This is a genomic window from Catalinimonas alkaloidigena, assembly GCF_029504655.1.
Lineage (GTDB): Bacteria > Bacteroidota > Bacteroidia > Cytophagales > Cyclobacteriaceae > Catalinimonas > Catalinimonas alkaloidigena.
Window position 1 is genome coordinate 120344 of sequence record NZ_JAQFIL010000001.1, and the last position, 115343, is coordinate 235686.

Sequence of the window (115343 nt, forward strand, 5' to 3'; positions counted from 1 at the left end):
ATGATAGTATCATTGATGCATTTCCAATCTGCCTGATACTGTGGGTTAGAAAGAAAAAAAAAGTCATTATCCATACTATGGTTATTGTTCAGAACCAGATAGGTGCCAATATTAGGATGAAGAACGTTGATTGCAAATTATGTAGAGAAGACATTTGAAATCATTTCAATGACAGTTACCAACGAAAAGGTTATTCCTGGCCTGGCATAGCCATAAATAATAGATATAGCGTATAAAATACTTTACCTGTCTGCTTTGTGCTCAGGTATATTTGATGTTGTTTTATCAGTGACTTCCAAAAAAATGTCATCTACTATTCCCAAGGTTTCGCCTTCTATCTTTAATGGTGCAGACATCATTCCACAGGAGTTATTTGAAATAAACACAGAATATTCACCCGGTTCACTTACAGTGCATAGATGACTGGATTCTTCGTCAAGAGGCTCCCCATTTTTAAACCAACGATACTTGTATGAAGGCTTCTCATTAGCTTGCAGCACTATTTTACGTTGCTTGCTATCTTTATCGTGTATCTGTACATCAGCTTCAAAAGTTGAAAAGGTATCAAAAGCAACTGGCCGTGACCATTTGCTGTTTGTAAAAGCGTTATATGCTTTTACTCTGCAGAAATAAGCGCTATCTTCTTCCAGGCCATTAACAACTGTATGAGAAGCATCAGCGATCACGGTATCTTGTACTATTAGTTCTTTCCCATGCTCGTAGGTATAGACCTGAAAGTGAAAATTTTCTACAGCAGGGGTCTTGATCCATTGAAATAAATATTCACCACATACATTAAGCTGGAGGGAGTCAGGGGTGCTTACAAACTGTGGAGCAGGAATACTATGGGCTACGGTAATATCGTCTACGTAAATTCCTCCCTTGAGATTGCCAGTTCCTGTAAATTTTCTGTCTCCTGACTGCTGAAAACGTATCACATACACCTCAGAAAAATGAATGTTGGAAGTGATGGCAAGTGAGTCCAGGTTTAGAGAATAAGCTTGATATCTCCCTTTAGCCTCAGGAAGGTTCCATGCTTTTTTGAAATTTCTTCCTCCATCACTACTAAGCCATATACCATCCTCATCATCAACAATATCATAGTTATTATAAAGCGAGAAATTAAGTCGTAAGTCTTGCTGGCTGTTCAGATCAAGATTGAGATCTATGGCATTGGTAGTTTGTTTTCCGTCTTCAGCCCTGCCTAAAGCAAGACCTTTAGAGTTTTTGTAGCCTACTGAATCCAAGACTTTGACGAAGCCTCCTGGTTTTATATGCTGAACTGAAGCTGTCAGCATCGGGTTTCCGAAATGCCAGTATGTACCCAGTGAGTCTTCGAAGCTTTCTGAAAAAGGAACCTTATGGTAAGTAAGCTCCACCGGATCCACGATGCTGATATTATCCAGATAGATACCATCACTAATAGTACGTGTTCCTTCAAAATCATCATCATCGTATTGTTGAAAACGAATAACAAAATTTCGCGTTAAATTCAGGTTTTGTTTTTTCGCTAACTGGAAGATATTGAGCGAAAGAATATCCCCAAACCGGCCGTCAGCCCAGTTATCGCAATCAAAATCAAAAACTTTTTTGAAGCTTTTACCCCCATTACTACTAAAGAAAATTCCATCTAACTCGTGAGATTCATCGTAATTATCATAAAAGTCAAAATTGAGAGAAGCCTCATTATGCCCTTCCAAATTTATGAATAGGTCTAAAGCATTGGTAGTGTAGTTTTTATCAGTATTGCTCCCTAACCTTACGGCCCTGTTTCCATCCTGCATAGCTACTATTTCCACTATGCCATTTGGCTTTACGTCACCATCATATGATGCAAATCCTACTTGCCAGTAAGGAGCAAATTCCTTATCATCAAAGTTTTCGTATAAGGGAAGCGAAGTAAAGACGGGAGGATCATTGTAAACATATATATTATCTATCATCAGCCCATCACTAGAGAGCCTGCTGCCTTCAAAGTCATCATCATCATGCTGCTGAAATCTGATTACAAAGCGCTCATTTGTTTTTAGACCGTATTTTTTAGCCAGCTCATTAATATCAAGGGGGGGGAGAGAGCCGAAATGATCGTCACTCCAATGGTCAGGATTAAAAGCGTAAACTTTGTTGAAAGATAAACCTCCATTGTCGCTGAAAAATATGCCATCTGCCGCATTTGTCTCATCCCGATTGTCATATATATCAAACCGAAGTTTGGCATGATGGTAGGATGCTAAGTTGAGATGTATGTCCAGTGCATTGGTAGCCGGGCTTTTATCAATCTTACTGCCCATGCGAAGTACGTTTCCTCTAAGGCTGTCAAACGATACAATATCTATGAGAGAGGCGGGAGACACCACACCCGTACTATCTGATAAGCCAGGACTGCCAATGAGTGTAGTAGGTGACATCTGTAATAATTTATCGTCAGAGAAGTCTTCAGAAAAAGGGAGTGAGGCATATGTGATATCATAACTTGTTACAGATACATGGTCTAGATAAATACCATCGCTAAACTCCTGCCCTCCATTAAAGTCATCTTTACCATATTGCTGAAAACGGATAATGCTTTGTTCGCTTGGTAAAATACCTTTTGCTCTGGCTAGTGCATTCAGGTGTAGTGGTGGTAATGAAGAGCTATACTTCTGAGGCCATTTTTCAAATTCAAAAGTAAAGATTTTCTCAAAAGTAACTCCTCCGTCAACACTTAGAAAGATTCCATCCTGTACGTGAGATTCTTCATGGTTGCTGTAAACCATAAATTTTAGCATAAACTGATGGTCGCCGGATAGGTCTATGGGTAAGTCTAGCCGGTTAAGGGTATGCGTATCGTCTTTACTTTTACCCATGCGTACTGCATAGTTACCTTCCAAACCTTCGGTAGGAAAAACCTCAATTACTCCGTTTTGTTGACCTGGGTTGATTTGCCATTGAGGAAGAAAGCTTCCATTTTCAAAGTTGTCAGAAAAAATGACCTGTTGACCCAGAATACTATTATAGCTCAGGAGTAGAAAAGCGAGGGTTAATCTCGCCATTTTTATTTTTGAGTAGACTGTCATCACTACTATTTTCAAAAATGGTAAAAACCTTACATAGGTTATGTTTAACAAATATAATAATAAATATATTAAATTGCGTTAATCTAATAGATAAAATATATTAATTATGTACTCGAATGATATATTTATATGGTATATACTGTAAACTGCAGTAGTTAAGCTATTAAAACATCATGAATTTACAGAGAATGAGAGTAAATCTCAACGAAAAAGCACACATGTAATAACTAAATGTTATAAGTAAGAGCTGATAAAAAAATTAGAAAGGGTATCCAATACCGATGTTGAACACACCATGAGAGACCTCATCCCAAACGTCAAACTTCTGACCGATCCAACGCTGTCCCGCATCACGAGCAGGGTCATACATTTTTACACCATAGTCGAAGCGGATGATTAAGAATGAGAAATCCAGTCTTAAGCCTAAGCCAGAACCAACAGCAATCTGCTTATAAAAAGAATCTAACTCAAAATTGGCGGCCGGACGAGATTGTGTTTCATAAAAAAGCCAAACATTACCTGCATCTATGAAAAAGGCTCCACTTACAAAACCAAATAGTTCTCTTCTGAGCTCTACACTAGCTTCTAACAGGATTTCTCCGGGTTGCTCATTGTTATAAACGAAATAGCCATCTTCATCAACAGGTGTCTGAGGAGGGGATCCTCCGGGACCTAGACGTCTGGGTCTCCAGGCTCTGATGCTATTACTTCCACCGGCAAAAAAGTATTTTTCGTAAGGAAGCACGTTCCCCGTAGTATCACCATAGGGGACTGCCACTCCGATATTCAAGCGGTATGCAAGGTCAGAAGTTCTTGAGATAGGAATATACTTACGATAGTCGGTATTAACTTTTACATATTTGAAATATTCCAGTCCTCTGTCAGTGACTATGTCAGGGTTAATAAAGTTAAATATGGTTCCTCCGCTCTCCAGATATAATTTAAGGTAAGATGCACTATTCTTTCTGTCTGCATAATTACCATAATTGTTGAAATTAAAGATGGTTGAGAAGTTAATGCTACTTACAAAGGATGGCTCAAACGAACGGCTTAGAGGAATACCTAGTGAATCCTGCGTATCCAAAATGTTTTGAAATGCATCACTGATATTTCTTGAATCTATCAGGTTAATATCTACCGGGGTAAACGTATAACTTATTTTCTGCTGCTTCTGCCAGGTATAAGAAAGTGAGGTATTGAAGTTTGTTCTCACATATTCCTGTCGGTCGGTGTAATTGTAGCCCGTCTGTAGTCGTGTACGTGGGTTTAATACGCCAAAATGTGACTTCCATTCTTCCGGTAGCGGAAAGATAAACTGAGGAAAAGTAACTGACAGATTACCACCTGCGTCAACACTGCGGTAAGCTCCCTGGCCTTCTGTACCTGAGGGAGGAGGTACACCTTCAATACCCGCTCTGGCATTGAGTTCCATGATTTCAAGCCCTCCAAACACATTTCTTATTTTGAGAGATGAGTTGATAAAAGGCCCTGGTAAGCCCTGGCTTACGTTAAGTCCTACCTCATTTGAGGTCTGGTATTTTTTGAGTGGGCTGGCGTATACACGGGCAACAAAATGGTTTCCTGTAGTATCGTAATTGATATTGATAAACTTAAAAACATCTAGGTTGGATAGTTGTCGCTGTGTCTGTAGAGATTCTTCAAGGCTATACAAACTATCAGGGTAAATAAATATACGTCGGTCAAGTATTTTTTTATAATACTGATACTCGTAGTAGCGGTAAACAATATTGTTATGTTCACTTGATTTTCTTAGTCCTAATGTACGGTCCGTACCGATATCAGAATCTGTAACAAATATGACAGAGTCTATTTTGAACCTTTTATGGTACCCTCTTTTGGCGGGTTCGCGGATGAGGGTATTTATGCGTACCTCTCGTTCGCTAATGGTTGAGTCAACCTCGTATTCTACATATTGTCGACTAAAGTCATAGAAACCATTATTTCTCAGCAGGGTCTCAATACGCTCTCTTTCCTGAGATAGTTTTTCCTGATCATATACCTGTCCTTCTCTCACCAGACGCTCATCAAAACTTTCATGGATCAATCTTCGGATCACGGAATCTTGAATCAAATAGGTAATGGTATCAATGCTGTAAGGCAGGCGTTCATTGATAGTATAGTTGGAGGTGATTTTTCTGCCCTCTAAAGTTGTTCCGTGATCAACGCTACCATTAAAGTAGCCTTTGGTATGAAGATAATTTTCCATTTGCTGACGCGTTATCTCTGCCTGTGAGCTATCATATATGCTCAAAGGCTCTCCCCAGCGCATCAGAAGGTTCCCTTCCTCCAACTTACGATCTATCTTGTTTGTCTTCTTTTCCTTTTTCTTTTCAAGCCTTTGTATTTTCTTTTCCTTCTCAGCTTTTTCAATTTTAGTGTTATACTTGTCAATGACATCTTGCTTATCCTCCCGTAATTCTTCCTCATCATAGAAGTCTTGTCCGATATGGTAAATCCATACAAAAGGAGTGAAGGGAATGACAGGAAACTTTCGGTTGGGTTCCTGGCGGTAAAAGTCAGACAGATCATCTTCATTTACCTTATTGGCTTTTTTTATATTTTGCTTATATAGCAGGTATTCTCCTTCATCCAGATAGCGGGTACCCAGACAGCTAGAAAGGAGAAGCCCTGTTAACAGAGTAAGAGAAATACTCTTTAGGATACGGTATATTGGTACAGTATTAATGGCTAAAAATGATTTCAAAAAGGATTCTAAAATTAATTAAGTCTCTTCAACAAAAGAAGTATAGAAAAAAATATAAGCTTTTTTTGGTTGAAGGAGGTAAAAATATACTGGAACTCCTGTCAACGCATTTTAGCATTAGAACACTAATAGCCACTCCAGTGTTTATAGAAGTGCACAAAGATCTGATAAATAAGCATGAAGTTGCCGAAATTATTTCAACAGATGAAAAACAGCTTTCTACTGCCAGTACACTCAAATCCAATAATGCAGCGATAGCTATTGTAGAAATTCCGGAAAATTTACCCTATCAAAGTTCTCCCGGAGCGTACGAACTGGTGCTGGATGACATCAATGACCCTGGTAACCTGGGAACAATTTTGCGCATAGCTGACTGGTACGGGATACCGCAGATTATCTGCTCACCTGAAACCACTGACTTGTACAGCCCCAAGGTGATCAGCGCAAGCATGGGCTCTTTTTTAAGGGTCAACGTTTTTTATATGGATCTGGAATCTTTTTTTAAGAAAAACAGAAAGCCGGTCTATGCCGCTTATGCAGCCGCTGGCGAAAATGTACACACTTTAAATTTTAGCAAAGAAGGTGTTTTGCTGATGGGTAGCGAATCTCATGGTATTCATCCACGCTATGCCAAATACGTAAATTGTAGTGTTCATATCCCATCATACGGAAAAGCAGAATCGTTAAATGTAAGTATAGCTACCTCTGTAATCTGTGATAATATGAGAAGGCTTAGTGAATAATAGCGTTGGCTTCTTCATTTAAAAGTGGAAAAAAAAACGCACCCCGGAACTTCCTCCTGAATATTTTTAGTTTATTTTAAATCATAAATTATAAAAGTATTTTTACTCAATAATTTCAGGGGAAAATTATAAATTATAAGTTGTCTAAGCATTTCAGTTTAAAGGTAAGACCAAAGACTTGCGATAAATAACTAAACTATATTTCATCCGGCCATTACTGAGTAGCATGTAAGGGTGAATACTAATACATTAGAGGAAGAAGACTCTACAGGCCTGACCATATGAGAAACAATCTAAAACTGATCATTGTAGATGATCATCAGCTTTTTCGCCAAGGACTTATTAAGTTATTGAAGGAGAGATTAGAAAATGTAAGCATAAAAGAAGCAAGTAATGGTAAAGAGCTATTATCTATGTTGGAAGTGCAAAAACCAGATATCGTACTCTTGGATCTGGAGATGCCAGTGATGGATGGATTAGAAACTTCCAATGTCCTTCTGAATAACCCTAAGTTTAGCGATATCAAGATCATCGTACTTAGTATGCATGAGCATGAGAAGTTCGTGATTGAGCTTATTGAGAGCGGCGTGTACGGATACATCCTAAAGGACGCAGATATAGATGAGGTGCTGGAAGCTATTCATGCGGTGGATAATGGGCAGTACTACGTCAGTCAGCATACTTTCAATGCTATGCGGAAAGATATTAGTGAACAAAGTAAGTTTCAACACTCCTTTGCTCAGGAGAGTGAAAAGTTATCATCCCGAGAAGAAGAAATACTGAAGCTTATCTGTAAAGAGTATACGAATAAAGAAATGGCTGAAGAGCTTAACCTTAGTGTGCGCACCATTGATGGACACCGCAACCGTCTTCTCAAAAAGACAGGCATGAAAAATACTGCAGGTCTAATCAAATACGCACTACAAACGGGCATTTATCGTATGGACTAATCAAGAGAGGTGTTTTGCGTAGCCTCGTGCATCATGTTTTCGGCCAGTTCTTTCCCCAGATAGTTGTCAATTAGGTAATGGGCTATATAGAGCAATGGAGTAAGCACTACGGCTACTGTAAACTTATAAATGTAATTGACAATCCCTACAGCAAAGACCTGGGCAATGGGCCAGTTGCCAAATACATAGAAAGCAATAAACAGCACCACAAAACTATCTACTAACTGAGAGACTAAGGTAGAACCAGTAGCTCTGAGCCATATTTTGCTGTTGCCTGTAATTCGTCTCAGTCTTTGAAAAACAATCACATCCAGTAACTGACCAATAAGAAAAGCGAATAAGGAGCCTATAATAATGCCCAGGCCCTGCCGGAATATCTTCCGAAAAGCAAAATCAATATCAAAGTAATTTCCAGCCTCATCTGTACTATTGACATCCAGCCAGAAGGAAGCGGGAGCCAGTTCTGTAACAAGGTAAATGACCACAAAAGAGTAAGCGATAAATACGACAGTTAGGTAGCTGATTTGCTTCACACCTCTTTTACCAAAGTACTCATTGATCACATCAGTAGTAATAAACACCACAGGCCAGATAACTGCCCCGGCAGTGAGGTTAAAGTCTAATATGAAATCACCAAGCAAAGGAATTTGAGCAGGCGGAAGCCCTAAAGTAGCTTCTGCCGAAAAGATTTTAACACCAATCAACTCAGCCAATAGGGCATTGGTCAGAAAAATACCGCTGAGGACAATAAAAAGGATATTTCTTTTGTGCTTGTTAGTTGTGGTCACAGTTATTTGTCATCTATAAAGTAATCTTCTCCTTCCAGGGCAAGTGAGGTATTGGGAAATACCATTTTAGCTTCTTCTAATAAAGGTTTTAGCGTCTTATATCTGCTGGAATAATGTCCGATAATCAGGTGTGTCACATTAGCTTTTTTTGCTATGGTTGCAGCTTCTATGGTAGTACTATGATACCTTTCATTTGCTTTTTTGGCTTCATCATGCATAAAGGTAGCTTCGTGATAAAGCAGATCCACTCCTTCTATGTACTCAATCAGTTTTTCCTGATAACGGGTATCCGAACAATAAGCATAGGAACGACTTTTTTTAGGGGGCAGCGTAAGCGCTTCATTAGCATAGCGTAGGCTCCCATCAGCATCATACAGGTTTTTGCCTTCCTTGAGATCAAGAATATCCGCTACTGAAATGTCAGGCTTAAGCTTTTCTTTATCAATCCGTCTGGGCTTTTCTTTTTCTCGGAAAAGAAAGCCGCTACAAGCAATGCCATGGTCCAGCGGAAGGCTGTGTACGGTAAATAATGGGTTTTCGTATAAAACTTGTGACTGTAAATGATCAGTCACACTAAAATGAATTTTGAATTTCAGGTTGGCATGGGTAGCTCTCATTTGTACAGTAACCATTTCAGAGAGCTGATAAGGACCGTAGATGTACAAATCTTCGGTCCTTCCAGTAAGGTTTAAAGTATTGAGCAAGCCGATAAGGCCAAACACATGATCTCCATGCAGATGGCTAATAAAAATATGATTTATTCGGCTTACTTTGGCTTTGTATTTCAGCAGCTGCATCTGTGCACCTTCTCCACAGTCTATCAGCATAAAATGATTTTCCAGATTAAGTAACTGGCTGCTTTGGTGTCGGCCGTAAGCGGGTGTTGCTGAGTTAGCGCCTAATATTTTAAGCTGGAAAGCCAAGGTTTAGTCAACACCATTATCATTTTCAGAACCACTGTTGTTCAGGTCTTTCTCAATCTCATTCATAAACACAGCATCTACAGCTTCCTCTAATGTTGGGATTACCGTCATTACGTTGTCCAACTGAGAAATTTTGATCAGCTTCATGACATGCTCATTCAGGCTACACATGATGAACATGCCTCCATCCTCACGAAAAATACGGTTTCCAACCAGCAACGCGCTGAGGCCAGACGAATCAGTATATTTTACCTGATCCATATTCAGAATCAGGTTTTTTACGCCTTCGGCGTGCATAGTGATAAGTTCTGATTTAAGTTCAGGAGCAATAGAAGCATCTAATTTTTCTTCCTGAAGGAGAAAAGTACTGTACTGCTCTTTTTTGTCTATAGAATATTTCATCTGATAATTATTTGTTTTTTTAGGTTTGATGAAGAAATCTATAAGCTTGACCACATACTAATGTATAAGGTTTAATTTCCTGCGATCACTTCATCAAATACGCGATTTATGAGTATTGTAAGATGCTAATTTACAAAACTATAAGGCATTTATTATGTTTTGCTGTATTCTATTAAGGATATTGTCTGTTTTCTCTCTCACAAAATTTTTCCCGGTAACTTTCTCGTAGAGCTCAATATACCTTTCAGAAATACTATTTACTACCTCATCAGTCATTTCCGGCATTTGCTGCCCTTCTTTTCCCTGAAAACCTTGGGAAATTAACCACTGACGAACAAACTCTTTGGAGAGCTGTTTCTGAGCTTCTCCTTTAGCCTGTCTTTCCTCATAGCCTTCAGCGTAGAAGTAGCGCGAAGAGTCAGGGGTATGAATTTCATCAATCAAATGTATGCTATCGTCAAAGGTACCAAATTCATATTTAGTGTCTACCAGAATCAGGCCTCTGTTCCGGGCTATGTTACTCCCTTTTTCGTACAAGCGATAGGTATAGTCTTCCAGTCGTTTGTAGTGTTCCTCAGGAACCAAGCCCCGAGAGATAATTTCCTCACGAGAAATATCTTCATCATGCCCTTCCTGGGCTTTGGTGGCCGGTGTGATGATCGGCTGTGGCAGCGGGTCGTTCTCCTTTAGCCCTTCGGGTAGGCTTACACCACAGAGACTACGCTTACCATCCCGGTATTCACGCCAAGCATGACCTGCCAGATATCCGCGGATAACCATCTCTATCGGATAAGGCTTGCAGTTAAAGCCCAACATGGCATTGGGGTCAGGCATCCCGGTTACCCAATTGGGCACAATGTCAGCAGTGGCATTTAAAAACTCAAAAGCGATCTGGCTGAGAACCTGTCCTTTATAAGGAATAGCACGAGGTAATATCACATCAAAAGCAGAAATACGATCAGTGGCGATGAGAACGATCTGCTTGTCCAAAAAATATACATCCCGCACTTTTCCACGATAAAAGCTGGTTTGCCCCGGAAGCTCAAAACGGGTTTCTGTAATTGTATTTCCCATAAGCGGGCAATTTAGTGATATGTAAAGAAAAAAAATACGTTATATCAAACTAGATACAAAAATACCTGCTATACTCAAAAAATACAGGCTTTACATGAGCTTATTTGTTGCTTTCGTAATTCTGCGTCTCTAATATATTGCCCTCTTGATCGTAAGTAGTCCATTTCCCTACTTTTTTACCTCCATTATACATGCCTTCTTCTGCCAGTTGGCCACTCTCATGGTAGGCACGATAGGTTCCCTGTGCAACTCCGTAGTAATAGGCAGTTTCACTTTTTAACTCTCCTGAAGGGTAATATTCTTTCCCTGTTCCGGTTTTTCGGCCTTTGTTAAAATCCTGGGTGCTTTTGATTCTACCGCCAGGGTAATAGGTAATTGTAGCGCCTTGTTGCACCCCATTTGCGTAGGTTTCTTCTTTTTCTGGTTTACCATCAACATAATATGTCTTCCAGGTGCCAGTAGGCTTTTTTTCATTATTGTATGAGCGTTCAGCTTTTAGTGTACCATCCTCATAGTATTGCTTTTCAGTTTTTACGCCTTCAACATGAGTTACGATTGAAGAAAGCTCACCATTTTCATAGTAGGTTTTACGCTCACCTGCCTCCTTGCCATTGCGGTAAGTGCTCTCCATTTTGAGCGTGCCATCCGGATAATAATATTTAACTTCTCCATCCAGGAAGCCCTCTTTGTAGTATTCATCTCGTAGTAACTGCCCTTCCCTACTAAAGGATTGTGAACTGCCGTGGCGCTGTCCTTTGCGGAAAATGGTTTTATCAGCGATTTCACCATTGCGGTGGTATTCGGTGACTAGCCCATTTATCACAGCATTTTGGTAGGTAAATTCTGACCGCAAACTACCGTCTTCATAATAGCGTTTGGCTGGTCCATGCTGCTTACCACCCTGATAGGTAATGACTTCCTGCAAATTGCCATTAGGGTAATAGGCTTCAATAGGCCCATCAGGCTTACCGTTTACAAACTGTGTTTTATTCTTAAGTGTACCGTCATTATAGTAAAGGCGCAAATCGCCCTGAAGGGTATCGTTGATATAAGTAGCGACCTGTATGGTATCGCCTTCGGGGCTAAATACTACCACTTCACCATTTTTGATACCTTCTTCATAGGGGGTAAGCCTTTGGAGAGAGCCATCAGTATAGTAGTCTTTTAGCGCGCCATATAGCTTTCCTTTTTCAAAACGTGCAGCAGCAGCCAGGCTTCCATTGTCATAATATTTCTGATAAAGCCCCTGAACCTGTGTGCTGTCCTCATTGAGGATGTAGTACTTCTCTCTCAGCATGGTCTGGGCAGAATCGTAATAGGTCTGGACAAGGGTGGTATCCTGAGAAAAAGCGAAGCTGATGCTGCTACTTGATAAGATGCATATGGCAAAAATCGCTATCCAATATTTCATTTTACGTACTGTTTGATCAAAAGCGTGATTTATCCACTAACAAAGGATAACGTTATTTGATCCGAACTAGCGTGGCACCGTAGCCAAATTTTTCTTTCATGCTATCTTCAAAGTATTTGATGCCTTCCATTTTAGACAATTTTTTATGAATCTGATTTCTGAGGGTGCCATTCCCTACCCCATGGATAAAAGTGATTTCATCCATACCCGTAGCTATCGCTTTGTCCAGTGCGTCTTCAAAAGTTTTGATTTGCAGCTCCACCATATCGTTATTATTCATGGTATCATAGTTTTTGGTGAGCTTTTCTATGTGCAGGTCTACCTGGCTGGGTGGGCGACTGAAGGTGATACTGTTAGCTACATCCTGCTCCTGAGTGTTGGCATAAATTCTTTCTTTGACCTTATCAGGGTTAATAGGTTTGCCTCCGGCACCACCTTCATCCAGTTGAAATAAGAAAGCTGGCTTGTTGAGCAAGGGAGCCTGACGCTGACTTTTGAAGAAGGTAGAAGCCTTGAACTTCATCTTACGGGTAAGCGGTTCACGCAAACTATAGTAGCCGTTGCGATAAAATAAGCTCTGAATCACCAGGGTAGGCCATTGGTCAAACTCGCTGACCAGTACATCTTTGATCTTTACATAGTTATTGGCATTGACCATTCCGGCCGTAATTCCCTTGAAATTTTCGTTGGCTTCCTCCCCAATCAGATAAGGCATGTCAAATTCCGTAGCATTGACAAAATAAGCACTGAGCTGCTTATCATTGAACTGCACAAAAGCCAGATAAACCCCCTGTCCGGTTTTTACCTTTTTTATTTCTTCCCGGGTAGTAGCAGGTTTTGAAGTTCTGGGGGCTTCCTCCCGCCGGAAATAGTCAGCTTCTTCTTTAGCGATCACTACCACCTCTTCCCGCATCACCGGAATAGGGAAGCCGTCTTCAATTTCTACTTCTATCAATCCTTTATCCAGAAAGCGGGTGATGACGCCTTCTTCGCTGCCGCGCAGCATCCTGACTTTATCTCCTATGTTCATATGATGGGTCTTTAAGGTTGTTAAAACAATATACAAAGGTAAGCGCTAAGGCTGACTTCCTAAAGCTTTAAAAATATAGAGGATAGAAACGGAGGCCTTTGCCTTCTTCGTAACTCAGAGTAGGAGCGGGTAAATGGATAAGATTCACTATATACAGTGCTCCGTTGAGCAACTTGTTGCCAAAAGTGGTAGGAGGCTGGCGAAAATGGCTAAGGTCAAGATCCGGCGCAAGATAATACTGGCGGTAAGCTTGTAAGCCGTATTCCTCGTTTTGCGAAGTTCTGGCATAGACCATATTTTCCGCTCCGTAACCGAGTGTTACGTTAAGCCATTTAGGTATACCTGAGTCAGGAAAAAAACGATAAAGATCAAAAGAGAACCAGTAGGTTTGTCCATTGTAATCTTTCAGGATTTCTTCGTTCCAGCTTTTGCCTAAAGTATTGGGGCGCAGTGAAGGAAAGTCAGTGCGGTGAAAGGAGAACTTAGGCTGTATGCGCACTTCTTTCCAGACTTCATATTGTAGCGGAAGCAAGAGTGCTCCCAGGCTATTGGCAGCTACATCGCTCCAGGAAAAGCCATAAGCTTCAGAAAAACCGTCAAATAATTCTACCGGAAGCAACATCAAACTGCCTGCCAGCGCTCCATACCACTGGCTTTTCCGCTCCGCCAAGCCCACACTTTGAAAAGCATGACTTCCCAAATGACTGAGCTGAAAAGCAGAGTAAAAATGTCCCAGCTTATCTACCTGCTTCCATTGCGGGCTGTCATCAAAAAACTGAAATGACTGGCTTTGCTGATCTCTGTACCAGAGCGAATACAACCCCACATTCGCGGCAGCGTAGCCTATTCCTCCAAAAATCAGATAACGATTGAGTTTTGCCTGATCCACCACCAGGCGCGCGTTTGCAACGCGTGCCGAACCTGCCTGGCGCATATTTGCATCGCGTACCGAATCTTCAAACTGAGGCTGCGCTTCTACCGTTGATAGCAGTAAGGTAAATGCGATGAAAATAAAGAGAAATTTCTTCACAGGGCGCAATTTAGGAAAAGTCCTAAAACTGATGCAGTGGATTTGAATGGAATGCACAAATTTTGATGCTCATTTGCAACCAGTACTCATGTATCTCAGCATCTATGATGTGAATAGCGTTGTAAATGCAAATAAGTACGCTTTGCAAAAGCGCAACAGTTCAAAAGTACCTTACCATAAATGAAGTGAATGGCATGCATGCCCATTTCTCTCAATCCTTCCCCACCGCCTTTTTATATTCTTTCAGTGCCCTTTCTCTGGCTTCTTTATGATCTACCATCGGTTCAGGATAGTCATCGGTATCTACTTCCGGCACCCAGCGCTTAATGTATTCCCGCGCTTTGTCAAACTTATCAGTCTGGCTGTAAGGATTAAAGATTCTGAAATAAGGCTGTGCGTCCACGCCACTACCAGCAGCCCACTGCCAGCCCCCGTTATTGTTAGCCAACTCGTAATCCAAAAGTTTTTCCGCAAAGTAAGCCTCGCCCCAGCGCCAGTCAATGAGCAGGTGCTTGGTCAGGAAACTGGCAGTAACCATCCGCACACGGTTATGCATATAACCAATTTCGTTAAGCTGTCGCATGCCGGCATCTACTAAGGGGTAACCGGTTTTTCCCTCACACCAGCGTTTAAACGCTTCTTCATCGTTTCTCCAATTGATTTTGTCGTACTGCGGTTTGAAAGCTTTGTCTACTACCTGTGGATTATGATGCAGGATTTGCATATAAAACTCCCGCCAGATTAGTTCATTTAGAAAAGTATCGTTGAGTTTTTGGGCTTCATTTACCAACTTCCGGATGCTAATTGTTCCAAAACGAAGATGAATCCCCAGGCGGCTGGTACCTTGCTCAGCGGGAAAATCCCGGGCTTTGTCATATTTTTTAATGACATCTTCGTCAGTATCGCTGCTGGGAATGTCCACAGATGAACGCTTGAAATTCATATCTTCCAGGCTTGGCATGCTATCCTCTTTTTTGGCCTGGTGCCAGTTGTCAAACTTAAGTGCGGAAGAGTGTGGAGAAATCTCGGTCCGTGAGAATTTGTCCAGCCAGGCGCGCTTGTAGGGCGTAAACACCTTATAAAATCCTCCATCATTAGTTTGGATCTCATCTTTCTCAAATATCACCTGGTCTTTGCAGGTGATAAAAAGTATGTCATGCGCAGAGAGTAGCTTATCTAGTGCATCATCCCTTTCTTTCGCGTAAGGCTCATAATCACGGTTAGTATATACATTGGCAATATCATATTCCTTGAGCAACTCTTCATAGACATCCAAAGGTTTACCATATTTTATGAGCAGGGTGCTCCCCTTTTCCTTAAGCCGGTCTCGCATTTCTTTTACTGTATCATAAATAAAAGTGACGCGGGCATCTTCAGGATTTTCCAGATCCTCCAGAATATTCTTATCAAAAATAAAAAGGGGAAGGACTGGCTGTTGGTCCTTCAGGGCATAGTAAAGGGCAGTATTATCTTCAAATCGCAGATCACGGCGAAACCAGAAGATAGTAATCTTAGAAGCACTCATGCTAAATCTCAGTTCATTAAAGCAAACAGTCACTACAACCTGTGTTGGACTCAAAGTGTTTGTTCAGAAAGTATTGTTATATTGGCAATTCTTGGCTAAGACTTCATTAAGCCATTGAAAATTGTTTAATTTGCCCGAAATTTTTTTTAAATACCAAACCTCATCAATCAATGAGTGAACAAAAGATTACAATCAACAACGGTCAACTGAATGTACCTGACCAACCTATAATCCCTTTTATTGAAGGCGATGGCATCGGTGTAGACATCTGGCCTGCTGCTCAGAAAGTATTGGACGCAGCAGTGGAGAAAGCATACAACGGTAGCAAAAGTATTGTCTGGAAAGAGGTGCTTGCCGGAGAAAAAGCGTACAATGATAGTGGAGAATGGATGCCTAAAGCGACATTAGATGCTTTCAGAGAATATCTGGTTGGTATCAAAGGCCCACTGACTACTCCCGTAGGTGGTGGTATCCGCTCCTTGAATGTGGCCCTTCGTCAGGAGCTTGACCTATATGCCTGTGTGCGTCCGGTACGCTGGTACAAAGGAACTCCCTCTCCGGTAAAAGATCCCGGTGCCACTGATATGGTGATCTTCCGTGAGAATACCGAAGATATCTATGCTGGCATAGAATACATGAACGGTACGCCGGAGTGTGATAAAGTGAAGAACTTTTTGATCAATGAAATGGGGGTGAAAAATATTCGTTTCCCTGAAACTACCTCTCTGGGCGTAAAGCCAGTTTCTGTAGAAGGAACGGAGCGCCTGGTGAAAGGTGCTATTGATTATGCGCTTACTCATAAGCTACCTTCAGTTACGCTGGTACATAAAGGTAATATTATGAAGTTTACTGAAGGAGCCTTCAAGCAGTGGGGATACGACCTGGCCAAAAGAGAATATGGCGCGAAAGACTACGAAGGTGGTCCCTGGCAGATCATTGAGCAAGACGGTCACAAGGTGATTATCAAGGATGTGATTGCTGATGCCTTTTTACAGCAAATCCTGTTGCGTCCTGCTGAGTACTCAGTAGTAGCTACATTGAACCTTAACGGTGATTATATCTCTGATGCCCTGGCAGCCATTGTGGGAGGTATCGGTATTGCTCCCGGGGCGAACATTAACTATAATGAAGGCAGTGCAATCTTCGAAGCTACGCATGGTACAGCACCTAAATATGCTGGTCAGGATAAAGTAAACCCTGGTTCAGTAATTCTTTCCGGTGCTATGATGCTTGACTATATGGGCTGGACCGAAGCGGCTGCGCTGATTAGAAAAGGATTGGAAGGCTCTGTTGCCAATAAGAAAGTGACTTATGACTTTGAGCGTCTGATGGAAGGAGCTACTTTGTTGAAGTGCTCTGAATTTGGGGATAGCATCATCAGCTATATGTAGTTACAATAAAAAAGCAGGTGGCCCGGACCACCTGCTCATATAGTAAGTTTTCTGCATTCCTTATTTCGACCAGATTTTTTGTACTTCTGCTACCATTGTTTCCACTAAGGTCTTTTCTAAACCCAACCTATCAGCAATATTCAAACAAAGCTGGTATTCGGTTTCCGCAATTTCTCCGTCAATAATTGACATGAATATGGCGTCGTTTAACTGCTCTTCACGCTCAATCTGATTTAAAGGTACCATATACTGTAACTGATGAGCATCTAAAAGTAGATGGTCAATTTCTTCAGCTTCCAGGCCAAACTCTTCTCCACGCTCTGACAGAAACTCTCGTTCCCTAAAATTCAAGTAGCCGTCAGCAGCGGCTACAGCTATCAGGTTTTTAAAATGCTCTAATTTAATTTTTCTTTCCAGCATAAGGATATTGAATAATGAATAATCAAGTGTACAAGTATAGATAAGTGCCTTTAGATTGCCAATTATGGCTGTTTTGAGGAATGTAATGTCAACTATTTGCCGAAGTATTTTTCATATTTTCAGCAAGTATCTCTTATTATGTTACGCTAAAAAGTTGCAAGCACTTACTGAAAGTAAAGCATATATTCGCTGGCTTTCAGGCTGAAGTTTGGCAAAAAGCTATGTTTAGGCCATTTCGGAGGCGAACAAGCTTGCTTATTCACTGAATTATTACCATATCCACTACATATACAATGAAAATAATTTTCTCACCTCTGCTGCTTTTTCTCATATTCGTTTCTGGGGCCTGCTCAAGCAACACTGAAGCTATATTGCTTAGGGGAAACGCACTGTTAGAAGATAAACAATATGCCCAAGCTATTGCCCGGCTGGATAGTGTAATTGAGCAACAACCCATGTGGAGTAGCGCTTATCATATGCGAGCTGTCGCATATTTTGAACAGCAATCATATGAGCAGGCTGTTGCGGATTTCAGTCGTGCCATAGATTTAGATAGCACTACATACAAGCGCTATTATTACCGTGCTAATGCATATCAGGAGTTGGGAGAGTACCAAAACGCTCTGGATGATTATGATACGGCCATTCGTAAAAATCGCGGGTTTAAAGATGCATATGTCAACCGTGGAGTAGTATTTTATATGCTGCAGGAATATCAGCAAGCTGCGCAAGATTTTGAGTATGCTTACCAGCTAGACAGTAGTGATACGGAGATATTGCTCAACCTAACTAAATCATATATCGCTTTACAAGCGTGGGGTGCTGCATTGCACAACTTGGAGCTACTCTCAGGCATGAGAGCGGAAAATGCAGAAGTTTTTTACCTTCTGGGAATAGCTTATTTGCAAAGGCAGCAGCAGGAAAAAGGCTGTATGGCATGGCAAAAAGCTGCAAGCCTGGGCTATAGCCAGGCAGGAAAAGCTTTGGAAGCTTACTGTAGCGAATGAACTATCGGGCCCCTAGTACCAATCCGTAAGCGATCACCATAAGCCAGAATTTGTATTGCATCAGGCCGGGAATAATTACGATACCAAATTGCATCAATACCGCGAGAAGAGCGAGAATTACAGAGGTCAATAAAATGAGGTTACGTGACTTTTTGGTTGCCATATGCTGAAGTATTTCTATGAATTATGAGTTTATTTTATCATTGACAAAAGCCTTGCCATCATTGGGCAGTAAAGAATACCAGCATCTGAATCACAAAAAGCATGAATAATATGACGATGAGGCCAATTTTGTTGTCTGAGGTATTTGGCCAACGAAAATAGAGTACACTCAAAAGTATAACTGCTGGAATTAGAAAAAAGAAAAAATTATACACACTAAAGATAGGCTGCAGTTCTATGGGTCGGGAGTTCAATATAATATTAGCACTGATAATTGTACCAAAAATAGGGGTGGCAGAGATAGTGGCATTAGGACTTACCTCCTTCCATTCATCGGTTACTTCCCTGTCAACCAGCATGGCGTGGTTTTCAAAATGAATTACACTGTGTTTATAAATCAGGTTCTGTCCGTATTGGTTAGCGCTTTCGTAAGAGCGGGTTACCCGGATCACTTTTTCCGCCTCTTGAACAGTAGGCAGAAGGTAATCTACCAAAAAAAGTATATTGACAAATAAGCATATACTCACCAGGTAATCCGCATACTTATAGAGTAAAGATAAGGTGCGTGATTTCTCTTCGGCAGCCTGCCTTTGCTTTTCTTTGGCATATGCTCTGGCTTTTCTTCTACGTTCCGCATACTCACGCGCATGAGCATCGTAAGCATAATTTATATGTTCTGCATTGGGCTTGGCACCAACTGCCAGAAGAAAGTTATAGGCTTCAGTAATTTCTACAAACTTGCGCTGTGCATCCGGATCTTGGTTAACATCAGGATGATAAAGTTTGGCAAGTCTACGATACGCTCTCTTGATATCAGCTTCCGTAACGCCCGGCTGCAGCCCCAGAGTGTCCAGGTATTGATTCATTATTGCAAATCTATCAATTACTTAACACATATGGCAGAATTCTTATTTTGCGTGAAGTGCTCATTGTAGATTGCTAAATTTAGAATTATTAACGTAAATTGGGAGTTATATTTCCTCAAATGGCGCAAACAGGTAAAGATATAGTACAAGCCATACACTACCTTCAAAATGATGGGCTGGTGGCTATCCCCACAGAGACAGTATATGGGCTGGCTGCGAACGCATTCAGTGCTAATGCGGTAAGTAAAATTTTTGCTGCCAAAAACCGCCCATCGTTTAACCCTCTGATTACCCATACCCATGATATTGAGCGGGTAGAAAAATATGTAAAGCAGATACCGGATATGGCTTTTCAGTTAGCCCGTGCTTTCTGGCCCGGCCCTCTCACCTTATTGCTTCCTAAAAAAGATATTATTCCCGACTTAGTTACCGCAGGCTCAGAATATGTGGCAGTCAGAATTCCCAATCATTCATTAACATTAGACTTACTAGAAAAGCTGGAGTTTCCCCTTGCTGCTCCCAGTGCCAATCCCTTCGGTTATATCAGTCCCACCCGTCCTTCTCATGTAGAGGAGCAATTAGGTGATAAGATAGATTATATTTTGGATGGGGGCGAATGTTCAGTAGGTATAGAGTCTACCATTGTGGGTTTTGAAGAGGGGCAGCTCGTAATCTACCGCTTGGGAGGTACGAGTCAGGAAACTATTGAAGGAATAGTGGGAAAGCCTAATGTGAGAATCAGTAAAAAAGTAGAAAGTAACCTAAACCCCAAGGCCCCGGGCATGCTCAAAAGTCATTATGCACCAGGCAAAAAAGTTATCCTCGGAAACCTAAGTGATTTGCTGAGTAAATATGGTAAAGAAGATGTTGCCCTGATTTCCCTTAAGGACTACTACCCCCAGGTCCCTAATGAACGGCAGGTAGCACTATCTGTAGTGGGTGACCTGAACGAGGCGGCCCAGGGGCTTTTTTCTGCCTTAAGGGAACTAGACAAACTTCCTGTAAAATACATACTGGCTGAATTTATGCCAGAATACGGCCTCGGCAAAGCCATTAACGACCGTCTGCAAAGAGCCTCCGCTGAAAAAGAATAGGCAGGATTCAGGTGGTTGAGGTTTTTTATGAAAGCATAATGAAACCAAGTGTATAAACCAATACTAACTATAAGAGCACCATAACACTTAGAACTATTACTTTTTCTACTGCATATTTAAGGACTGCCTGGGAATCAGCATCATTTCCCTTTGTCTACCATCAATGTAGTGCACCTTCCCATCTTTAAAGACAGCCGTTTCTTCCAGCATCATACGGATTTCTTTGTTGTTCCACTCGGGAATCTTTACTCTGGTATTAAGCTCAATCGCATAACAGGTGTTATTGTAAATTTTATGCTCCCCTGAAGGTACACCCTCCTGATTGTCCCACATTCCTACTGCAGGTCCGGCCGCGTGTCCATGATAACCTATAGGGTGACTGTAAATGCTGGGCACCAAACCTTCGTCTATCGCTTGTTGACGTGTTAAGCGCAGGGCCTCATTACCGGTACGGCCTTCCTCGAAATGAGAGGTAAGGATATCCTGCAGCCGGTTTCCTTTTTCCAGGGCTTTTACCAGTCCCTGAGGAGGGGCGGTTTCTCCGGGCTTGAGCACATAAGCATTTTGCTGCATATCAGTATTCAGGCGCAGATAGGTAATCCCAAAATCAATATGTATCATGTCACCAGGCATGATCACTCCTTCGTTGGGAGTTGTCTGGGCAGCAAAAGAACGGCTGGCCTCATCAGTTTCCGGGTCGGCTCTGATGATGTCTACCGAAGGGTGAAACCAGGCTTGAAGTTTTAGACCGGCAATGCGTTCTCTGTACCACCATTTTACATCTTCATTGGTAGTTACTCCCGGTTGAATAACTTTTTCCGAAAGCCCTTCGGCAATGATAGTATGGGCAATGCGGCAAACCTGCTCATAAATAGCCAGTTCGGTATTGGTACGGGTTTCCAGCCAGCGTACCGCCAAAGTCTCGGCAGAAATCACACGGTTTTGAAATTTTTTGGATAAGCTGTTCAGGAAAGCCTGATGTTCTGTACTGGTCAGCCCATCGGCGTGATTGAAGGTTTCAGAAATATTAATACCAATTTTTTCAGGATTTTTTTCGGCAATAACCGCTGCCAGTCGCTTCCACTGGTCTGGTTCCTCCTCGGGCTTCCATGCGCTGGCAAAGATATTTCCCACATTATAGCGTGCGATAGCTTGCCCCTCTACAGAATCACTCCCCGGTTCATGATAAATAGCCAGAATAGTACGGCGACGGGCTGACAGCCAGGTGGAGGGTAGCATGGTTCTGATGATCGGATCTTCATTGTATTCGCGGGCTATGACAAGCCACATGTCAATCCCTTCCTCTTCCATGATTTTGGGAAGCAGCCTGTGAAAGCGCTCCTCCAGCACCTGGTCCATCGTAGTAGCCCTGTCCTTCAGTGGAAGGATGTGCGGCATGATAGCGGGCTGAGCATAGCTTGCATATATGACCAAACAAGCGAGAAAGCTTAAGGGAAATCTGCGCATAATGTAGGTGGGTTTGTTAGGGCAAATGGCAAATATAGGCTTTAGAATGAATTTAGGGTAATGGAAATAGTAAGATAATTTGATTAGTATTACCAACTTTTTTGCATTTGCATGCGTTATGAGGATGATTTTGTACAGCATAGAATTTGAGTACATATATTCATCGTAATCCCAATTTATTAAATATATTTGCAGTCCAACTTTTAATGTATAAATCTAACACGCTAGTCAAATGACGCAGGTTGTTGTAACATCTATTATTGCTTTTACACTGATCATCCTGCTGTTGGTAATGTTGCTACTGTATGCCCAATCCAAACTGGTGCAGCAGGGCGATGTAAAGATCATTGTCAACGGAGATGAAAAAAACCCTATTGTCACCCAAGCAGGTAGTACCTTACTATCTACACTTTCCGGTGAGAAAATATTTTTACCATCAGCCTGTGGCGGCGGTGGTACTTGTGCCATGTGCAAATGTGCTATTGATGAAGGGGGAGGAGATGTACTTCCCACTGAAGTAGGTCATTTGAGCCGTAAAGAACAACAGGAGAATGTGCGTCTTTCTTGTCAGGTTAAGGTCAAGAACGATATGCGTATTCGTATTCCTGAAGAGATCTTTGGTATCAAAAAGTGGGAGTGCGAAGTGGTCTCCAATTACAACGTATCTACCTTTATCAAAGAGTTTGTGGTAAAGCTACCTGAAGGCGAAACACTGGATTTTGAGTCAGGAGGATATATTCAAATTGACGTTCCTGAGATTGAGGTGGATTATAAAACTATGGATATCACACCTAAGCCGGAGCTTGAGCACCCCGAGGATGTATATCAGAGCGACTGGGATAAATTTAAGCTATGGGATCTGAAGATGAAGAACCCTGAGCCTATCTTCCGTGCTTATTCTATGGCTAATCACCCTGCCGAAGGTAATATCATTATGTTGACGATTCGTATCGCGACGCCGCCTTGGGACAGAGCCGCAGGCAAGTGGATGGATGTCAATCCTGGTATCTGCTCTTCTTATGTATTCTCCAGAAAGCCAGGAGATAAAGTTACAATTTCCGGGCCTTATGGTGAGTTCTTTATCAACCCTACCGACCGTGAGATGGTCTACATAGGTGGTGGTGCAGGTATGGCTCCTTTGAGATCACATATTTTCCATCTCTTCCATACGGAGAAAACTGATCGTAAAGTGTCTTACTGGTATGGTGGACGTTCAAAGCGTGAGCTGTTCTATACTAACCACTTCCGTAAGATTGAAGAAGAGTTTCCAAATTTCACTTATAATATTGCGCTTTCTGAGCCGCTTCCTGAAGATAACTGGAAAGGGTACACCGGGTTTATCCACCAGGCTTTGTATGATAACTATCTGAAAGATCATCCTGAGCCGGACGAAGTAGAGTTTTATCTCTGTGGTCCTCCTTTGATGAATGCTGCCGTTCTCAAAATGCTGGATGACATGGGAGTACCACCTGAAAATGTCAGGTTTGACGATTTCGGTGGTTAATAAAAATCCGATCAAATAGTACAAGGAGTGAGAGATCACTCCTTTTTTTGTGTCTTAAGCTTACATGAAAGACTTCATTTCCAGCGCAGCAATTTGTAATTTGCCCCACTTAATGATTTGATTTTGCTATGAACCTAAGTATTTTCTTTCAGCCTGTTGAAGCAGATGTGTACAGAGAAGTTAGTGCTGCCAATAGCTTTTTTCGTGCTATTCAAGTTTATACGGATACATTTCCTAACTATGAAGAAGCGGATATAGCCATCGTCGGACTATCAGAAAATAGAGGAAATCATGAGAACGGAGGAGCAGAGCGGGCAGCCAATAGTGTAAGACAGGTCTTATATCACCTTAAGAAAGGTAGCGGAGCGTACAAAGTTGTGGATTTGGGAAATCTCAACAGTGGACATAGTCTGGAAGAGACCTATTTGAGGATCAAAGAAGTGTGTGAAACACTGATAAATCATAATACTTTTCCAATACTAATAGGCGGGACACATGATCTAGATTATGGTCAGTACCAGGCCTACGAAAGTATGGAAAAGCTGATCAATGTACTGAGTGTAGATGCCTTTATAGATATTGACCCTAACAATACTGAGGGGGTTGAAGGAAATGAACATAGAAACCACCTGCACAAGACCTTGGTGCATGATCCTAACTATTTGCTGAACTACAGCCATATTGCTTACCAAAGCTACCTGGTGGATAATTCAGTGCCAATACTGCTAGATAAATTTTATTTTGATACTTATCGCTTGGGATTAGTCAACCAAAACCTCAATGCAATGGAGCCGGTTATACGTGCAGCGGATATGCTGAGCTTTGATATTACTGCTATCAGAATGGATGATGCGCCGGGCAACCGCCATGCACAGGCTTTTGGACTTAGCGGGCAGGAGGCCTGCCAACTTTGTTGGTATGCCGGGCACAGCGAAAAGCTGACCTCGGCTGGTTTTTATGAATATAATCCTGATTGGGATAATGAGCGTAAAAAGACAGCTTCAGTAATAGCTACGATGGTCTGGTATATAATAGAAGGTTACTATCATCGTACTTACGAAAGTAATTTTGAAAGCAATGACTTCATCAAATACATTGTTCCCATGCCTTCCAAACCCTCGGTACTGACTTTTTACAAAGCCAAAAAAAGTGAGAAATGGTGGATGGAAGTGCCCAACCCACAGGTAGAAGCGGTAAAGGAACGGCAAAGTATCGTGCCCTGTGATCCTTCAGACTACGAAATGGCTACCAAAGGCGAACTCCCTGACCGCTGGATACAAAACCACGCTAAGTACCTTTAAGGGACAATCAATATTATATGGCAGCAATGCTAAAAGAATATAGCCACTCACAATTATCACTACGCAACGGACAGGACAAGGAAGAAATCTGGATCGCTTATCAGGGAATAATTTATGATGTAAGTGCTTCCCGCCTCTGGTACAAGGGCAAACATTACGAACACTGGGCCGGGCAAGACCTTACTCACGAACTGCCTGATGCGCCCCATACTGATAAGGTTTTTGCAAAATTTAGTGTGGTGGGAAAGTTAAAGGTTTCAGGTTGATGATTCAAACCTTCAACTTTTAACCTGTAACCTTAAACTAGAGCTAGATCCAGAAACAAGTTCCGGGTAGAACTTATTCAACAGCAATCATGGAAATTTCCAGATGCGCGCCTTTGGGTAAAGAAGCTACGCCTACCGTCACCCGTGAAGGTGCCATATTATCAAAATAGCTGCCATAGATTTCATTTACCTTGCCAAAGTCGTTCAGGTCAGTCATGTAAATGGTAGTGTGGACAACATTGTTCATGTCCATACCTCCTTCATTTAGTATCGCCTTTAGGTTATTCATTACCTGCGTAGCCTCCTCTTCTATGCTGGAAGTAATCATCTCACCACTTTCAGGCTTGATAGCAATTTGGCCGGCAAGGTAGAGCGTATTACCCGCCATGATCGCCTGATTATAAGGTCCTACCGGATTGGGAGCCTTATCCGTTTTGATAATCTGCTTGGAAGTAGCTTCGTCCATTTCTGTTGCTGCTTCAGTTTTGGCTCCTTCGTTTGTAGTAGGGTTACTTTGACTATTGCAGGATACAAGAAATACTGTGAAAGTAAATGTTAGGTAGTAAAGTGATTTAAACATGGTTTAGGTTTAGTTAAAATAGCATTATGGTGCAATGATGCTATTGTATGATCGCTAAGCTATCACAGCGCTCCGCGGGGGCTATAACATCAAGAACAATAATACTATATGGTTTAGATATTCTGATAATACTGGCTTAGCTGATCTGTCAACTGACTATAAATAGGTTTAGTAAATTCCACAAAAAGGTCTTGAGGCAGCGGAGGGGTCATTTCTAGGCTATTGCATACTTTGGTCTGCTCTTCGCTCAGTGCCCTTTCATCACCTTTAAAAGTTCCCCATTCAGCGAACCACAAGAACTCGCCTGGCATCTCATCTCGATAAATTCGGGTCTTATTGAAACCATTATTAACAGTCATGCTCAGAATGCCTCCTGAGAGCACTTCTAATCTTCGTGTGATTAACTTTGCTGATACTGTACCTAAAACCGGCTTCTTGGTACCATCTTCCAACTCTACTACACCCACTTCTACGCTATCTCGGGTAATGGTTTCCTCTTTCTGAAAAGCTTTACTCTGCCCGACAGAAAAGTCTTCAAACCGCAGCTTAAGCACCTGATCTGGAACCGTAATACCTGCTCTTTTGGCATCTTTCTCAGTATAAAAAGCCAGAAACTGATTACGGCTCATTAGTGTTCTTAAATGTTTATCTACCTGATCATAAAAGAAATCGGCACTTACCTTGAAGTATCGGGAGGGTACAGGTACTGCCTCTACCACTACTATCAGTGTAGCGGCTTCTTTTGCCATTTTCAGTTTACGGTCTACATCTTTGTAGCTGGGCTGAAAATCATTGGCATTCAAAAAATAATAGTAAGCCTCTTTAGCATCTTCTCTGCTACCTCTCTTAAGTGCCTTTTCGCCCTCAGCATATTGTTCTCCCGCGGCTTTTTCCTTTACCTGGGCGTATTGCTTATAATACTCCTGAGGATTACGAATAATTTGCCTTGCCTTAGGCGAAGCGTTAATGGCTTCATACATATTGTTTAGCGCCTGATAAGCGTCAGCGATATTGGTCCAGGGCATATGTACCGCATTACTTTTGGCCTTTTTAATCTCGTTCAAAAAATTCTGCGTAGCCAGTGGATAGGCCTTAAGCAATGCCCTCTGAGATTTTTTGTTATTGGGGTTTTTCTGCAATTTATCTACTGCTGCCATCACTGACTGATAATACGCTCCTTGTTCCAGTAGCTTTTTGCTTGAATTACAGGATGCCAGTACTGTAAATGCAAATAAAATGATGTATATATAACGAAGCTTTAGCATGATACGGAGATATTGTTGTACCTAAATGCCATGCTAAAAGTGCGCCAAAACGCCTGTAGCTGTACCAAATCAATTCATTTTCATGGATTGTTTGGACTGTTCATCAGCAAAAGTAAGTAAAGCCTTTTCCAGTCTGTCAAGATCACTGAGCTTGGTATATACATGAGGAGTGATGCGAACCCCATTAATTGCTTCCCATTTTACGGGTGTAGCATGTATTTTGTACTCCTTGAATAGTCTGTTATTGACATCACCGGCTTCCATCCCTTCTATACCCACATTACAAAGCGCACAAGAGAATTCTGCTGATAAAGGTGTGTTTATTCTGACCTGAGGATGATTTTTCACTTTATCAGCCCAATAACGCTTGAGGTAGTGCAAGCGTGCTCTTTTGCGTTCAGCGCCTATGGCATTATGGAAATCAATCGCCTGTCCTATTGCCTGTTCAGGAGCAAAGGAGCGGGTCCCCAAGCTTTCAAATTTACGAATATCATCACGTTCAGGCTCATGATCTGGGATAAGTGGCCATAAGTCCGCTATGTTTTCTTTTTTTACATGGATCATTCCGGTGCCGAAAGGCGCACACAGCCACTTATGCAAACTAGTTCCGAAGTAGTCACAATCCATAGCCGTGAGGTCAGAGTCTATGTGGGCGAAGGCATGTGCTCCGTCTACAATGGTTTTGATTCCTCGTTTTTTCATCTCCGCGCAAATTTTTCCGGCAGGTACGATCTGCCCCGACCAGTTGATAAGCTGGGTGATATGTGCGACTTTAGTTTTTGGCGTAAGGCCGTCCAGATAGCGCTGCACAATGGCATCTTCATCTTCCATCGCTAAATCCAGCGTAATCCAGTTGAGCTTGATGCCTGTACGCTTGGCGCGTGTTTTCCAGGCATTGAACATATTAGGATAATCGTACTTGCAAAGCAGCACTTCATCCCCTTTTTGTAAATCCATGCCGAAGATGATAGTATCCAGGGCTTCCGTAGCATTGCGGTTGATGGCTACCTCTTCAGGAGAGCAGTGAGCTACATCAGCCAGTTTCATGCGCAGTGACTCTCTACCCTGATCTAATATGCGCCACATATAGTAAGAGGGAGCTTCATTAGAATAATGATAGTAGCGATCTACGGCATCCTGCACAATTTTAGGCTGCGGACTTACACCACCATTGTTAAGATTGATAATGTTAGGAGATACTGTATATGCCTGCTGGATACGATGCCACAGCTCTTCATCCTGGGCAGCATCTTCAGGACTGAGTCGGTTCAAATGTACTAATGCGTCTTTGACATCTTCGGCCAGCACTTTGGTCATGAAAGGGCTTAGAGATAAGGCTCCGGATGCTCCGGCCAGTTTTTTGAGAAAGCTTCGTCTTAAGGTCATGATAGAGAGTTTAGAGTTTTAGCCGTTCAGAGTTCGCAGTTTACGTTTTTCAAACCCTGAACTGTTAAGTATACATCTGATCGGCTACATTTTTGATAGCCATCACCATCTTTTCGGTATCTTCTTTACTGGGAGTAGTATTCCAGCTACCCATATTATGCGTACCACCCACGATCATCCCATCTTTGCGATTGATAGTGTAAGCACCACGGGTATTGATGCGGTAGTCTACGTAATTTTGTGGAATCAAAAAAGCCAGTTGGCCGGATATGGGTGTCAGGCATTCATCATTGGTAATTTGCTTGGCACCGATACCGGTACAGTTAACCACACACTTTTCAGCCAGGGCATCAAAATCTTCCAGTGACTTAAATTCCTGAATTTTTACTTTTCCTCCAAATCTCAGGAAGTCATCAGTATAAAGTTTCAGGAGTGAAGGGATATTAAACACCATAGAGGTGCTGCGATATACATAGTCTGCTTTAAAAGGATGCTCGTCTTTCTTGAGCGCTACTGTCTGAGGTAGCACATTCATAAAGGCATATTTTTCATCACTTTCGTCCACGTCATGATCCTGCTCCAGGCGAGGTTCATTACGGACAGAGTAGCTGTCTGTCCAGACTACATAATCTCCCAGGCCGAGTAAGTTCTGATAAGTACGGAAAGAGGTAGTATGTGCACGTTTGAATTTCTCAAAAAACTCAGGGCTAATATTTTCTTTGTCAATCAGGCGGTGGGAGGGCGACCAGGTGCCGGTAGCTTTGCTGGAAGTAATGTTGGGCGCCATCTCTTTGGTATAGATGGTAACATCGTAACCTCTGAACTGAAGCATACGGGCAGTAGTGAGACCTATGACTCCACAACCTACTACCGCGACTTTCTTTTCTCCACTACTAATCACCAGGTCGGCAGCGAGCTCAGCTGAGCCCCAGGAAAGCGACCAGCCGCTACCGCCATGACCATAGTTATGTACCAAAGTTTTGCTGCCTAGCTCTTCCTTTTCTATCCTTGGTCCCAGGGTTCGGTACGGACGCAAACCAACGGTCTCCTTAATAACACGATCCATAGAGATGCGCAGTTTGGGCAGGTAACGGGATGAATGTAAAATGTTGACCTGTTTTTTAGCAATGCGCATGGCGCTTGGTGTGCAGGCCGCAGCACTGGCAGCAAGAGTAAGCACTCCAGTGTTTTTCAGAAACAGGCGTCGGTTCATGAGGAAGATGATTTAGATTTGATATATAATTTTGCAAATCTATTAAATATCAAAATAAATATTAAGATAAATTGTAAAAAAATAGTTTAATATTTTATAATATCGTGGTTTTTCCCTGGTCTGGATAAAAAGTTTGATTCTGTGTAAACTTGTACAGAACTAAACGTTACGCTGTGACTTCAGAACAAGCACTTTTTTCATTTGGCGTCATTGCCGATGCTCAGTACTGCGATTGTGAATCTGCCATTGGACGACACTATCGGAAATCCACCCAAAAACTAGCTGATTGTTTACAAACGCTTAATCAGCACAAGCTGAGTTTTGTCCTGGATGTAGGCGATCTGATTGACCGTGACTTCAGCAGCTTTGATAAAATTCTGGAAGTGTATGGTCAGTCCAAATTTCGCGTGTACCGCACCTTAGGCAATCATGACTATGCGGTGGAGGAAAACAAAAAGCAGCAAGTAGCCACTCGCCTGGGCATGCATGATTCGGCTTACTACAATTTCTCTTACTTGGGCTGGCGCTTTATCATTTTGAATGGTAATGAGGTCTCTACTTTTGCTCATCCTCAGGATAGTAAGGCAACCAAAGAAGCAGAAGCAAGGCTTAAGCAAATGCAGGAAAACAATGCCATCAATGCCAAGGAATGGAATGGGGGCATAAGCCGAAAGCAATTAGGATGGCTGCGAACAAAGGTGGAAGAAGCCGCCTCTCAGGGAGAAAGAATAATAGTGATGGGGCATTATCCGCTTTACCCTAAAGACGCTCATAACCTCTGGAATGATGAGGAAGTCGTAAACCTACTGACAAGGTATCCGCAGGTGGTAGCTTACTTCAACGGCCATAACCATAGTGGTAATTATGGGCAGAAAGAACATGTGCACTTTCTCAATTTCAAAGGTATGGTAGAAAGCGAGCAGGAAAATAGCTTTGCCATTGTAGAAGTCTATCAGGACCGGCTGACTGTCAAAGGGTTCGGTAGGGAAGACAATCGTGAGCTGATGATAGGTTAAATGTCATGACTGATGCAAACCTCATTACAACAAGTACTGTCTGATTGGGAGGGTAAAAAGGTTGATATGCTGAAAAGAGCTTACCAAAAATACCATGATCAGCCATTTTTTGTAGAAGAAATACTCTCATCACTTAATTCAGAAGCAGAGCAAAAAGCAGCGAGTTGGTTGCTCAAACACCATCTGGAGCAGGCTTACTCATTATCTTCAAAAGAAATTCTAACCTTAACCCATCACCTGCAACATATAAGCGGTTGGGAAAGCCGCCGGCATCTGCTGCAAATCTTACCCTTAATTGACATTCCAAAAGAAGCTCAGCTTGCCGTTGAAGATTTTGTGAGAGAAAGTCTGCCCAGCGATAATAAATTTGTAAGAGCCTGGGCGATACAGGGCATGTACGAACTTTCACGACAGCGGCCTGAACTGCAAAAAGAAGTCTATTTCCTATGCGAAAAAGCCATGCAGACCGAAGCCGCCTCTGTAAAAGCCAGAGTACGGAAAATCCTTGCTCATTTGGAAAAGCAATAAAACTTGTTGCTAGTAAGTTGCTCTGCCTCCCGAAATATCATACAAAAAGCCGGTAGAAAAACTGTTTTCTTCAGAGACGATAAAGCTTACCATAGCAGCTACCTCTTCCGGTTCTCCGAGACGATTCATAGGAATTTTAGCAGTAAGATAAGCCAACTGATCAGGAGAGGTATCGGCATTCATGGCGGTTCTGATCACCGCTGGGGCCAGGGCATTGATGGTGATTCCGGCGGTTGCATATTCTTTACCCACCGATTTCACCAGTCCGATGACGCCTGCTTTAGTAGTGGAGTAGCCTATCATACCGGGGTTCCCTTCCTTACCGGCCATGGAAGCGATCAGCAGTATTCTACCGTATTTACGAGTTTCCATTTTCTTGATCACATACTTGGTCATCAGAAAGCTTCCCTTCAGGTTGATGGCGTAGATATTGTCAAAATCCTGAGTAGAGTAGTCAGTAATCTTAGTGCTGGTGGGTCCAACGATTCCGGCAGAATGTATTAATATATCAATTTTGCCCAAGTCTTTTTCAACTTGCTCTATGCCCTCTATTACCTGCTCTTCGTTTGCAACATCTATAGTGTATGCTTTGGCTGAGAGACTTTTAGCAAGAAACTCATCTTTGGTTTTTTGAAGTAGTGCATTGTTTCTGTCAAAAAGGGCCAGAGAGGCTCCTTCTTCGCCTAACCTTTGGGCAATGGCTTTGCCTAGTCCGCTGGCAGCACCCGTAATAAGTGCTACCTGACCTTTGAACCTATCGGGAAAAAAAGACATAATTGTAATTTTAGGAATTGTTGTATAAGTGCTGAATATAACGAGTTTTCACAATTTAAGCCTAATCTTTTACTTATTCAGTCAGGCCCTTATAAGTAGCAAGCAAAGCTGTCTGCCTGTAAAAAGAGATAAATCTGGGAGGATAAATACGATTTAAAGCCTAAATCATTATTTTAAAGTTTTTAAGAGAAATAAGACACTCTTTTTATTGACAACTAACCAACGACCTAAAACTATATTATGCTCACATTACTATTTGTCTTATTAGCTTTTGCCTTTATCATTGTTGCCATCATCAAGTTTGAGATACACCCTTTCCTGGCTCTTTTTGTAGGAGCCATTTTTTATGGATTGATAGCGGGTATGCCTGCCGAGCTTATTGTTCAATCCATCTCTGATGGTTTTGGCGGCGTACTGGGCAGCATAGGCTTGCTCATATTGTTTGGGGTTATCATCGGTACTTTTTTGGAGAAAACCGGTGGTGCTTTTGTGATTGCTCAGAAAATACTCGCCTGGATCGGAGAAAAATCGGTCACACTAGCGATGATGGTCACCGGTTATATACTGTCAATTCCGGTATTTGGAGACAGTACCTTTATCATGCTTAATCCGATCAGTAAGTCTTTGTCTTTTAAAGGTAAAATACCTTACGCTGCCACCACAATTGCCATAACTTTGGGCGTGACAGCCAGCCATTCATTGGTGCCGCCTACCCCCGGACCTATTGCCGCTGCAGGTATCCTGGAAGCTGATCTTGGCATGGTGATAATGTGGGGCTTTATTGTAAGTTCACTGGCACTGGTACCCTGCTTCTTTTTTGCCAAATACTATGCCTCCCGCATTGACCTGGTTCCCGAATTTGCTGAAGAGGAAAGGACTACAGAAGTCAAAAAATATCCTTCCCTGGTAAAGTGCTTTTTGCCAATTGCGGTGCCTCTGCTATTGATTGTACTGGCTTCTATTGCCAACTATCCTACCAGGCCTTTTGGCGAAAATACATTTACATATATACTGTCATTTCTGGGAAGCCCGGTAATCGCCTTGTTGCTGGGTACATTTTTATCTTTCGTCCTGCCAGCCAAATTTGACAAAAAACTGCTATCGTCCTCGGGTTGGTTTGGTGAAGCCCTTCTCATTGCCGCTCCGGTGATTTTGATTACCGGTGCAGGGGGGGTATTTGGCAAAATGCTGCAAAACTCAGGTTTGGGAGATATGGTAAGTGGGATCATTGAGCCAGGAAACTTAAGTCTTTTACTGCCCTTTCTGTTGGCCTTTGCCCTAAAAAGTGCGCAAGGCTCATCTACAGTAGCCCTCGTGACCACTGCCTCTATTGTAGCGCCTCTGCTGGGAACGCTGGGACTGGATTCCGAAATGTCTAAAGTATTTACAGTACTGGCGATTGGAGCAGGTGCTACCGCTATCTCTCATGCCAACGACAGTTTCTTCTGGGCGATGACGCAGTTAACAGGTATGAATGTAAAACAGGGCTATATGTCGCATAGTATCGGAACGCTGATCATGGCGTTCACAGCCATTTCGTTAATATTTATCATCAGCTCGTTTTTCTAATAGTTTCTAAAAAAAACTCCGGGAGAGCTAACATTCGTTGTCCCGGAGCTGTAAAATTGATTCTGAAAGGCGTGTTTTTGAAGCATTATTACTTTGCTGTCCAGCCGCCATCTACGGTGAGCATGGAGCCGACCATATAGGTGGCCGCATCGCTGGACAGGTAAATGGCAGCGCCCTGAATTTCCTTCAACTCGCCCCATCGTCCTAGGGCGGTGGCACCTACGATGAATTTTTTGGCCTCTTCAGTCTCTGCAATGGGGATATTCATTTCGGTTAAAAAAGGACCGGGACAAATCGCATTCACATTGATGTTGAAGGGTGCAAGTTCCAGCGCAAGCGCCCTTGTCATCTGTACCACTGCGCCTTTGCTGGCGGTATATGGTGTGCGATTGGCTAAGCCTACTAAGCCGAGAGTACTGGCAAGATTGATGATACTACCTTGTTTTTTCTGCTTCATATAAGGCGTTACCGCTTTGCTGCATAACCAGGTTCCGTTCACATTGACATCCATGACCTGCTTAAAATCTTTGGAAGTCAGCTCGTCAATCGCTCCACGGATATTGATGCCTGCACTGTTGATCAGGATATCTATCTGCCCAAAAGCCTCAATTGCTGCCTTTGCCATAGCTTCTGTCTGCTGTTCGTTGGTAATGTCTGCACTGAATGAGATAGCCCGGGTACCATATTCCTCATCTGATAGCTTTGGCAGCATTAGCACCCTGTTCGGCATTTCGGTTGACCAACATCACGCTGGCTCCGGCTGAGGCCAGCCCGGCAGCCATCGCCAGTCCGAGTCCCTTAGAGCCTCCGGTGATGATGGCAGCTTTGCCACTTAAGTCAAATAGTTTGATGCCTGGTAGTTTTTCTTCGCTCATAAGAAGTTAAAGGTTATAAGTTATTGATTTAATAATTTAAGTTCAGAGCACACAGTTGAACGGGTGCAGCAGCAGTTATACAAAGCTTAAACTGTGCGCACTGAGTGAATAAATTTAAGCATGTTCAAGATGATTTTTACTATAAGATAAGGAAGTAACTACATTTTTCTCTTCTACGGCCAGCCGTTCTTCAGGCAGAAGTTGGGTGACACTTGGCAGTTCGCTAGGGTATTTCTTATGCCTCACCATCCGGAGCGTACGTGCCAGTTCGCTACCTGATATTCCCTCAAATGTAGCCCAATACTCTTCGGTAAGGCAGGGAACTTCCAGCGGATCACGGGTGATCATTTCCAGATTGAAAGTAACCTGCGGATTGTGCTGCCGACAAAGCGAGATCATCTTAGGTAAATCCAGTATGCCTTGCCCCAGCGGTACTTCCGAGAGCAGAAAGCCATCTTCATATTCTCTCACCCCCATATCTTTTACGTGCGTGGTAAAAACATAAGGTGCCAGCCTCTGCACCACTTCCATCGGGTCTTCCAGCAGGGAGATACTATTGCCAAAATCCAGCGTTACGCCCAGCCATTCGCTATCTATCTGCTTGAGTAAGCTGACCAATTCATCGGCACGCCAGTCTTTGTGGTTTTCTACGGCCAGCCTGATTTTATGCTTGCGAACTATAGGCTCAGCCCATTGCAGCGATTGTACAGATTGCTTCTTGAAATTCTTGAAATTTTCCAGCGTAGGGAAATTCTCATAGCGACGGCCACTCAGGCAAACGGTTCGTAGTACCCGCACACCGGCTTCTTTGACAGTTTTCACTTCCTGCTCAAACGCAGCCACTTCATGTGGGTTTTTAGGTAAGCCAATAGAGCCTTCCAGGTACAAGCCTAACTGCTCTGCTTGGTCCCGGATTTTTTCAGAAAACTCGCTCGTCCAGTCATGTACGCCTACCTGCACTCCACCGCCACCCAATTCATGACAATGTTCCAGAAGTTGGATAGCATCGTAAAATCCGGGATACTTTTTGCTCTCGTGCTTGGAGTGCCAGCGGCTGGCGTAAGAATGTACTACTATACCCATAGGCAAATCTTTCAATAATGAAGGTATGTTGAGCGAAGGCAGGCTCAATGCCATAGCTCCCAGGCCTGCTTTTTGTAGAAAAGTCCTTCTATCTTCTGAATGACAGCTTGCATCTTTTTTGATTGATCTCATCCGTTAGTTTGTTTTGATAGTAACTTGATACAGGTTGCAAGTCTAAAGTTTCCTTTAAACTTGTAACCTTTAACTTGCAACTCTTTTCTTACTGCTCCATCTGTTCCTCCGTTTCTTTGATATACTGGTTGAGTTCATCTGCTTTCCAGGGCATCACCCTTCCCTGAGAAGTCAGTCTGGTTTTTCCTACCAGTCCTCTGCTGATTGCTCCTGCACTATTGCCCCACTCGTTGCGAATGTAAGTCAGGATAGAGGCAATAGTCGCATCATCCAGGGTAGAGTGAGCAGGCATTACCGGCAGTATCTCTGGTGCATCATAGAGCTTACCGCCAACTTCAAGTGAGCCTTCCATGCCATGTAGTACGATCAATGCAAGGCGCTTTTCATCGCCTATTACCCACTCCGAGTCTCTTAGTGGAGGAGCAAAGCGGGTTAATCCAGCCCCATCGGTGCCGTGGCAACCGGCACAGGTGGTGAGGTAATGCTGCCTTCCCAGCGTAAACAGTTGCTGATCTTCTTCCTTGAGTAAGCTTTGTTTTTCAACCATAGTCGTATCGGCTACATGTCCCGGCCATTCAAAAAGTGAGGTCAGGACTGCAAAGTTTGATGAACCTGACTGCCCTTTCCTTTCTAAAATCTGCGGAGCAGATGCCAGCATGATAGGTTTCATCTTACCTTGTTTGCCCTGTATGGAGATACTGGTAAGTAGCGCTTTTTCCCGCCAGCCAAAAGAATTCTCGTTGACATCCAGCATGCTCAGTAAAGCAGTCAGTTCGGCAGGTTCTCTCTTACGGATTACCGAAGTTGCCAGCATTTCCAGAAAAATTGCTTTGGAAGGCTCCTGCTTTTGCCACTGTGGAGACTGCCAGAGGGTTTGTAAAAAACGAAACTCCTGATCTTCCAGGCTGCTGAGTACAGCATCCCTGATCAGTGGAGAGTTTCCACTTCGCTCCGCGATGCCCGCCAGCAGTGGATAGGCTGTTCGGGCATTGAGTACTTCAGCAGATAATGCCATTTGTAGCGTGAGTTCTTCAGGAGCACCTTCCGCTAGTTGCAGTAGTTTTTCTCCCAGCTTTTCCTGCAACTGCTGATCTTTCGCAGCCATAGGCTCCAGAAGTCGTAAGGCATTGGCACTGATGAGTGGACTTGAGTCGCTAAGCAAGTCTAGAAGCAGCTCAGGCTGGAGTATATCCATGCCTTCCAGCGTCCATAAAGCATGGAAACGGGCGAGGGCATTCTTTCCATTTTCAACCAATTCACTTAGCGGAGCCTTAGTAGCTGTGTCATGACGCTCAATGAGCAGACGCTGCGCCATGTCTCTGTGCCACCCGTTAGGGCTTGACAGTTGCGCAACCAACTCCTGAGAGGAAGCTTGTGATAGCTGCTGTGGCTTCCGGGGTGCCCAACCTTCGGGTACCACTCGCCAGATACGTCCTCTGTTGATGGGTAAGACCAGCTTGCGTTCCAGTGTTTTTTCTTTCAGGTAGGGCGTAATGTATTTGCCATGCTGCACCAGGCCACGATACATATCAGCGATGTACAGTGCACCGTCAGGACCGGAGGTGATCGCTACCGGGCGAAAACGTTCGTCGGTAGAGGCCAGAAACTCTTTGCCGGGATGAGGGTCATGGGCATTCAGTTGTAAGCCATTTTCTACTACTATATTACGCTTGACCAGATTTCCTGAAGGCTCACAAACGAATACATTGCCGTAGAAAGGCTCTGGCAGGGCGGTTCCTCGGTAATAGAAAGGCGAGCAGGCAGAGGTAAATTCCAGCAGTTTGCCTTCCTCATCCAGCGTACCGGGTATGTAGCCGCGGTTAATGGCAGGATTGGGGCGTATGGGATAAATTCTTCTGTCTACGGTAAGTCCGTGGTCAATGCCGGTGGTAGGCGTATGATGCGCGTTTCTGGAAAGGTAGTTGGGCGGTACCAGGTCGGCATGCAGTTGCGACCAGTTGTAGTTGTAATAGAGCCTGCCCTCATCATCCTGGCTGATGCCCCACTGCCCTCTGAACTCGGTGCTATCGCGCATCCATTCGTCATCTACCAGACGATAACGAAAGCGAGATTTGGCATTGTAGTACCAGTTGTCAGCAGCGCGTAACAAGCCATTACCAGAGTGCTCCGGTAAAGGGCTTCCGGCATAGTCCGGGTCAATAAGCGTTTTGGTATCGGCGATGAGATCACCATCCAGGTCTTTAGTAAGCCATAGCGCTTCGTTCTCCGCTACCAGGGCACCGCTGTCAATCAGAGCCAGGGCTCGGGGCATGATAAGGCTATCCAGATAGATAGTGCTTTTGTCCATTTGCCCGTCAAAGTCAGTATCTTCCAGTATAGAAATGCGGCCTACCGGATCGTCTTCTCCTTCACCTTCAATGGTGGGCATAAAGCCCCGCATTTCTACCACCCACAGTCGTCCGTCGGCATCAAATCTCATCACCACAGGTTCTTGTACCATAGGCTCAGCGGCTACCAATTGTATTTTGAGACCGGGTTCCAGTTGAAATGTGCTGAGTTCTTCTTCAGGAGTTTTGGCCGGGGAGGGGCCTTCGTGTGTTTTACTCTCAAAGTCGCCAGTACAGCTTGCTAAACTTAAGAGAACAGTGCCAATCAGGTAGGCATAGGAGTTAGATCTGACCATGCGTCATGCTACAGCTTTTGAGTATTAGGTTGTTATAAAAGAATAATATACTACAAATTAGGAAATTGGCAAAGTGCGCTGGTAGTATAAAAGCCTGGTTTGAGTGCCTGATATGAAGTTGCTTGCTTGTATTTTAAGGAATGAAAAATGAGGCTTAACCCTATAATGATTAAATAGATTTTTATCCATAAAGAAGGAGCCTACAGTTGGGCCTATACAGGACTTTTTTATAATGCTGAATAGCTAGGGGTAAATAGTATTTTCCTATGAATGGTCTCTAGGTATCCTCCATAGATCCTTGGTTTTTTCTCCATCATAGCTTCATTTTTTTTGTTTTTGTACTTTTTGGGGATGGTGCGCTTGGCGTTCGCCTAAAAATAGAGCATCTTCTTTCCGATAAATATGTGAGGTGGCAAAAGAACGTTTATCTTGCTCCTCATAACATGACTGAAATCAAATATATGAGGTCTGGATCAACAAAACTTCTATTTCTACTTGCCCTCACAGGGCTTGTAGCCTGTAGAAAAGCCCGGAATCACAATTTAGAAGTATGGAATGTGCTCAGACCTTCATGCCTGAATATGATGGCAGTACGTTTCTATGCCGGATGATGAAACCGGAGAAGCATTGAGAGGTACTTTGGCAGAGAAAATTGAAAAGACCAGAAATATATTTAAGCCTTGCAGACAGTACATCTACAGCGCTGTTTATAAGGATAAAAATGGAGTGCTGATTTCTGACGGCAGGGTTTGGATGATGGCTACCGGAAATCGGTGGGCGTATCAGCCGGAAATGCAGGACGAAGTAACATTTCAGTATGCGTTCTCCGAAGAGCAGGTTGCTGAGATAAAGGAGTATGCTGTAAACAAAGCTTTTTCCAAGCATCAGCAATTTGCTCCTGAAGGCACAACAGGTATCATTGAAATGTAGACGTGGTCTGGATGCACCCTTTCAGAGACAATCAGTATCATTTTACGGAAGTAGCCGCTTTCCCCTATGTGAGACTTCCTCTGGAAGTGAGTAAGTCATGGACCAATAGACTGCAATTAGGGGAAGGCTGGGAAGATTGGGAGAATAAGAACGTTTATAGCGAGTATAAAATTGCTATCGGGTCAGTGTGAGTACGCCTTATCGGAAGTTTGAAAGCTGCTGGTATATACAGACCACAAGCTCTGCTTCTTTTGGGGATTCACAGCATAACTTCTGGTTTGACGAAAATTATGGATTTGTAAAGATGGAATACTTAAATTATGAAGGACAAAGCCTTGTTTTTGAACTGATTGAGATGATAGAATCCTGAGAGCTTATAAGGTGAAACTTTTATTCTGAATAGTATGAACATTGAGCCTGTTACCGAAGCTAGCCTTGAAGTGCTGACGGAACTGGCGATAGCGCTGTGGCCGGACTGTGTTTTTGAGGAAGAATATGAGTATTACAAAAAGCTGCTTGGCTCAGAGACTAATATTTGTTTTCTGGCAAGAGATAAGGAAGCATATATTGCTTTTATCCAGCTGGCACTGCGTAATGAGCATGTAGAAGGCTCTTCCAGCTCGCCGGTTGGCTATGTGGAGGGCATCTATGTGAAGCCAGAATATCAGAAACTGGGTATAGGCAGACAACTTATCGCAGCAGGAGAAGACTGGGCCAGACAAAAAGGGTGTGTAGAGTTTGCCTCTGATGCGGAATTGTCTAACGCGATAAGCATAGACTTTCATAAAAAAGCAGGTTTTGAGGAAGTAAACCGCATTGTTTGTTTCGTGAAAAGACTGGAATAAAGATTTTGCCTAAATTAGCTATATCTTTTTATGTAAAGCTTTAGGGATGGAACCTGTATTTTTTGCAACACCCGACGAATTCAGAGCATGGCTGGAAGATAATCATGATCAGGCTTCTGAGTTACTGGTGGGTTACTACAAAGTGAGTTGCGAGCAGCCTAGTATGCGCTGGTCGGAATCGGTAGATCAGGCACTTTGCTTTGGCTGGATTGATGGTGTTCGTAAGTCCATTGATAGTGACAGCTATTGCATCCGCTTTACACCGCGTAAACCTAAGAGCAACTGGAGTGCGGTGAATATTAAGAAAGTAGAAGAACTGAAAGCGAAAGGGCTGATGCGTAGAGCAGGTTTGGAGAAGTACAGCCAGCGCAAAGAGAGCAGGTCAAGAGTGTATGCTTATGAAAATCCAGAAAAGCTGGATAAAGCTTTGGAAAAGCAGTTTATGCATAATAAGCAAGCCTGGTCATTTTTTCAGGCGCAGCCCCCTTATTACAGAAGGCAGATGATACATTGGGTGATGAGCGCCAAGCAGGAAGTTACCCGTGTGAGAAGGCTTGACAAGCTAATGGAAGCATGTAAAAGAGAAGAGAGAATTTAACTAATATATCGTCAGATGAGTGTTTCTTTTGTACTCGCCCAAGAAGATGATCTGAAGGATGTTCTCCATATGATGGAGGAATTCTACGCAATAGATTACTATCCTTTTGACAAGATAATGACCGCCGATAACCTGAAAAAGTTTGCGATGAACCCCGAATTAGGGCGGCTTTGGGTGATTATCTCTGGGGGAGAAATTATTGGCTATATCGTGCTGACTTTTGGCTTTAGCTTTGAGTTCAAAGGCAGAGATGCCTTTCTGGATGAGTTTTACCTGAAAGAAGCTTACCGGGGCCGAGGTATAGGGAGTCATGCGGTAGATTTTGTGCTGAAGCAGGCAGAGGCACTGGGCATCAAAGCTGTGCACCTGGAAGTGGAGCGACACAATGAAAAGGGAACAAGGCTGTATAGGCGCAAAGGCTTTGAAGAACATAAACGAGCCCTGATGACCAGATGGTTAAGCTGATACTTGTATCTTGACATAGTATGCTGTTCCGATCACATATCACCTCACTGCAAAAGCTGGCCAGTGGTTTATCTTATCTGGTATGATTGTTTTGCCTTTCCGCTTTTTCTGGCTATGCAGGATATGTGCCTGCACTGCCGGAGGAGTCTATTCGTACAGAAGTAGTCATTTCCAATGATCAGCAGGTTTTATAAAACATTGTCCTGGCAACGGGCTGTCACAATCCTGCATGGCAGCAAGCTTACGGCAGAGAGTAGTAAAGCTGGCTGAAGCATGCAATAGGTTAGGTACATGCCATTGTGCTTAGCCCATTCTTCTACATAGTACAAGTAATAAGTTGCATAAAGAGCAGAAATAACGAGTAAAATTTAGTATTTTGAAAGAGCTTGCTTAGCTGATTTTTTCATTATACGCTTCCGATATGTTACGGCTCTTTCTCCTATTGCTTTTTTTATCTGCTCATGTTATTCACGATGCTTGTGCCCAGGCTGAAAAGCGGAAAGTGTGGGGTGAGATCAAAGATGCTCAAAGCTATGAAGCCATTCCTATTGCCAATATCAGTACTTCGGGACAAGGAACGTTTACTGATCTGGATGGCCACTTCTCCTTGATAATCGCCCCCAAGGATACCCTGCGTATATCGCATATCAGTTATTATCCCTTTGAAATAGTAGTGAAGGAAATCGAAAAGGATACACTGATAGTTCTCCTGATCCCTCGGGTTAATACCATGCAGGAACTGATCATTCAAGGCTTTCCTTCGGAGGAAAAGTTTAAGCAGGATATGCTGCAGTCAGAAGTACAGCTTATCACAGAAGAACAGCAGGCCAGGTCTAATGTGAATTTTGCCCGTTATTATTTTCTTTCCGGCTACGTGCCTCAGATGAACAGCGAAGATAATCACGACTGGTATGTAGCCGGCCCTCAGGATGTCACCTTTTTCTCCAGCGGCCCATCCGGCGGATTGGTCAGGGCTTTTAGAAATGCAAACCGCAGCCAGGGCCTGCTCAGGCCAGTGAGGACAAACTCATCCATGCCGGACTCTCTTTGGCAACAGTTGAAGACAGCCAGTGATTCGGTAACTCAGGATAGTCTGTTGAGCAAAAAGAAGAAGTAGGAAGCGGAGACCTGAGTTGGAAGAGCGGGAATCCTGACTTCCTGTATATTTATCAATCATTTTACCATAAGCCCCAACATATTTAACCTACACCATTTATGAAAAAGTCTGCTAAAAAAGTTACGGGTATTGGAGGTATATTCTTCAAAACCAAAGATCCGGCCGGAATGAAAGATTGGTACAGCCAGCATTTGGGGTTAATGACCAATGAGTACGGCTCTCTGTTTGAATTTATCCAATCTGATAAACCCGATCAGAAAGGCTATCTGCAATGGAGTCCTTTTGATGAGAATACCGAATATTTCAGGCCTTCTGAAAAAGAGTTTATGATCAATTATCGGGTAGAAAATATTGAGACGTTGGTAGAGGAGCTCAAAGCCAGCGGAGTGAAAGTTTTGGATGAAATAGAAAGCTATGAGTATGGTAAGTTTGTGCATATCCTTGATCCTGAAAATAATAAAATAGAACTTTGGGAACCCGTAGATAGTGTTTTTACTAAACTTTATGAAGGCAAGACCACTAAGTAAATGCTTGGTTTTTTATGATCTATTTTTACCTCATACCGCGCTTTTTATGCGAACATTATTTTCAATTTGTAGTCTGTTGGTGATATTTAGTATGCTAGCATGCAGTAGTTCCGACTCACAGGAACAAAGCTCTTCAACAGTTGCTGAGATAAAGACTGCAACAGAAATAAGGCGTGATGGGGTAAATATCGCTTATGAGAATTGCGGTACTCAGGATACGACTTTACTTTTTGTCCATGGCTGGTGCATTGATCAGTCTTACTGGACTTCTCAGGTAGATGCGTTTTGTGGAGATTATCGGGTGGTGACCATGGACCTACCCGGTTTTGGCATGTCAGGAAAAAAGCGGGACAGTTGGAAAATAGAAGATTACGGACAGGATGTCGCTGCCGTAATTAATCAGCTTGATTTGCAAAATGTAGTGCTCATCGGGCATTCCATGGGAGGCGACATCATTCTGGAAGCTGCACTGGCTGAGCCTGAATCAGTGATTGCGCTGATAGGCATAGATAACTTCAAGGAGGTAGGCGTGGAAACTACCGAAGAGATGCAGACTGAAATAGATTCTTTTATGACGATGATAGAGCGGGATTTTGCCAATACCGCCACCGCCTACGCCTACCAGGCACTATTTCATCCTACTACCGACAGTGCTGTAGTCAAAAGAGTAACCGAAGATTTTCGTGCGGCTGATTCGGTGGTAGCTACCGCCAGTTTGAAGGCGCTCATGGATTATGGCCCCAAGGAGAAAGAGCAGCTTTCTAATTTGGATAAAAAGTTATACCTGATCAACAGTAACGCTACGCCTACTGCCATAGAAGGTCTGGAGGAAACCGGTGTGGACTACGATTTGATAGATATACACGATAGTGGACATTATCCGATGATAGAGCAAGCAGAGGAACTTAACCGCCTGCTTCGTCAGGTTTTGAACAAAATATAAGATTTTAAAGGACATAGTCAAATGTTATGAAGCCATATAAGACGCTCATTAGTCCTCAGCAGTCAGAATTCTTTCGGGAGCAGGGCTATCTGAAAATCGCACAGCTACTTACTGCTGAACAGCTCAGCTATTACCGGGAACTATATGAGGATTTTCTGGAGAATAAAATTGATGCTTCCCGCTATCGCTCTGATCTGGGTGGGCATGCGGAAGATACTAAGTCAGAGGGGATTCAGGAGCGTATCACTCAGATCATGGTGCCTGGCAGGCTGATTCCTGATTTGCTGGATAAGCCATTGCATCAGCAAAGCTTAGCCATAGCCAAGGCCCTTTTGGGAGATGATATGGCGCTGGATTTTGATATGCTGATTGACAAAGCCCCTTTTTCCAACACACCTACGCCCTGGCATCAGGACTGTGCCTACTGGATTGATATGCCTGATCTGCGGGCGGTGAGCTGCTGGGTGGCGCTGGATACAGCTATCATAGATAATGGCTGCATGTGGTATGTCCCCCAATCTCACCAGCTTCCTATGCGCCCTCATCGTCCTGCCGGTAAGGGAGGAGGCGCTTTGGAATGTGAAGCTTCTGAAGAAGAAGGCATAGCCGTTGAGCTTCAGGCGGGAGATTGTGTACTGCATCAGGGAGGAACTTTACACTACAGTCGGGGCAATACCACAGCCCATCGGCGCAGAGCCTTCATCACCAATTTCAGGCCGCAGCAAATGATTGAACTGGAAAGAGCGCAGGGTTATGACCATACCGGAGAAAGGGAGGTAAGAAGGAAATAAGTATGTAAAGTATTCATAATCAGTAATTAATAATTAATTACTTTTTCTTTCCAAAGATTTTTATACCTTGCATGGATCATTGGGGTGCTTGACGAAAGTCAGGCTGAGATTACACCCATGACCTGATCTGGATAATACCAGCGTAGGAAATGACCTTATTAGCTAATTGTTTACTAATTGCCATTGCCTCTCTGTATGATCCGGGTCTTGGCATTTTTTATTTTTAAATGATTAGCGATGAGCACAGAGATAGAACAGAAGAAATTTGACCTTGTTACCCAGGACCTGCGGCAGTGGCAGGGACGAGAAGAGTGGTTTTTTAACCGCGAACATACCGACACCTACGAACTTTGGTACGAGGGGCGCTACAAGCGTGCTGAGATCTGGCAGAAGAAAGTCATCGGGCAACTCATTAAAAAAGATGAGCGGGTCAAAACCCTGCTGGAATTTGGCTGCGGTACTACCCGCTTTACCCGCTGGTGGCATGAGATCGATATAGAAGCCAGTGGTGGCGATATCTCACCATTTATGCTGGGGCAAGGCACCCACCTCTTTAATGGAGACCTGGTGCTGGCCGATTCTCATCACATGCCTTTTAAGGATCATACCTTTGACGTCCTGGCGTTTATCACCACTTTTGAATACTACAAAGATCCGGTAAAGGTCATCCGTGAAGCGGTAAGGGTAGGGAAATATGGCATCGTATTCGGCATGATGAACCGAAACTCACCCAAAGTAGCCAGAAGAAGGATACAGGAGATGTTTGGTAAAAACCCATTCTATGTTACCGCTACTTTCTATACGCCTAAAAAGTTGATAGCAACTATTGAAGAGGCCTTGGCAGGCAGAGATTATACTATTGAATGGACAACCACCGGTCTGCCCAAGTGGTTTCCTGTACAGCAATGGGGCTTACCTTATGGCGATTTCTTTGGCTTGCATGTACGCCTAAACGATGTGGAATGAGTGCTTTTGAAGACCATTCCGGCAAAATCAACAGTGCTTCTTTCAAAGAAATACTGCTGCCTCAAAGTGGTTATGCACGAAAAGAAGTGCTGGTCGGGCCCAAATACGGAGTAGACACCTCAGTCATTGATCTGGGTAATGGCTTAGGTATGGCAGTATCCAGCGATCCACTTTCGCTTATCCCATCTCTGGGACTGAAAGCATCTGCCTGGCTGTCGGTACACCTGCTGGCCAATGACATGGCGACTACCGGCTTACCTCCCATGTATGCCCAGTTTGTACTCAACCTGCCCACCAGCCTTTCACAGCAAGCATTTCAGGAATACTGGAAACATATTCATGCCTTTTGTGAGCAGATCGGTGTCAACATCACCGGAGGACATACCGGGCAGATAGAAGGGCAGAACTCCACCATTTCGGGGGGAGGGACCATGTTTCTGACGGCTCCACTGGACAAAATCATCAGCAGCCATCAGGCTGAGCCGGGAGATGTGATCGTTGTAACCAAAGAAACGGCCCTGACGTCCTCAGCCATACTGGCGATGAGCTTTCCGGAGACTGTGATAAACAAATTGGGGAAAGAAGTGTATGAAGCCGCCTGCGAGAATTTCTACCGGACCTCTTCTTTGTCTGATGCGCTGGTAGCGGTGGAGGTACTACAGCCCAATATCGAGCTAAAAGCTATGCATGATGTAACCGAAGGAGGGGTGGTAGGAGCGATTTGTGAAATGGCTGCTGCTTCAGACTGCGGGTTTGAACTGCACAATGAAGAACTGCCGGTAGGTGAAGCACCTTACCGGATCACACAGCTCTTTGAGATTGACCATCGCTATTGTGTAGGTGCCGGCGCAATGATCATGGCCGTAAAAAAAGGTAAGGAACAGGCTTTGGTGGATCATCTGGCGTCCAAATCTATACGGGCCAGCATTGTTGGAGAGATGACTGCTTCGCAACAGGGCTTTAAAATGATTGAAAATGATGAAGCACAAAGCATTGCCTTTGACGGAAACGATCCCTACTGGGGAGCATTCTTTAAAGCATTGAAAAACGGGCTGAGATAGATAGTGTTATGGTACGATGGTGTTATTGTTTTTTAAACAGAGAACTTTTAACCATAACACTTTCGCACTATAACACCCTAACATTATAAAAATGGATAAAAAAATAAAAGGAGGGGTATACCTGGTCATTGATCCAGTAATGGATGAGCAGGTACTGTTAGAAAAAGTAACGCAGGCTTTAGAAGGAGGTGTGCAGGTATTACAAATCTGGAACCACTGGCCCGAGCACTTTGCATTAGCAGACAAGCAGGCATTGGTAGAAGCGATTCTAAAAGTCAGCCGTCAATACCATGTGCCTACTTTGATCAATGAAGCGTGGGAATTGCTTCAGCATACTGCTTTAGATGGCGTACACTTTGACAGTATTCCTGAAGATTATGAAAATATCAAAAAGGAAGTAGGGAGGTTATTCGTTAGTGGAATTACCTGTAGCAATGACCTGGCAGTGATTACGTGGGCAGAAAAACACAAGCTGGATTATGTCTCATTCTGCTCCATGTTCCCTTCCAGTTCGGTAGATAGCTGCGAGATTGTAAGACCGGAAACGGTCAAAAGTGCCAGAGCTATTACGCAGATGCCAATCTTTCTTTCGGGAGGGATTACTACAGGAAATCTGGCGACTTTAGAAGCACTGGATTTCAATGGAGTGGCCGTGATATCGGGTATTCTAAGTGCTGACTCTCCCAAAGCTTCGGCTGCTTCTTACCAAAACGCATTACAAACGATTAAATAAACAAACTCATGCATACATCATTGATGAAGAAACTTTGCTGCCCAATGGATAAGGCAGACCTTAACCTTCAGATTTTTCTGAAAGATGAAAATGGAGAAGTTATTGAAGGGCTGCTGACTTGCCCGGATTGCCAAAGATATTATCCTATCGTATACGGGATTCCTATTATGACACCGGATGAATACCGGGAAAAATCGCTGGAAGCACCCATACTGGAAAAGTGGGGACTCCAACTGGAAGAAGGCAGCACCAAAATGTTGTTGCTGAAGAAATAATGTGTAGCAACAAATAATTGTCTAATCCTCGGTTTGTGCCTCACAAACCGGACAAGCATCATGGTATGGAGTTATTTCATAACAAATAATTCATATATAAATTTGCCAAACCCGCAAAAAAAGTTTTAGCTTTGTGTCATTATGAAGTTAAGGCTCACCATATAGTTAGGGAGCGATGTCTCCCTCCATTCTTTTCAGGCAATGCTGATACTTTTCCTCAACAGATAAGGCTATTGCTGACCGTTTGATTTTTCTCTGTACTTTCTTTAGAAGGTTTTACTAGGATTTTCTTAGCTCACTGAGCTTTTGTTTTGCTACGTTTTTGCATATACATGCGGGTTACAAAATTATTATATCATTTCAGACACGCCCTGGAGGGCGATTACGATAAATATACTTCCGGAAGCATCAGAAAGGCTGTTTTCTATCTGGCAGTGCCCATGATTTTGGAGATGATCATGGAGTCATTGTTTGCCATCGTGGACATCTTTTTTGTAGGCAGGCTGGGCGTGAACGCAGTAGCTACTGTAGGCCTGACCGAATCGGTAGTGACTATTGTTTATTCCATCGGTATAGGCTTCAGTATGGCTGCCACAGCAGTGATTTCACGCAGGGTAGGTGAGAAGCGTTTTGACAAAGCCTCATCAGCAGCTTTTCAGGTGATTCTGCTAGGTGCAGCTTTTTCTATACTTATTAGTATTACAGGCTATTTATATGGTGCTGAGGTGCTGACACTGATGGGAGCCAGTGAGGGAATATTGCGTGAAGGTACGCGCTACACGCAGATTATCTTTGCCGGTAATATTAGCATCATGCTGCTTTTTATCATCAATGGTGCATTTAGGGGAGCCGGAAATGCAGCGATTGCTATGCGTACCCTCTGGATTGCCAACGGTATCAATATCTTTCTGGACCCCTTACTGATTTTTGGCTTGTGGATTATACCAGGAATGGGTATTGAGGGTGCAGCCTGGGCCACAACCATTGGCAGGAGCATAGGCGTGCTGTATCAGCTTTATCATTTGGTGAAAGGCAGTACGCACATTAAGCTGGATAGGCAGGCGATTAAACTAAGATGGAAAACAGTGCTCAATATCATTAAGGTATCCTCCGGGGGTATGGGGCAATTTCTCATTGACTCCGCCAGTTGGATCTTCCTGACACGCATTGTCTCTGAGTTTGGAAGTGTGGCTCTGGCAGGGTATACCATTGCCTTCAGGATTGTAATGTTTACGCTCCTGCCTGCCTGGGGCCTATCTAATGCTGCAGCTACCATGGTAGGACAAAATCTGGGGGCTAAACATCCTGAGAGAGCAGAGAAGTCCGTCTGGTATACCGCCAAGTACAATGTCTATTTTCTGGGCTTTATCTCAGTGCTGTTTTTATTTACTGCTGATATTTTTGTGAACTGGTTTTCACCCGAAGCTGAAGTGGTTAAAGCAGGAGCTACCGCTCTAAAAATCTTCTGCCTGGGATACATTTTCTTTGCCTTTGGTATGGTCATCGTACAGGCATTTAACGGGGCCGGAGATACCCGAACGCCTACCATCATCAATTTGGGAGTACTGTGGGCTTTTCAGTTACCTCTGGCCTATCTGCTGGCTATTTATTATGACTTGGGTGCTTTAGGCGTATACATCACCATCGCCATAAGCCACTCCCTGCATGCGCTGGTAAGCTTGTGGATATTCAGGAAAGGGAAATGGAAAGAAATGAAAGTGTAAACGCTTGACCTAGGATAAAAACAGAAACCGGATAGAAAACCATAGTTATCTATATGTGTAGCCCAGGGAGAGGGTGTAATACGCATAGAGCTCTATCCGGTTTCTCCAAGAATCAACGTCCAAATATGAATACTATTGAAGTCCTCATCCGGCCTGAGCAAGCAGAAGATACTGAAGCAATTCATGCGCTTAATGTGGCGGCCTTTGGCAGAGAAAACGAATCTCAACTCATTGAGTTGTTGAGAAAAAGTGACGCGTTTATCCCTAAACTTTCTTTGGTAGCTGTGCTTGATCATGAAATTGCAGGGCATATCTTATTCACCAAAATCAATATTATGGGTAACAATGATCAGGAATATCCTTCGCTGGCACTTGCCCCTATGGCAGTGGCTCCGGATTTCCAGCATCAGGGCATTGGAAGTCAATTGATCAGCCAAGGGCTGGAGAAAGCCAAAGCACTCGCTTATACCTCAGTCATCGTGCTGGGGCATGAAAAGTATTACCCCAGGTTCGGTTTTGTACCCACGAGCCAATGGAACATTGTTCCTCCGTTTGAGGTGCCTGCTTCTGCCTTTATGGGCATAGAGCTACAAGCGGGTGCTTTACAAGATATCTCCGGCACGGTACGTTATCCTAAAGAGTTTGAAATGGTCTGAAGTAGCTTCAAAAGTTATTCAGCGCTACAAATCCCAGCGGAGAAAGCAAAACATGCTGTGAGGCAGTATGCAGATCACGCCAGCAACGGTTGAGTTCAGTTGCTGGATTCAACACCGTCATTCCTGTCAGTGGATAAAGCATTTCAGAGGCTTCTCTGGCTACCTTTGCAGCATGCTTGGTAGATAAGCTGATCTTTCTGAGTAATTCTTCCGGTATAGCTTTTTCTGCTTCGCAAAATTCCCAGGCTTCCTGAACCAGCCAATACAACCAGCTTTTCGCGGATTCCAATTGGGCTTCCGCTTGCGCTAAGGTATCTTTCACCTTGTCATGATCTCTCAGGGCTTCTCCCTGCATTCCTTTTTTGTGTGTAAGCAATGCGCTGACTTCATCAAAGAAATGGCAGGCCATACCCGTGAGTTGCAGGCAGGTCGTGAGTTCGGCAAACTGCATAAAGGGAAAGCGGTAAAGCGGCCCCTGCTCATAAGGAGAAGGCTTGAGTAAGCTGAAAATTCTTTCTTCAGGCACTTGAATATGATCAATCTCAAAGTCATGGCTGGAAGTGGCCTGTAAGCCGTAGGAACGCCAGGTATCTTTTACATGCACTTCTTCGGGAAAGAAAACAAAAGAGTAAAATTCAGGGGCATTGTCTGTGCCATCGGTTTTGAGCCGGCAATTGGCAGTGAAAGCGGTAGCATGGCTGGAGGCACTGCCATATTTCCAACTACCTTTTACATTATAGCCCCCCTTCACTTGCGTAGCAATGCCGGAAAGTGCTCCACTGCCTGCTGTACAAGCCTTGGGATCTGTATAAATACGTTCGCTCAGAGCAGGCTGAATATAGGCGGCAAAGAGGTTAGCGCCCGCAGCCAGGTTGACGGTCCAGCCCAGACTACCATCGGCATAGGCCAGGGCTTCCAGTATCTGTAAAGCATCCGGTAAGGGCATTTCCAACCCCTGATACTTTTTAGGAATAAACAGCCGTAGCCATTCTTCCTGATATATTAGCGAAAGTTGTTCCTGCGTGAGCTTTTTTTGCTGCTCTGCCTTTGGAGCTTCTTCTCGGATTTTCTGAATGCTGTGCTGATCTAATATATCGCCGGGATGCTGTATAAACTTCATATGAGTCAATAAAACTAAAAGGTATCAAAGTAAAATGTTAAATTTAGTAAAGGCATATAAATTCATAGCTTAAAACCTATAAGAAGTATACCCATAAGCTCAGCATGAGTTTAGAATTAAGGCATAATTATTCATCCAATGGAGCTAGATCACCTGATGATATTTTCTTCTCAGCATGGTGCTGAAGCAGACAAATTACTACAATATGCTTTTGTTGAAGGAAGTAGCAATACACACCCCGGACAGGGGACTGCTAACCGGAGATTCTTTTTTGAAAATGCTTTTTTTGAATGGGCTTTCGTGGTCAATGAAGCTGAGCTTAGCAGTGAAATTGTCCAGCCAACTTTTTTGTGGGAGCGCTCTCAATGGCAAACATCTCCTTACTCTCCTTTTGGTATGTGCATACGCTTTGTCAAAGAAGAAACCGTTTTTGATAATGCCTTACGCTATGCGCCTCCATATATGCCGGAAGGTGCGCATATCGATATACTCACCATGAAAAACTATTCGGAACTACCCATGATCTTCAGGACACCTTTTGAAAAAAATGGCTATACCCAAATTAATGAACCTTACCTCCATCCTAATGGCGTAAAGCAGATCACAAAGGTAATTTTTGGAGTTTCAGATGTGGAGCAGGCAAAGCTACATCTAAAATCTATCAATAATCAGGATTGGTTTGGGTTAACAGAAAGTCAAACTCCTAAAATGGAGGTTGTTTTTGATGATCATAAACAGAGACAGCGAATCAGTTTTGAGCCTGACCTACCTTTAGTATTCAGTTATTGAATTTCCTTTTTCTGAGATGTATATGAGAATTGCTCCCGGAGAAAATCGTTGATGCTATTCTATTATTGTTGCAGTTCATCCAGACTTTCACTTAGCGTTTGAAGCCATTTAAAATAGGTGCTCTTATAATAAAGATGATTGCCCAAGAGAGAAATCACGGACAAAACTCCACTAATGCTCACTTCAGTGAGCAGGGAGAGCTCTACATGAAATAGCTGCAACACAACTTCAACTACTATATAATAAATCAGTGGAAAGACAATGACATAGATCAGAGTAGTGAGCAGGTACCATCTTTTAAAACGTCCCATTGTATTCTTTAAAGCTGCTTTGATATTCACAGCATCGGAGATATCAAATATCTTCACCTGTTCATAATAGGCCCACAAGGTAACGAGTCCGAATAAGGCTACCATGCCAAAAAACCGGAAGCGCATTTTCAAGATTTTGAAACCTTTCCGGGAAAATGAAAAAAAGTAAAAGGTTGAGCACCAGACAGGCAAATAAAAGAAGTATTGCGTTTCTAGTAAGTTTCCACCAGTAGAGGGTAGTACTGCTCAGTTTGGATAAAGTGTTGGATACATTCATATTTTTTTTATTTAAATGTTCTGATAAGGATTGTACATGCTCTTTCTCTTGCCTGAGATAAGCCTGCCAGGTATTTTTTAAGTCATCAAGTTCCATTGTGAATTTTTTGTATAGTGCTTCTCAGTTTGTGTTTGATCCGGTTGATTTTATAGCCCACATTGGATTCGGATATCCCCATCACCTGCGCGATTTCCTTATAAGTCTGCTCTTCCAAATATAAAAGTGTAATGGCCTTCTCTACGTCCGAAAGCCTGTCAATGGCCTGTATCATGCTGCTGAACTGCTCATCCTCTACCGATAATTCCGGTGAGGGTATTTGCAGTACATTCTGATCAATATCCTGAGGAAGTGGTTTTTTAGTTTCTTTTCGTAAGCGGGTAATTGCCGTATTCAGGGCAATACGATACATCCAGGTAGATAACTTAGCTTCTTTTCTGAACTTGGGAAAAGCCTTCCACAACTGTAGTACAATGTCCTGGAACAGGTCCTGCCGGTCCTCGTGCTGATGGCAGTACATCTTACAGACCTTGTGGATGATGCCCTCATGTGTAGTTGTTTTGGCAATAAATTCTTCCTTCAAGGGATTTTACTTTACCTATTAGTCGCTAAAATGCGGAAAAACTTAGGGAAAGAGTGAAATTTTTATTGGAGGCGATGGTAAAATAATTACGAACACCAGAGAAGAATAGTGTGTAGTGAAAAATTCAGCTTTCCTATACGTGTGAATGAGGAATAGACAAACACTCTAAAAATTAAAAGAAGAAGATTTTTTTAGTATATCGTTCCACCCGCATGGGGAGGGCAAAAGATGTACATGTCCTTAAACCCTATTACAGTATATTTATGGCAAGTAAGGTAGCTTGATGCTCAAGTTCTTTTATATTAAAGGCACTTTCTTATGTATCTGAATTCTTTAAACTTACTATGACACAAACTAAACTTCTCCTGTTCTCACTTTTTTTTGCTGGTTTATTTATGGCCTGTGATTCAGTCAACAATGTGGAAAATGATAGCCTCCCTAATATTGTCTATATCAATGTAGATGATCTGGGCTGGGCAGACTTAGCCTTCATGGGTAGTAAATTTTATGAAACGCCAAATTTAGATAGGCTGGCATCTCGTTCCATGCTTTTTACCCAGGCTTATGCCGGAGCCGCCAATTGTGCGCCCAGTCGTGCCTGCCTGCTTTCCGGTATGAATACGCCTCGGCATAGAATTTATACGGTAGCTAATTCTAATCGGGGAGATAAAAGAACCCGCAAAATTATTCCGACATCTAATACTGAAACTTTGGCCGATTCAGTCTACACGCTGGCAGAGATGCTTAGAGATCAGGGCTATGTGACCGGCACCTTTGGGAAATGGCATCTGGGCGAGGACCCCAGGACTCAGGGTTTTGATATAAATGTGGGAGGCAGCCATAATGGTAATCCCGGAAGAAATGGATATTTCAGTCCTTACAATGTGAAGTATCTCAGCGATGGGCCGGAAGGCGAATATCTTACAGACAGACTGGCCGGGGAAGCTATGGATTTTGTAGCGCAGTATCAGGATTCTACTTTTTTTCTCTATTTACCTTTTTATACAGTGCATACGCCTATCATGGGAAAAGAAGCTTTGGTAGAGAAATTTGAAGGTAAAAAAGGGTCAGAAGGGCAGGACCGTGCCGATTATGCGGCTATGGTAGCTTCTATGGATGAAAATGTGGGGCGTTTACTGGACCAACTGGATAGCCTGGGCTTAACAGAAAACACCCTCATCCTCTTCACTTCTGACAATGGGGGGATACGCTCTATCTCTAGTCAGCAGCCATTGAGAGCAGGAAAGGGCTCCTACTACGAAGGCGGTATACGTGTACCAATGTTGGTATCCTGGCCAGGAAAGGTTGAGGCAGGTAGCCAATGTGATGTGCCGGTAACCAATCTGGATATTTATCCTACTATACAAAATATTGTAGGGACAGAGCAGCGAAACAAACTGTTGGATGGCAATGATATTTCTCCTCTGTTTTACGGAGATAGTATTGCCGAACGCCCTTTATACTGGCACTTCCCCATCTATCTGCAGGCCTATAATATGCAGGATGACGATGGACGTGATCCTTTGTTCCGTACGCGTCCCGGCTCGGTCGTTCGTCTGGGTGACTGGAAACTGCACGAATACTTTGAAGAGGGAGGATTGGAGCTATATAATTTGACAGAAGATATCGGTGAAAGACAAAATCTGATAAAGGAGTACCCTGAGAAAGCGGAAGAACTTTACCAATTACTGCAAGACTGGCGACAGCAAACCCATGCGCCAGTACCTACTGAAAAAAATCCGGCTTATGATGCCGCTTACGAACAGCAAATCATTAGTGAGGTAGGAAAGTGATTTTTTAGCCTAAAAAAAACATTCTTTTTAGGCAAGTACATCGTGGATGATATGGCCATGCACATCGGTCAGACGTATATCCCGACCGCTGAAATGGAAGGTTAGCTTTTCATGATGAACACCTAAAAGGTGCAGCATAGTAGCATGTAGGTCATGAATGCTCACTTTGTTTTCTACTACCCGGTAGCCATATTCATCAGTACGTCCGAAGATGGTTCCTCCTTTGACACCCGCTCCTGCCATCCACATACTGAAAGCTGAGGGATTATGATCCCGTCCGTTGGTGCCTTGTGCAAAGGGGGTTCTGCCAAACTCTCCGGTCCAGATCACCAGGGTTTCATCCAGCAGCCCTCTGCCTTTCAGGTCTTTGAGCAGGCCGGCAATGGGCTGGTCTACCGCATGGGCATTGCGCTCGTGTCCATCCCTGAGGTTATGGTGTTGATCCCAGCGGTCGGCTTCCACGCTGGGGCAGGTAAGTTCAATAAAACGTACACCTCTTTCTACCAGCCGTCTTGCCAGCAGGCACTGGGCAGCGTAGCCTCGTGTATGCGGATCATCTGACTCAAAGCCGTAAAGCTTTTTAGTCGCTTTGCTTTCTGAAGCAAATTCCGTCAGTTCGGGTACAGAAGACTGCATGCGGTAAGCCAGCTCATAGTTTGAAATCGCTGATTCTACAGCATCGGCATTGCCTAGTTTACCGATCAGGCTTTGGTCCATCTGTTTGATATAGTCCAGTTTGGAATCCTGTATGGTTTTGCCTTCCTGCGGCTGAATATTGGCCAGCGGTACTGCCTGCCCTTTGAGTACGGACGCCTGGTAAGAGGCGGGGAGGAACCCACTGTTGAAGTTGTCCAGCCCACCCGGAGGAACCAGCCCGCCATCCAATACTACATAGCCGGGCAGGTTGTCATTTTCGCTCCCCAGTCCGTAGGTTACCCAGGCGCCCATACTAGGGCGTCCCTGTAGCCCACTGCCGGTATGGAGAAAATAGTTGGCATTGGTATGCTCGGGAAAATCGGAAGTCATGGAGCGGATCAGGGCGAGCTCATCTACGCAGGTGGCGATGTGAGGAAACAAATCACTGACCGGCATGCCGCATTCACCGTACTGCTTAAAGCCCCAGGGGCTTTTCAGGATCTTACCTATGTTGTCAAACTGTGTATTATCTACCTTAAATTTTTTGTAAGGATCTTCCCCGTTTTCTTTAGCCAGCCGAGGTTTAGGGTCAAAAGAATCAACCTGGGATACGCCACCGTCCATGTACAGAAAGATCACATGCTTGGCTTTGGGAATGTAGTGGGGCGATACTCCAGATTTAGTTAGCGTATCAGAAAGCTTTTCTACTTCGGTGCAGGCAGCGCCCAGTCCTCCGAAAAGACTAGCAAAGGCCAGCGAGCCGAAGCCACTACCACAGCTAGCCAGCATTTCACGGCGGCTGAGAGGACGGTGGACGATATGTTGCTTGTTTCCCATAACTCAGATTAGATAGATAAATTCTTTCATATTAAAAATGGTGTGGCAGTAGTCTTTCCAGACCTCTACCGACTGCAGAAGATTTCCTGCCGATACTTCATATGTCTTTGCCTGTTGCTGTAAAAAGATTTTGGCCTGATTTACTTCCTCTACTTTGGCATCTCGGGCAAATGACCATCGATAAATCCACTGGATACGTTCTTCCAGGCTGAGGTTTGACTGAGCAATGATTCTCCTGGCCATTACCTCTGCCTGATCAGCTACGAAGGGATCATTCATCAGCATCAGCGATTGAGCCGGTACATTGGTGACATTCCGCTTACCAAAGGTAGAGAAGGGAATAGGTCGGTCAAAAGTCAGCATCATGGGTGACAGAAAGTTTCTTCTCACTTCCACGTAAATGCTACGTCGCCCCTCTCCATCCAGCGGCCCCGAATGCTGCGGACGTCCCCGCCCCTGCATGAAGTCGGTAAGATGGACAGCCACTGACGGACCGTACATGCTGGAATCCAGCCTGCCGGATGCGGTGAGCATGCCGTCGCGTATGGCTTCAGCTTCCAGGCGTCGCAATGGGAAGCCGGAAAGCAGAAGGTTTTCAGGGTCATTTTTGGGTAGCGCCGCTCCGGTGACGACTTCTCTCCGGAAGGTATTGGACATGGCAATAAGTTTTACCATCTTTTTCAGTGACCACCCTTCTTCCTGAAATTGTATCGCCAGGTAATCCAGCAGCGCCGGATGAGTGGGTAATTTCCCCTGTAAACCAAAGTTATCCACAGTTTCTACAATCCCCCTGCCAAAGAGGTAGTGCCAGATACGGTTAACCATCACCCGCGAGGTGAGCGGATTATCAGGGTTCACAATGGCTTCAGCCAGTTCCACTCTTCCACTGCCTGATGAGCTGAAGATAGAGTCCCCGGAAGGAATGCTGCTGAGAAAACGGTGAGCTACTTTTTCTTCAGAAGGGGTGTTGGGGTTACCCCTGACAAAGACCGGGCTGTTAATGCTAAAACCATCAGTGATACCCGCAATGTAGGCAGTATCCCTGAAGCTATGCGTTAATTGTTGCTCCAACTGATCAAGTTGCTGGATCTCAACAGAGAGATTTTTCAATGGCTTTTGTTGCAGCGCCTGGTTCAGAAACTGTATCTCTTCAGTGCTACTCTGGCCCTTAACCCACTGCTGTACTGACTGATAGAGGTCCAGGTTTTGAGATGCTGGTGGCGTTGGTAACTCTGGCCATTCCTCATCATAAGCCAAAGCATAAGATACTTCTACAAACGCTTCTGGAGGGAGCTTATAGTAATGCCTGTCAAAATAACCGGGAATGACTTCAATATACGCTTTATGTCCTTTCCAGGGAGAGACATCTACGGTATAATTATGCCAATCAGCCTGATCTACACGCATTTCCAGTTCACCGTAAATAGGGTTTTGGATGAGCTGAAAATTGTCAATGATGATGCGGATGGAAGACTGCTTGCCCAAGGCACGGATGCCAATGAAATCCTTGCTGATGGTGAAATCGGGTGAGCGTAAGGCGCCCACCACACCGGTATTGATACTACGGCTGGAGGCTTTTCCTTCAGAAAGGCCAACGAGCTGGGTAGCACTTTTGTTAAAAATAGGTTCGCCCAGGCTTGTTTGGTTGCCAAAGGCCTTACCGACACTTTGCCAGTCGTCCAAACCTTGCCCTCTGAAGTCTCCGATTACTTCATAAGAAGTTTCGCTGCTTTCTGCTTCATGCGATTCATGTAAAGCTACTTTCTGTATTGGCAAAACCTCATTCCCTATCCAGGATTCGGCCACTAAGGTTCTGATGTTTTCTTTGACTTGTTGGAGCTTTTCCAAATCCTCAACTTCTTCCAGTTGTAGATCAGCATCGCGTATGCTAAACCGGCTGCTTTTGATTACCCCATACAGCGCATAATAGTCAGTAGTAGGAATAGGGTCAAACTTATGATCATGGCAGCGGGCGCAGGCAACAGTAAGCGCCTGAAAGGTTTTGCTCGTCACATCTATGATATTATCTATCCTTTCGGACTCATCAATCACCAGGTCTACCGGACTATGTTTACCTTCTGTCATGGTGAAAAAAGTAGTGCCCAACACTGATTCATTACGACCTGTCTCTTTATTCCAGCGAGGGGACTCCAGCAGGTCGCCCGCCAGATGTTCCCTGACCAGTTGAGGATAAGGTAGATCGGCGTTGAAAGCTCTGATCAGGTAATCCCGGTATTGCCAGGCGCCCTGTACCGGATAGTCAAACTCATGTCCTTTGGTTTCCGCGTAGCGCACCAGGTCCATCCAGTGCCTGGCCCAGCGCTCGCCAAATTGCGGACTGTCCAGGTACTGATCTACTATCTTCTCATACGCCCGAGGGCTTTTATCCTCTAGGAATTTCTTTACATCTGAAGGATGAGGGGGCAAGCCGGTTAGTAAATAAGCCAGCCGCCGAATGAGCGTCTGTTTGTTGGCTAGAGGTGCGGGGGCAATTTGTTGCTCTTCCAGCCTGTCCAGTACAAAAGCGTCTATCTCATTAGTGACTTCCTGCTCATTTTTCACCCGAGGGATTTCATGTTTTTCAGGAGGAATAAATGCCCAGTGTGGTTTCCACTCGGCGCCCTTGGCTATCCATTTTTCCAGCAGCGCTTTTTCCTGCTCGCTCAGACTCAGGTTGCTCTCGGGAGGAGGCATCACTTCATTGGGATCATCTGCATGGATGCGTCTGATCATTTCACTCTTGGTGGGATGGCCGGGCAGTACAGCATAAGTATCTTCATCCCTCAGGGTGGTAGCCCCTTCAAAAGTATCCAGGCGCAAGTCCGCTTCCCGGCTGCTGGAATCCGGCCCATGGCAGAGATAACAGTTTTTGACCAGAATGGGACGGATATGAAAATTAAAATCTACAGTCTCAGGTAAGTTAAAAGAAGGTTTATCCGTACAGTGATTAAAAAGTACTGTTGCTAAAAAGAGCAAAGCAGCGGGTAATACAAATCTGAAATCCGTAGCTTTCATACAAACTGTATTATTTGCTGACAGCAAGTAGAGAGGTTCTTTGAGACCAGGCTCCGTATATGCATCAGGCTTGGGTTGTTGTAAATTTTACCTATCAATATACTGATAACAGGATTCCTCTACAAATCTAAGTTTGACTCTTAAATTGAAGCACATCTCTTTAAAACTGAAGCGTTGTGGTTTAACCTGTTATTCTGAAGTGAGTACTACTTTTTTTGAGGAAAAGTCACCTGCGTTTGAACAAAATCTTTATACCACGATCTGCTACTGTACTTCCTGTTAATTTAGTAAGTTGAAAAATTGGTAAACTAACATACTAAAAAAGTGGATAAAGAAACGCTGGCAGCTCTTGAAAACGCTTTACAGGCCTCCCCGGATAACGTTCTGTTGAGAAAACAGATAGGCAAAGCATTGTTTAATAACGCAGAATATGAGCGGGCAAAAGATCATTTTAACATTATTCTGCAAACCGAAGCCGATGATGAAATCAAACTGTGTTTGGCGCAATGTTATTCCTATCTGAAAAATTTTAGCCCTGCGCTGATTATCTGTGAAGAGCTGCTAAAAAACGAATTGAGTGAAAAAGTGGTGGAAGTTTATCTGCAAACTCTGATTAACGATGGACAGCTACAGGAGGCTGTTGACCAGTATCAGTCTTTTCAGCTCAGGCTGCCGGGCTGGAAAAATGAAGAAATTGAAGCCCAGCTAAAATTACCTGCACAACCCCAGACTTATGATGATGACGAAGAGGAGGAAGATGACTATAATCCTTTTCTTGAAAAGCCGGATACAGACTTTTCCAAAGTGGGAGGAATGGAAGAGGTAAAGGATGAGATCAGGATGAAAATTATCCAGCCTTTGAAAAATCCTGAACTTTTTAAAGCCTACGGTAAGAAAGCAGGAGGTGGAATTCTGATGTACGGCCCTCCGGGTTGTGGCAAAACCTACCTTTCCCGGGCTACTGCCGGTGAAATTGACTCTCGTTTTCTCTCGGTGGGTATAGAAGAAGTGATGGATATGTGGCTGGGCAGTAGTGAGAAGAACCTTCATCAGAAATTTGAGCTGGCCCGGAAATACACGCCCTGCGTTGTCTTTTTTGATGAGATTGATGCGCTCGGCAGTAAGCGAAACGATCTGAAGCAGTCTGCTGGCAGAAATATCATCAACCAGTTTCTCAAAGAGCTGGATGGCGTAAATGCCAATAATGATGGGGTGCTCATACTGGGTGCTACCAACTCACCCTGGCATATGGATTCCGCTTTCCTGAGGCCGGGCAGGTTTGACAGGATTATCTTTGTCCCCCCACCGGACAAAGACGCTCGTGAAAAAATCATAGCACTTTTACTGGAAGGAAAACCTACTCAAAAGATAGACCATGCTAAAATTGCGGCTAAATCAGAAGGCTTTAGCGGGGCTGACCTCAAACTGCTGGTAGACCTTGCGGTAGAAGAAAAACTAAAGCGCTCCATGAAAAGCGGCAAAGTAGAAGCCCTTGAGACCAGCGATCTTCTGACACAGTGCAAAAAGGTACGTCCCAGTACCAAAGATTGGTTCAATACCGCTAAAAATTATGCGCTCTATGCCAATGTCTCCGGTATTTATGATGACATCATTTCCTATTTAAACTTGTAAGCATGCTCGCCGAACATATTTCCAGAATTCACCTGCTTATTGAAAGAGATAAACTGGACATTGCCCAGCAAAAAATAGCTAAAACACTTGCCGAGTTTCCTGACTCAGATGATCTGCATATTTTGCAGGCTGAGCTTTATCTCAAAAAAGACGAATACAAAAATGCGCTTGAAGCTGCTGAAAGAGTAATTGGCCTAAACCCTGAGAACGAGGACGCTTATTTCATTCAGGCAAGGGTATATGTTGCTCGTGAAGAATATAAAAAAGCGCACAAAGCTATTGATAGAGCTTTGGAGTTAAACCCTTATGCTTCTGCTTATTACGCGATAAAAGCTATTGCCTATCTGGATACGCAGAAACATGCCGAAGCCATAGAGTATGCAAAAAAAGGCCTGGAAATTTATCCTGATGATCTTTTGTGTAACAATGTGTTATCATTGGCACAAACTAAAGCCGGGCACTCTGAAGAGGCTTTTGAACGTCTGGAATACATGCTTGCTGAAGACCCCGAAAATAGCCTTACCCAAGCCAATATGGGTTATCATTTTCTGAGAAAAGGAGACATAAAAAAAGCCAAAGAACATTTCTCTATTGCACTACAAAAAGATCCCACCAATGAGTTTACCAAAGCCGGTATGATGCAAGCGATCAAATCTACCAACTGGTTTTACCGCAAGTTTTTGCAGTACTCCTTGTGGATAGATAAGATAGGAAGGAAAAACAAATTTGCGCTTTATATCGGAGTGATCATCCTGGTAAAGGTTCTGCCTCTCCTTTTACCTTTTTATCTGTTGCTGATTTTGTGGAGTTGGTTTGCCGGTCCGCTCAGCGATGTCATTCTTTATTTTGACCGCTACGGCCGATACCTGATGACCAGAGAGAATTATCAACTAACCAAAGTCAACATCTGCATACTTTTAGCAGCTGTTTTTTGTGTTTTTCTCTCCTTTATGGTAGACAGCAGCTTTTTCGGTTTGGCGTTTGCTCTCGGCTTATCTATCGTTCCTATTTATCTTATTGATTCCAGCGCCCGGCCCGGCAAGCGTATTGCGATGGGCGTTTTTGCCAGTGCATTTATAGGAGTAGGGCTCTGGGGCGTTTATATATCTTATTTTATGGAAGAAAGCGGATGGGCAGCCTGGGGTGTATTGATATTTGGATCAGTAGCCTTTTCATGGGTGGCTTCACTGATGAAATAAACTTAAGTTCTCTCTGTATCCTGTAACTGAATTTAAAAGATGGAGATAAGTTCTGATCAGAGAAGCCAGGAGTAAGCCATGACAATAGATGGTAGGTTTTTGCTGAGGCTTACAGGTTTAATCTTAGTTTTATCCGGTTTATTGGTGATTGTACAATCAGTCAGTAGACATTTCTTTCCCCATCTGGTTTGTTTTGCGGTGAGCCTGAGAAGAGCAAAGCCTCCTATCTATCTTCTGCAGATTGTATGTTTGGCTATGAGTATAGGCTTTGGTATTGCCATAGGGGGCATTTCGTGATCATATATACAGATTTTATTTATTTGGACTTCAGCATAGTCAGGAATGTTATTCTGCTATTTCGAACTGATGCTTACCTGATAATCCAATAAGAAACTAAATCAGTTGTTCTCTGGTTTTGCTCGTTGCCATTGACTGATACTATCTTTGCAAAAAGATGAAAAATATTCACCTCTTTCTATTGTCCATTTTTTTATTAGTATTATAGTATGTCTTTTTGAACAAATATGGTACAATAATGGTTAATAATGAGTAAAATGCTGAGATGCACACGTGCAAGCCTTCATAATTGGATCATTTTCATCAGGCTTTTTTGTAGATTTTTCTACACCCTTTGAGTTAGTTATCTAGCATTACACATTCATTTGACCCACTTAAAGTTTTATTGAAGTTTACATGCGATGTTTCCTAAGGTGAATCAGCGTGTACGTTGACATTCAAGTTAAATTGACTTATATTTATATTTTTTGTTAATATAAAGAGTAAGGTTTTAATTAAATTTGCAGATGTTTTTTTGCAATTATGTTCGTTATCTAAATAATAGCAATGTTTGAGGTTTCAGTCTCATTCATATCTAAATGCTTTCTTCTGCACTGATTTTTAATAGATTAACTGGATTAATAGAGATAAATGGAGATTATTAATTTGAAGGACAAGTATCATCTTATTACTTCTGATGCAGTTAATAATCAATTTATAGTATGTAATTTTTTGTGCGTTTTTGTCTTGAAAATATGGTTAAAAAAGATGCAAATACGCACAACCAATAATTGGTCAACAAATCCATCATCTTTTAAACTTCAATTCAACCTATTCCGGCTTAACCCTTTCTAAGCACTTTAACCTCATCGCTAAAATATAATGCTTTTATGTATATATAGTCTGCTTATGTCAAGTCAATAATTTAACTTTTAAAGTATTTTTCATGAATATTAAAATAAATCTATTCTGCCTACTCTTCCCTTTTTCGTTAGTGTTCTTTGTATCCTGTAGTGATAAAGTACAAAATGCAGAGAAGAAAGGAGAAATGCAGAGCCTTCCCGTAACTGAAATAATGGTAAAAGATACCGTGCTTCATCACAGCTATGTAGCTGATATTCAGGCGGTACAAAATGTGGAGTTGCGTGCAAGAGTACAGGGTTTTCTGGAAAGAATTTATGTGGATGAAGGCCAGGAAGTGAAGAAAGGGCAACTGCTCTTTAAAATCAATGATGAAGAATACAAAGCAGAACTGGCTAAAGCTAAAGCTAACCTGAAAAGTGCTATCGCAGAAGCAAAAGCTTCAGAACTTGAAGTAGACAGGCTGAAAGTATTGGTTGAAAAAAATGTAATCTCCAATACAGAGTTGGAAGTAGCACAGGCTAAACTGGACGCCATGAAAGCACGCATAGAAGAAGCTCGCTCAGCAGAATCTAATGCTGCCATGCGCCTCTCTTATACTAGTATCAGAGCTCCTTTTGACGGTATCCTTGACCGTATTCCACTCAAAACTGGAAGTTTAATAGATCACGGCACGCTACTTACTACTGCTTCTGATGTTAGCTCAGTGTATGTATACTTTAACGTCTCTGAAAGTGAGTATCTGGAATATGTCAAGAGTAAATCTAACGATCCTACTGCACAAAATGATGTGGTCAGTCTTACACTAGCCGATGGAAGTGGGTATCCTTATCAGGGAAGCATAGAGACCATGGAAGGTGAATTTAAAGCCAGTACCGGTTCTATTGCCTTTCGTGCACATTTCCCTAATCCGGAAAAGATATTAAAGCATGGAGCTACAGGAAGAGTCAGTTTATCTAATATAATCAATGATGCGTTGATGGTGCCACAGAAAGCAGTATTTGAGATTCAGGATAAAAATTTTGTGTTTGTGGTAGATACTAATAACCAGGTAAGAATGAGAAGCTTCGTCCCTAAGCTTCGTTTCTCGCACTATTATATTGTAGAATCCGGGCTTCAAGCTGGTGATAAAATTGTGTATGAAGGAATTCAAAATATCACTGAAGGTACGCAAATCATGCCACAACCAGTAAAAATGGATAGCCTGATTGCACAGAATCCATGATGGTCTACGCACAAATGTACGATTCTTTAACCCTAAGCCCTGATAGAAAAAATGTTTGATATCTTTATCAAGAGACCTGTACTTTCTCTGGTGATTTCTCTGCTCATTACATTACTGGGAGTACTCTCATTCTTTACCTTACCTATAGCTCTTTTTCCTGATATCGCTCCTCCTTCGGTTAAAGTAAGAGCAAAATACAGAGGTGCCAACGCAGAAGTAGGAGCCAGTACGGTAGCCACTCAGTTGGAAAAAGTAATCAACGGTGTACCTGGCATGACTTACATGACTTCTGTGTCCAGTAATAGGGGAACCAATGTCATCAAAGTATTTTTTGAAGTAGGTACAGATCCTAATATGGCGGCAGTAGAAGTACAGAACCGTGTATCTACTGTGGTCAACAATTTGCCTGAGGAAGTGGTCAAGGCTGGTGTCTCCACCGAAAAAGAGGTAGAGGGCCTGTTGATGTATATTAACGTAATGAGCGAAGATACATCTCTGGATGAGAAGTTCATTTACAACTTTGCTGACCTGAACGTACTGCAGGAATTGAGAAGGGTCCCCGGAGTAGGCTATGCGGAGATGATGAGTACCAAGGATTACTCTATGAGAGTGTGGCTCAAGCCAGACCGTATGACGGCTTATGAGGTATCTACCGATGAGGTAATCAGTGCTATACAGGATCAGAATATAGAGGCCGCTCCAGGAATTGTGGGAATCAGTAATGATAAGTATCCGCAAATGCTGCAATATGTCCTTCGCTATAGCGGTAAGTTTGATGACCCCAAGCAATATGAAAACCTTGTAATCAGAGCTAATGATGATGGTTCTATCCTCAGACTTGGAGATGTAGCAGGTGTGGAGCTGGGAAACCTGAACTACGGCCGAATTTCAAGAACAGACGGTAAGCCTGCAGCTTCTATCATGATTATCCAACAACCCGGCTCTAATGCCAGAGCGGTAATCCAAAGGGTCAAAGAACGTATGATTGATCTGAAAGCCAGCTCTTTCCCCCCGGCTATGGACTACAAAATTAGTTATGACGTATCAGAGTTCCTAGATGCGTCAATACGAGAAGTAGCCAAAACACTGATTGAGGCGTATATTCTTGTGTTTCTGGTTGTATTTATCTTCTTGCAGGACTTCCGGTCCACACTCATACCTGCGTTGGCAGTGCCAGTGGCGCTCATCGGTACGCTGTTCTTCATGGAGCTAATGGGATTTTCTATCAATTTGCTGACTTTATTCGCTTTGGTACTGGCTATAGGTATTGTAGTGGATAATGCAATTGTGGTAGTAGAGGCAGTACATGCTAAAATGGAGGAAACCGGAATGTCTCCACGAAAGGCAACCTTCGCTGCCATGCATGAAATCAACGGAGCGATTATCGCTATTACCCTGGTAATGTCTGCTGTATTTGTTCCGGTAGCTTTCTTATCTGGACCGGTAGGTATTTTCTATCGTCAGTTTTCACTTACCCTGGCGGTAGCTATTGTGATCTCAGGAGTCAATGCCCTTACGCTGACTCCCGCATTGTGTGCGCTTTTCCTCAAAAATAACCATCACAGTGAAAAAAGAAGAAACTTATTACAGCGCTTCTTCCATAAGTTTAACCAAGGATATTTTGCCTTTGCCAATCGTTACAAACATAGTATATCATTCTTAGCAGGCAGGAGGGTAATCACTGTTTTACTGTTGCTGGCATTTTTTGCAGCCACATGGGGAGTGAATCGTGTGCTTCCTAAAGGCTTTATTCCCACGGAAGATCAAAGTATGATCTATGTGGATGTAGCTGCTCCTTCTGGCGCTACTGTAGAGCGTACCAAGAAAGTGCTGGATGAGATACAGCAGGCTTCTGAAGAGGTAGATGCGATTGAGTCTTTTACTTCATTGGCAGGTTATAGTATTACGAACGGTCTGTCCGGTGCTGCTTATGGCATGGGCATGGTCAACCTTAAAAACTGGGAAGAACGTGAAGAAAGTATTGAGGAAGTAATGCAGCAGCTTGAAGAAAAAACGAGTTATATCAGTGATGCTCAGATCAAATATTTTCTTCCTCCTACCGTCCCTGGTTTTGGTAACTCCAGTGGATTTCAAATGAAAGTGCTGGACCGGTCCGGAAGCGGTAATCTGGAAAGGACAGCTCAGGTCACCAATGACTTTATTGCTGCGCTGGTTAAAGCCCCTGAGATTAATAACGCCTTTACCGATTTTGACCCCGGCTTTCCCCAGTATATGATACATGTAGATCAAGATATGGCTGCCAAAAAAGGCGTATCCATCACTACTGCGATGAAGACCTTACAAACTTTAGTGGGTGGTCTCTATACTTCTGACTTTGTCAGGTTCGGACAAATGTATGATGTGATGATACAAGCTGCCCCTGAGTATCGTGCGAAACCTGAGGATGTATTAAGTCTGCACGTGAAAAACAATAAAGGTGAAATGGTGCCTTACTCTACCTTCGTAACCATGGAAAGAGTATATGGGCCTGAGCAGCTTACTCGTTTCAATATGTATACCTCAGCGACTGTAAAAGGCAGCCCGGCTCCGGGATATAGTAGTGGAGATGCTATTGCCGCGATAGAGCGGGTAGCCAAGGAAGAACTGCCCCGTGGATACAGTTACGATTGGTATGGTATGACAAGAGAAGAAGTTCAGTCAGGAAACCAGGCAATCTATATTTTTATTATCTGTCTGGTATTTGTTTATCTGCTTTTGGCTGCACAGTACGAAAGCTTTCTTTTGCCTCTGCCTGTAATACTTTCTCTCCCGGCAGGGGTATTCGGCTCATTCCTGGCTTTGCATCTGTTTGGTCTTCAGAACAATATCTATGCACAGGTATCCTTGATTATGCTGATAGGCCTTTTAGGTAAAAATGCCATTCTCATCGTAGAGTTTGCGATACTGAGAAAAAAAGAAGGGGCCTCCGTACTGAGTGCGGCTATTGAGGGTGCAGTATCAAGGTTAAGGCCTGTACTGATGACCTCTTTTGCTTTTATCGCCGGCCTTATTCCTCTGTGTATGGCTACTGGCGCAGGAGCTATTGGAAACCGGTCTATCGGGACAGCGGCAGCGGGTGGTATGTTGGTTGGAACTATAGCAGGCCTGGTTCTCATCCCCGGACTGTACGTGCTTTTCGCTAAAGTTACTGAGAAGAAGGACGAGCATCCTTCTCAATCCGAAAGTTCACAGAAAATGAAAGTTTCCATCTCAAGTAATTAAGTGAAATACTGTTATGCATTTGAATAAAACTATCAAAAACGCTTTATATATCGTATGTTTTCTGGGGTTGGTCAGTAGCTGTAAAATAACTGAGCCTCCCCAGATGCCTAATACCACTCAACTTCCCCCCACCTTTACAGGAAGTACTGATACCATCAGTATGGGAGACCTTATCTGGGAAGACTTTTTCAATGACCCTCATCTGGTAGGACTTATTGAAATTGCGCTTAAAAATAATCTGGATATGCTTACTGCCGTGCAAAGGATTGAAGTAGCGAAAGCAAATTTTCAGATTAGAAAAGGAGCGATGCTGCCTTCTTTAGATTTGAGGTTCAGGGCCAGAACCGGAAATGTAAAGGAAAACTTGCTGGACAATACAATCAACGGAGATAATGTAGCCAACCAGACTCAGAACTACTTTCTTGGCTTGCAAAGCTCCTGGGAGATTGACGTGTGGGGAAAATTGAGGAGCAGAAAGGAAGCTGCTTACGCCCGTTACCTGGCTACTGAAAAGGGAAAACATTTAATCACAACTTCGCTGGTCGCTGAAGTAGCCCGTATGTACTACGAACTGCTGGGACTTGATAATGAGCTAAAAACTTTAGAGAAAAACATAGAATTTCAGGAGATTGCTCTTGAAATGATTGAGATTCAAAAAGTGGGAGGGCGAGCGACTGAGCTGGCTGTGCAGCAATTTAAAGCACAACTTCTAAGGACTAAAAGTCTGAGGTTTGAAAAACAGCAGCGGATCGTAGAAGTTGAAAATGAGTTGAACCTTTTGCTGGGTAGGTATCCCCAGCCTATTGAAAGAGGGGAGTCCATCCTCAAGCAGCGCTTGCCTGAAGTTGTAAGAGCAGGTATCCCTCCTGACATGCTTCTGAGAAGGCCGGATATACAGCAGGCAGAATTGGAATTAGCAGCGGCAGAAGCTGATGTGGAAGCAGCCAGAGCAGAGTTTTTACCCTCTTTTGAAATTACTCCTTATGCGGGTTTCAATACTACCAGCCTCCCTTCTTTAATGAATATGCCTGAGGCTCTCACATTGGGAATGATAGGAGGGATAACAGCCCCTTTACTCTACAGAAATCGCATAAGAGCAGAATATGATCAGTCAGTGGCGCGTAATCTGGAAGAGTTTTACACTTATCAGCAGAAAGTACTGACGGGTTATCAGGAAGTAGTGTCTTGTCTGAATAGGGTTGACAACTTTACCAAGATATTTGAACTGAGGGAACAGGAAGTAGAAGTGCTTACCAACTCAATAAACACTTCCAATGATCTTTTTGCTGCAGGCTATGCGACTTACCTGGAAGTAATTACTGCCCAGGGCAGGGCACTGGAGGCTGAGTTGAGTATGACCAATACCCGGAAGGAAATATTTGTTTCCCTGATTGATCTTTATCGTGCATTGGGTGGCGGCTGGAAGTAGGAGAAAACAAATACATAAGTAAGCAGACTGTTATCTGGTGTTTATTACTTCTTCTGAGAACAGGCTATCTTAAAACTTTTATGAGATAGCCTGTTTTTTTATTATCAGGGCTTATGGATAATATAAGTTACCAGCCCCCAAACCATAAACTGATGCTCTTCTGTAATCACAATAGGTTGATAAGCAGGATTTTCAGGCCTGAGCGTAACCTGCTTGCCACTAAAGCAGATTCTCTTTACTGTAAACTCTCCATTGATGATACAGACAGCAATATCATTGTCTCTCACTTCTTTTGACCGGTCTACAATCAGAATATCTCCTTCATGTATACCGGCATCCTCCATGCTGTGCCCTTTTACTTTGGCGAAAAAAGTAGCACTCTGATTCTGAACCAGGTGCTTGTTCAGGTCTAACGCTAATTCCATATAGTCGTCAGCTGGAGAAGGAAAACCTGCTGGCAAGAGTGAATGATGTAATGGCAAAGCTAATGTGGTCTCAAGCTCAGGCTGATATATGGTGAGCTGTACATTGATATTTTGACTTCTAAATCTGGTCATGATATATGGTTAGTTATAAGTTATCATAATACTTAATTAAAGTATTTTTTGTTCTCAAATTAAGTATAATTTATACAATAAAGCATAAATTTTAGCAAGAAAGTCTATCTATTTGATACCGAACTCATATATTAAGCCTGACTTTATGGTAGTAAAATGGGAAAAAGAGACTGGCTACTATCGTAGGCAAATCAAAAAAGATTTTATTACCATAGTATAAAAATTACCCATACATATATTCTCACTTGTTTTATAGTAACTATTGAAATGAAAGAAAATATAAAGTATAATCAAACATACTTATGGCTTATCAGCATGACAGCGGCAATGGGGGGGTTCCTCTTTGGTTACGATTGGGTAGTAATCGGCGGAGCCAAACCCTACTATGAACCTTTTTTTAATCTAAATACGCCGGCCTTACAGGGCTGGGGAACCAGCTCGGCACTGGTAGGCTGTATGGTCGGTGCGATAGCCTGTGTGTTCTTAAGTGATAAATATGGACGTAAACGCCTGCTGATTTTCGCAGGCTTTCTTTTTTCTCTTTCTGCAATAGGGACCGCGTTGGCATCTGATTTCAGCTGGTTCAATATTTACAGAATTATCGGGGGTGTCGCTATGGGAATTGCACTGAATCTCTCGCCCATGTACATTTCTGAAATCTCTCCCCCAGAGAAAAGAGGGATGTTCGTAACCATCAATCAGCTACTGGTAATGATAGGAGTGTTGATGGCACAATTAGTTAACTGGCGTATATCACTGCTGGATACAGCTCTGCCAGTAGATGCGACCAATGAGGTGATCGCCCAGAGCTGGAGCGGTCAGGCCGGATGGAGGTGGATGTTTGGGGCAGAAGTTTTACCTGCCTTTTTGTTTTTTGTACTCATGTTTTTTGTACCGGAAAGCGTACGCTGGCTGGTGAAAAATGGACAGGAAGAAAGTGCGCTGCGCGTGCTGAATAGAATAGGAGGTAGCGAGTATGCCCAATACCAGGTGAAAGAGGTGAAAAGGACAATTTCCAAAGAAGATGTATCGCATGTCAATTTTAAACAGCTGCTCAACTCCCGAGTGCTCAAATTTATAGGTTTAGGTGTGTTCCTGGCTTTTCTTCAACAATGGAGTGGCCTCAATGTAATCATCTATTATGCGTCTGATATTTTCCAGGCTGCCGGCTATAATCTTAAGCAGATGATGCTCAATATTGTGGTCATTGGTACTGTCATGGTATTGTCAGTAGTGGTGACTATGGCTACGGTAGATAAGCTAGGCAGAAAAACATTACTGCTATTTGGTACATTCTCTATGGCAATAACATATGCTCTGATCGGCTATTGTTTTTATGCCAACTACGAAGGTTTCCTCATTGTACTTCTGGTGCTGGCTAATGTCATGTTCTACTCTATCACTCTTGCTCCGCTTCTGTGGGTAGTGCTGTCCGAAATATTTCCTAACCGTATCCGGGGGGCGGCCATGTCTATCGCCGCTTTTGCCCATTGGCTAGGTAATTTTACGCTTACTTTTAGTTTTCCTACCATCAAAGAAAACCTGGGCTGGGCCAATAATTTCTGGCTGTATGGGGTAATTTGTGCTATAGGCTTCGTAGTACTATATTATATCCTGCCCGAGACCAAAGGCAAATCCCTTGAAGAGATTGAGCATGAACTGATTGATGGTAGCCCCAAAAAGGAAGAAGTGTTACAGTCAGCGATAAACGACTGACTTCAGGAGAAAAGACAAAGCTTTTTACAGTAAAACGAAGTGCTTGTAGCTACATATCTACAGGCACTTTGTATGTTGTCCTACCTCTAAAAATCAATTTACCAAAAAATAAAATTGATAGTGACAAATCTTCAACATTACTTTATGTTTCTTGAAAAATAAGTAATGATTATGCTTAATGAATAGATGAAATGAAAAAGTAAAAAAATAGTTATCTCAGTTTGAAGGTGTTTGCTAATCCTCTCTCCACTTGATTATCAGATACTCTGAATATCTGCAAACGAAGAGTGTCTGAAGCATTTTGGCAGTAGAGAAAAATATGAAGAAGAAATAGCTTCTGTTGCTCAAAGCACAATGCTAAAGCGAAACCATTAACAACCTAAAACTAATAACTATGTACACATCGCTACTCTATGTGAAGAGAATACCTCTCTTCATTATTTATTTATGCTTTAGCATACCTGTGCTTGCTCAGGATTTTGCAAGTAATCAGCAAATGTCCGGTGAGCAGGAAAAGCTCTCTGAAACCCAACAAAAGTCGAACAATGAAAATCAGGTTTTTGCCACAGTTACCGGTACAGTGACCGATGCTACAAATGGCGGTGCATTACCTGGAGTCAATGTACTGGTAAAAGGAAGTACTACCGGTACGGTAACTGATATTGAGGGAAAGTACAGCATCAATGTCCCAAATGAGGATGACATACTGGTGTTTTCTTCTATCGGTTATGCTCCGCAGGAGATCGCCGTAAATGGAAGAACAGTGATAGACATATCACTGTCAGAGGATGTGCAGAGCCTGGAGGAAATTGTGGTTGTGGGTTATGGCAGCCAGCTGAAAAAGGAAGTCACCGGCTCAGTACAGACTGTAGATGCTACGGAGCTTCAGGATGTCCCGGTATCACAGGTGACACAAAAGTTGCAAGGCCGGCTGGCAGGTGTGCAGATCAACCAGACTACCGGTAAGCCCGGGCAGGGTATGAGCGTGAGAATCCGTGGGCAGCTATCTGTTTCAGGAGGTAGTGACCCTCTTTATGTAGTAGATGGTTTTCCGATCACCGGAGATATCAGCAACATCAACCCCGATGAAATACAGGATATTTCAATCCTGAAAGATGCAGCTTCTACCTCGCTTTATGGTTCCAGGGCTGCCAATGGTGTGGTATTGATTACTACCAAAAAAGGTAAAGCAGGCCAAACGAATGTGAGTTTCACCGCTTACGGTGGTATACAGGAAGTACCCGAAAGAGGGAGACTGGAAATGATGAACGCTGAAGAATTCGTTCAGTTTAAGAAAGAGTACTATGAAGATGCTGGGCAGCCGGTGCCTGAAATTTTCCAAAATCCAGCTGAGTACCGTGGAAAGAATAATGATTGGTATGATGCATTATTGAGAAAAGCACCTATCCAAAGTTATAACCTGACCATTACATCTAATAAAGAAAAAGTCAATACAGCCATCATTGCCGGGGTATTTGATCAGCAAGGTGTAGTGAAAAACTCTGACTTTAAGAGATATTCTTTGCGTATGAATACTACCTATGATGTTTCTGATAAGGTTAGGTTGGGTTTCAATATTGCGCCTTCTTACATAGAGGATAATATACCGAGAACAGATGGAACACGGGGTACAGGGATCTTATTTAATGCGCTGCACACCTGGCCTATTATGCCTATCTATGATGAAAATGGTGAGCTGACCTTATTTAACAGGTTTCCTGCCGAAACAGGTAATATCTTCGCTTATGCCAACTGGGTTAGATCAGTTGAAGAGTTGAGGAATGAAACTAAAGATGTTAATGTCTTATCTAATGCCTTTGTTGAGTTTAATCCTATCCCTGGTCTTACACTAAAGTCTACATTTAACGCGGAAATCTATAATTCAAAGTTTTTCTATTTTAATCCATCTACTGCTACAGGAAGTATCAACGTTCCTCTGCCTACTACAGCGGTCTCTGTCAGAGAAAACGTAGAAGATTTTTCCTGGCTGAATGAAAACCTGGCCACCTATTCCAAGTCCTTTGGAGAGCATAATTTTGAGCTACTGGGCGGTTTTACTGTTCAGAAGTTCCGCAGAGAAAGAACCCGGATTCAGGCGGATACCTATGCAGATGACAGGATCCCTACCATTCAGGGTGCGATTAACATTAATAGAGGTGGAACCAATAGTGGTGTGGAAGAGTGGAGCCTGATGTCTTTTCTATCCCGACTTACCTACAATTACAGAGGGAAGTATCTGCTGACTGCCGCAGTGCGTTCTGATGGCTCTTCTCGCTTTGGCTCTGAAAATCAGTGGGGTGTGTTTCCCTCTGCATCTGCTGGTTGGGTAGTATCTGATGAAGGTTTTATGCAGGATGTTCCTGCCATCTCATTTGCCAAGCTTAGAGCCAGCTATGGGATAACCGGTAACAACAATATTGGTAACTATACCCAGTATGCTCTGATTAACAATACTGTAAATGCTGCTTTTGGAGAAAATATAGCTCCCGGAGCAGTAGTTACCTCTTTAGCGAATAGCAACCTGGGCTGGGAAACCACCAAGCAATTTGATATCGGTTTAGACTTAGGTTTGTTTGAGGACAGAATTCAGTTTGTGTACGACTATTATACCAAGCGTACTACAAATCTTTTGTATAGGGTACAGGTTCCTCAAGAATCTGGTTTTAATGATTTTAGTGATAATATTGGCGAAATCAGGTTCTGGGGACATGAATTTGCTATTACATCACTCAATACAGTTGGAAAGTTCAGATGGACTACCAACGCTAATATTTCATTTAACCGAAATATTGTAGAAGAGCTGGCCGAAGGTATTGACAGAGTGTATGGACAATATCATATCACTAAGGTAGGTGAGCCTTTCGGACAGTTTTATGGGCACATAGCCGATGGTGTTTACCTAAACCAGGCTGACCTTGACAATTCTCCTCAGGTACCTGGTCGCTCCACTGTAGGTAGTATTAAGCTGGTAGATATAAATGGCGATGGCGTAATCACTCGCGGAGGTGATAATGATGACCGTGCGATTATGGGAAGCCCATTTCCTGACTTCACTTATGGTATTACCAATAATTTCAGGTACGGCAATTTTGATTTGAGCATCGTAGGTACCGGTTCTCATGGTAATGAGTTGTTAGTCCGTCACCTCTACAGTACTACCAACCTGGATGGTGTATTTAACTTGATGAAAGAAGTGAAATATCGCTTTAGGTCACCCGAAAACCCCGGTAAAGGCTTCTTTGGTACTACCGTAGGTGGAGGTAATGTAACCGGTATAGAGAGAGACTGGATGAATAGTCGTTTTGTAGCGGATGCCTCTTTTTTCACCATCAGAAACATTACCCTGGGTTATACTTTTGAAGAACTGGGAAGTGTGTTTAGATCAGCTCGTCTTTATACTTCTATACAAAACGCTTATATCTTTACTGATTATTGGGGCGGCTCTAACCCTGAAACAAGTATGGAAAATGATGGAGATGGAGATGGCGGTAACCTGAGCCAGGGTGTAGACCTTTCAGGTTATCCTGTGCCTCGCACCTACACCATCGGTGTAAACCTGAATTTCTAATATGAGAAATGTACTTCCTTATATTTTGACAACCTTACGCTATTATACCATGAAAAAAATATATGTTTTACTAATATCACTAGGCTTAGCATTGCCTGGCTGTCAGGATGATTTCCTGACCATTGTTCCTGAAACATCCTTAAGTTCAGCTACTTTCTTTAAAACCGCCTCAGATTTTGAGCAGGCGGTTAACGGAACTTATGTTCCGTTGAGAACTATTTTTGATGACAGAGCCTGGCTGTTAGGTGAGATGCACTCTGATAATACTTATTTTGCCCGTAATATTCTTTTCGGTGCCACTGAGCAGCAGGAAGATATTGCCGACTTTGCCATACCCAGTGACGGAGGGGTGACTACCAATACACATGTTACCAACCAGTACATCCAGGATTATCAGATCATTGCCCGTGCCAACCAGGTTTTATCTACGATTGACGATGTTGAGTTTGATGCGGATCTGAAAAGTAATCTGAAAGGTCAGGCTTTGTTTTTAAGAGGCTTTGCCTACTTTGAACTAGCCCGCTATTTTGGAAGCGTACCCTTGCACCTGGAACCGGTTACTGTTCGTCAGGAGGCTGCACTGCCGCTTTCGCCGGAAGAGGATATTTACGCCCAGGTGATCAGCGACGTAGGGCAAGCAGCCAGCTTATTACCACCTAAGTCTCAGCAGGAAGAGGGTAGGGCTACCTCAGGAGCAGCCAAAACATTGTTGGCGAATGTGTATATCATACAAGAAAAATGGGCGGAGGCAGAAAGTCTGCTCAAAGAAGTTGTCAACAGCGGTGAGTATGCCCTGATGGAAGACTATGCGGAAGCTTTTACTACCAGCACTGGTAATAAGAACAATAAAGAATCCGTGTTTGAGGTTCAGTTTAAAGAAGGGCCTGATGGGCTTAATGGTGACTTTATCTATGCTTTCATGCCTCGCCCGATGGCGCCTGAAGAATTGGTTACCATTACCGGCACTTCCAATCCCCAGCCTCTTAATGGTGAAGGGAATAACATCCCCACCCCTGATATTATTGCGGCATATGAGGAAGGCGATGAAAGAGAAGAGGCTTCTGTAGGATATATCACTATTGATGGAAGTTTCTGGGCAGACAAAACTTATCCTTACATTAAGAAATTTGCCCACCCTCACTCTCTACATGGTAATCACGGTATGAACTGGCCGGTATATCGCTATGCTGAAGTGTTGTTGTTTTTAGCGGAAGCACTGAATGAGCAGGGCAAAGGTGGTGAAGCTGAAGGCTATCTGAACCAGGTACGTAGCCGGGCAGGCTTAGGTCCCGCTACCGGCGATCTGAGAGAAGCCATCTATCGGGAAAGAAGGGTAGAGCTTGCCTTTGAAAACAAGCGGTGGTTTGACCTGGTCAGGACAGGCAGGGCGGTAGATGTAATTACTGCCTACGGTAACAGGATTAAGGCTAATCCTCAGGCTTATTATTATCCTGAAGGTGCAGAGCCCCGTAGTAATGCCTTTACCAATATCAGTTTATATTATGCATTGCCGGCTGCAGAAGCTGACCTAAGCCCTCATTTTTAGTAGAGCTCATTCACAACCCCCAATTGCTTCTCAAGCTTTCCAACACACCGGTGAGATGAGCATATGCTCATCTCATTGGCGTGTTATTGTTTTAATAGATAGATAAACTCTTGATAGATTTGCAAAAAATGTATCAGACCATAATGGTACAGGATACGTTTTTTTATAGAACTTATAAATTTACTGTTTCTATAATTTTGCTAAATAGGAAGTTAATACGGACAAATTGAATTACCTTTTAAGAAATTACTACTGATACATGCACTTATGAATCTGAATCATTTAACTAAAGCGTTCGCCCTCCTCTACGTGTTGACTCTTTCAGCCTGTAACACTACACCAGAGACTGAGGCTGATATGGAAAGCGGTCCTGTTGACCCTAATATAGAAAAGCTCAAGCTTCAGAGCGGGTTTAAGGCTGAGCATTTATACAGCCCTTCGGAAAATGAAATGGGTTCCTGGGTGTCCATGACTTTCGACGATAAAGGCAGGCTGATTACCTCTGACCAGTACGGGGCTTTGTACCGTATGGAACTGGCACCTATCGGTTCCGATTCCTTAACACCGAAAATAGAAAAACTTAAAATTGAGGCTGAAGAGCCCGTGGCAGATTCCGTTATACAGATGGGTTACGCACAGGGCCTGCTGTGGCACTTCAACAGCCTGTATGTGATGGTAAATCACCGTGGCAATGATGAATTTGAGAAAGGAAGCGGCTTGTACCGCTTGCAGGATATTGATAACAATGACCAGTTTGACAAAATTACTTTACTAAAAGCTTTAGAAGGCGCTGGTGAGCATGGGCCTCACAGCATTGTCCCCAGCCCTGACGGACAGTCGCTATACGTAATTGCCGGAAACCATACCGACATACCGGAGATGGACGCTTATCGCCTTCCTAAGATATGGACCAATGATAACCTTTTTCCATTGATCAAAGACCCCCGGGGACATGCAAACGACCGGGAAGCCCCGGGGGGATGGATTGCTAAAATTGACTCGCTAGGTGAGCATTGGGAGTTGGTCGGTGCAGGTTTTCGTAATCCTTTTGACTTAGCTTTTAATGAAGCCGGGGATATGTTTACCTATGATTCGGATATGGAATGGGACTTGGGCATGCCCTGGTACCGTCCTACGCGTATTTGTCATGTGACCAGCGGTGCCGAGTTTGGATGGCGTACCGGTAATGGAAAATGGTCTCCCGCCTATCCCGATAACCTTCCACCTGTGCTGAACATCGGCCAGGGGTCACCTACCGGGGTGCTGCACGGAAAAGCTGCTGCTTTCCCTGAGCCTTACCGCCGTGCCTTGTTTGCTTTTGACTGGAGCTTTGGTATCATCTATGCTATCCATTTAACGCCCGAGGGCGCGTCTTATCAGGGTGAGCAAGAAGAGTTCATTTCAGGAATGCCTCTGCCACTGACTGATGGCGTGATAGGACCCGATGGTGCAATGTACTTCATGACCGGAGGCCGCCGTCTGGACTCTGACCTATATAGAGTTTACTATGATGGAGAAGAAGAAAGCAATATTGCGCTGGCATCTCTTGAGGAAGCAAATGTTACGGAAGCGCATCAACTTAGAATCCGTTTGGAGCAGTATCATGAAGATAATAAATCCGGTGGCCTGGAAGCGGCATGGCCTTACCTGAATCATGCTGACCGTTTTGTAAGATATGCTGCTCGTATTGCAGTAGAGCACCAGCCGGTAAGCAACTGGCAGGATAAAGTGCTGAATGCAGAAGACCCGATCACGCAGATCCAGGGTACAATAGCTCTGGCAAGACATGGTAACAAGAGTTTGAAAAATCAGATGTTGAGTAAACTTGCTGAAATAGATTACAATACACTCAGCGAAGCCCAGCAGGTGGACTTACTAAGAGCATTTGAAGTTACGCTTGCACGTATGGGCATGCCCTCTGCCACAACTCGTCAGGCCACGATAGATTACCTCAGTCCGCATTATCCGGCTGATAAAGAAGTGCTTAATGGTTCTTTAAGTAAGCTGTTAGTATATCTGGATGACCCTGATGTCATTGGAACTACATTGACCTTACTGGAAGAAGATGATAGCGGGCTTACAGAACAAGCCGATGCTGCTACCGATGGCTCAGACCTGATCCTGCGAAATCCTCAGTATGGACTTGATATCGCTCAAATGCTCAAAAATGTGCCCCCTGCCCAGCAAACATATTATGCTACTGTGCTCAGCAAGCAACGTTCAGGCTGGACACCGGAATTGAGAGAAAGATATTTTAAGTGGTTTTACGAAGCTTTTGATTTTAAGGGAGGTAACAGCTACGTCGGATTTATTGATAAAGCTCGTCAGGAAGCCCTTACCCATGTGCCTAAGAGCGAGTTTGACTACTATAACGAAATGTCCGGCGACTCACTTATCGCTAATAATGGTAGAGACCTGGCAGATGTGCCCCAGCCTAAAGGCCCCCGTAATAACTGGGAGCTGGAAGAAGCAGTAGCCGTACTGGATAGTGGTGGGTTGGAAAACAGAGACTTTGAAAATGGTAAAAATATGTATTTGGCCACACGCTGTGTTACCTGCCATAGCATGCGGGGAGAAGGTGGTATCATCGGACCTGACCTTACCCAATTAGGGACTCGTTTTTCTGCCGAAGATATGATTGAGGCAATTGTAGAGCCTAACAAAACCATCTCCGATCAGTATGCTTCTACCGTCTTATACCTCAAAAACGGTCAATCGATAGTTGGAAGACTTACCGACCAGGATGAGGAGAATTATTACCTGTCACAAAATCCATTTGCTCCGGATGTAATCCGTGAAGTTCCTAAGGAAGATGTAACAGACACCAAAATGTCTGCTGTCTCAGTGATGCCTCCCGGTACGATCAATGCACTGGGCGAAGATGAGCTGAGAGATCTTATCGCTTATTTGATGGCAGGAGGTAATCCTGAGCATCCTATTTATCAGGAGGGAGAAGATGAAGGAAGTGCGGAATAAGCTTTAATCTCTTAATTCAATAGTATAGTTTTAATGCAACCAAACTACGGAATCAAACCATATGCTGAAGATAAATTTTTTTAAATCCCTACCCTCAGGAGCGCTGCTGTTAACTTTATTGCTGAGCAGTTGCCAAAGCTCCGGTGACAACAGTAATGAAGCTCCGGCTGCGGAAGACAACCTCTCCGGTCAAAGCACCTCAAGTAAAGATGAAGAGGGTTTTGTGACCATATTTGACGGAGCATCTCTTGACGGCTGGGAAGGAGATCCCGACTTATGGAGGGTAGAAAATGGCAGTCTGGTAGGAGAGATCAGCCCGGGCAATGAACTGAAAGCTAACTCATTCATTATCTGGCAGGGGGGCGAGCCTGCTGACTTTGAACTGATCACCGAGTTTAGGATCACAGAAAACGGGAATAGCGGTATCAATTACCGCAGCGAAAGGCTGGATACGATACCTTACGCGCTCCGAGGCTATCAGGCTGATATAGACGGGAAAAACCGATATACCGGACAGAACTATGAAGAGCGAAAGCGTACAACGCTGGCCTACCGTGGCCAGAAAACGACCATCAGCAGTCAGCCTAATCCTGATGAAGAAGGTTCGTTAAGGGCAAATGTAGAAAGGAATGCCTGGAAAAACGCCGAAGTGACAGGAAGCCTGGGTGAAGATGAAGCATTGAAGGCTGAAATTAATGCCCAGGACTGGAATGAAGCCCACCTGGTAATAAAAGGAAACCGTCTGCAGCACTATATCAATGGCGTGTTAATGAGTGACGTTACAGATGACGATAATGTAAACCGGAAGATGAGTGGTCTTTTGGGTGTGCAGGTACATGTCGGCCCTCCTATGAAAGTAGAATACAGAAATATCCGCCTCAAAGAGTTATAGTTTTTTATGGTAGAAGCTTCAGCACTACAACACAACTGGAAAGATAAAATCTCTAACCCTGCCCAGCTCGGAGGTATAGAAACTTCCGTGCTGGACAATGGGGCGGGACGGGGGAGTCGTATCGCATGGGTCAACACTGGCACAGGTTTACGTTTTAAGCTGGTACTGGACCGGGCCATGGATATCGCCGACGCATTTTATAATGAACATAGCCTGGCCTGGCTGAGCCATGTAGGGATCACCTCTCCCCAACCGATTGCTCTCAAAGGTATTGACTGGATCAAAACGTTTGGCGGAGGCTTACTCACTACCTGTGGGCTTACTCATGTAGGAGGACCTGAGTCTGATGAATATGGTGAGCGGAGCCTACACGGAAGAATCAGTAACCTGCCTGCCGAAATTGAGTCTGTCATCCAACCTGATCCCTTTGCCGGGAAGATGGAAATGAGCATTACCGCCAGGATCAGGCAAACGCAGGTATTTGGCCCAAGTTTAGAACTTAAACGTACCATTTCAGCCACCTTAGGACAAGCTTCTATACGAATCCATGATGAAGTTACCAATAGAGCGAATACCCCTGCTCCCCATATGCTATTGTATCATATGAACTTGGGCTGGCCTCTGGTAGATGAAGGTGCTGATATTTTATGGAAAGGCGAGTGGGAATCAAGGGAAGGGAAAACAGCCCGGATTTTTCACGATGAGAACAACTTTCGGAAATGCCCTCCGCCCATGGAAAGCCATAGTGGGGGCGGTGAAGAAGTGGCTTTTATTGATATCAAAGCCGATCCGTCCGGAACATGTAAGTGTGGTATACACAACGCAAAGCTGGGTATGGCATTAGCCATTCGCTTTCAGAAAAGTCAGTTGCCCTGGCTTACTAACTGGCAGCATTGGGGAAAGGGAGAATATGTTACCGGGCTTGAGCCAGGCACTCATCCGCCAATCGGTCAGGCAAAGGCCAGAGAAATGAAAACCCTGCTGCAACTAGAGCCTGGTGAAAGCAAACATTATGACCTGGAATTTGAAGTACTAAAAGACGAAGTAAGCATTAAAAATTTTTTACAGCACTACAATTAAAGACGAAAAATTAACCTATGGAAACTACCGAAAAAAAGAGTTTAGCACATAACGCACTGGAGCAGGGAAAAGGAATATTACGACTGGCACCCACATGGGTTCCTCGCTCCTTTTGTGTGCCGGGAAGAAGAATTAAGTTACACCCCGATGATTATTATGTGCTAGGTGGAGAGCGTGGTGGCATAGACGAACGCTGGTTTTCTTCTACTACTCCCGCCAAAAATGGACCTTTGACCGGAGAAAATGAGGGATTGAGTCCGGTTGTTTTTACCGACGGGGCTAAAGAAAAACAATTTTTGCTGAAAGATGCCGTAGATGAGCTCAAGGGAGAGTTGATCGGTGACCGTATCTGGAAAGAGCATGAAAGCTGGCCAATGTACTCCAAGTTTTTTGACAACATGGGACCACTTCCTCATCATGTGCATCACAGTGATGAGTACGCCAAACTTGTGGGACAATTGGGTAAGCCGGAAGCTTACTACTTTCCTCCCCAGGTGAATAATCACGGGGGAGACTTTCCTTATACTTTCATTGGTATCTCTCCTGGTACCACCAAAGAAGAAGTTCGCCAGTGCCTGGAAAACTTTACCAAAGGAGATAATAAAATCACTAATTTATCTGCCGCTTATCGTCTGGAGCCCGGTACAGGCTGGGATGTGCCTCCCGGATTGCTACACGCTCCCGGAAGTATGTGTACCTATGAGCCACAAAAAGCCTCTGACGTATTTGCCATGTATCAGTCACTGGTCAACGAAGCTATTATTCCTGAAGAGCTACTCTGGAATTGTACGCCTCAAGATAAAGTGGGTGATTTTGACCATCTCATGAATGTGCTGGACTGGGAGTTAAACGTAGATCCCAATATGAAAGAAAACCGTTTTATGGCACCTGTGCCGGTCAGGGCAATGGAAGAGATGCAGGCCGATGGCTATGTGGAAAACTGGATTTGCTATAAATCCGATGCTTTCAGTGCCAAAGAGCTTACCGTTCTCCCCGGTGCCACTGTGACCATCAAAGACAGTGCGGCTTATGGTATGATCATGATGCAGGGACGAGGCACTATGGGTGTGTGGGAAATTGAAACACCTTCACTCATCCGCTATGGTCAGCTTACCCATGATGAATACTTCGTCAGTGAAAGTGCAGCCAAGGATGGGGTGAAAATTGTGAATACATCTAAGACAGATCCTATTGTAATGCTTAAGCACTTCGGGCCTGGAAATCCTGACCTGAAGCTGTAATGATTGTACCAAAACCATGATGTCCAATCGTCATGGTTTTGAACACCGCCTATATGCTCGCCGGATGTGTAATCTTCAATAATTTTCCATATTTTGTTGTGATAAGCATACCGCTGACAATTATTTTTTTAACCATAAATTTATACAACCTGAACGATGAACAATTATCCAAAACTACACAATGCTACCTGGCCTGGTTTAGTAGGTAAAGGACCTGATTCTGAGCCGGTAATTCCTTTTGATACCATGCTGGAAATGACTGCCGCCGCTGAGGTAGATGGCGTCAAATTTGACGGCGTAGACCTTGGGCTTTTAGATCCGCATATTAATGTGGATAGCTCGGATGATGAAATCAAAAAAATAGCGGATAAAATCGCCGGATATAACCTTAAAGTAGGAAGCCTGGTGGCTCCTATATGGGGTGGGCCTATACTTGGTAGTGCTGATGACCGCAAAACTTTTGTGGAAATGGTGCGTAAGGCCTGTCATTTTGGAAAAGTATTACGTGAACATGGCGTCCGTTCTTATGGTGTCATCCGTATTGATACAGCTTCCAGTCCCGAAGCCTGGACCAAAGATCCTGTAGGTAGCAACAAACTGATTGCTCAGACTTTTCGTGAGGCCTGCGATGTCGCTGCTGATTTTGACGAAAAGCTGGCGGCTGAGGGTGAAATTTGCTGGGGAGGTATGCACAGTTGGAAAACGATGGTAGATACTTTAGAAGCCGTAGATCGACCTAATATGGGGTTCCAGGCAGATATGTCACATACGCTTTTGTATCTACTGGGCTACAACCGTCCGGAAGATCGTATCCTGCCCAAAGATTTTGACTGGTCGGACCGTAAAACGCTGGAAGAAGGGCTGAAAACCATTACTGACGCACTTCGTCCCTGGACCATTGACTTCCACGTTGCTCAGAATGACGGTACAGTACACGGAACAGGCTCACATGACAAAACCGGCCGCCACTGTCTGGCAACGGACCCTAATGGTAAGCTTGATGTCGCTCATGATGCCGGTTACTGGTTGAGAGATGAAAACGGTAAACTTACCAAAGCTTTTCAACACATCTGCTGGGATGGCTGTATGTTTGATAATGCGGTCATGGAAAAGCAACAAACCTGGAATGATATCTTAGCTACTTTGATCAAAGTCAGAGAAGCCCATGGCTGGGAAGCCTAAGCCTAACAGATTAGTCAAAACGTTTCTTTTAAGACTTTGAAAAAATATTAGCAAGGATATGCCATACGTTAATACGAATGGAATACAGCTGTACTATGAGGAGAGAGGTTCTGGCGAACCTTTGCTTCTCATCATGGGGATCACGGCTCCGGGAGCAGTTTGGGAAAAACATGTAGCATACTGGTCACAGCACTTTCGCTGTATTATGCCTGACAATCGTGGTGTTGGCTTTTCTGACAAACCGGAAGGCGTTTATACTACCGCTCAGATGGCAGATGACTGTGCCGGACTGCTTGATGCATTGTCAATAGGCAGCACTGCTGTGGTAGGTGTATCTATGGGAAGTACCATTGCCCAACAGCTGGCAATCCGTCATTCTGAAAAAGTACGTGCCACGGTGCAAATGTGTCCCTGGGCACGCTGTGACCGTAGGGGTGAAGCTATTTTCAGACATATGATGCACGCCAAGGCACACCTGAGGCCTGAGGACTTTGCCAATTTTGTGCAATTACTGATTTACCACAAAGCCAGCTGGGATGATGATGGTGTGTATCAGGAACTGATGCAAGGTCAAAAGGACGCCGCTACCGATGCCTACCCCCAACCCTTACATGGACTGGAAGGACAGGCACATGCATGCATATCACATCATGTATTAGCCGAATTGTTTAAAGTCAAACAGCCATCTCTGGTTATTGGCGGCTTGGATGATGCATTCGTTCCTGCCTGGATGGTACGTGAAGTGGCAGAAGCCATTCCAAATAGTGAGCTTCATCTGTATGAAAATGCCGGTCATGCCTTCCACTGGGAGAAGATAGAAGATTTTAACCCAAGAGTGTTGAACTGGCTAAGAGAGCATAATTAAAATTATTAAAAGATTAAGCATTAGCAATGAGTAACATACGCATAGGTTGTGAGACCTATACCTGGCAGATGCCGGGAGAGCAATACAAAGATAAGCTGGAACATATTCTTGAAGTTACTTCAAGGGCCGGCTTTGAGAGCATTGAGCCGGATACCAGTTTTATGGGACGCTTTTCTGACCCTGTACTAATGCAGGAAGCTTTGGATAAATATAAGCTGGAGCTATCCGTGCTATGCCTGGCTGAAGACTGGCAAAATCCACAGGAGACTGAAGATGAAAGAGCAAGGGCCGAACAGTGGATCAAATTTCTAAAGCATTTTCCTGATACGATTCTTTTGCTCGTACAAAAACCAGGAAAGGACCGGGAGAATCTTGTACAGCGTCAGCAAAACCTGCTATCATGTGTAAACGGGATCGCCAAAAGAGCTACAGAGCAGGGCATTGTCTGTTCTTATCATCCCAACTCACCCGCAGGGTCTGTTTACAGAACCGAAGAAGACTATAAAATTCTCCTGAACGGCCTGGATAAGCAGGTAATTCAGTATACTCCGGATGTAGGACATATTGCCAAGGGGGGTATGGATCCTCTCAAAATCATTCGTCAGTACCGTGATTTGGTGAACTGTGTACATTACAAAGATATGTATGAAGATGGCAGATGGGCTCCCATGGGTAAGGGTATCATTGATTTTGAAGGAATCACTCTGGAACTCAAGCATACCGGCTTTGAAGGGTGGATCATTGTAGAAGATGAATGTGATGAAGCTATCACAGATCCTGATCAGGTGACGCTAGATGATGGTATATACAATGATGAAGTATTGAAGCCCTTGCTTCGTTAAGTAAATGATTTTTAATGTACAATCTAAAATTTAGACACTAATGAGCAACAAAAAAGACTTAAGAATAGGTATGATTGGTACAGGACTTATGGCTCGTACGCATACCAATGGCTATAAACAAGTTGGACAATTCTTTCCTGAGCTAACCCACCGACCGGTATTAAAAGTGGTATGTTCCCGTAATCCGGAAAAAGTAAAAACATTTGCTGAGCAGTGGGGCTATGAGTCTGCTGAAACTGACTGGAAAGCTGTTATCGCCCGTGATGATATAGATGCGGTGGATATTTGCACGCCTAATGATATGCATGCTGAAATAGCGATTGCAGCGGCAGAAGCAGGCAAAATGATACTTTGTGAGAAACCTCTGGCACGTACAGTAGCCGAAGGTAAACCTATGGTAGATGCAGTCAAAAAGGCAGGAGTTCCTAATACAGTGTGGTATAATTACCGTCGTGTACCTGCGGTTAGCCTGATTAAGCAGATTGTGGATTCAGGTAAGCTGGGTAAAATTTTTCATTACCGCTCTAATTTTCTTCAGGATTGGACCATCAGTCCCGAACTACCCCAGGGGGGGGAAGCTCTCTGGCGTCTGGATGCTGACGCGGCTGGCTCCGGAGTAACCGGTGATCTGCTGGCGCACTGCATTGATACCGCAATGTGGTTGAATGGCGGGATCAAAGATGTATCTGCCATGACCGAGACCTTCATCAAAGAAAGAGTACATCAGGCGAGTGGCAAAAAGCAGAAAGTAGGCATAGATGATGCCTGTATTTTTCACTGCCACTTTGATAATGGCTCATTAGGTCTGTTTGAAGCTACCCGCTATGCTCGCGGTCATAAGGCGCTTTATACACTTGAGATCAATGGGGAACATGCCTCGCTCCGCTGGGATTTGCACGACATGAACCGACTTGAGTATTTTGATCATGATGATGAAGGCATTGTACGTGGCTGGCGTTCCATCCTGGTTACAGATGGAGACCAACCTTATATGGATAGGTGGTGGATTCCCGGAACGTCAATTGGTTATGAACATTCCTTTACACATCAGGTAGCCGATTTTCTGAAGAGCCTTGAAACCGGAGAGCCTTGTTCACCTACTTTTGAAGATGCGTTGGAGACACAAAAAGTATGTGAGGCTGTCTTAGATTCTGCCAAAGACAGAAGTTGGAAAGACACTGATGTAAAGTGGAATAAAAGTTAAGCAATGCGTTGAATGCAACAGGGGTAGAAATCTGTCCGAAACAAATTGTTAGGGGGAACTACCCGTCTTTTTGTAAGCATAAAATAAAAGCCACTTACTCAGTGGCTTTTTTCATTGGTTTGGATAGCTTAGCCTGCTTAAGGGTGATCTTTTAAATAAAGGTAAAGGGATTTCAACTCTTCATCAGTGAATTCACTGGTCATCTTCCAGGGCATAAATTCGTTCTGCATCATTTTTCCCTGGGGTGTAGTGCCTGTACGTAGCGTTTGCATAAATTCACCCTCGGTCCAGTTAGCCAGGTTACCGGTAGATGTGATGTCAGGTACTGGCGGTGAACCCGGTACCTGAGGGCTCCCTCCTTTAAAATTGCTGTAGTGACATCCGGTGCAGGTTACCGCAAGGTATTCACCAAATTCGGGAGATACACTTTTATCCATGTCAGCAGGAGGGATAAAATCATGATCAATCATCTCCACCGGGAACATATGCATCTTACCAAAGTAATTTAGCAATTTGCCCACCGGGCGTATTTCAATCGAGGGAAGTTCGCGAGTAACAGTAGCTGACTGAGTACAATAGGCGATGAGGGCAGCCAGGTCTTTGTCAGTCATATTGGCGGTTTCATGGGCGGGCATAAACAAAAGAGGCTTTTGGTCAGGGCCAATGCCATGCCGTAGTGCTCTTACCCAGTCTTCAAGCGAGTATTGTGCGCCAACCCCACCTTTGGTAAGGTTAGTAGGTACCACTCGACCTAAAGCCGGATCATCAATCATTACTCTGCCCCCCAGGTCATCATTGTGACAATCGCGACAGCCTTTGATGACAGATAGGTGTGCTCCTAGCGCTAAGCTGGCAGAGTCATAACTAATGTTAGGAACAGTGACATCGTAAACATAACTTTTTGCAGCCCTCTGATTGAAATCCCAGGAAACATAGACATAGAATAATAGAAGCACCAACACAATCCCCAGCACAGAAAAGAGTAAAACTTTCAAAATACGCTTGATCATAATAGACATAGTTTTAGAGGTATAGAGGTAAAAAGAAACATCTTATTTATCTTAAGTAGATAATGCTGATGCTGAGATAAAATCTGATGCAACTTGTAGGCTTTGCTTCTTCAGGAATGTGAATATATACCCTTAATTTATAAATAAATTAAAGAAATTGCATATATACTTGTAGATTTTCTTCTAAAAATTTGGATAAAGCAAGTTAAGTGAAGTGACAACACGACTTTATATAAAAAATGCGTCGGGATATTTCAGGCAAAAGAAAAAACTGTTTACAGGGGAACTCCTCAAATATCGGTGGGCAATCGCTGTATATGATCATGAATTTAGATCACTTCTTTTTAGTCAGTTGGGTAGACCGTTAGAAAAGATGTATAAGCCATTCCTACTACTGAAAAAAGCTGTGAATAAGCTTTTTTATCTTGCTTAAGCAATCGGAAGCTTTGCCACCCCATTCCTATTTCCTTCAAACGATAAAAATATATGTTGCTACATCAATATAGTATACTTTGTAATGATTGTAACAATATTTTGTAATAGATGGCAAAAGCAAAATATCAATTTATTAAATCATCAGTATTTGCAATAGTTAGGCTTATTCTCTCCACTTTTTTCATTACAGCTGACTACACCTCACTTTGAATTTGTACGAATTCATGCTACTTTAACAGACTTACTACAGTACTCTAAATACAGCAACCTACAAAGCGCCTATTATGGGTGATCAGAATATTACTTCACATGAGCCTCCTCAAAATTGGGAGCAATTATACATAGAGTATGCTTCTTTACTTTATAATTATGGATGCAAGATTACTTCTCAGAAATCTTTAATAGAGGATTGTGTTCATGATGTATTTGTCAACTTACTGAAGGCCCCTCAATGCGCCACAACGATTAATAACCCTAAAGCCTACCTTTTCAAATCCTTTCGTCGCTTGTTAATAAATAAACTGAAAACTGACACCAGATCTCAGGAGCTTGTGTTGGATAGAGGGGGGGAAGCATATCAATTTAATATTGAGTTATCCAGTGAAGCCTACCGGATAATAGAAGAAAATAATGATGAGCAAAGAAAAAAAATTGCTGAAGCTATCCGGCAACTTTCCCCCCGTCAGAAAGAAGCAATCTATTTGAAGTTTTACGAAAATCAAAGCTATGAAGAGGTAGCCGGTATTATGAAAATAGAGAAATCTGCTCTCTATTCAATGATTTACAAGTCCCTTGCTCAACTGAGAAGAGCGCTCTCTCCTATCTTATCCACAAAAACTTCAGCGGGCTACTATTTCAGCCTGTTTGCCTCCGGCTTGCTACTATTGGTTTAGCAGCTTTTTGTTGAAAGTATAGCAATAAAAAGATGTGTTCATTGTCAATAGACAAAGAGTAGTTATTGCTATTTGAGCTTATTGTAATTTTTGAAAATAAATTAAATTCATTGGTCAAATTTCCTGCTCTTTCTTCTCTATAATAGTAGTTTATCATACGAGCATGTTTTACAATCAATACACAGCCTTAGACTTTGCGATGGATGAATACTTTCAGCGTTGGGTATTTACCCGGGATGCTGAAGTATCTGACTACTGGCAAACGTGGCTGGCGTTACACCCTGAAAAAAAAGAGGCCATTGAGGAAGCTAAAATCTTACTCAGTTTACAAAAACTAAGGAAAGATGAATGGTCTGCTGATCGCATGCTTATGACCAAAGAAAGAATCAGAGAAAGTCTTGATGAACAAAATAAACCTGATGCTTCTTCTGCCCCTCCTAAAGATAAAGACAACAAAAGACTGATGTCACCCTGGCTGGCTATTGCTGCCTCCCTATTACTAATTGTGAGCATCATGTTACCTGTCTACATATTGAGTCAGGATGAGCAGGTATTTTCTACTACCTATGGGGAAACCCAGAAGTTTGAGCTGCCTGATGGTTCAGAAGTAATTCTTAATGCAAACTCCAGCCTGCGTTTTGCGGAGGACTGGCAAAAAAAAGAGCAAAGGCAGGTGTGGCTGGAGGGAGAAGCCTTCTTTAAGGTGAGTAAGCTCACTATACCTGATCGTAATGAGGCTATAAAATTTATAGTGCGTTTACAGGATATTGATGTTGAGGTCGTAGGCACGGCTTTTAACGTAAACCATCGTTCAGGAAAAGTAGAAGTGAGCCTGGATGAAGGAATTGTAGACCTGAAAATGACTGGTGGGGAAAGGCTACGCATGGAGCCGGGAGATATGGTAGCTTACTCTGCGGCAACCCAGAGGCTGGATAAGCTGAATGCAAACCCAAAAAAAGTAACCGCCTGGCGTAACCATCAGATGATACTGGACGGACAGCCCCTTTCAGACTTAGCTATATTAATAAATAATTATTATGGCGTAGAAATACGGTTTAGTTCGGATGAGCTTGCCGATAAAAAGATCAAGACTACGCTACCAACAGATAACCTGGACCTGGTGCTGGAGACTTTGGAACTTATGCTTGATGTACAATTGGAAAGAAGTGAAGATGAGATCATTATGAAATAATCAATTACAGAAATTTTTAAACCAGCAAATTAAACCACTTATGTTATGAAAAAAAAGCTACTCTTTCGTGTGCAGTTGGCATGGCTTCTGGCCTTGCTCTGTAGCTTCGGCTATGCACTGCCACCCCAAGAACTGGCAATTGCCAGTAATGTAAATGTCAATCACCTGGCTACAGGTGATGAAAACAAAGATCAGCAGAAAGAAAGCCAGACACTCAAGAGTGTACTGGAAAAACTGCAGTCTGAGTATAAAGTATACTTCACCTATGACCTTAGCCTGGTAGAAAACCAAAAAATACAGCTAGAGGAAAATGCAGTACAAGGCTCAGTAGAGGATATACTGGAAAATTACCTGACCCCTCTTGACCTCAAATACAGAAAAACCGGAGACAAGTACTATGTGATCTATCGCCAGAGTAAGCAGGTAGATAAAATACAGCGTACCGAGCCTCAGGTGAGTGATGCACAAAGTCAGGATGCCAGAGCGAAAGACTCTGAAAGTCAGCCCTGGCTAAGTTCTACTGCAGCTACCATGATACAGTTGGAAGTGATGGAGAAAAACATCTCCGGCAAAGTAACAGACGCCGAAGATGGTTCAGGGCTTCCTGGCGTAAACATCTTGGCCAAAGGAACTACCATCGGTACCATTACCGATGTGGAAGGTAACTATAACCTAAGCGTTCCTGATGAGACTACTACTTTGATTTATTCATCTGTAGGTTACGAAGCGCAGGAGGTGGAAATTGGCGGACGTACTACGATTAATGTGAGTCTGGCTGCTGATGTACAATCTCTCTCTGAGGTTGTAGTGGTAGGTTATGGTGAGCAGAAAAAAGTAACGGTAACCGGTTCAGTGGCAGCGGTAGAAGGAAGAGAGCTTACTAAATCTCCTACGGTTAACCTTTCCAATTCACTTGCCGGTCGTATTCCTGGAGTGTTTGCAGTAAACAGAAGCGGTGAGCCGGGTTATGATGGCTCTGCGATCCGTATCAGAGGAACAAATACACTGGGTAATAATAACGCGCTCGTAGTAGTTGATGGTATACCTGATAGAGCAGGGGGCCTGGAGCGTATAAATCCTGCAGACATTGAAAGTGTATCTGTGCTAAAAGACGCATCGGCAGCGATTTATGGAGCACGTGCGGCGAATGGGGTAATCCTGATTACTACCAAACGTGGAAAAAGCGGAAAACCTCAGTTATCCTACTCTTTCAATCAGGGCTGGGCGCAACCCACCAGAGTGCCTGATTTGGCAGATGCTGCCCAGTTTGCTGAGATGAGAAACGAGCTGGAGATTTTTAATTTACCGGTAGAAGAATGGGAAGCTGCTCAGGCCGCTTTTGATTCGGAAGGAGTTTATACAAGAAATGATGGTAGTGAATTACCGGCTACGTATACTCCGGAAGATATTGAGCTTTTCAGAAATGGTAATGACCCCTGGGGACACCCTAATACGAACTGGTATGATGAGACGCTCAAAAACTGGTCTCCTCAGTCACAACATAATGTGCAGCTTTCCGGTGGTTCAGAGAGCTTCAAGTACCTGGCATCATTGGGTTATCAAAATCAGGATGCTTTCTACAAAAACTCAGCCACCGGCTATAAGCAGTATGATATTCGTATCAACCTGGATGGGCAAATCAATGAATATATCAAAGCTTCAATTGGTATGTTAGGGCGTCAGGAAAGACGCTACTTCCCTACAGTATCTGCCGGACAGATTTTCAGAATGCAGATGCGAGGAATACCCACTTCACCTGCCTATTGGCCTAACGGATTACCGGGTCCTGATATTGAAAATGGCACCCAACCCGTCGTAGTAACCACAGGTGCTACCGGATATGATAATGACGACAGAAATTACATTCAAACGAACGGGTCACTGGAGATTTCTATCCCCGGTGTTGAAGGTTTGAAAGTAACGGGAACAGCAGCGATTGATAAATACATACGCCAGACTAAGAGATGGAATACTCCCTGGGATCTTTACACCTGGGATGGATTTGATGAAGCCGATGAGCCTATCATGAATAGAGTACAACGTGGCCCGGCTGAACCTAACCTGTCACAAGGCAATGAAGACCAGTTGAATATATTGTTGGGTACAACTATTAACTATACTAAAGCATTTGGAGATCATAACCTGACTTTCCTGGCAGGTGTAAACAGAGAAACCATAGAGTGGAGTGGATTTAATGCCTACCGCAGGTTTTTCATCTCCGATGCGGTTGACCAGTTGTTTGCCGGTGGTACAAACGAGCAAAGGATCGGCGGTAGTGCCTGGGAGCGTGCTCGTCTGAACTACTTTGGTCGTGTCGCTTATAACTATCAGGAAAAATATCTTGCTGAGTTCTTATGGCGCTATGATGGCTCATACATGTTCCCTGAGGATACTCGCTACGGATTCTTCCCTGGCTTCCTGGCAGGTTGGGTGATTTCAGAAGAAAATTTCTGGAAAGACAACATCAGCTTCATGGACTATCTGAAAATCCGTGGATCATGGGGGCAAATGGGTAATGATAATATTACTCAAGGGCCGAACGGTTCGCTGCAAGAATACCAATACCTTTCTACTTATGGCCTCAGTAGCTTTATTATTAATCAGCAGGAAGTTACCACACTATTTGAGACCCGTGTGCCTAACAATTCAATTACCTGGGAGGTAGCCAATAATGCCAATATCGGTATTGAAGGTCAGATGCTGGAAGGCAGAATCTTCTTCGAGTTTGATTACTTTATGAACAATAGAACCGATATTTTATGGCCCAGATTTGGCTCAGTGCCTCAGCATACTGGTATGACTTTGCCTCCTGAAAACATAGCTGAAGTGAAAAATATGGGCTATGACTTTAATGTAGGGTATAATGGTCAGGTTGGTGACTTTAGCTTTAGCGCCAGCGTAAATGGTGGTTATGCACAAAATGAAATTGTTTACTGGGATGAGGCGCCTGGTGCTCCTGATTGGCAAAGAACTACTGGAAAGCCCATGTACACTTATCAGCTTTATGAGTATGATGGTGTATTTGCTACCCAGGAAGAAATTGACGCCAATACCATTGACTATAGCGAATTGACCAACAACTTACGTCCCGGAGATATGAAGTACAAAGATCTGTACGGTCCTGATGGCGTACCTGATGGTAAAATTACCGCTGATGACCAGGTGAGGACTGACTATACATCTATTCCACTTTTCCAAGGAGGTATAAATCTAAGTGCTAACTATAAAAACTTTGATTTATCTATCTTATTCCAGGGAGCTGCCGGAGCAAAGGTATTCGTGATTACTGAATCCGGAAGTATTGGTAACTTTTTGCTGGATACCTATGAAAATCGCTGGCAGATAGATAACCCTAGTAGTGTACACCCTCGCATCGCCGACAGAAACAATCAGTGGTATTCTTCCGGTAACTCTTACTGGCTGAGGGATGCGGACTATATTCGTTTAAAGAACTTTGAGATAGGGTATAATTTACCGGTAGATCTGACTGAAAAAGTTGGTATTGGTAATTTGAGAATTTATGCTAACGGGCTCAATCTGTTTACTATTGATGAGTTAGATGTATATGACCCTGAGTCTAATAGCCAGAGCGGTCAGTATTATCCGCAGTCACGTATTATTAACCTGGGTGCAACCGTAACATTTTAAGAATTGATAAACGCAAAAAGATGAATAAGGTAAAATATATATCTTTAACTGTCGTCATGGCTTTGGGTATTGCTACGGGCTGTAATGATGACTTTGTGAACACCGAGCCTCTGGATGAAATATCAGAAAATGCCGTGTGGGTAGACCCAGGGCTGGCTGAAGCAGCGGTAACCGATATTTATAATGGTTTAAATGACGGCGGGTTCAATGAAGAAATGCTGGCTTCTACTACAGATGAGGCTATCTTCACCCACCCCGGCCGGGGAATAACTACCGTTACTGAGTCTCGTACCACTCCTGATAATGTAATCAACTGGGGAGACCCCCGTTTGAGATATGGAGATATGTTTAGCAGACTCAGGGCTACGAATATTGCGATAGAAAACCTGACTGAACCTCAGTTTGATGATGCTGAATTAGCTGAAAGGCTTTTGGGAGAAGCCCGTTTTATGCGAGCGTTTTTCTATCATCAACTAGTCCGGTTATGGGGTGGAGTGCCTATAATTGACAGAGTATATGAGTTAGGAGAAGCTGATTATAGCCTGCAGAGAAGCTCCTTTGAAGAGTGTGTTAATTTTATTGTGGCAGACTGTGATGCTGCTGCTCAGTTATTGGAAGGTAAAGCTTTGGGTGATGGTCGCGCTAACAGAGCCGCTGCTTTGGCATTAAAGTCTCGTATACTGTTGTATGCTGCCAGCGACTTGCATCATATCCCTACAGCTTCAGCTAACTCGAGCGTAATAGCGGGCTATTCTAATCCTGAGCTTATAGGTTATACAGGTGGTGATCAAACCTCACGTTGGCAAGCTGCTCAGGCAGCAGCAAAAGCTGTTTTGGACGAAGCGAATGGCTATATGACAGACTTAACGGCTCCGGTATCACCTGAAGAGGGTGAGCAGAATTACGAAAATATGTCTTTGTCTAAGAATGGAGGAGAAAGCGAGCTTTTATTTGCAAGATATTTTATCAATGCGAAAGTTGAGGATGGAAGTAGAGCTGCTCTGGATAACGGACCTAACGGCTATCATAACTGGGCAGGTAATACCCCTACGCAAAATCTGGTAGATGACTATGAAATGATGGATGGCAGTGAGTTTGACTGGAATAATCCTGAGCACGCGGCCGCTCCTTATGAGAACAGGGACCCTCGCTTTTATGCTACTATTCTCCATGATGGTGCTGGCTGGAAACCTCGTACCGCTGATGTTGCGCCTAGAGATCCTGCCAATGAGATTCAAACCGGACAGTATGAAGTCATTCAAGATGGTGAAGTTGCCACCCATTTTGGTTTGGATACCCGTCAGAGTCCTATTGAAGACTGGAACGGTACCCGTACCGGCTATTATATGCATAAGTTCATCAACAAAGACCCTAGTATCGTAGACCAGAATACACGTCAGGAAATTCCCTGGCCAGAGTTACGATATACAGAAGCTATGCTAAATTACGCGGAAGCAAGCATAGAGTTGGGTCAGGATGCAGAAGCACGAGAATGGTTGAATAAGATCCGATTCCGTGCCGGTATGCCGGCAATCACTGCTACTGGTGATGAACTGATGAATCAATATAGAAATGAGCGCAGGGTTGAGTTGGTGTATGAAGAGCATCGTTTCCATGACGCACGCCGCTGGATGATAGCTGAAGAGACTTTAGGACAACAACCTCAGATTATTCTGATAGAAGGTACTTTGAAGCCGGGCGCCAATGTAACGCTTTATCAATACAATCCTGATAATTACGATTATACTTATACTGTTGCTGATCTGGATCCTGGGTTTGAGAATCGTCAATGGTTAGATAAAATGTATTTTATGCCATTTGAAAGAGATGAGATCAATAGAAATGAGGCTTTGGTTCAGAACCCGGGCTACTAATCATAAAGTAAGAGCGTGACGGTCGCCGCGCGATTAATCACATGCTTACTTGAATTTTTTAAAATCTATGCTGGTTATAAAATACCAGCATAGATTTTCTGTTTTAGGACATATCTAAAGAATAAATAAAATTGGCTCGGAATACACACTCCCTGATTTATTGGCTTTTCTTGGCAGCAGTTCTCGTGTCAAGTTGCAGTGACCAGAATACAGATACCACACAGGAGAAGGCATCTTCCAAAGCTACTTCTTCCCCTCCACCACTGTTTACCTTACTCTCACCACAAGCTACCAATGTAAAGTTCAATAATGAGCTTACCGAAGGGCTGAATACCAATGTGATGGCTTATGAGTACTTTTACAATGGAGGTGGCGTAGCCATCGGGGATGTTAATAATGATGGCTGGGAAGACATCTATTTCTCTGGCAATATGATCTCCAATAAGCTTTATCTGAATAAAGGGGCAGAAGGGAATGCATCCCTTCAATTTGAAGATGTCACCGAAGAGGCTGGTGTTTCCGGAAAGAAAGCACCCTGGAAAACAGGGGTTACCATGGCGGATGTCAATAGCGATGGCTGGCTGGACATCTACGTGTGCTATTCAGGAAACGTAAGGCCGGAGAATCGACGTAACCAGCTATTTATCAACCAGGGCGTGGATGCATCAGGTAAACTTAGCTTCAGAGAAATGGCGGAAGAGTATGATCTGGCCAGCACCGCCACCAGTACACAAGCTACTTTCTTTGACTATGACCGGGATGGTGACCTGGATATGTTTCTGTTAAATCATAGCCCTTTTCCCTTACCGGTATTAGATGAAGCCTCTACGGCAGACCTGCTCAAAAAAGAAGATCCTTCTAATGGTGTACGACTCTTTAAGAATCATACGCCTTTTTCGTCGGGAGAAGCGGGCGAGCGGAGGGTTTTTGTTGATGTAACCGCAGAGTCGGGCATCCAGAGTACTTCTCTTTCTTATGGCCTGGGAGTAGGTATAGCCGATATCAATGCTGATGGCTGGCCGGATATTTACATTTCTAATGATTATGCCATACCAGATTTTCTCTACATCAATAATGGTTATGGGCCCGACGGGAAAGTCACATTCACAGATCAGATACAGTCACAGTTAGGGCATACTTCACACTTTTCTATGGGCAATGATATTGCCGACATCAACAATGATGGTTTGCAGGATATCTATACCCTGGACATGTTACCTGAAGATAACAGAAGGCAAAAGCTGCTGTTTGCTCCTGATAATTATGAGCTGTTTAACCTGAACCTGAACGTGGGGTTTTATTATCAGTATATGCGGAACATGCTGCATACCAACAATGGCCCGGGAGCCGATGGTCAGCCTACTTTTAGCGAAATAGGACAACTGGCGGGTGTCTCCAATACGGACTGGAGTTGGGCTGCCCTGCTGGCGGATTATGACAATGATGGCTGGAAAGACCTCTTTGTTACCAATGGCTATGTGCGCGATTATACCAATATGGATTTTATGAAGCACATGGGCGATTACCTGAACAGAAGAGAAGGGAACCTTTTGCGTAAAGATATACTGGAGTTGGTGTACCAGATGCCCTCATCCAATGTGGTCAACTATATGTACAAAAATAATGGAGGCACCTCTGACCACGCTACAACCTTTTCTGACGCTACTACTGAATGGGGCTTGCGCATGGCATCTAATAGCAATGGAGCAGCCTACGCTGACCTGGATAATGATGGCGATCTGGACCTGGTCGTAAACAACATTAACCGCCCTGCTTTTATCTTTCAAAATGAAGCTAAGCAGGAGAGAGAGCATCACTACCTGCAGCTTAAGCTGGAAGGGGAGGGAATGAACCGCTTTGGTATCGGAGCCAAAGTGATGCTCTATGCAGAGGGTAAAGTGCAGTACCTGGAGCAGATGCCTTCACGAGGCTATCAGTCCAGCGTTTCTCCTATTTTGCACTTTGGTTTGGGAGAGCACAGCGAAATTGACTCCCTCCGTATCGTATGGCAAAGTGGCAAGCAGCAATTGCTTACAAGCTTAAGCATAGATCAGCGCATTACATTGAATGAAAAAGATGCCACTGAAAACTATCCTTTTCCAAAGCCGCAACAAACAATTTATCAGGAGGTAAACGCTCCACTCGCCTTTGAACATAAAGAAAACAGGCTGAATGATTTCAAGCGTCAGCCGCTGATGGTAAATCCGCTGTCTTTTTCCGGCCCTGCTATGGCAAAGGCTGATGTAAACGGAGATGGCCGGGAAGATGTGTATGTAGGAGGAAGTAGTGGGCAGGCGGGCGCTTTATACCTACAGCAGGCCAACGGAAAATTTGTACAGCAAAACACTTCCGCTTTTACTGAAGACCAGCGGAGTGAAGATGTGGATGCCCTGTTTTTTGATGCCAATAGTGATGGTGCTGCCGACCTTTATGTGTGTAGTGGGGGCTATAATGATTTTATGCCTGAAGATGAAGCATTGCAGGATCGGCTCTACCTCAATGATGGCCAGGGAAATTATGCCAAAAGCAAAGGAGCTTTACCTGCAATGCTCACCAGCAGTAGCTGTGCTCGTGCCTCTGATATTGATGGAGACGGAAAGCTTGACCTTTTTGTAGGTAGCCGCGTGATTCCCGGACGTTATCCTGAAGTTCCGCCTAGCTATGTACTGATCAATGATGGTCAGGCTAAGTTCAAAGACATGACACAGACCGTGTCGCCTCAGCTACAGCAGGCAGGCATGGTGACCGACGCTGCCTGGGTAGACCTGAATGACGATCAGGAGGAAGAACTCATAGTAGTAGGAGAGTGGATGCCAGTGCAGGTATATGCCAAAAACAATGGAAAGCTGGAAGAGAAAACCAGTGATTACTTTGAGAAAACGTATAGCGGTTGGTGGAATAGTATTCTGGCTGATGATTTGAATGGCGATGGTAAAGTTGATCTGGTACTAGGCAATATGGGATTGAATACCCAATGCAAAGTCAGCGACAGTGAACCGGCTGAGCTGTTCTACAAAGATTTTGATGACAACGGATCGGTTGACCCCATCTTCTGTTTTTACATACAGGGTCAAAGTTATCCCTCCGTAACCCGCGACGAACTGCTGGACCAGATGGCGATGATGCGTACCCGTTTTCCCGACTATGATAGTTACGCAGATGCCCAACTGAAGGATATTTTTACCGAAGAGGAATTAGAAGGAGTACAACGCTTACAAGCCAATGAATTGAAAACCACTTACTTTGAAAGTAACAAAAGAGGAAAGTTTAAGCAAAAAGAATTGCCTTTGGTGGTGCAATCCTCTCCGGTCTTCACCATCAACTCTTTTGATTATAATCAGGATGGTAACAAAGATCTGCTGCTGAGTGGTAATATTAGCCAGGCACGCTTACGCTTTGGAAAATGTGACGCGAATTATGGGATCTTGCTGGAAGGCGATGGAAAAGGTAACTTTGCCTACATCCCTCAGCAGCATTCTGGTTTAGAAGTGTGGGGCGATGTGAGAAGTGTGATAGAAGTGAATAATACACTATTATTTGGAATCAATCAGGCTGAGATAAAAGCTTATAAAATCAACTAGTTATGAGAGGAAGAGCATGTTTTTTATTGCTGGGGATGAGCATACTGATGTTTGCTTGTGGGCAAAAGCAGGAAGAACTTCCGGAATTTAGCAATGAAGACATTCAGAGGCTGATGGCAAAAGTAACCGAAGTGATGGTGCATGATGTGACCAACCCTCCTTTAGCAGCGCGTTTCTTTGCCTACATCAATCTATCCGGCTACGAGGTAATGGTACAACATGATGCTACTTTGAGCAGCATGGCTGGGGTCCTCAATGAATTTCCTGAAATCACCAAGCCTGAAGTTGAAGGGCATTCGCCTTCGCTCGCTGCCATACTAGCCATGATGGAAACAGCCCAGAAGATTCAACCTTCTGGCAGTATGATACAGGCTTATGAGCAGCAATTTTTAGATTCCTGTAAGCAACTTGGTTATGCAGAAGAAGTCATCACTCAGTCAAAAAACTACGCGCAGGAGATCAGTAAGCAGGTGCTGGCGTATGTGAAAAGCGATCATTATCGTGAGATCAGCAATTACCCCAAATACACACCGCTGGAAGGAAAAGGTTATTGGTACCCCACTCCGCCCGCCTACTTCGCGGCGGTAGAGCCGCATTTCAACACGGTGCGTCCACTTACCATGGATTCCGCCAGTCAGTTTAAGCCGGCTCCTCCGGTAGCTTTCAGTGAAGACAAAAACTCTCCCTACTTCCAAATGCTGATGGAAGTCTACGAAGAAGGTAAGTCACTGCCTCAGGAGCACAGAAGAATCGCTTCTTTCTGGGACTGTAATCCGTTTGCCATGGAAAATAATGGTCATCTTATGGTAGGCTTGAAGAAAATCTCTCCCGGTGCGCATTGGATGGGCATCACCAGCATCGCCTGCGAAAAGGCACAGAAAAGTTTTCCTGAATCAGTGAAGCTACATACCGTAGTGGCAGTGGGTCTGATGGATGCCTTCATCTCCTGCTGGGATGAGAAATACCGCAGTAACCGGATAAGGCCTGAGACGGCGATCAGAAAATATATTGACCCCACCTGGGAACCGCTTTTGCAAACACCTCCCTTTCCTGAGTATACCAGCGGTCACTCTACCATTTCAGGTGCTTCCGCTTATATACTGACCTATTATTTCGGGGATGGTTTCAGCTACACTGATGATGTGGAGGTTAGTTATGGTATTCCTGCCCGTGATTTTACGTCTTTTATGTCAGCAGCTAAGGAAGCCGCGGTATCCCGTTTGTACGGAGGTATTCATTATCGTGATGCCAACGAAAATGGTACGGCACAAGGGCTAAAAGTAGGCGAATGGGTGATCCGTACTATTGAGAAAGAAGACATACAAAGTCTGGCGAAAGCAGAATAAGATCAGGAGGAGAGTTCGCTACAGTATTGTAGCAGCTTTCTCAGGTCTTCGTCCTTATTGAAATCTATTTTCTCTTCTTTTACAAAATCTCGGATGATATTTTTCTTCTCAGGAAAAATTTTCTTTAAAGCAGATTTATTGGCTTTGTAAGTACGGTTATTTTGATCAACAAAATAAAAGCTAGACTCTATAGCCAGTACCAAATCTCCTTTAAGCTTCAGGTTTTGTCGCTGACCAGTATTGGTAGTGAAAGATTTGTAAGTTCTGATAGAAGATACTGCCGAAGACTGTTCATAAGCTCCCATTTTTTCAGCATTTATAGTCGTAAATTTCTGATGAACCGCGAGCTTTACCGGTGAGTAATCCGCGATTGTCTCAACAAAGCCCGACTGCTCACCATAGTAGAAGGTTTTATCGCCTATACTGATCTGCTTCACCAACTGCTCATCTGCCAGCGCCATGGTATCTCCGGTGAGGTTGATGAACTGTATCTCTTCCAGGAGTAGGTTATAATTGAGTCTGGCGTTTGCTTTAGTACCATTGTGGAGGCTGACAATTCCTTGCTGAAATTGCTCAAGCAGATAGCGATCGCTGGCGGGGATAGCCTGCTCTATCTCTTCTTCAGAGCTTACCCGGAACCTTTCTTGATCCTGGGCAAAGGAAAAGTTACAGATACAGCATAAACAGAACAGCAACGATAAAAATAATGGATACATAAAAAGTGTTTGGGTATAATTATGCTTGAATTAATATAAGTATTTATCAGGTCAGAGACAATGGAATTTCGCTGACAAAATGGTTTATGCTCACAGTCTAAAACCGCATTACTGAATTAAATAACGCTTTTGAACATCAGATACGATGCTCAACTGTTCATAAACTAATTAGCTTGTAATTACTCGGCCAGTATACGGTAGAGCTCCTGGTTCAGGTAGTAATGGTGCCCTTCTATGCTTTTCTTTTCCAGTATGCCCATATCATTCAACTGATTGAGGTAGTTGCGAGCGGTATTTTCCGCATAATATCCACGATCGGTCAAATGTTTTACCTTGGTAAGCGGTTGGTTGAAAATGGCGAGAATCAGCTGTTCCGGCCTTCTTATCTCAGTCTCTTTCTCCACCACTTCCAGTATAGCGTCTTTGGTAGCGATGATGTCATTTATTTTCTGGTAGGTAATGTTAGAGGTGATTTCTACTGCTTTCAACATATACTGTATCCAGGCTTTCCAGTCTCCCCTTTGTGAAACTCCTGCCAGATAAGCGTAATAATCACTTTTGTTTTCAATAATGTAGCGGCTGAGAAAAAGAATAGGTAAGTCTAATAAGCCCTTTTTGGTCAGGTAATGAATGTTTAGCAACCTGCCTGTTCTCCCGTTACCATCCCGAAAAGGGTGGATAGCTTCAAACTGAAAGTGTCCGATAGCCATTTTTAGCAAGGGATCAACCGCATACTGTTCGTCATTATTAAGAAAGTTCAGCAGGTTTTGTAATTTTTCTTCTATCAGTTTAGCACCCCGGGGAGGGGTATAAATTACTTGTCCTGCCTGCGGGCCACTGTCGCCACGGCGAATAACAATCTGGGTAAAAGGAGGACGGATACCATCGCTACTTTGCTTTACGGTGCGGTACATCTGGATGAGGTAATCCATGTCAAAATCCTGCTGTTGTAAATGCTCATAGCCGGCCCACAGTGCCTGCCGGTAATAAAGCACCTCTTTGGAAGGGCCGGTAGTTTCGTAAAAATTATCTTCAGAATAAGCCCTGTAAAGATCATCATCGGTAGTAAAGATGTTTTCTATGGCACTGGAGGCTTTAGCTTCCTGCAAGCTAATGGTGTTGATCAGCATGCCGGGATTAGGAATCGCCACACTTCGCCCCTGCAAACGCCCCAGGGCTAATTTAGCCTGACCCAGGGCTTCTAATACCTCTATGGTTTTGTATAAATCCTTGGCAATGGGGAGAGGGGGAAGAGCATTCCAGGGTTGATTGCGATCGGAATTAATGGAGTAAAGGGTATTAGACATCAGATAATGTGTTTTTTGATGTTTGTAAGGTAAGAAAAACTCCTTTTAATGTCTAGTAACACAATAAACATTATTAAATGTGTTTTTTAATGTTTAGTACCGAAGTGCGTATTAAAAGGGTAAAAATAAATACTACAAACATTAAAATTATTGAGGCAAAGTCAGCGAAGCATCAGTGAACAAAAAAATAGCCGGGGAGTCTTCACCCGGCTAATATCTGATGACAAGCTAATAAATGAGTTAATTACTCATTCCAAAGCCCTTCCATGCTGTAAGGAGAGCCTTCCATAGCCCAAAATGCACCGTCAATAAAGCGGTGATGCTTATCCAGACCGGCAATGGTTTGCATTTCATCATCGCTTAGGTTGATCTTAGCAGCGTCAATGTTCTGCTGAATACGCTTAGGATTGACAGACTTGGGAATAACGGCGGTGCCTCTGTTGACAGCCCAGCTGATCAATACCTGAGCAGGGGAACAATCATGTTTTTTGGCTATGTTGTGGATCGTTTTATCCTCCATCAACACCGGGTCGCTTTCTTTTTTTGATCTGGCAGGGCGGTCTCCTGAGCCTAGCGGAGAGTAGGCAGTCAGGTGAATCCCCTGCTCTTTACAGTATGCCACCAATTCTTTTTGTTGCAGATAGGGATGCATCTCTACCTGATTCATTTCAGGTTTACTTTCTGACTGTTGAAGAAGCTCCCTGATCTTTTTCTCACTGAAGTTAGATACCCCAATGTGTTTAGCCAGGCCTTTGTGCTTAGCTTCTTCCATGCCTTTCCAGGTTTCAGTAATGGGCACTTCTTCCAGGCTCAAAAAGTCATCGGGCCCTTCGGGGAAAGTCACATCCTTATTCAAAGCTATCGGCCAGTGTACCAGATAGAGGTTAAGGTACTCCAGTTGCAAATCTTTCAACGTCTTTTCCAGGGCAGGAATTATCTGCTCCCTTCGGTGAGAATTATTCCAGAGCTTGGAAGTGACCCAAAGCTCTTCTCTTTTCACCATGCCATCGGCAAATGCTTTTTTTAGTGCCTCGCCCACTTCAGACTCATTACCATAGATGGCCGCACAATCAATATGGCGGTAGCCACTCTGAATGGCAGCTATCACCGCATCATGTACATCTCCCGGATCAGATTTCCAGGTTCCCAGCCCAATGGCGGGCATTGTATCTCCGTTTTTAAAGCTTAGTTTTTCCATACTTTGAGAAATAGGCCCGGGTAAAAAATGTTTGCGAAAAGGGTGAAAAAGGTAAAAATCAATATGTATGCATCAATAGCTTTAGCATTACAGGGAAGAATTCATGGTTTTTCTCCAGCGGAATGATTGCTTGTCAATTGCCCTTTGCGTAGCCAGAATACCTTCCAGATGATCATATTCATGTTGTAAAAGTTCAGACAAAGCCCCCTCCGCATTGATTTGCTGCTTTTCAAAATGTTCATCAAAGTATTCCATCAAACAGCTTTGGTGGCGCTCTACTTTTACCAGCAGATTGGGAAAACACATGCAGTCATCCCAGAGCTCAAGCTTATCTTCACTCAGATAGCTAAACGATGGATTGATGATGATTAGCGGATGGTCAATATTCATATAAATCAGGCGGATCATTTCACCAATCTGAGGAGCGGCAATAGCCCGGAAAGCCCCATACTTTGCTTTGAACTCAAAGAGGATGTCGTGTAATTCCTGTACGACTTCATTGATATAAGGAAGCTCATGCTGACCCAGCTCCCGGCTTTTTTCATTCAGGCGCGGATCACCCAGCAGGAGGATCTGATCTGACTTAGGACTATTTTTCATAGCGATAAACTTTTCCGTCTTTCATGAACAGCTTCATGTTTCTACTAAGATACCTTCAGCAGTCTTACTTCCACAGCGATCATACCAGCCAGCAAGGTCTCTTTGGTTCTGCATGCTTTAACCTGTATTAGAAGGGCATCCGCATAAGTGCTAAGTATAAACTTGCTGAAAATAAATAGAATCCTTGAGAATACTAACTAAGCTATCTTTCGCTTTTTCAGGTATTCCGGATTTGTTACTTATGGCTGAATCTATTATCATTATTGTTTGACTTTGAAGACAACCTAATTTATATCTTAATGACTCTATCCAAGTATTTATTCTTTGCGTGCTTTTTGCTTCTCTTAGGTTGTGCACAACCTCAGGCCAACGAAGAAGAAACAGTTAGCACTGAAAACAGAAAACCCAATATCGTTTTTATACTTGCCGATGATCTGGGCTATGGAGATCTGAGTGTGTACGGGCAAACGCATTTTGAAACACCCAATATTGATCAGTTGGCAGCAGAAGGTATGCGCTTTACGCAGCATTATTCCGGTAGCACTGTCTGTGCCCCATCCCGCTCGGTGATCATGACCGGCAAGCATAGCGGACATACCTTTATCCGGGGCAATAAAGAAGTAAGACCGGAGGGACAGTATCCAATAGCCGATAGCATTCGTATCTTACCAGAGATGCTCAAAGAGCAGGGCTATGTTACCGGTGCTTTCGGGAAGTGGGGACTTGGTTATCCCGGTTCGGAAGGCGACCCCCTCAATCAGGGATTTGATCGTTTTTATGGCTACAATTGCCAGCGTTTGGGTCATAATTATTATCCCTATTATCTCTGGGACAACGACCAGAAAGTCATGCTGGAGGACAATGAAGGCAAGCAGAAAGGACAATACGCCCCCTCACTCATTCATGAGCAGACGCTGAACTTTATTGAGCAAAACCAAGATACCAGCTTTTTTCTTTTTGTCCCCAGCATCATTCCTCATGCTGAACTGGCGGCACCGGAAGAATATATGGAAAAGTACCGCGGTAAATTTGAACCCGAAAAAGCTTATGAAGGCTATGATGAAGGACCGGATTACCGCCAGGGGCCTTATGAATCGCAGGCGGAAACCCATGCGGCTTTCGCTGCCATGGTCAATGTGCTGGATGATCAGGTAGGAGAGATTGTCGCTAAATTGAAAGAGCTAGGCTTAGATGAAAATACACTTATTGTTTTCTCCAGTGATAATGGTCCTCATCTGGAAGGAGGCGCAGATCCAGAATATTTTGACAGCAATGGTCCGCTGAGAGGATTTAAACGTGACCTTTACGATGGGGGAATTCGTGTACCTACCATCGCCCGCTGGCCGGGAAAAATTCCTGCCGCCAGTGAAAGTCAGCACATCTCAGCCTTCTGGGATTTGTACCCTACCTTTGCTGAAGTCGCTGAAGCTCCCTTGGAAAAAGAAGTGGACGGAATTTCCATGCTTCCTACACTGATGGGTGAAGAGGGTCAGGAGGAGCATGAGTATCTATACTGGGAGTTTCATGAGAAAGGAGGCAGGGTAGCGGTACGCAAAGGCGACTGGAAAGCAGTACGCTACGAGGTGCTGGAAAATCCTGACAACCCACTGGAACTCTATAACCTGGCTGAAGATATAGGTGAAGAAAACAACATTGCCGACCAACACCCGGAGGTCGTAGCCGAGATGAACAAAATTATCAACAATGCCCGTACTCCTTCTGAAATATTTGCCTTTGGCTCAGGAACGTATTTAGGAGAAAACTAAAAAGCTGCCAGGCTTAAAGTGCCTGGGGGATCAGCGTATCTTTCTGCTCGGTTTCCCGGCGCATCTCTTCCATTTTAGCTTTTAGTTGGGATACAATGGCCTGGAAGTCGGGCTCATCTTTGATGTTTTTAAAGAAAGGACTATGCTCTAACAGGGCATAGTCTATCCAGTTGTATGCTACCGCCTCTTTTAGCCATTTCAATGCTTCTTCTGTTCTGCCCTGTACCGCGTAGGTAGCCGCAAGATTATAAGGATGCTCATCTGCCTGCGCCCCCTTAGAAAATTCATTGAGCGCAAGTGCGGTAGCCCTGGCTAACAGAATGTTGCCTTCCATTTGCTTGCCATCTTCAATCAGAATTCTACCTAAGCCCAGCGGACTGACCGTATGGGGGTCATTCATTACCGATGGGTTCAGTTCAATAGACTGGCGATAATAAATCTTTGCCAGTGAGTCATTTCCGGCAAAGCTTGCGATCATCCCGGCGGTTTCCTTCACTCTGGCGTTGTCCTCTTCCAGCGCAAGTATGGCAGGTAGTAAAGACAAGGCTTCATCATTCTTTCCCTGACTTACATAAGTATAAGCCAGTTCCCTGTAGGCATCCTGCAAAGGACGCATATTGATAGACTTTTTTAGCCACAATTCCGCACTGGGCAGGTCTCCCAGGAGGCGGTAAATCCAGCCGATAATGTAAAAGGGTATAGCGTTGTTGGGATTGAGGGCGGCTGCTTTTTTCTCCCACACAAGCGCAGCAGCCAGCTCTCCTCTCAGGAAATAGCTGCTTCCCAGGTTACCTACTGCCGGGGCATTATTAGGGTTAAGCGCTACGGCTTTTTGCAGCAATTCAAAGGCTTTATCGTACTGCTGGGCATAGTTGTAAGCATTGGCTAGAGCTTTATACGCTTCGGAAGAGGCAGGATCAAGGAATATAGCTTTTTCTCCTGCTACTATGCTTGAATCGTTCCAGCTTACATCAAAGCCGAAGCGGATATTTTTCTGACTATAAGCATCACCCAGCCCTGCCCAGGCCAGTGCATATTCCGGATCAAGCGCAATGGCTTCTTTAAACTGCTCTATGGCCAGCTCATTATATTCACTGGTGTAGTGATAATAATAGTCACGACCTTTGAGGTAGTAATTATAAGCCGTTATATTCTTGGTAGGCTTTTTTTCTATGCTTTCCTTCTCAGAGGGCGTAAGCTGTGTTTCCAGTTTGGAGGCAATGGTCTGGGCAATCTCACTCTGTATCTCAAATACATCTTCCATGTCACGGTCATAAGACTCTGCCCACAGATGCCTGTCGTTGATGGCATCAATCAACTGTCCGGAGATGCGGATGCGGTTACCGATACGGCGAACGCTGCCCTCCAGAATTACAGACACCCCCAATTCACCGGCGATCTGCTTAACAGGCTTAGGGTTGTCTTTGTACTGCAATACAGAAGTTCGTGAAATCACCTTAAGCGCGTTGATCTTGGAAAGCTGGCTGATAATATCTTCGGTCAGGCCATCACTAAAATATTCATTTTCCTGGTTGCTGCTGATGTTTTCAAAAGGAAGCACAGCAATAGACTTGTCGTGGATCCCAGCAACTTCAGTAGAAGCAGTCTCCGAACTGCGCTCTGTCCAGTAGTTGAAGTACAGGTGTTGTAATATCAGTAATATAACCAGGCCTATATTGACCAGTGTACCAGTAAAAGGTTTCTTTTTGGCGGGAGGGTAAGGGTTATTCTCAGCCTCTACAGAAGTCGTTCTGATTATTCCTTCCGGACTTAGCTCAAATGCCCAGGCAAGTATTAGTGCAATCGGAAAGCCAAACAGGAAAAAGATAATTACGGCCGTGGTAAACCAGTCAGGTACGTTGAGGTAAGGGAAAATAGCCACGGCGATCTGGATCACCAGCCAGGCAGTGATGGCATATACACTGGCAACTCTGAAGACATTGCGTCTCTGGAGTTCCTGAAAAAAGGAAGACTTCTTTTCAACAGGTTTTTCAGGCATCAGCAATTAGGTTGTATGGCCTATATTAACAAAAAAAAACCGCAATTGATAGATAGCTGTAGCTACATTGAAAATATTTGGCAGGCTTAAAAATGTAATGCTAAATCAACATAGCCGGCATCTTATACCAACAGGTGTGGGCCATTGAGCGTTATTCTGACAGAAAAAATATAACTGATGCTGTTCAAAATCAGAGAAGTAAAAAATATTTCCCCAAAGTATATTCCAAATTCACACTTACGGTGTGTATAAATGTTTTGCAGGAAAGTATCAGTTTCACTAAATGCGTGATCATCTACATCGTTTCTGTAAGATTTAGCGGGTTTGAGCATTCTTATATGTCTGACTTACTCATGGGCCGGTTGGGCTGCACTATAAGGGCCAAATATACCACTAACTTCTCTTTCCGCATTATTATCGTTGAGGGTAATCACCTGATACGTTTTCCCGCCCGCCGCTACTCTAATGACGATATGCCCTTCGGTGCTTTGGTAAGCCTTTTCCAGCGATGGACCGATCACCTGCTTGTTGGCTTCCAGGATATTGGTGGCAAAAAGGTCACGCTCGCCGGGATAAATATGTCTGGAAGTCACTCGGCGGAGCACTTCGTGGCCAGGATGGTCGGACGACCAGGTCTGTTCTATCCACACCCGAGGACGAAGCGTGCTGATAAAGGTGGAATTGCAGCAATCACGGTTTCCATGATGGTTAAAGGCCACTACATCTACCGGCCCCACGGCTTTGGCGACAGGCGTTTCCACATCTTTCCATTCCGGCTCTCCCAGATCTGCGATGCCCGGCATATCACCTCCGGTAAAATAGTCAAAAGGTCCATATGAGATGCGGAGGGCATTGCTCAGCGGGTTTTCTCCCGGACGCTCCTGCACCGGCGTGTTACTGAAGTCAGGAAAATATTCATAAGTATCATTGCCTTGCCCGGTCCAGATGCTGCCGTTGGACTTGATGTTACGCACTTCAAACTCCGGGTATTTGTCCGACAGATATTTGAGCACGACTTGGGCATTACTGCCTGCCTTAAGCTGAGCGGCCTGCATGCCTTCCTCTTTTCGCTGGTATTCAATAAACTTCTGGTAGTTGTCAAAAGTCGCATACCACTGTTTGAAAGGCGGATTAAAGGCCATCATCTGTCGTACCCCTTCTCCCTTGAGCGGAACCGGATAGGCATAGTCGGGATAGCCTCTGTCCAGCAACATTTTGATAGGAATATGCTCTCCGACTTCAGTGATGCCGGTCAGTTTGTAATCTCCTTTTTGTGAAGTCTCAGATTGCTGGTGAAGACTTCCGTAATGATCATCGTGAAAGTGGGTGATCATGGCATAATCTAGCACAGGCGCACTGTTAGAAGGGGCAAACTGACGGATGTATTCTACAATCCAGAGCGGAGCGCTTTTGGTGCTGTCGGGATGGATGCGGGTATTGCGGGGCGTACCGATGCGCTCGCCAAAAGGATTCATGTCACCGGCATCTACCAGCAGAGTAGTGCCATCGGGAAAGATAAAATAAGCGGCATCGCCTCTTCCGGTATTGATATGGTGGATATCCAGCATGCCTTCCTGCCAGGGTGGAAGTTGTTCTCCCATCTGCTGGGCCCGGGCAGTGCTAACAAAAAGTAAGAAGCTTAGAAAAAATAAAGGCCAGGTGTTTCGTTTCATGACAGGTAGTTTTGATCATTGATATTCTTTACGTTTGTAGATTGACTTCCTATGTACGGCCTTTTTTTGTCAAGAGACATGCAATGTACGCTCAAAACGCAATTTGTCTACAGCTCTGAAAAAGTAAGTTTTCCATCTTTCATTTCCCAGCGTTTGGCTGATAAATAATAAGTGTAACCCTTATTGGGATTGCCCTGATAAAACAGGTATTTGCTGCCATCCTCATCTATAAACACGCCCGGATGGCCCGATTCGGTAGCATTCCAGGCATTAGGTGCTCCCTTAGGAAGGACAGGCTCCTCACTCATCCTCTCCCAGTGGATGCCATCCTGGCTGCTCGCCAGCCCGATCTGCTGCCCTTCGTGATTATAGGCTCCGGCATAAAACATATACCATGTATCCTTTATTTTACAGACCGAAGAGGCTTCTATGCAGTTTATCTCCCAGGCTAACTCAGGCTTCAGCAGCGGCTCCTGACTGATTTGCTTCCATGATGATCTCCCGAAGCCATCCGTCAGGGCGGCTACGGATACGCCTACCATCTGCTGTTCGTAAGCAGGGTCGCGGGTGGCCCAGTACAGATAAGCAGTATCTTCATTGATGAATACATCAGCGTCTATCGCCCGGCCTACGTTCCAGTCGCCCGTGGGAGAGAAAACGGGATTACTTTCATCCCGGCTAAAGTGAATACCATCCTCCGACCAGGCGTGGCAGATGGCATCATTTTCAGCATTGCCATAGGTCTGGTAGAAAAGGTGCACCTTACCCTCATGCACCAGCGCTCCGGGGGCGCACAGCCCTTTGTTTTCGTAGTCGGCCTGCGGCAGTATTTCATCCAGCTTTTTCCAATGCCTGAGGTCGTCGGATACGGCAATGCCGATATTCCATCCGCTTTTGTTTTCTGCGCCATTTTCGTCAGGAGGAAGAGAGTAATACATATAATAGCGGTCCTGAAACTTCACCACGGATGGATCTTTGGCATAGGGACGACCTTTGCGGGAGATATCCCGATAGAGCATAGACTGCGCTACTTCCTGCTCCTGTAGCTTTTGCAATACATCTCTGGAAACTCTGAAGATGGTACCATGGCGGATGCCTTCAGGCATTTCCAACTGTTCCGATTTTTCTTCCCACTTTTGCAGATCGTGCGATACCAGCAGACCAAACTCACCTTTGCGGTATTTGTCAAAGTACAGATGCCAGGTTCCGTCAATCTGCGCTGCCGTGGGGCCTTCCGCCCAGTAGTCGCCGCTGATGGGCTCGTCTGCTACCTCATAAGGCCCGGTGATGTCATCGGCATAAGCAATACTGATATTCTTTTGGGCTTCGGGCAATTCGGATTCGTCTTTGATAAACATCAGGTAGCGATCCTCCAGCGGATAAATACTGGCGTCAATCGCGTTGAAACCGGGATCATACAGCAACTGGGTAGGGCTGAAGTCCTCAAAGTCGGAGGTAAGCGTATAGTAAATGCGGTGGTTTCTTAGCGTACTGTCTTTGGTACTGTTGGCGGTTTCCGGAAATTTGTCGGTAATGGTAGACGACCAGTAGATGATGAACTGCTCCTCTTCCGGGATATAATTGATTTCCGGTGCCCAGCAGTTGCGCACGCTATCTTCGTGAGCCATCACCGGAATGGCGATCTGCTCCGACCAGTTTATCAGGTCGTCAGAATGTGCGTAGCCGATGGTATTGCCTTCCCAGGAGGTAGTCCAGACCATATGGAAAGTGCCATCGGGCGTTTGGGTAATGCAGGGGTCACGCATTAGCGTGCTTTCACCCACCAGAGGTTGTAAGTAAGGTAGTCCGTCATTCAGCGCTTCCCATTTAAGGCCATTTTCACTCCAGGCAAGGTGCAGTCCGTCTTCCCCATTGCCGGTAAAGTAAGAAAAGAGGTATACCGCTTCCTCTTCTTCCTGGGATGACGGAGTGCATTGCGTCATCCATACAGTGAAAGAGAATGATACAAGAAGGAATATATGATAAGTAGTACCAGCTTTGATCATGTGAGTTGAGTAGTTGTATTGTATAAATTTCCAGAAAGGTAATATATAAAGAAGGGCTTTATTTCCCATAGGTTAAAAATAAAGTCAGACAAAGTTCCCTTTCATCAAGTGAGAGATTTGACAAGTTTGGCCAAAAGCACAGAAGAGCGTATTTAAGATTAAGTCTCAGCAGCTATGAGCAAAAGTAAACATTGCCAGCAGGCAGAGAAGGAGCGACTACACACCTTATAGACCGGATAGCCGCAATAACAAGGCGATATAAAGGTAAAAGAGTAGGCTTTGAGGAGGGCTTATAAGTGTTTGTATAAGCGATAGGCAAAGAATAGAATACATCACACATGATCTTGTTCAGTGGCAATTCATCAATGAGCATGATGCTGAGCAGTCCTTTATACCTCAGGCTAAAGAATCACCTTCTATTGAATAAAATTGAGTAGATTCATATACATGTAAAAAAAATGAATTACATTAGATACATGTAAAAACACCTGAATGCTCTACGTAATTGCACGTTTTTGATGTGTCCATTAAATGCTATGGGGCGTTAAGCAGATGAAAGTATATGGAAGATGGCCGTAACTCTGCGCTATCCCTATGTTATAGGTCATTAAAAAACCAAACTCAAGTGAAAGATTTTATTATAATCTCATTTTTAATAATCTTATGTTTTACAAGTTGCAAACAAAAAGCATCATCAACTCAAAGTGATGAAACAGATTCAATCAATGCGGCGATAAATATGGTAAATGAGAAAATGTCAAATGAAAAATTTGTTGGTTCCTGGGAATTAAAGGAATGGACAGCCGAGTCAAACGATGAAGGTATAGTATTTCCCTTTGGCGAAGATGCAATAGGACGAATAACTTACGACAGCAATGGAAACATGGCAGTTCAGATAATGAAAAATAATAGATCTAAATTTCTTTCTGATGATCCCCTTCAAGCCCAGCCTGATGAGGTGGTTGTTGCTTATAATGGATTTATTGCTTATTGTGGAAATTATGAAGTAAATCTTACCACTAATCAAGTGGTTCATCAAATAAAAATAAGTTCTTTCCCAAATTGGGTTGGTCAAAATCAAATTAGATATTTTGAATTCAATGGGGATGACCTGACCTTAAGCACTGATCTAATAGGCTCAAATAGGCATAAATTGGTATGGAGTAAAATTGACAATGAATAAACAACCTATAATCGTGTAGGGAAAAGTAGGAATTGACATTTAAACCTACCCAAAAGGTGTCGTTTCCTACTTCAGCCCTCACACACCACTGGTCGTACGGGCCATCGTGGCGCGATCGCGTAACCAGCGGTTCGCTGAGATTGAGAGGTTTCCCTCCGCCCCTCTTAAGACAAGGCTAGCAGACTCTTAATCTGTAAACAGCGCGGCTGCCGCTTCCTTGCCGAATTCAGAGCATTCTCAGCGTTCGGTCGGGGCCCCCCGGTCCTTCATCACCTTGTGAGACCTCCGTAGCTCTTACGGCCCTCCAGGCTGGACTCATTTCCAGTGACTACTATGACCTCTGTCGGCAGCCGACGCTGTGACTTCTCAAACAACTTTTCCAGGCACTTGAGACCTCCCCATTGTGCGACAACCGGGTAAGAGCATATTCCCGGGCCACGGCGGCTTCCCCCGATTCCTGCGGCATCTACTTGCTAGAGTTTATTGGCTACGGGCCACCGTGGCAACGGCGTCGCAAAGATGTGCTTGCTTACCCACTCTAACCAGCCTCGGTATGCCGTTGCTGTCCGCCATGGAATGGTCGTCAGTACCGGGTTTTGCAGTCCTGCTTCCTTCAGACGGGGTCGCTCAGACCTCCGGTCACCCGAAGCGCCCTTGCAGTTTGCTAATAGGCTTCGCCAACTCGCCTATGAGAGACCGGGCCCCGGCGGCTTTCACTCTCTGGAATAATATGGTATCTTAGATACCAGATGCCCATGCTGGGCACACACAATGCGCATATTGCATATCGAGTTACATCGTAAACCGCAGACTTTTACGTTTTCTTACTACTTTTATCTACAGCGAATAATTAAACGATTTTAAAGGCCGATACGCAACATGCGCGGGACGTTAGTAATCATAAAATGACACAATGAAAAAGCTTAAGTTTTTCCTAAAGTGGATTTTGATTCCCTTGCTTTTTTTTGTTGTTACCAGTGCCATCATCTTATTAAACCCTAGTTTTAATGGAGAAATAGAAAGAATTAGTTTTCATTCCAATATTAATCTGGAAGGGGTTTTAATCAAACCCTCTGGCAACGGACCCTATCCAGCTATTCTATTATTGCATGGATCAGGAAGTACTCATCAGGATTACGATAAAGCCTATTTCAAATATCATGCAAATGCCTTTCTAGAAAAAGGTTTTGCGGTCATGATCTATTCCAAAAGAAGTTCGAAAGATGTGGACTATAAATATTTCATTTATGAAGATCTTTTGGGGGATGCTAATGCCGCGATTTCATTCCTAAGGAAAAGTAAGGATATAGACAGCCAAAATATCGGTGTAATGGGTTTAAGTGAGTCAGGCTGGTTTACACCTCAACTAGTTTATCAAAACCCCGACATTAGATTTCTAATAAATAGGGTGAGCTCTCCTCTAAATGTATTGCAAACGATTTTTCACGAGATTAAAAGTGATGCTTTGGAAGAAGGGTTTACAAATGAGGAAGTTGAGAATGTCATCCTCCCAATGCATGAACGCATTTGCCGATTTTATATTGATATTCATGAGGCTAAAATTTCAGCTAAAGGTTTAGAACGTGATCAAATTAATGTAGAACTCAAAAGGCTTAATGAGCACAAGCATTTTGGAAAATGGTTCAATTTCTCAAAACTGAATGATTATGACTCCTTAGAATATGCATCTCAAGCCAAGAGGCTCAGCTATGACCCTTTTCCATATTTCAAAAAAATTCAAATCCCTATGCTCTATGTGATGGCGGGGAAGGACAAGAACATTCCGACAAAAATAGTTGTGGACACGCTTCGAATATCAAAACAGTTATACGGGAAGGATATTACAATAAAAGTCTACCCTGAAGCAAGTCATTATCTATATAAATATGGGCTCAACGATGGCCCCTTTGAAGGCTGGATGTATTATGATGACTATTTAAATTTAATGGCAAATTGGGCTCAAGAAAAAGTCAACAAAAATGATTGATTCGTTTTGATCTATAACTTTCCTTGAGTTTACAAATAGCATTAAAACAGTTTAGCTCGTTTATTACGCTATGTTGTAGAAGTAAACTATCCATTAAAATATACAATTGAACACCAATAAAGGAGTAGGGAAACGAATGCTAACAAGATATATAAAAAATCAGGTTAAACGCATTTAATTTTTAGTCAAGTTTTTAAGAATGTTTAGCAGATAATTATCATCCCAAC

General features: G+C 43.7%; 90 protein-coding genes, 1 pseudogene and 1 riboswitch (2 of these 92 running past the window's edge). Of the genes and pseudogenes, 53 read left to right on the top strand and 38 right to left on the bottom strand.

The window, feature by feature from the left end; translation table 11 throughout:
* The 3 genes from OKW21_RS00530 to tamL form a co-directional block, all read right to left on the bottom strand.
* On the bottom strand, positions 1-74 hold the 5' end (the start) of the coding sequence (locus OKW21_RS00530; RefSeq protein WP_277476381.1) for a CIA30 family protein. Its footprint begins 424 nt before the window's first position; 74 of the gene's 498 nt are visible here — the first part of the coding sequence; its start codon is at positions 72-74; its stop codon lies beyond the left edge, outside the window.
* Between the two features lie 168 nt (positions 75-242).
* Positions 243-3032 (bottom strand): fibronectin type III domain-containing protein, encoded by a 2790-nt coding sequence (locus tag OKW21_RS00535; protein ID WP_277476382.1) that lies wholly within the window; start codon positions 3030-3032, stop codon positions 243-245.
* A gap of 283 nt (positions 3033-3315) precedes the next feature.
* On the bottom strand, positions 3316-5781 hold the full coding sequence (gene tamL, locus OKW21_RS00540) for a translocation and assembly module lipoprotein TamL (RefSeq protein ID WP_277476383.1): 2466 nt from the start codon (positions 5779-5781) through the stop codon (positions 3316-3318).
* Between tamL and OKW21_RS00545 the strand changes: the two genes are divergently transcribed.
* The gene (locus tag OKW21_RS00545; protein WP_277476384.1) at positions 5772-6524 is read left to right on the top strand and encodes an RNA methyltransferase; all 753 of its coding nucleotides are present in this window, start codon (positions 5772-5774) and stop codon (positions 6522-6524) included. The genes tamL and OKW21_RS00545 overlap by 10 nt on opposite strands.
* Before the next feature lie 281 nt (positions 6525-6805).
* Complete coding sequence (locus tag OKW21_RS00550) at positions 6806-7474, top strand: response regulator (RefSeq protein ID WP_277476385.1); 669 nt, start codon at positions 6806-6808, stop codon at positions 7472-7474.
* On the opposite strand, the gene OKW21_RS00555 is transcribed toward OKW21_RS00550, so the two are convergent.
* The 8 genes from OKW21_RS00555 to OKW21_RS00590 form a co-directional block, all read right to left on the bottom strand.
* Positions 7471-8262, bottom strand: a complete 792-nt coding sequence (locus tag OKW21_RS00555) for a queuosine precursor transporter (RefSeq protein WP_277476386.1) — start codon at positions 8260-8262, stop codon at positions 7471-7473. The two genes, OKW21_RS00550 and OKW21_RS00555, sit on opposite strands and share 4 nt — an antisense overlap.
* Positions 8263-8264: 2 nt before the next feature.
* Positions 8265-9185: a ribonuclease Z gene (locus tag OKW21_RS00560; protein WP_277476388.1), complete on the bottom strand. Its 921-nt coding sequence runs from the start codon at positions 9183-9185 to the stop codon at positions 8265-8267.
* A 3-nt stretch (positions 9186-9188) separates the two neighbouring features.
* Positions 9189-9587, bottom strand: a complete 399-nt coding sequence (locus OKW21_RS00565; protein ID WP_277476389.1) for an STAS domain-containing protein — start codon at positions 9585-9587, stop codon at positions 9189-9191.
* Between the two features lie 138 nt (positions 9588-9725).
* Positions 9726-10661 carry a phosphoribosylaminoimidazolesuccinocarboxamide synthase gene (locus OKW21_RS00570; protein WP_277476390.1) on the bottom strand — a complete coding sequence of 312 codons (936 nt, stop codon included), beginning with the start codon at positions 10659-10661 and terminating at the stop codon, positions 9726-9728.
* Positions 10662-10761: 100 nt separating this feature from the next.
* On the bottom strand, positions 10762-12072 hold the full coding sequence (locus OKW21_RS00575; RefSeq protein WP_277476391.1) for a toxin-antitoxin system YwqK family antitoxin: 1311 nt from the start codon (positions 12070-12072) through the stop codon (positions 10762-10764).
* A gap of 52 nt (positions 12073-12124) precedes the next feature.
* Positions 12125-13102: a DUF2027 domain-containing protein gene (locus OKW21_RS00580; protein ID WP_277476393.1), complete on the bottom strand. Its 978-nt coding sequence runs from the start codon at positions 13100-13102 to the stop codon at positions 12125-12127.
* A 67-nt stretch (positions 13103-13169) separates the two neighbouring features.
* The gene (locus OKW21_RS00585) at positions 13170-14132 is read right to left on the bottom strand and encodes a DUF2279 domain-containing protein (RefSeq protein WP_277476394.1); all 963 of its coding nucleotides are present in this window, start codon (positions 14130-14132) and stop codon (positions 13170-13172) included.
* A 211-nt stretch (positions 14133-14343) separates the two neighbouring features.
* Positions 14344-15657: a cryptochrome/photolyase family protein gene (locus OKW21_RS00590; protein ID WP_277476395.1), complete on the bottom strand. Its 1314-nt coding sequence runs from the start codon at positions 15655-15657 to the stop codon at positions 14344-14346.
* A 170-nt stretch (positions 15658-15827) separates the two neighbouring features.
* Between OKW21_RS00590 and icd the strand changes: the two genes are divergently transcribed.
* Positions 15828-17048 carry an NADP-dependent isocitrate dehydrogenase gene (gene icd, locus OKW21_RS00595; protein ID WP_277476396.1) on the top strand — a complete coding sequence of 407 codons (1221 nt, stop codon included), beginning with the start codon at positions 15828-15830 and terminating at the stop codon, positions 17046-17048.
* Positions 17049-17108: 60 nt separating this feature from the next.
* Here icd and OKW21_RS00600 read toward each other — a convergent pair whose 3' ends face one another.
* Positions 17109-17468 carry a hypothetical protein gene (locus OKW21_RS00600; protein WP_277476397.1) on the bottom strand — a complete coding sequence of 120 codons (360 nt, stop codon included), beginning with the start codon at positions 17466-17468 and terminating at the stop codon, positions 17109-17111.
* A gap of 293 nt (positions 17469-17761) precedes the next feature.
* Between OKW21_RS00600 and OKW21_RS00605 the strand changes: the two genes are divergently transcribed.
* Positions 17762-18475: a tetratricopeptide repeat protein gene (locus tag OKW21_RS00605; RefSeq protein WP_277476398.1), complete on the top strand. Its 714-nt coding sequence runs from the start codon at positions 17762-17764 to the stop codon at positions 18473-18475.
* A gap of 1 nt (position 18476) precedes the next feature.
* Here OKW21_RS00605 and OKW21_RS00610 read toward each other — a convergent pair whose 3' ends face one another.
* On the bottom strand, positions 18477-18638 hold the full coding sequence (locus OKW21_RS00610; protein WP_277476399.1) for a hypothetical protein: 162 nt from the start codon (positions 18636-18638) through the stop codon (positions 18477-18479).
* A gap of 58 nt (positions 18639-18696) precedes the next feature.
* Entirely contained in the window at positions 18697-19503 is an 807-nt protein-coding gene (locus tag OKW21_RS00615; protein WP_277476400.1) for a J domain-containing protein, read from the bottom strand.
* A 119-nt stretch (positions 19504-19622) separates the two neighbouring features.
* Here OKW21_RS00615 and OKW21_RS00620 point away from each other — a divergent pair, with 119 nt between their 5' ends.
* Positions 19623-20597, top strand: a complete 975-nt coding sequence (locus tag OKW21_RS00620; RefSeq protein WP_277476401.1) for an L-threonylcarbamoyladenylate synthase — start codon at positions 19623-19625, stop codon at positions 20595-20597.
* A 105-nt stretch (positions 20598-20702) separates the two neighbouring features.
* On the opposite strand, the gene OKW21_RS00625 is transcribed toward OKW21_RS00620, so the two are convergent.
* On the bottom strand, positions 20703-22064 hold the full coding sequence (locus tag OKW21_RS00625; protein ID WP_277476402.1) for a M24 family metallopeptidase: 1362 nt from the start codon (positions 22062-22064) through the stop codon (positions 20703-20705).
* Positions 22065-22296: 232 nt separating this feature from the next.
* Between OKW21_RS00625 and nqrF the strand changes: the two genes are divergently transcribed.
* The 3 genes from nqrF to OKW21_RS00640 all read left to right on the top strand — a co-directional run bounded on the left by nqrF (position 22297) and on the right by OKW21_RS00640 (position 25135).
* Positions 22297-23568, top strand: a complete 1272-nt coding sequence (gene nqrF / locus OKW21_RS00630; protein WP_277476403.1) for an NADH:ubiquinone reductase (Na(+)-transporting) subunit F — start codon at positions 22297-22299, stop codon at positions 23566-23568.
* 128 nt (positions 23569-23696) lie between these two features.
* Positions 23697-24869 carry a formimidoylglutamase gene (locus OKW21_RS00635; protein ID WP_277476404.1) on the top strand — a complete coding sequence of 391 codons (1173 nt, stop codon included), beginning with the start codon at positions 23697-23699 and terminating at the stop codon, positions 24867-24869.
* Positions 24870-24886: 17 nt separating this feature from the next.
* Positions 24887-25135, top strand: coding sequence for a cytochrome b5 domain-containing protein (locus tag OKW21_RS00640; RefSeq protein WP_277476405.1), 249 nt, complete (start codon positions 24887-24889; stop codon positions 25133-25135).
* Between the two features lie 73 nt (positions 25136-25208).
* Here OKW21_RS00640 and OKW21_RS00645 read toward each other — a convergent pair whose 3' ends face one another.
* From OKW21_RS00645 to OKW21_RS00660, 4 genes are all read right to left on the bottom strand, one after another.
* Entirely contained in the window at positions 25209-25715 is a 507-nt protein-coding gene (locus OKW21_RS00645; RefSeq protein WP_338130021.1) for a RidA family protein, read from the bottom strand.
* A gap of 113 nt (positions 25716-25828) precedes the next feature.
* The gene (locus tag OKW21_RS00650; RefSeq protein WP_277476406.1) at positions 25829-26980 is read right to left on the bottom strand and encodes a hypothetical protein; all 1152 of its coding nucleotides are present in this window, start codon (positions 26978-26980) and stop codon (positions 25829-25831) included.
* A 69-nt stretch (positions 26981-27049) separates the two neighbouring features.
* Positions 27050-28366 (bottom strand): aminotransferase class V-fold PLP-dependent enzyme, encoded by a 1317-nt coding sequence (locus OKW21_RS00655; protein ID WP_277476407.1) that lies wholly within the window; start codon positions 28364-28366, stop codon positions 27050-27052.
* Between the two features lie 64 nt (positions 28367-28430).
* Positions 28431-29579 carry an FAD-dependent oxidoreductase gene (locus OKW21_RS00660; RefSeq protein ID WP_277476408.1) on the bottom strand — a complete coding sequence of 383 codons (1149 nt, stop codon included), beginning with the start codon at positions 29577-29579 and terminating at the stop codon, positions 28431-28433.
* Positions 29580-29752: 173 nt separating this feature from the next.
* Here OKW21_RS00660 and OKW21_RS00665 point away from each other — a divergent pair, with 173 nt between their 5' ends.
* The gene (locus OKW21_RS00665) at positions 29753-30595 is read left to right on the top strand and encodes a metallophosphoesterase (protein ID WP_277476409.1); all 843 of its coding nucleotides are present in this window, start codon (positions 29753-29755) and stop codon (positions 30593-30595) included.
* 12 nt (positions 30596-30607) lie between these two features.
* The gene (locus OKW21_RS00670) at positions 30608-31123 is read left to right on the top strand and encodes a hypothetical protein (protein ID WP_277476410.1); all 516 of its coding nucleotides are present in this window, start codon (positions 30608-30610) and stop codon (positions 31121-31123) included.
* Positions 31124-31132: 9 nt separating this feature from the next.
* On the opposite strand, the gene OKW21_RS00675 is transcribed toward OKW21_RS00670, so the two are convergent.
* Positions 31133-31897 carry an SDR family NAD(P)-dependent oxidoreductase gene (locus OKW21_RS00675; RefSeq protein WP_277476411.1) on the bottom strand — a complete coding sequence of 255 codons (765 nt, stop codon included), beginning with the start codon at positions 31895-31897 and terminating at the stop codon, positions 31133-31135.
* 240 nt (positions 31898-32137) lie between these two features.
* Between OKW21_RS00675 and OKW21_RS00680 the strand changes: the two genes are divergently transcribed.
* On the top strand, positions 32138-33466 hold the full coding sequence (locus OKW21_RS00680; RefSeq protein ID WP_277476412.1) for a GntP family permease: 1329 nt from the start codon (positions 32138-32140) through the stop codon (positions 33464-33466).
* A gap of 88 nt (positions 33467-33554) precedes the next feature.
* Here the strand turns inward: OKW21_RS00680 and OKW21_RS00685 are convergent.
* The 3 genes and pseudogenes from OKW21_RS00685 to OKW21_RS00695 all read right to left on the bottom strand — a co-directional run bounded on the left by OKW21_RS00685 (position 33555) and on the right by OKW21_RS00695 (position 38200).
* A pseudogene (locus OKW21_RS00685) lies at positions 33555-34341 on the bottom strand (SDR family NAD(P)-dependent oxidoreductase).
* A 114-nt stretch (positions 34342-34455) separates the two neighbouring features.
* The gene (locus OKW21_RS00690) at positions 34456-35556 is read right to left on the bottom strand and encodes a sugar phosphate isomerase/epimerase family protein (protein WP_277476413.1); all 1101 of its coding nucleotides are present in this window, start codon (positions 35554-35556) and stop codon (positions 34456-34458) included.
* 88 nt (positions 35557-35644) lie between these two features.
* Positions 35645-38200: a DUF7133 domain-containing protein gene (locus OKW21_RS00695; RefSeq protein ID WP_277476414.1), complete on the bottom strand. Its 2556-nt coding sequence runs from the start codon at positions 38198-38200 to the stop codon at positions 35645-35647.
* Positions 38201-38800: 600 nt separating this feature from the next.
* Here OKW21_RS00695 and OKW21_RS00700 point away from each other — a divergent pair.
* The 15 genes from OKW21_RS00700 to OKW21_RS00770 all read left to right on the top strand — a co-directional run bounded on the left by OKW21_RS00700 (position 38801) and on the right by OKW21_RS00770 (position 49831).
* Positions 38801-39130: a hypothetical protein gene (locus tag OKW21_RS00700; RefSeq protein ID WP_277476415.1), complete on the top strand. Its 330-nt coding sequence runs from the start codon at positions 38801-38803 to the stop codon at positions 39128-39130.
* 11 nt (positions 39131-39141) lie between these two features.
* A complete protein-coding gene (locus tag OKW21_RS00705; protein WP_277476416.1) occupies positions 39142-39321 on the top strand; it encodes a hypothetical protein in 180 nt (59 codons plus the stop codon).
* A gap of 213 nt (positions 39322-39534) precedes the next feature.
* Complete coding sequence (gene aac(6'), locus OKW21_RS00710; protein ID WP_277476418.1) at positions 39535-39975, top strand: aminoglycoside 6'-N-acetyltransferase; 441 nt, start codon at positions 39535-39537, stop codon at positions 39973-39975.
* Between the two features lie 46 nt (positions 39976-40021).
* Complete coding sequence (locus OKW21_RS00715; RefSeq protein ID WP_277476420.1) at positions 40022-40573, top strand: YdeI/OmpD-associated family protein; 552 nt, start codon at positions 40022-40024, stop codon at positions 40571-40573.
* Between the two features lie 15 nt (positions 40574-40588).
* Complete coding sequence (locus OKW21_RS00720) at positions 40589-41038, top strand: GNAT family N-acetyltransferase (RefSeq protein ID WP_277476421.1); 450 nt, start codon at positions 40589-40591, stop codon at positions 41036-41038.
* A gap of 421 nt (positions 41039-41459) precedes the next feature.
* Positions 41460-42155: a carboxypeptidase-like regulatory domain-containing protein gene (locus tag OKW21_RS00725; RefSeq protein WP_277476422.1), complete on the top strand. Its 696-nt coding sequence runs from the start codon at positions 41460-41462 to the stop codon at positions 42153-42155.
* A 98-nt stretch (positions 42156-42253) separates the two neighbouring features.
* Positions 42254-42682 carry a VOC family protein gene (locus OKW21_RS00730; protein WP_277476424.1) on the top strand — a complete coding sequence of 143 codons (429 nt, stop codon included), beginning with the start codon at positions 42254-42256 and terminating at the stop codon, positions 42680-42682.
* A gap of 46 nt (positions 42683-42728) precedes the next feature.
* Complete coding sequence (locus OKW21_RS00735; protein WP_277476425.1) at positions 42729-43625, top strand: alpha/beta fold hydrolase; 897 nt, start codon at positions 42729-42731, stop codon at positions 43623-43625.
* A 26-nt stretch (positions 43626-43651) separates the two neighbouring features.
* Positions 43652-44416 (top strand): phytanoyl-CoA dioxygenase family protein, encoded by a 765-nt coding sequence (locus tag OKW21_RS00740; RefSeq protein ID WP_277476426.1) that lies wholly within the window; start codon positions 43652-43654, stop codon positions 44414-44416.
* A gap of 70 nt (positions 44417-44486) precedes the next feature.
* A riboswitch (TPP riboswitch) is annotated at positions 44487-44582 on the top strand.
* A 71-nt stretch (positions 44583-44653) separates the two neighbouring features.
* A complete protein-coding gene (locus OKW21_RS00745) occupies positions 44654-45382 on the top strand; it encodes a class I SAM-dependent methyltransferase (RefSeq protein ID WP_277476428.1) in 729 nt (242 codons plus the stop codon).
* The gene (locus OKW21_RS00750) at positions 45379-46443 is read left to right on the top strand and encodes an AIR synthase-related protein (RefSeq protein ID WP_277476429.1); all 1065 of its coding nucleotides are present in this window, start codon (positions 45379-45381) and stop codon (positions 46441-46443) included. Before OKW21_RS00745 ends, OKW21_RS00750 begins: the two co-directional genes overlap by 4 nt.
* 91 nt (positions 46444-46534) lie before the next feature.
* The gene (locus tag OKW21_RS00755; RefSeq protein ID WP_277476430.1) at positions 46535-47176 is read left to right on the top strand and encodes a thiamine phosphate synthase; all 642 of its coding nucleotides are present in this window, start codon (positions 46535-46537) and stop codon (positions 47174-47176) included.
* 8 nt (positions 47177-47184) lie between these two features.
* Positions 47185-47451, top strand: coding sequence for a Trm112 family protein (locus OKW21_RS00760; protein WP_277476431.1), 267 nt, complete (start codon positions 47185-47187; stop codon positions 47449-47451).
* A 332-nt stretch (positions 47452-47783) separates the two neighbouring features.
* A complete protein-coding gene (locus tag OKW21_RS00765) occupies positions 47784-49175 on the top strand; it encodes an MATE family efflux transporter (protein ID WP_277476432.1) in 1392 nt (463 codons plus the stop codon).
* Positions 49176-49300: 125 nt separating this feature from the next.
* Positions 49301-49831, top strand: a complete 531-nt coding sequence (locus OKW21_RS00770; protein ID WP_277476433.1) for a GNAT family N-acetyltransferase — start codon at positions 49301-49303, stop codon at positions 49829-49831.
* 7 nt (positions 49832-49838) lie between these two features.
* Here OKW21_RS00770 and OKW21_RS00775 read toward each other — a convergent pair whose 3' ends face one another.
* Positions 49839-50951, bottom strand: a complete 1113-nt coding sequence (locus OKW21_RS00775) for an acyl-CoA dehydrogenase family protein (RefSeq protein WP_277476434.1) — start codon at positions 50949-50951, stop codon at positions 49839-49841.
* A 138-nt stretch (positions 50952-51089) separates the two neighbouring features.
* On the opposite strand from OKW21_RS00775, the gene OKW21_RS00780 reads away from it, so the two are divergent.
* Entirely contained in the window at positions 51090-51740 is a 651-nt protein-coding gene (locus tag OKW21_RS00780) for a VOC family protein (protein ID WP_277476435.1), read from the top strand.
* A gap of 62 nt (positions 51741-51802) precedes the next feature.
* Here OKW21_RS00780 and OKW21_RS00785 read toward each other — a convergent pair whose 3' ends face one another.
* Together OKW21_RS00785 and OKW21_RS00790 are read right to left on the bottom strand one after the other, a co-directional pair.
* Positions 51803-52177: a hypothetical protein gene (locus tag OKW21_RS00785; protein ID WP_277476436.1), complete on the bottom strand. Its 375-nt coding sequence runs from the start codon at positions 52175-52177 to the stop codon at positions 51803-51805.
* A 236-nt stretch (positions 52178-52413) separates the two neighbouring features.
* Positions 52414-52908: an RNA polymerase sigma factor gene (locus tag OKW21_RS00790; RefSeq protein ID WP_277476437.1), complete on the bottom strand. Its 495-nt coding sequence runs from the start codon at positions 52906-52908 to the stop codon at positions 52414-52416.
* A gap of 344 nt (positions 52909-53252) precedes the next feature.
* On the opposite strand from OKW21_RS00790, the gene OKW21_RS00795 reads away from it, so the two are divergent.
* A complete protein-coding gene (locus tag OKW21_RS00795) occupies positions 53253-54701 on the top strand; it encodes a sulfatase (RefSeq protein WP_277476438.1) in 1449 nt (482 codons plus the stop codon).
* A 27-nt stretch (positions 54702-54728) separates the two neighbouring features.
* On the opposite strand, the gene OKW21_RS00800 is transcribed toward OKW21_RS00795, so the two are convergent.
* Both OKW21_RS00800 and OKW21_RS00805 read right to left on the bottom strand, forming a co-directional pair.
* Positions 54729-56174 (bottom strand): DUF1501 domain-containing protein, encoded by a 1446-nt coding sequence (locus OKW21_RS00800; protein ID WP_277476439.1) that lies wholly within the window; start codon positions 56172-56174, stop codon positions 54729-54731.
* A gap of 3 nt (positions 56175-56177) precedes the next feature.
* Complete coding sequence (locus OKW21_RS00805) at positions 56178-59189, bottom strand: PSD1 and planctomycete cytochrome C domain-containing protein (RefSeq protein WP_277476440.1); 3012 nt, start codon at positions 59187-59189, stop codon at positions 56178-56180.
* A 324-nt stretch (positions 59190-59513) separates the two neighbouring features.
* On the opposite strand from OKW21_RS00805, the gene OKW21_RS00810 reads away from it, so the two are divergent.
* From OKW21_RS00810 to OKW21_RS00830, 5 genes are all read left to right on the top strand, one after another.
* Positions 59514-60821 (top strand): ATP-binding protein, encoded by a 1308-nt coding sequence (locus OKW21_RS00810; RefSeq protein WP_277476441.1) that lies wholly within the window; start codon positions 59514-59516, stop codon positions 60819-60821.
* 2 nt (positions 60822-60823) lie between these two features.
* Positions 60824-62020, top strand: coding sequence for a tetratricopeptide repeat protein (locus OKW21_RS00815; RefSeq protein WP_277476442.1), 1197 nt, complete (start codon positions 60824-60826; stop codon positions 62018-62020).
* Positions 62021-63242: 1222 nt separating this feature from the next.
* Positions 63243-64382, top strand: a complete 1140-nt coding sequence (locus OKW21_RS00820) for an efflux RND transporter periplasmic adaptor subunit (protein ID WP_277476443.1) — start codon at positions 63243-63245, stop codon at positions 64380-64382.
* 51 nt (positions 64383-64433) lie between these two features.
* The gene (locus tag OKW21_RS00825) at positions 64434-67604 is read left to right on the top strand and encodes an efflux RND transporter permease subunit (RefSeq protein ID WP_277476444.1); all 3171 of its coding nucleotides are present in this window, start codon (positions 64434-64436) and stop codon (positions 67602-67604) included.
* A gap of 13 nt (positions 67605-67617) precedes the next feature.
* Complete coding sequence (locus OKW21_RS00830; protein ID WP_277476445.1) at positions 67618-69033, top strand: TolC family protein; 1416 nt, start codon at positions 67618-67620, stop codon at positions 69031-69033.
* A 104-nt stretch (positions 69034-69137) separates the two neighbouring features.
* On the opposite strand, the gene OKW21_RS00835 is transcribed toward OKW21_RS00830, so the two are convergent.
* Positions 69138-69590 carry a LexA family protein gene (locus tag OKW21_RS00835; protein WP_277476446.1) on the bottom strand — a complete coding sequence of 151 codons (453 nt, stop codon included), beginning with the start codon at positions 69588-69590 and terminating at the stop codon, positions 69138-69140.
* Positions 69591-69857: 267 nt separating this feature from the next.
* Here OKW21_RS00835 and OKW21_RS00840 point away from each other — a divergent pair, with 267 nt between their 5' ends.
* The 11 genes from OKW21_RS00840 (at position 69858) to OKW21_RS00890 (ending at position 86702) form a co-directional block, all read left to right on the top strand.
* A complete protein-coding gene (locus OKW21_RS00840) occupies positions 69858-71306 on the top strand; it encodes a sugar porter family MFS transporter (protein WP_277476447.1) in 1449 nt (482 codons plus the stop codon).
* Positions 71307-71700: 394 nt separating this feature from the next.
* On the top strand, positions 71701-74874 hold the full coding sequence (locus OKW21_RS00845; protein WP_277476448.1) for a SusC/RagA family TonB-linked outer membrane protein: 3174 nt from the start codon (positions 71701-71703) through the stop codon (positions 74872-74874).
* A gap of 49 nt (positions 74875-74923) precedes the next feature.
* Complete coding sequence (locus tag OKW21_RS00850; protein ID WP_277476449.1) at positions 74924-76420, top strand: RagB/SusD family nutrient uptake outer membrane protein; 1497 nt, start codon at positions 74924-74926, stop codon at positions 76418-76420.
* A 267-nt stretch (positions 76421-76687) separates the two neighbouring features.
* Complete coding sequence (locus OKW21_RS00855) at positions 76688-79396, top strand: c-type cytochrome (RefSeq protein WP_420870094.1); 2709 nt, start codon at positions 76688-76690, stop codon at positions 79394-79396.
* 61 nt (positions 79397-79457) lie between these two features.
* Positions 79458-80288, top strand: coding sequence for a 3-keto-disaccharide hydrolase (locus OKW21_RS00860; protein WP_277476450.1), 831 nt, complete (start codon positions 79458-79460; stop codon positions 80286-80288).
* A 6-nt stretch (positions 80289-80294) separates the two neighbouring features.
* Entirely contained in the window at positions 80295-81368 is a 1074-nt protein-coding gene (locus OKW21_RS00865) for an aldose 1-epimerase family protein (protein WP_277476451.1), read from the top strand.
* A gap of 17 nt (positions 81369-81385) precedes the next feature.
* Positions 81386-82609 carry a cupin domain-containing protein gene (locus OKW21_RS00870; protein WP_277476452.1) on the top strand — a complete coding sequence of 408 codons (1224 nt, stop codon included), beginning with the start codon at positions 81386-81388 and terminating at the stop codon, positions 82607-82609.
* 156 nt (positions 82610-82765) lie between these two features.
* Positions 82766-83791, top strand: a complete 1026-nt coding sequence (locus OKW21_RS00875) for a sugar phosphate isomerase/epimerase family protein (protein WP_277476453.1) — start codon at positions 82766-82768, stop codon at positions 83789-83791.
* 58 nt (positions 83792-83849) lie between these two features.
* The gene (locus tag OKW21_RS00880; RefSeq protein ID WP_277476454.1) at positions 83850-84656 is read left to right on the top strand and encodes an alpha/beta fold hydrolase; all 807 of its coding nucleotides are present in this window, start codon (positions 83850-83852) and stop codon (positions 84654-84656) included.
* 26 nt (positions 84657-84682) lie between these two features.
* Positions 84683-85498, top strand: coding sequence for a sugar phosphate isomerase/epimerase family protein (locus tag OKW21_RS00885; protein WP_277476455.1), 816 nt, complete (start codon positions 84683-84685; stop codon positions 85496-85498).
* 40 nt (positions 85499-85538) lie between these two features.
* Positions 85539-86702, top strand: a complete 1164-nt coding sequence (locus OKW21_RS00890; protein WP_277476457.1) for a Gfo/Idh/MocA family protein — start codon at positions 85539-85541, stop codon at positions 86700-86702.
* A gap of 137 nt (positions 86703-86839) precedes the next feature.
* On the opposite strand, the gene OKW21_RS00895 is transcribed toward OKW21_RS00890, so the two are convergent.
* A complete protein-coding gene (locus tag OKW21_RS00895; RefSeq protein WP_277476459.1) occupies positions 86840-87712 on the bottom strand; it encodes a c-type cytochrome in 873 nt (290 codons plus the stop codon).
* Positions 87713-88431: 719 nt separating this feature from the next.
* Here OKW21_RS00895 and OKW21_RS00900 point away from each other — a divergent pair.
* From OKW21_RS00900 to OKW21_RS00925, 6 genes are all read left to right on the top strand, one after another.
* Positions 88432-89040: an RNA polymerase sigma factor gene (locus OKW21_RS00900; RefSeq protein WP_277476461.1), complete on the top strand. Its 609-nt coding sequence runs from the start codon at positions 88432-88434 to the stop codon at positions 89038-89040.
* Between the two features lie 163 nt (positions 89041-89203).
* Positions 89204-90232, top strand: a complete 1029-nt coding sequence (locus tag OKW21_RS00905; RefSeq protein ID WP_277476462.1) for a FecR family protein — start codon at positions 89204-89206, stop codon at positions 90230-90232.
* A gap of 531 nt (positions 90233-90763) precedes the next feature.
* Positions 90764-93880: a SusC/RagA family TonB-linked outer membrane protein gene (locus OKW21_RS00910; RefSeq protein ID WP_420870132.1), complete on the top strand. Its 3117-nt coding sequence runs from the start codon at positions 90764-90766 to the stop codon at positions 93878-93880.
* Positions 93881-93900: 20 nt separating this feature from the next.
* Positions 93901-95754: a RagB/SusD family nutrient uptake outer membrane protein gene (locus OKW21_RS00915; protein WP_277476463.1), complete on the top strand. Its 1854-nt coding sequence runs from the start codon at positions 93901-93903 to the stop codon at positions 95752-95754.
* A 185-nt stretch (positions 95755-95939) separates the two neighbouring features.
* Positions 95940-99335, top strand: a complete 3396-nt coding sequence (locus OKW21_RS00920; protein WP_277476464.1) for a VCBS repeat-containing protein — start codon at positions 95940-95942, stop codon at positions 99333-99335.
* Positions 99336-99337: 2 nt separating this feature from the next.
* On the top strand, positions 99338-100681 hold the full coding sequence (locus OKW21_RS00925; RefSeq protein ID WP_277476466.1) for a vanadium-dependent haloperoxidase: 1344 nt from the start codon (positions 99338-99340) through the stop codon (positions 100679-100681).
* A 2-nt stretch (positions 100682-100683) separates the two neighbouring features.
* Here OKW21_RS00925 and OKW21_RS00930 read toward each other — a convergent pair whose 3' ends face one another.
* The 4 genes from OKW21_RS00930 to OKW21_RS00945 all read right to left on the bottom strand — a co-directional run bounded on the left by OKW21_RS00930 (position 100684) and on the right by OKW21_RS00945 (position 104502).
* Positions 100684-101397 (bottom strand): hypothetical protein, encoded by a 714-nt coding sequence (locus OKW21_RS00930; RefSeq protein ID WP_277476467.1) that lies wholly within the window; start codon positions 101395-101397, stop codon positions 100684-100686.
* A gap of 179 nt (positions 101398-101576) precedes the next feature.
* Positions 101577-102704, bottom strand: a complete 1128-nt coding sequence (locus OKW21_RS00935) for a Fic family protein (RefSeq protein ID WP_277476468.1) — start codon at positions 102702-102704, stop codon at positions 101577-101579.
* A 244-nt stretch (positions 102705-102948) separates the two neighbouring features.
* Positions 102949-103902, bottom strand: coding sequence for an aldo/keto reductase (locus OKW21_RS00940; RefSeq protein WP_277476469.1), 954 nt, complete (start codon positions 103900-103902; stop codon positions 102949-102951).
* 87 nt (positions 103903-103989) lie between these two features.
* Positions 103990-104502, bottom strand: coding sequence for a peptide deformylase (locus OKW21_RS00945; RefSeq protein WP_277476470.1), 513 nt, complete (start codon positions 104500-104502; stop codon positions 103990-103992).
* A gap of 299 nt (positions 104503-104801) precedes the next feature.
* Between OKW21_RS00945 and OKW21_RS00950 the strand changes: the two genes are divergently transcribed.
* Positions 104802-106268 (top strand): arylsulfatase, encoded by a 1467-nt coding sequence (locus tag OKW21_RS00950; protein WP_277476471.1) that lies wholly within the window; start codon positions 104802-104804, stop codon positions 106266-106268.
* A 13-nt stretch (positions 106269-106281) separates the two neighbouring features.
* On the opposite strand, the gene OKW21_RS00955 is transcribed toward OKW21_RS00950, so the two are convergent.
* The 3 genes from OKW21_RS00955 to OKW21_RS00965 all read right to left on the bottom strand — a co-directional run bounded on the left by OKW21_RS00955 (position 106282) and on the right by OKW21_RS00965 (position 112015).
* On the bottom strand, positions 106282-108267 hold the full coding sequence (locus OKW21_RS00955) for a TPR end-of-group domain-containing protein (RefSeq protein WP_277476474.1): 1986 nt from the start codon (positions 108265-108267) through the stop codon (positions 106282-106284).
* Between the two features lie 347 nt (positions 108268-108614).
* A complete protein-coding gene (locus OKW21_RS00960) occupies positions 108615-109940 on the bottom strand; it encodes a ComEC/Rec2 family competence protein (protein ID WP_277476475.1) in 1326 nt (441 codons plus the stop codon).
* Between the two features lie 107 nt (positions 109941-110047).
* Complete coding sequence (locus OKW21_RS00965) at positions 110048-112015, bottom strand: family 43 glycosylhydrolase (protein WP_277476477.1); 1968 nt, start codon at positions 112013-112015, stop codon at positions 110048-110050.
* Between the two features lie 493 nt (positions 112016-112508).
* Between OKW21_RS00965 and OKW21_RS00970 the strand changes: the two genes are divergently transcribed.
* Positions 112509-113129 (top strand): lipocalin-like domain-containing protein, encoded by a 621-nt coding sequence (locus OKW21_RS00970; RefSeq protein WP_277476478.1) that lies wholly within the window; start codon positions 112509-112511, stop codon positions 113127-113129.
* 913 nt (positions 113130-114042) lie between these two features.
* Positions 114043-115116, top strand: a complete 1074-nt coding sequence (locus OKW21_RS00975; RefSeq protein WP_277476479.1) for an alpha/beta hydrolase family protein — start codon at positions 114043-114045, stop codon at positions 115114-115116.
* 174 nt (positions 115117-115290) lie between these two features.
* On the opposite strand, the gene OKW21_RS00980 is transcribed toward OKW21_RS00975, so the two are convergent.
* Positions 115291-115343: the 3' end of an ISAs1 family transposase gene (locus OKW21_RS00980; RefSeq protein WP_277476480.1), read on the bottom strand. 1069 nt of this gene lie beyond the right edge of the window; only the last 53 of its 1122 coding nucleotides appear in the window; its start codon lies beyond the right edge, outside the window; it ends in the stop codon at positions 115291-115293.

What these genes read in the sequence shown, in the direction of transcription:
- OKW21_RS00975 (WP_277476479.1), top strand. Translation starts at nt 114,043, where the DNA reads ATGAAAAAGCTTAAGTTTTTCCTAAAGTGGATTTTGATTCCCTTGCTT.
- OKW21_RS00740 (WP_277476426.1), top strand. Translation starts at nt 43,652, where the DNA reads ATGAAGCCATATAAGACGCTCATTAGTCCTCAGCAGTCAGAATTCTTT.
- OKW21_RS00965 (WP_277476477.1), bottom strand. Translation starts at nt 112,015, where the DNA reads ATGGGAAATAAAGCCCTTCTTTATATATTACCTTTCTGGAAATTTATA.
- OKW21_RS00670 (WP_277476410.1), top strand. Translation starts at nt 30,608, where the DNA reads ATGCAAACCTCATTACAACAAGTACTGTCTGATTGGGAGGGTAAAAAG.
- OKW21_RS00680 (WP_277476412.1), top strand. Translation starts at nt 32,138, where the DNA reads ATGCTCACATTACTATTTGTCTTATTAGCTTTTGCCTTTATCATTGTT.
- OKW21_RS00615 (WP_277476400.1), bottom strand. Translation starts at nt 19,503, where the DNA reads ATGAATCAATACCTGGACACTCTGGGGCTGCAGCCGGGCGTTACGGAA.
- OKW21_RS00745 (WP_277476428.1), top strand. Translation starts at nt 44,654, where the DNA reads ATGAGCACAGAGATAGAACAGAAGAAATTTGACCTTGTTACCCAGGAC.
- OKW21_RS00910 (WP_420870132.1), top strand. Translation starts at nt 90,764, where the DNA reads ATGATACAGTTGGAAGTGATGGAGAAAAACATCTCCGGCAAAGTAACA.
- OKW21_RS00795 (WP_277476438.1), top strand. Translation starts at nt 53,253, where the DNA reads ATGACACAAACTAAACTTCTCCTGTTCTCACTTTTTTTTGCTGGTTTA.
- OKW21_RS00865 (WP_277476451.1), top strand. Translation starts at nt 80,295, where the DNA reads ATGGTAGAAGCTTCAGCACTACAACACAACTGGAAAGATAAAATCTCT.
- OKW21_RS00925 (WP_277476466.1), top strand. Translation starts at nt 99,338, where the DNA reads ATGAGAGGAAGAGCATGTTTTTTATTGCTGGGGATGAGCATACTGATG.
- OKW21_RS00815 (WP_277476442.1), top strand. Translation starts at nt 60,824, where the DNA reads ATGCTCGCCGAACATATTTCCAGAATTCACCTGCTTATTGAAAGAGAT.
- OKW21_RS00890 (WP_277476457.1), top strand. Translation starts at nt 85,539, where the DNA reads ATGAGCAACAAAAAAGACTTAAGAATAGGTATGATTGGTACAGGACTT.
- OKW21_RS00955 (WP_277476474.1), bottom strand. Translation starts at nt 108,267, where the DNA reads ATGCCTGAAAAACCTGTTGAAAAGAAGTCTTCCTTTTTTCAGGAACTC.
- OKW21_RS00575 (WP_277476391.1), bottom strand. Translation starts at nt 12,072, where the DNA reads ATGAAATATTGGATAGCGATTTTTGCCATATGCATCTTATCAAGTAGC.
- OKW21_RS00845 (WP_277476448.1), top strand. Translation starts at nt 71,701, where the DNA reads ATGTACACATCGCTACTCTATGTGAAGAGAATACCTCTCTTCATTATT.
- OKW21_RS00700 (WP_277476415.1), top strand. Translation starts at nt 38,801, where the DNA reads ATGCCGGATGATGAAACCGGAGAAGCATTGAGAGGTACTTTGGCAGAG.
- OKW21_RS00760 (WP_277476431.1), top strand. Translation starts at nt 47,185, where the DNA reads ATGCATACATCATTGATGAAGAAACTTTGCTGCCCAATGGATAAGGCA.
- OKW21_RS00915 (WP_277476463.1), top strand. Translation starts at nt 93,901, where the DNA reads ATGAATAAGGTAAAATATATATCTTTAACTGTCGTCATGGCTTTGGGT.
- OKW21_RS00730 (WP_277476424.1), top strand. Translation starts at nt 42,254, where the DNA reads ATGAAAAAGTCTGCTAAAAAAGTTACGGGTATTGGAGGTATATTCTTC.
- OKW21_RS00860 (WP_277476450.1), top strand. Translation starts at nt 79,458, where the DNA reads ATGCTGAAGATAAATTTTTTTAAATCCCTACCCTCAGGAGCGCTGCTG.
- OKW21_RS00690 (WP_277476413.1), bottom strand. Translation starts at nt 35,556, where the DNA reads ATGAGATCAATCAAAAAAGATGCAAGCTGTCATTCAGAAGATAGAAGG.
- OKW21_RS00590 (WP_277476395.1), bottom strand. Translation starts at nt 15,657, where the DNA reads ATGAGTGCTTCTAAGATTACTATCTTCTGGTTTCGCCGTGATCTGCGA.
- OKW21_RS00820 (WP_277476443.1), top strand. Translation starts at nt 63,243, where the DNA reads ATGAATATTAAAATAAATCTATTCTGCCTACTCTTCCCTTTTTCGTTA.
- OKW21_RS00780 (WP_277476435.1), top strand. Translation starts at nt 51,090, where the DNA reads ATGGAGCTAGATCACCTGATGATATTTTCTTCTCAGCATGGTGCTGAA.
- OKW21_RS00635 (WP_277476404.1), top strand. Translation starts at nt 23,697, where the DNA reads ATGAACCTAAGTATTTTCTTTCAGCCTGTTGAAGCAGATGTGTACAGA.
- OKW21_RS00725 (WP_277476422.1), top strand. Translation starts at nt 41,460, where the DNA reads ATGTTACGGCTCTTTCTCCTATTGCTTTTTTTATCTGCTCATGTTATT.
- OKW21_RS00770 (WP_277476433.1), top strand. Translation starts at nt 49,301, where the DNA reads ATGAATACTATTGAAGTCCTCATCCGGCCTGAGCAAGCAGAAGATACT.
- OKW21_RS00695 (WP_277476414.1), bottom strand. Translation starts at nt 38,200, where the DNA reads ATGGTCAGATCTAACTCCTATGCCTACCTGATTGGCACTGTTCTCTTA.
- OKW21_RS00930 (WP_277476467.1), bottom strand. Translation starts at nt 101,397, where the DNA reads ATGTATCCATTATTTTTATCGTTGCTGTTCTGTTTATGCTGTATCTGT.
- OKW21_RS00675 (WP_277476411.1), bottom strand. Translation starts at nt 31,897, where the DNA reads ATGTCTTTTTTTCCCGATAGGTTCAAAGGTCAGGTAGCACTTATTACG.
- OKW21_RS00765 (WP_277476432.1), top strand. Translation starts at nt 47,784, where the DNA reads ATGCGGGTTACAAAATTATTATATCATTTCAGACACGCCCTGGAGGGC.
- OKW21_RS00600 (WP_277476397.1), bottom strand. Translation starts at nt 17,468, where the DNA reads ATGCTGGAAAGAAAAATTAAATTAGAGCATTTTAAAAACCTGATAGCT.
- OKW21_RS00610 (WP_277476399.1), bottom strand. Translation starts at nt 18,638, where the DNA reads ATGGCAACCAAAAAGTCACGTAACCTCATTTTATTGACCTCTGTAATT.
- OKW21_RS00885 (WP_277476455.1), top strand. Translation starts at nt 84,683, where the DNA reads ATGAGTAACATACGCATAGGTTGTGAGACCTATACCTGGCAGATGCCG.
- OKW21_RS00875 (WP_277476453.1), top strand. Translation starts at nt 82,766, where the DNA reads ATGAACAATTATCCAAAACTACACAATGCTACCTGGCCTGGTTTAGTA.
- OKW21_RS00840 (WP_277476447.1), top strand. Translation starts at nt 69,858, where the DNA reads ATGAAAGAAAATATAAAGTATAATCAAACATACTTATGGCTTATCAGC.
- OKW21_RS00945 (WP_277476470.1), bottom strand. Translation starts at nt 104,502, where the DNA reads ATGAAAAATAGTCCTAAGTCAGATCAGATCCTCCTGCTGGGTGATCCG.
- OKW21_RS00940 (WP_277476469.1), bottom strand. Translation starts at nt 103,902, where the DNA reads ATGGAAAAACTAAGCTTTAAAAACGGAGATACAATGCCCGCCATTGGG.
- OKW21_RS00970 (WP_277476478.1), top strand. Translation starts at nt 112,509, where the DNA reads ATGGAAGATGGCCGTAACTCTGCGCTATCCCTATGTTATAGGTCATTA.
- OKW21_RS00620 (WP_277476401.1), top strand. Translation starts at nt 19,623, where the DNA reads ATGGCGCAAACAGGTAAAGATATAGTACAAGCCATACACTACCTTCAA.
- OKW21_RS00715 (WP_277476420.1), top strand. Translation starts at nt 40,022, where the DNA reads ATGGAACCTGTATTTTTTGCAACACCCGACGAATTCAGAGCATGGCTG.
- OKW21_RS00545 (WP_277476384.1), top strand. Translation starts at nt 5,772, where the DNA reads ATGATTTCAAAAAGGATTCTAAAATTAATTAAGTCTCTTCAACAAAAG.
- icd (WP_277476396.1), top strand. Translation starts at nt 15,828, where the DNA reads ATGAGTGAACAAAAGATTACAATCAACAACGGTCAACTGAATGTACCT.
- OKW21_RS00870 (WP_277476452.1), top strand. Translation starts at nt 81,386, where the DNA reads ATGGAAACTACCGAAAAAAAGAGTTTAGCACATAACGCACTGGAGCAG.
- OKW21_RS00655 (WP_277476407.1), bottom strand. Translation starts at nt 28,366, where the DNA reads ATGACCTTAAGACGAAGCTTTCTCAAAAAACTGGCCGGAGCATCCGGA.
- OKW21_RS00835 (WP_277476446.1), bottom strand. Translation starts at nt 69,590, where the DNA reads ATGACCAGATTTAGAAGTCAAAATATCAATGTACAGCTCACCATATAT.
- OKW21_RS00900 (WP_277476461.1), top strand. Translation starts at nt 88,432, where the DNA reads ATGGGTGATCAGAATATTACTTCACATGAGCCTCCTCAAAATTGGGAG.
- OKW21_RS00625 (WP_277476402.1), bottom strand. Translation starts at nt 22,064, where the DNA reads ATGCGCAGATTTCCCTTAAGCTTTCTCGCTTGTTTGGTCATATATGCA.
- OKW21_RS00880 (WP_277476454.1), top strand. Translation starts at nt 83,850, where the DNA reads ATGCCATACGTTAATACGAATGGAATACAGCTGTACTATGAGGAGAGA.
- OKW21_RS00645 (WP_338130021.1), bottom strand. Translation starts at nt 25,715, where the DNA reads ATGTTTAAATCACTTTACTACCTAACATTTACTTTCACAGTATTTCTT.
- OKW21_RS00935 (WP_277476468.1), bottom strand. Translation starts at nt 102,704, where the DNA reads ATGTCTAATACCCTTTACTCCATTAATTCCGATCGCAATCAACCCTGG.
- OKW21_RS00905 (WP_277476462.1), top strand. Translation starts at nt 89,204, where the DNA reads ATGTTTTACAATCAATACACAGCCTTAGACTTTGCGATGGATGAATAC.
- OKW21_RS00850 (WP_277476449.1), top strand. Translation starts at nt 74,924, where the DNA reads ATGAAAAAAATATATGTTTTACTAATATCACTAGGCTTAGCATTGCCT.
- OKW21_RS00735 (WP_277476425.1), top strand. Translation starts at nt 42,729, where the DNA reads ATGCGAACATTATTTTCAATTTGTAGTCTGTTGGTGATATTTAGTATG.
- OKW21_RS00750 (WP_277476429.1), top strand. Translation starts at nt 45,379, where the DNA reads ATGAGTGCTTTTGAAGACCATTCCGGCAAAATCAACAGTGCTTCTTTC.
- OKW21_RS00950 (WP_277476471.1), top strand. Translation starts at nt 104,802, where the DNA reads ATGACTCTATCCAAGTATTTATTCTTTGCGTGCTTTTTGCTTCTCTTA.
- OKW21_RS00805 (WP_277476440.1), bottom strand. Translation starts at nt 59,189, where the DNA reads ATGAAAGCTACGGATTTCAGATTTGTATTACCCGCTGCTTTGCTCTTT.
- OKW21_RS00650 (WP_277476406.1), bottom strand. Translation starts at nt 26,980, where the DNA reads ATGCTAAAGCTTCGTTATATATACATCATTTTATTTGCATTTACAGTA.
- OKW21_RS00705 (WP_277476416.1), top strand. Translation starts at nt 39,142, where the DNA reads ATGCACCCTTTCAGAGACAATCAGTATCATTTTACGGAAGTAGCCGCT.
- OKW21_RS00960 (WP_277476475.1), bottom strand. Translation starts at nt 109,940, where the DNA reads ATGAAACGAAACACCTGGCCTTTATTTTTTCTAAGCTTCTTACTTTTT.
- OKW21_RS00550 (WP_277476385.1), top strand. Translation starts at nt 6,806, where the DNA reads ATGAGAAACAATCTAAAACTGATCATTGTAGATGATCATCAGCTTTTT.
- OKW21_RS00720 (WP_277476421.1), top strand. Translation starts at nt 40,589, where the DNA reads ATGAGTGTTTCTTTTGTACTCGCCCAAGAAGATGATCTGAAGGATGTT.
- nqrF (WP_277476403.1), top strand. Translation starts at nt 22,297, where the DNA reads ATGACGCAGGTTGTTGTAACATCTATTATTGCTTTTACACTGATCATC.
- OKW21_RS00895 (WP_277476459.1), bottom strand. Translation starts at nt 87,712, where the DNA reads ATGATCAAGCGTATTTTGAAAGTTTTACTCTTTTCTGTGCTGGGGATT.
- OKW21_RS00775 (WP_277476434.1), bottom strand. Translation starts at nt 50,951, where the DNA reads ATGAAGTTTATACAGCATCCCGGCGATATATTAGATCAGCACAGCATT.
- OKW21_RS00605 (WP_277476398.1), top strand. Translation starts at nt 17,762, where the DNA reads ATGAAAATAATTTTCTCACCTCTGCTGCTTTTTCTCATATTCGTTTCT.
- OKW21_RS00785 (WP_277476436.1), bottom strand. Translation starts at nt 52,177, where the DNA reads ATGCGCTTCCGGTTTTTTGGCATGGTAGCCTTATTCGGACTCGTTACC.
- OKW21_RS00855 (WP_420870094.1), top strand. Translation starts at nt 76,688, where the DNA reads ATGAATCTGAATCATTTAACTAAAGCGTTCGCCCTCCTCTACGTGTTG.
- OKW21_RS00640 (WP_277476405.1), top strand. Translation starts at nt 24,887, where the DNA reads ATGGCAGCAATGCTAAAAGAATATAGCCACTCACAATTATCACTACGC.
- OKW21_RS00800 (WP_277476439.1), bottom strand. Translation starts at nt 56,174, where the DNA reads ATGGGAAACAAGCAACATATCGTCCACCGTCCTCTCAGCCGCCGTGAA.
- OKW21_RS00755 (WP_277476430.1), top strand. Translation starts at nt 46,535, where the DNA reads ATGGATAAAAAAATAAAAGGAGGGGTATACCTGGTCATTGATCCAGTA.
- OKW21_RS00660 (WP_277476408.1), bottom strand. Translation starts at nt 29,579, where the DNA reads ATGAACCGACGCCTGTTTCTGAAAAACACTGGAGTGCTTACTCTTGCT.
- OKW21_RS00825 (WP_277476444.1), top strand. Translation starts at nt 64,434, where the DNA reads ATGTTTGATATCTTTATCAAGAGACCTGTACTTTCTCTGGTGATTTCT.
- OKW21_RS00830 (WP_277476445.1), top strand. Translation starts at nt 67,618, where the DNA reads ATGCATTTGAATAAAACTATCAAAAACGCTTTATATATCGTATGTTTT.
- OKW21_RS00565 (WP_277476389.1), bottom strand. Translation starts at nt 9,587, where the DNA reads ATGAAATATTCTATAGACAAAAAAGAGCAGTACAGTACTTTTCTCCTT.
- OKW21_RS00580 (WP_277476393.1), bottom strand. Translation starts at nt 13,102, where the DNA reads ATGAACATAGGAGATAAAGTCAGGATGCTGCGCGGCAGCGAAGAAGGC.
- OKW21_RS00570 (WP_277476390.1), bottom strand. Translation starts at nt 10,661, where the DNA reads ATGGGAAATACAATTACAGAAACCCGTTTTGAGCTTCCGGGGCAAACC.
- OKW21_RS00535 (WP_277476382.1), bottom strand. Translation starts at nt 3,032, where the DNA reads ATGGCGAGATTAACCCTCGCTTTTCTACTCCTGAGCTATAATAGTATT.